This window comes from Pediococcus acidilactici DSM 20284 (genome assembly GCF_000146325.1).
Lineage (GTDB): Bacteria > Bacillota > Bacilli > Lactobacillales > Lactobacillaceae > Pediococcus > Pediococcus acidilactici.
Window position 1 is genome coordinate 289,313 of record NZ_GL397067.1, and the last position, 115,343, is coordinate 404,655.

Sequence of the window (115,343 nt, forward strand, 5' to 3'; positions counted from 1 at the left end):
AATTTATTGAACGAAATTATGGATTTAATGGAAATAAGAGGACCTAACAATCTGAAAAGTTTGTCGGGTTCTTTTTCTTTTGTCAGTTCGTCCATGAAAAATAACCCAACTTATCAGGGAATTGTAAATGATAAAGGAATAGAACGTGCGGTTATTTCAGGAAGTTTTGAAGTGACTGTGATTATTTAATAAAGGAGAGTAATTATGGCAAGCATATACAAAGATGTTAAAGGTGACATTTTAAATAACTATTTAAACGAGCATTGGATTGCTAAACCAACAGCCAATGGTGATTTAGAATGGTTTTTCTTAGGAAATGGGATTACCCAAGTTGATTTTAAACCTACCGATAAAAAGAAAACAGCGGCTTACTACGATGGTGGCGGTTCAGAAGGGACTACAGTAACTGGGGTTACATTCTCACTAGATGTGACTGGTGACCGTGCTATTGGAAATACTGCCCAAGACATTATTGCTGATATGGATAGTGAGACTGGCAAGTCACGTGTCGTTCAATTCCGGCGAATTGAATACATCCTAAACGATGATAACAAGCTTCAAGCTACTCGTGCTTACGATGGTGAAGCAACCGTTTCAGATATCCAAGCCGGTGGTGGGGCTGCCGATGATAATGGTAGCTTTAAGTGCACGATTACGTACAATGCTAAGCCACATGTGCTTAAAGCAAAGGACGATGCAGCGGAACTAGATGCGTTGCAAAATGATAATCCTTGTCAAAACAAGGACATTCTCCACGTTGATTTGGTTCCCAATGGATCGGACCCAAACTAACCGACCCTACAGCAGGAACAGCTGTTGTAGGGAGCGCAAAACTTGCTAATTAATCAAGAAAGGAATGATAAAAATGGCATACACACCAAATAACTGGGCAGCAGGTGACACAATCACCTCAACCAAATTAAACAACATGGAACAAGGCATCGCTACAGCATCAACTACCCCAGGGCCCGCTGGTAAAGATGGAACCAATGGGAAAAATGGTAAAGACGGAGTGTCGCTAACCGCACTAGCGTTAACAGTTGATGGTGACGGCAAAGTTACCGGCGGTAAAGCAACTTTATCAGATAAATCAACAATCGATGTGACAGTAACTACAGACTAATTTAATAATTTAATCGCCGATGAAATTCACAATACCTAATGGGGCGGTTATTAAGAAGGAGCGTACGTAATGACAAAACATGTAATTGATGTGGAATTACCAGCAACCAAAATTGAGTTTAAGATTGGCGCTAAAACATATACCTTATCACTGGCCGACAAATCAAGAGCTCGTATTAATAAAAAATATGATGCCATTACTAAGTTTGAGGACGAAAAAGGCGATTCAACAGAAATGGTAATCAAACGTTACCAAGATGAGATTGACAAGATTGAAAAAGAACGCGATGAGCGTGAGCTTACTGATAACCCTATGAGCAACCAGGAAGAATTTAAGAAACGCCAAGCCACGATTGCTAAGTTTCAAAGTGAAGTCGACAAGAATAACAAAGAGCTTGATATTCACACTAAGAAATCAGCTATTGACTTCTTAGACTACTTATTTGGCGAAGGCACTGGGAACGACCTCTACAATTTAGTTGACCGGAACACAATCGCTTTATCCAAAATTATTTTTCAAATCATGACGGAATTTAATCGCGAAAATGATATTTATCAATACCGTGAAACGTATATTAAGAAGCTGGCAGAAATCGATAAAACGGACAATGAAGATGATGATTAATCATGAAATTATTAGAAGCTGTTCAAGACCTTGTCGAAGTCGAGGGGGTCAAATATGACTGTAACGTAAGTGTTCCAGCTGTATTTTTATATTTTGAGTTAATGCAAGATGATGGATTAACCGAAGCAGAGAAAATAGATGTGGCTTATCGAATGCTAGTTAAGCCGGACAGTCAAATTGAGCAACCTGCTGTTAAAAAAGCCAAGGTTGTTAAAGCTATTTATGATCAAAAAATTTCGAATGGCGAACAGTCTGCTGAAGATTTTACTAAGCCTAAGAACTATGACTTTGATCAAGATAATGATTTGATTTACTCCAGCATACTCCAGCAGTATAACATCAATATCCGTGATAAAAAGGTTATTGCAAACCTGCGTTGGCATGATTTTCTTAGCTTATTTTCTAATTTAGACAGCAAGACCCCGTTTGGTCAGGCTGTCTTTTTTCGCGGCGTTAAGATTACGGACGATATGTCAGACGAACAGAAAGATTATTACCGCGAGATGAAACGTAAATATGCTCTAAAAAAAGATGGCGAGAACCAAGCATTTGCAGAGATGGATTTACCACATAAGGTTGCTTATTTGGCAAAAATGCGAGCTAAAAAGCAGAAGGAGGGATAGCGTATGGCAGGAGCCACAAACACAGTTCGGATTGATATTGAGCTGTTAACAAAGGAAGCTCGACAGCAAGTTAAGTTGCTCAACGAACAATTGAATAAGATTGGCAGAGGGATGGATACTAAAGCTCCGGATGTGATCGAAAAAACTGGTAAGAGCCTACGTTCAACCGCTACTGCTTATTCTAATTATGCTAAAGCTCAAGAGACTGCGGGAATGAAGACTTCAGCCAACGTTACCCGGCTCAAAGGCTTGAAAACGCAAATGAGCCAGAATCAAACAGCCATTGAGGCCCAGAAGAAGAACATCGACTTATTGACTAAAGCTTACGATGAAAATGATAAGCACGTTGTTGAAGCTAAGGGTAAATTAGCTGAATTACGGTCACAACAGACTTTAATGGGTGCAAAAGTCGACGAGCTAGGTAAGAAGTACGGTAATTTAACACCGAGAATGGCCGCCGCAATTGATAAGCAATTAATCCTTAGCCAACGCATGAAACGAATTGGCGATTCAATGACCAATATTGGTCGAACAGCTAATTTGACGTTGACCGCTCCCATTGTTGGCGCATTTGGGTTAGCTACGCACGCTGCTAGTCAATATCAGTATGAATTGCAAGACATCCGTAAGGAAGTCCAGGCGCAGGGTTATTCTGGCAAAGAAGTTAACTCAATTATGAAGGATTTATCCACCGAAACCTTGAACTGGTCGCGGAAGTTTGGTTCTGCGACAACCGAGATCAATAAGGGAATGTTTGAGCTAGTTTCTAACGGTTATAACGTTAAGCAAGCTATGGGTATGATGCCAATGCTTCTTAAAACTATGACTGCTAATGGTGATAAGGCGGGACAATCCATCGAGTTAACTTCCTCGATGTTGGAACAATTCGGCCAAAATATTGGGTCAAACAGCAAAGTTATTGCTAATGGTAATGCTTTAATGAATCAAATGACAGAAGCCACTCATAAGGCGGCGATGTCACTAGACGATTTAAAGACAATTAGTGGTAACGCAGGTGCGGCAATGCATGCGATGGGTGTTTCAACTAGTGACTTTTTGGCATTGTCCGGGCGACTTAAATCTGCCGGGATTGATGCTAGTTCAGTTGGTACTGGGCTATCATCAATGATGACACGCCTTGGAACTGGTACTGGACAAGCAGCTAAGGACCTGAAGAAGTACAATATTCAAGTCTTCGATAGCGCTGGTAAGATGAAAAGCGTCTTTGATATCCTTGGTCAGATGCAAAAGGCCTATAAAGGTATGAACGACGAAGAGCGTCAGAAGTTCATGTATGACGTTGTCGGTCAAGAAAACATGAAGGTTGGTATGACTTTAATGGACGCTAACCTAGGTCGCTATAAGTCTTTATCAAGTGAAATTAAGAATTCTACTGGGACAGTTGATAAATACAACAAAACCATGCGTCAAACTAATGAGTTCACGCAACAGCAATTTATGGCCACTCTCAAAGCTTTAGAGATTTCGTTTGGTCAAAAACTCTTACCGGCAATTACGCCAGTGATTAAGATGTTTACTAATTGGATTGAAGCTTTTAGCAAGCTCAATGGGGATCAACAGCAGTTCATTGTTAGGACTGGTTTAGTAGTAGCAGCGCTAGGACCTATATTATCGATTGGTGGAAAGATATTTTCGTTAATAGGTAATATCCATAGTGGAATTGGTGCAATTGAGCGTTTCTTTGGTAATTCTACAGTTCTTTCTAAAATTCAACTAGAAAATGATGCGTACAGCGAGCAACTAGCTTTACTCAAGGAGATTAACTCGCAACAGGGACTGAGAGTTGAATCAACTAAAGGCACAACAATCGGTAGTGCAGGTACAGTTGCAGAAACTGGAAGCCGTGTAGCTAATAATGCCAATAAATCTCGCTGGGCTTCTGCTGGAATAGGTTCTAAGCTATTAGCCGGTGGAGCGGCAATTGACGCAGCTTCATCATTCTGGGGTGCAGTTAAAGCTCAATCCGGCGAGCAGAGGAATCAAGCCATCTGGGAAGGTGGCGGCAAAACCTTAGGTTTAGCAGTTGGAGGTGTACTAGGTGGCCCAGCGGGAGCAGCTGCTGGAGAATTTATTGGAGGCGCTATTAGTAAATACATCAAGGTTAAAGATGTAAGCAAATCGTTTGAAAATTCATCTAAGCCTAAGAATCCAACAACTAATCAAGTAGTCCCTCTTGGTTTAGGGTATGTGCCAACTGGTACAGAAAATCAAGCTGAAAAGGGAGCTAAAAAGTTCAAGAGCGAATGGAAAGACGCTTTTCAATCCATTGCAGGTTATTCTGCCAATTCATTAAGCACGTTTGAAAAATTCCAAAGTTCAGTTAATAAAAAGATTGATTCTGAAACAAACAAACAGAAAAAGGATTCCGCTGATTCGCTTAAGTGGTTACTTAAAAGTGGAAAAATTAGTCAGAAGGAATATAACGCTGATATAGCGAAAATAAATGGTAATAAGAATTCATTGGCTAGTCGAGCTAAAAAAGATTCAGCAGCAGTTGTCCAGGCAAGACGAGATTTAAACAAGAAACTTAAAGCAATCAATAATGAATACAAGAAACTTGAACAAGGCAAGTCACGCAGTGAAGTAAAAAAGCTTGAGAAGGAGAAACAGCAAGATATTTTACAAGCACATCAAGATGGTGACAACAAAATCAAGTCCGCCGAAAGAAAACTAGCAAAAGACTTGGCTTCAATAGAAACATCTTCCTCAAAAAAGCAAAAGTCAATTCTTAATCAATTAAAAAATTCAGCTGAAAAAATTAGTAACAAAAAGGCTGCCGCTTTGATTAAGAGTTCATATAAGGCTCAGCAAAAAGAAATCAGCAATGCTGAAAAAACGAGGATTGCAACTATAACTTCTGCTGAAAAAGAGCATAAGCGAGTTCTAAAAATCGCAAACGAAAAATATAATGGTGAATATGTTCTTAGTAAAAAAGCTAGAAAAAAATTAAAAGATAGTGCCGACGAAAAGTATAGCGATGCTATTGAGGCTGCTAATAAGAGAAAAGCAGAAACTGTTAAAAAAGCAACGGAAGAGCATAAACAGATTGTTGAAGAAGCTAAGAAAACAACAAAAGGACTCAGTGACCAATATGACACTAATACAGGTGACGCAAAGAAGTGGTGGAGTGGTTTAGCAGATTGGTTTTCTGCTCACTCAATTGTTGCAAGCATTAAACAAGTTTTTAGTGGTGGCAAAGGGAACGGTAAGAAGGGCAAATCTCATGCTCTAGGTGGCCCCATAGCGCAAACACATACTGCATTAGTAGGCGAAGAAGGCCCGGAACTTTCCTATGACAAGAAAACTGGTCGGGCAAGAGTACTTGGTAAGTATGGGCCCGAAGTAACCACCGTTTACGCTGGCGAACATATTCTAACTGCCTCGCAAACTAAAAAGGCATTGAAAGGCAAGTCAGTTAATAGTCTGAAGTCGTATGCTGGCGGGACAGGTGATGCTTCGGTGCTTAATACTAAGAAGTCCGGTGGTAGCACTACTGCTAACTTCAATGTCAAAATGTCGGATAAGGACGTCAACAAGAAAACTAAGTCGGTTGTTAATGAAATTACTGATATGACCAAGAAAGCCACTAAGAAGTTACAAACATTTAACTCCTTTAGTAGCAAAAATTGGAAAGACATCTTTAAAGAAACTGATAAACGGGTTACGGATATTAAGGATACTGGTGTCAATAACATCAGTAGTTTGAGCAAGTCTTTAGCCGGACTAGATAAACAAACTGCCAAAACGTGGCATGCTGATTGGAGTAACATGGCGTCTGATTTTAACGTTCAATTAAGTAAAATTAGTGGTTATGCTCGTAATGATATGAATGCAGCAATTAGCCAGCTCAACCACGGGATTAGTAACATTAACAGTTTAGTTGGTAAATTTGGCGGTAATACGGCAATTCTTCCCGCTATTCCAGCATACGCGAATGGTACTGCTGGGCGTCTAACACAGGATGAACTGGCTCTAATTAATGATGGTCACGGACCTAATTATCGGGAATTGATCCAACATAATGATGGCTCATTTACAATGCATAAGGATCGGAATAAGGTAATTCCGCTTAAAAAAGGCGAACGAGTTTTTAATGGTCAGCAAACTAACTACCTAATTAACCGTGGACTGGTAAAGCCTTACGCAAAAGGTACGGTATCCGATGAGCAGTTGGAAAAAATGGTTGAGAATAAGATTAAGAATCCAGCCAAAGCATGGGACACGGATTATTCTAATCAGGTTAATGACTCAATCACACCAGATATGGCGCGTTCGATGGCTTTATCAGCAAAAAAAGCTATTTCCGAACAAGGTGTCCCTTGGTATCAAGCAGTTTGGGATGTTATTAAAGATGAAATGGGACTTGGTTCCGGTTCTCGTGGTGCATTCTTGAAGTACGCTGTTGATCACTACATGGGTAAGCCATACTTGATGGGTGGCGACGGACCAACCTATTACGATTGTTCTGGTATGGTTGCTGCAGCACTTAAACATTTCGGTATTGATATTGGACGAACCACAACTAAGATGCAGACTGCCACGTCACACGTTGGTTATGGTGACTCAAAACCTGGCGATTTAACCATTTGGGGTAATGCAGACGGAGCTCTGGGACACGTTGGGATTGTGATGAATCATAATGGTGCGGGTAAGATGTTTAATGAAACACCACCACACGCTAAATATGACCCAATTAAGGGCAATGTTGGCATTCCTTGGAAAGGTACTTTCCGGATTAACCAATTGCACGACGAAGACCCGAATATGCCGAAGGTTTCACCACGTTTAAAAGCACTGGTTAAGAAGGAAATTGGTAGCAAAGCGCTTAATTGGATTTCTAATAAGTTTCAACCAGCCGAAGTAACTAACGGTGGAGTTAGTCCAACACCAACTGGCGGACACCGTAACTGGATGGCACAAGCTGGAATTCCGGCTAATGAAATGGCAGGATATTCACAAATTATTGCAGCTGAATCAGGCTGGAACCCCCATGCAACGAATCCTAGTTCAGGAGCTTATGGGTTACCACAAGCGTTGCCAGGTTCCAAAATGGCTTCGGCTGGTTCAGATTGGCGCACCAATCCAATCACCCAGCTAAAATGGATGAAGAGCTATGTTAATGGCCGTTACGGTAGCATTGGACGTGCTCTGGCGTTCAGACGTTCAGTTGGTTGGTATGCAAACGGTGGCTGGGGTCAGAATGGTAAGTTAAATGTCTTTAACGAAACTCCGGGTGAGAATGAAATTGTGGTTAATCCACATCGTAAATCGGCTATTAAGTGGCTTAAAGAAGCGCTTGGGGCAACCGCTAAGTTGCAACCAAATGAGTTTAATAAAGCTTTTGCGCCGGTTGATTTGCCGGAAGAAATGAAAAATATTGATCAAAACATTAGCTTACCAACAGAAATGGCGATGGCAACGCCTGAATCAATTAGCCCTTATCGACCAGTAAAGAACCGTCCACTACAGAATACAGATAATTCTTTGGTTGGTGAATTAATAGAAAAGATTTCTGGCAAAGGCATGAATATTTCTGTCAACATTGATAGTCAAACGATGATTGTTAAGAATATTCCATTAATTAACGCCTTGCTAGGTAGTGATACTGTCAATATTGATTTAAGGAGTGGTACTAGATGAGCGATGATGTAGTAATTCAACGCGATAATGAAGTCATTCATTTGAAAGACTGGGGCGTTCGAGTAATTAGTTTTGACCCATCCAGTGCCAATTCGGTTCATGAAACTACTCAAGTTGGTATTTATGGGACCCAGACGACGTCGTCCAAGGTTGGTGAATTAACACTGACATTAGTTTTTGATTTTTTAGCTGGTGATAAATATGATTTTGAGTTGATTCGTTTGAAGCTGCTAGGGTTGTTTGCTACCCCGGGAGCTTTTTATATTTGGTCGACTAGGGTTCCATATCTAAGATGGAAGGTTGCCGTGCAAGGTTCAGTTAATATACCACGCTATGAATCATCTGATGTAGCTAGTAATGACATTACAGTGACCATGGTCTGCAGTGATGGTTATGCTGAGTCAGTTGCCACGACATTAGATCCTTTGACGTCAACTGGTAAGTGGGGATTAGGTATGAATCTAACTAAGAACCCGAAACCAGAATATCAATTTACTAACACTAATTCATTTCGATTTTTCAATGCATCAAATATTCCATTATTGGCAGAAGAACGACCTGTTAAAATTCATTTTAATGGCGTTGTTGGAAAGTCGCTGTCAATCACTAATAAAACCACTGGTCAGACATTAACCATTAATCATGCCTTAAAAAAGACGGATAAGTTAGTGATTGAAGGCTTGGTTCCTTATATTAATGGAACACAAATTTACAAGGATTGTAATCATGCTTATCTTGATTTCATGCGGGGATGGAATGATATCGCTATTAGCGGAGCTAGTGATTTTACAATTTCGTTTGAAACTCACTTTTATTATTAGGAGGAAGATACAATGCTGTTAATTCGTGACCCGGTTGGGAATGAAGCACCGTTACGGGCGACACAGGTAGCAGTTACGGATAATCTCGGTGAGATTGGTCAGTTATCATTTGTTGTTAATGCTACTGATATCAGTACTTATGGAGCGGAATTGTTAGGACCTAGGGCTGTAGTTACGGTTCCAGAGACTAAGCAAATGTACCGTTTAAGTAATATCTCTAGTATTTCGGTTGGCAATTTTAATCAGATAACGGTAACGGCTACCCATATTGCATCTGATTTGCACGATAAATTTATTGATGAAAATGTTGCAAAAGGTAGCAAGTCACTGGATGATTGTATGAAAATTCTTGTCGCTGACACTAAATTTAAGTACACCATTCACGACAAATTCAGTAATTTTGAGTTTACTGACGGCTTTGGTGGCGGATATGCTGATGATTTATTTATTAATACACTTGCTCCTGATTTTGGATTTGAGTTCTCGTTTAATAATTATCAGATTGATATCTACAAGACCGTTGGCAAAAGTAATGCCTTTGTTTTTGTTGATGGCCTTAATATCTCGAAAATTAATAAGACAGAGGATTATACCAATATCCAGACCTATATCAAGGGAACGGGTAAGGATCCCAATGATGATAGTGATGATTCTGATTCTAATGATAACGGTGATGATACTAATCCAAGCGGTAAATGGATTAGCCCCGTTGGAACGGGTGGCCATTTTATGGCTGGTCAACTATTTGGTGATACTGTGGGACGAGGAAATGTTCATGATGGATTAGATTTTGGTAGTTTAATGGGTTGGAGCCATACGATTGTAGCGCCACATGATAGCAAGATTGTGTACGTTGGATATGATCAACCATGGGCGCACGGCATGATTGTTGGCGTAACGGGAAATCTTTGGTGGTTATGTCAAGAATATTCCAATGTTTGGACCGCGGACACGTTTGTAAAGGTAGGACAGATGGTAAAAGCTGGTGACCATATCGCCAATATGACTAATAATCATTTACATTTTGGTATGACCAAACAGGGACTAGCTACAGCGATTGCAGGTAGTAATACGACAGCTGGTTTTATTGACCCAAGGCCATACTTAGGTGTTTAGGGGGGATAAAATGGCGAAAAAACCAATTCCAAGTGCCGAATATTCAAGCCCGCTAAAAGATATTTACGGCAAAATTGATGCTGAACCGATTCAAGATGACCGTTTTACAGATAGTAATTCGTTACTTGAATATTTGAAAACGAAATTAAACGATCAGCCAGATATCCAATACACAATGGACTTTGCTAATTTTTCAAAGGGTGCGCCGTTAGCTGATTTTAATAACGTTAGTCCTGGTAACTATGGTTGGTTGAGGAATCGGTTTGGATTAGATGTTGAAGTCCGAGTAACAAGTAATGTTTGGTACCCGCAAGAGCCAGAATTGGTACCGCAATTAACGTTTGGTACCAGGAAGAAAACATTAACTCAAATCCAAAGTGATGAACGTAGACAAATTAAAGCAATGCCTCAGATTTCAAAAGCAGCGAAAGATGCTTCCAGTAAAGCAGAAGTTGCTCTGAATTCGAGATTAACAGGTGAGGTGGTTGGTGAAGTTGACTAAGATTATTCAATTAACGGCGCCAGCAGACAATGATGCTTTAGGATTGAAGAAAGGTGATAACTACTACGTTGTTACTCATGCTAAGGGGATTGTCGGGCTTGGTGATTTTGTGAACGACTTAATTCCAGATGTTGCGACTCTTGAAACAGATGGATTGATGAGTAAAAAAGATAAAGCTAATTTAGATAAATTAATGGGACCACAGGATAAGATTCAGATGAAATCGCCTGATGGTTCCATTTTTAATATCACGATTAGTAATGACGGTAAACTCCTACCGGTTAAGGAGGATAAGGATGAATAAACTAAAAATAATTAATTTAGTGACGGACGATTTAACCGATGCACTCGATGATACTAATCGAAAACAATTGGTTGATAATTTTAAATCAACCGAAGACACGATTAATAAGATAATCGACATCCTGAACACGGATGACGATACCGATTGTATCAGCAAACAGGATGTAATCACGCTTTTCACCGAACTGGTTAAAGTATTACAGTACTACGACATGCCAATCAGTTTCGATGGCAAGCATATTAAGAATGATGGGGAGGAATAGTTAATGGATAAATTGAAGCCCACAGTAATTACATTAGATGTTGATAAACCCGGGGTTCAAGTGCACGATCTCTCCAATAGTTTTAATGCTAGGGTAGGAGACAATCAAGTGCCACTAGTAATTAAATATATTGAACGCGGAATTGTTGAGCGCATGACAGCTGAGCAACTGACCCCGTTTATGGCTGGTTATGTTGGACAGCCAGACGAAGATGAAAAGGTAACGGCTGAAACCGGTATTGCGGTTAGTTACCATGGTTCTAGTAGCAATATTATTGGCGGTGGCAAGGTTAAGATGGATTTACCAGGCGCCATGTTTCCGCAAGAGGGAATGTTCTACGGATTCTTTGGATTGGAGAACGATAAGGGTAAACGGGTAACGACAAATACCGTTCGTTTTATTGTTGAGAACGATAATCCCGATATGTATGTGGATACTGAACCGTTTCGTTCAGAATTGCAAAAATTATTGGATTTAGCCCAAGCATTGATTGATAAAACTAAAGGCGATTTAAAAGATGAAATCCAATCAATCAGAGATAAAGCCACTAATTTATTCCAACAATTAAATGGCGATTATACGACCATCCAAACCACAGTTACATCATTAACCACACAGCTTGCAGAATTAGCTAAAAAAATTGACGATAAAGGACTGTTAACAAAGGCTGATCTAGAATCCTATTTGGCAACATTTAAAGAAGGGCTAGAAGAAATTGAAGCAAACATTCAGAAAGAATTAGGCGACTTTCAGGATGCCGACCCACTTGTAGCTTATTTTGACGATGACGTTAATGAGGTTGGCGGTGTGATTCCGTCATACTATCGCAATAAGCTCAATCAAATGAGTTCAATTCCCAAGGATAATTTTAATGTTGGCTTTATTACCGATGCCCACTTGCAATTGGACAACTACGCACCAAACTCGATTGCTCACTATGCTTATATTGCAGCTGCTAGTCGACGAGCACGGTTAGATGCCATTATTGCTGGCGGAGACAATACAAATGGCTGGTGGGAGAAAAACCAGAAAATGGTAGAAACTCAGCAAGCAACTTCAACACTATTTAATCGCACGGCAGCTGGCACTGATGTGTTTTTTCAGATGGGAAATCATGATACCGGAATTAATCAAAACGGCCATAATACGCCTGATACATGTTTATCAGAATCTGAAATTAAAGCCATGTATCACACTGCTGATTTAATGTACGGCGAAGTACGAGACGGCGATAGTCTATATGGGTACAAGGATTATCCAGATAAAAAAGTACGATTAATTTGGTTGAACAGCTTTGATTTACCTTATGAGTTAAATGACGATGGCACCTTTAAATACGATTTCCTTCGTCAACCATCTTATCGTAATCAGCAGTTAACATGGTTGGCTGAAAAAGCATTGATGATTCCTGATAATACGTGGCAAGTAATGGTATTCGCACATGCACCATTACCGGATACGTTTGGAGTTATCCCAACTGAGTTTAATTCAGACGTCTTAATTGGCATTTTAAATGCGTTCCAAGACGGAAAAGCTTATGCATTGAAGGACACTACCCGAGAGATGCCAATTGATATTAATGTCGATTTCTCAACGCAAGGAGCCAGTGTATTAATTGGATTGTTCACGGGTCACGTTCACGAGGATGGACAGATGGTTTACTCAAGTATCAACTGCGTAGAAACAGCCTGCAGTCTATGTTATTCCGGTGATTCTAATCGTGAGCGGTATACCGAAACGGAAGACTGCTGGGATATTTTCTCGGTTGATACAGCTAACCGAAAAATCCACGCTTATCGTTTTGGCTACGGTGAAGACCGTGATTTTAGTTATTAAAAATGGGGTGTTATAGATGAAAAAAATGAATTTGCCAATACTTGGTGGCGCCATGCGCAAGTTAATGGCTGAATTCTATGGTCATAAAGGCGCGCGCAACAGTGTTAATAATTTAGTCCACGCTACGGCAACAGAAGACCAGGACGGGTTTCAATCCGCTTTTGACAAGTTAATGGTTGATCAACGTTGCCGGCGTGCGACTGGATTACAGGCGGACAAAACCTACGATATTTTAAAAGATTTAGGTATTGGATATTGGATCGGTCGTAACTTTACCAATGCCCCCAAAGGTGCCGATGGCTCTATGTCATTAATAGAAGTAACAGGATGGGAAGACTATTTACAATATAATTTTACTCGACTGACTGATGGTCGGACATGGACACGGACAATCTACACGGACACGTACGACACAGGCTGGAATGATAACGTGTGGGTCAAAGTAGTTACTACTAACGGATTCACCGGACATTGTGCAGTTCGAAAAGTTATCGACCCTAGTCATGACGCAATTGAAGTACGTTTTTCGTTAAAAGGTACGCTTAAAGCAGGTGATCCAATTGATATTGCAACACTGCCTAATGGTTATACAACATTAGACCCTAATGCCATTTATTTTAACGGCACTGGAGCAGTCGCTGATGGTAGTGTGCCGGTTGGTTTCTACATCCACGGTGGCAATAAACTAGGTGCTTACCGGTTAGAAAAAGGTGGCGAAACCATCTCAGAGCTTCGCGGATTTGCCCACATTGAACGTGGAGATTCTACAATTTAGGGGGGTAAAAATGGTATATAAATTTGACGACAGCGGTCTGTTGATTGACTATTTTCCAGATAAAAACACAGTTGAAGATGCTGAGCATGAAACATTAATAGCACCGCCGGATGGATTATACGAGCCAAGATTTGACATTAAATCTCAAACCTGGACAGGAATTTCAGAAACTGAATGGGATAAGGAACATCCCTATAATCCTGAACCGTCCGTTATAGATAAGGCTATTGCCGCCTTAACTTTGCAGATGGCCAAACAATCAGAAAAACAAGATGAATTTAATGCGCAGTTACTACTCAAGCTTGCTCAATTAGGAGGTGGAGCGAATGTATAGTTTTGTTCAGGATTATTATAAAAAAGGTCTTTATACTAGTGATGATTTATTAACACTAAAAAATGGAGGGGTAATTACCGAAGACGAATACAATACTTTGATCGACGCCGAATCATAGGCGTTTTATTTTAACATTGGATGTAGCTGAATCTTTCCTTATAATTAGTTATTGAAAATCAATTATAAGGTGGATGAGTTATGAATAAAAAAGAAAGTATAGATCAATTAATCCAAATTATCCATAATCAAAATGCTTGGTACATTGGGTTATTAGGCGCTCTTTTAGCTGTAATTACTATTTTCTTAACTTTTTATAGTTTTCAGCAAAAAAGAATTTCAGATGAACAAGTTGAAAAATTCAATAATGAAATAAAAAAAGCTTGGGAAATAAACGAAGATTTAAAGCGGAGTAATGAGACAATTATCCAGTATACTTTGCAATCTATGAGTCATGAAGAATATTTTGTAAAAACAGATTGGCAACAAAAAGCTAAACTGTATCTATCAAGTAAATCTATGTTTGAAAAGTATTATCAAAAAAATGACGATTTGAAATTAATTTTAAAAGTTGCGAAGGGAGGAGCGGTAATAGGTTCAAAAAGGTATTTTGAATATCTATTGGAAGAAGATGGAAAACATCTTGATATTACGGAATGGATAAACAGGTGGAATGAAATATACAAAGTTGGTAAAAGGAATGATAAACAATTTTGGGGGTACTTAGTAGATTTTAATTATGAAGAAATGTTGCAATTAGGGAACACTATACAAAATGTACAATTAAAAAATAAGTGGTTTGTAGAACTAGATAAAGTAAACAATTTTTGGATTAATGAAGTGCTCTAAACAGAGTGCTTTTTATTTTTGTCCGAAAATGAGAGAAAGAAGATGATATATTGCACGTGATTTTTGGTTTGACGATTGCAGAATGGGGGACAATCGTTGTTATTGCTAGTACGATTATTGGATTTTTAAACAATGTGCTGAAAACTAATGTAAAGATCCCTCTGGATGAGGTTAGAAAAGAACTCAAGGATATACGAGAGCAAGAATCTACAAAACACGAAAAAATTGATGAAGATGTCAGGGGACTTGATTCGCGTGTTTCCAACGTGGAAGGGCGGGTTCAGGCTTTAGAAGGACAGAAAGGAGTCCATTAATGAAATCTAAAATCACCAAAGTTAAATTTACCAAGGTGGATTGGCATGACGGCAAGTTGTGGGCCAGTATTATCGGCATGCTAATCTTGTTGGCCCAGCAATTAATGAGATTGTTCGGGATTGATTATCCGGCTGATTGGTCTCAGATAATTGGGATTGCTAACACAGTGCTGGCCATTCTAAGCACGTTTGGAATTCTGAACAATGTCACAGAAGTTAAAGGCGGTGATAATGATGCGAAAATTAAATAAGCTAAGATGGGTTGTTGCGATAGCAGCGGCCTTTTTTGTTGGAGAGAGCACAGGCACATTAGTCAGTGCTAACGCCGGTAGTGCTACGAATAATCAGTACACCAACGTCCAGCATAAGGCAGTGGCTAAGCATCCCAACAGTGTCAAGGCTAAGACAGGTCAGAAACAAGCTCGCAAAGCTGTTACCTCTGTCCGCAGTCAAGGCGTTGATTGGGCAAAATACCAAGGCTTTAATGGAGTTAGGGGTTATAAAAATGACCAGTTTGCTATTGCTCAAATTGGTGGATCTTATGGCGGAACATTTATTGATCAGCCCACTTATAACAGCCAGGTTGCTAGTGCACTTAACCAAGGCATGCGGGCACACACTTACATTTGGTATGGAGTTGGTGACAGTAAAGCACTAGGTAAGCAATGTTTAGACTACTACTTACCACGAGTTAAGACACCGAAAGGTTCAATTGTGGCACTTGATTATGAAGACGGTGCTAAAGCTAGCTATTGGAATGGCAGTCGCTATATTAGCACGTTAGCCGAAAAGGAAGCCAACACTGATGCCATTATTTATGGCATGCAGAAGATTAAAGATGCTGGTTATCAGCCAATGTACTACAGTTACAAGCCTTACACTTTAGACCATGTCGACTATAAGCGAATTGTCCAGAAGTTTGGCACATGCCTCTGGATTGCTGGATATCCTGATTACCTAGTCCGGAGCACACCGTACTGGGGCGTTTTTCCAAGCATGGATGGAGTAGCAATTTGGCAATTTACTTCAACGTATATCCAAGGCGGCCTTGATGGAAACATCGACTTAACTGGTATTACCCATAAAGGTTATGATGGTAAGCAACCGGCTCCAAAACCTGCCCCAAAGCCCAAACCTGTCAAGAAAGTTAATGTAACTTATGCAATGCACCAAAAGGGCGGAAGCTGGTATCCGGATGTTAAGAACTTCGGTTCAGGCTCGAACGGCTATGCCGGTGCTCCTTATTGCGCTAACGATTTACTTTATTTGAAAGTTAATCGTGGGTCAATTAAATATCGTGTGCACACAATCGAAGATGGCTGGCTTCCTTGGGTAAACAAGGCTAATAAGAACGATACGGTCAACGGGGTTGCCGGAATTAAAGGTCACACAATTGATGGTGTTCAAATTGTTTATACAACTCCAAAAGGTGAGACCTACCAGCAAGCTTACTACCGTTCGCAATCAACGCAACGAGGTGGTTACCTCGGTACCTGTACCGACAATGGTTCGGTGGCTGGTTATGATAGCTGGGCTGGAATGTATGGCGAACCACTGGATCGGTTACAAATTAGCATTAACAATCATAGTGATTTCTAACGAACATAATAGTAGAAACAAATCAAGCTCACTGGCCACAACGGCTGGTGGGCTTTTTTATTTTGCAATAATAAGGCATTATATAGCATAATAAAGGCAACAATTATATTTGAGGTATCTTAAATGCTATTTACAGTAATTCCACTTGATTCTTTTAAAAATATATCATCAATTATATCTATTGATTTTGTAAAAAATGTATCATTGATTATATCTACCTTGGTATCAATAAGTTCTATTTTAAGATTTTTATATAATAAATTTTTGTCAAAGCCTGATTTTGGTATTATTGCACAGCAACCATTAGGATGGTCAAAAGGCGTTGATGTAGTTTGCGTAGTAAATAATGGTGCTAGGACAAAGAATCCACCGAAAATTGAATTTTTTGCTGAGACAAGGTTTAGTTGTCAGGTTAAGGAAATATCGGGACGAATTGAAGATGAAGAAGTACACTTTCCTATTCATCAAATTAGTAAGGGATATGTTTTAACAAATAAGAATAAGGGAGTTATTGCAAAGGTAACTCAACATCAATCAACAGATGTTTTTACACAATTCGAATATTATTCAAATGAAGATTATATAAATCAATTTAAAAAAGATTATAGAATGTATATAGGGGAAAATATTTCTTGCAATAAAAAATTGGAGTCTGCGCCCAATGTTTTGCTCAAGAGTAATCCTTGGACGATTGTCTATGTAGCAAAAATAACTTATAATCCTAATCGCATATTTTCTAAAGACAAGATAGCGTATATACAACTTAACCAGAAGTTAAATGAGGCTAACAATTCAAAGCCTTCCAATGAAAGTTATTTCAAGATAGTTAAAGAAAAAAATGACTTACAACCCCATCCTGAAGATGCAATAAATATCTGGAGTAGTGATACAAAATCTCCTTATCTAGCAAAGTGTCAACAACAAGTTATTGAGCATATTGCCTTTAGAAATTCAACGCAATCAAATTAATTGGATTTATACCTGTTTTTAAGGATGGTATTGTCTATGAAAATTTCAAATGGACGATTGTATGGGAAAAACGTGGGATTTAAAAATCTAGCAACTTATAATCGCCGCCATTAATAGATTTATAGGGCAAGTATATAAGCGCGTGCACCTCGTTTAGGACTATTAAATTTGCAATTATTATCGATACTTTTAAAGCCATAGCTGGAATGCTATGGCTTTTTGTGGTGAGGTATTTTTAAAGAAGTGAAAAGTAGCGACAATTTTTAGAAATGCCTCGGAATAGTTAGTGGAACTATTGGCATCCTAGATTTTATCGGAACTACTAATAAAAAAGTTAGTGAGAAGTTCCGATGGACCTTTATTTTTCTTGTTAACTCCCACCAGCGGAATCGAACCGCTGCGTGTCACCAGAGTGAGGATACGCTATGGTCTAGCGTATTCATTTCCTCTAGGTGCTCGATGAGCACCCGATGAATCAGCATCTTGTTGGCTAACGTATTGGAAATTACTAGGATTCTTAACTCTTGAATAGTACAAATTGCTGTCAGACACAAAAACCATGCCAGGTCCAGCAACTGTCCAATCGCCTTCTTGTGTGGAAGAAACTTCTTCGATAGAAGAAGAGCTTACCTCGTTACTTGACTCGTTGTCATCACTAGACGTCACAGAATCTGTATCCGATTCAGAACTGGCTTCATCTGTATCGTAATCCTCATCAGATGAAGCTTCTTCTGAACTATCAGATTCATCGTCTAAGTCGTTATCGCTTGAAGAATCGTCTACATCTTCGTCAAAATCATCTTCATCACTTTCGTCTATATCCTCGTCAGAATTATCTGAACTTTTAGCTACTTTTTCAGTTTTTGAACTATTGGTATCAGAAGATGGTGTCTCAGCAATTGCTATTCCAGTTATTAAAAGGATAACGCTAAAAAATCCGATAACTAGGGCAATGAGAGGTTTTCTGTGGTAAAAATCCATAATAGGTTCTCTATAATGATAGATTGCCCAAATACCTAGCCCAATAATAATTATGTACCAGAATCTAATTAACAGAAAAAACAATATTACTATACCAACACAGCCCCAAAATCCTGTGCTTTCTTTTTTCAAATTGAACTCCTCCAAAAAGTTTCAGCTTTTAACGTCGTCAGTTTTTGGACTTGTTTTTTTACAAACGAAGACTAATCACAACGGGTTACTAGAGTGGAATAGGATTTTTTGGAAATCTTCTGTTTCTAGTAATCATTAACATTAACCTTGCTACTTAATTAGAAAGATTCAACTATTTTAATCGGAATCCTTTAATACCAAATGACAAATTTTTTGTGTTTAATAACTGTGCCTTATTATTTTGTAAGTCAGCGTAGTATGTAACATTAAAGTTTTTGTATTGATTGCATCCATTAAAAGATGGGGCATCTTTTAAAATACCCATCTTCTAATTCTGCCGAATACTTATGGCTGTAAAATTTTTAGTAGTAATTTTAATGCTAAGTGTGTTTTGGCTTTTCCATTATTTAGATTACAGAACGCATTTTGTAGCGTTGCCTAAACTGCTTATTGATGTAGTTTGATTTCTTCGTTATATTGTATCAATTTTGCAACCTTACAGTGTAAAATATATCAAAAGTTTTACAATAACACCACTGTTTTCTTTAAAATAAATGGATGTTACGCCATTTAAATAACCTTTGGAAAACCAACTAATAAACATTCAATTAAAATTTATTAATGCTTTTGATAAAGCCCGTCGCTTTTGCTAGAATTACTTGAATTGGTTCAACGTAAAAATTGGGAGGCACTAATTTTGAATATCGGAATTGATAAGATCAGTTTTTTTACTAGCGACCTTTATCTACCAATGGATGATTTGGCAAAGGCGCGCAAAGAAGATCCGAATAAGTATTTAATTGGCATTGGACAGTCTAAACAAGCGGTTATCCGGAATTCACAAGACGCAGTCACCTTGGCAGCCAATGCGGCTTGGCAAATTCTCGATGAAAAAGAGCGGCAATCGATTGATTTGATTTTGTTTGGAACTGAGTCGGGAGTGGATAATTCGAAATCTGCGGCGGTTTACTTACAGTCGCTATTGGGGATTAACGCACAGGCAAGCGGGGTAGAGCTTAAGCAAGCTTGTTTTGGACTTACTGCAGGAATTCAGTTGGCGATGGGACATATTGCCCTGCATCCAAAAAGCAGGGTTTTACTCGTCGGTGCCGATATTGCCCGTTACGGAATTAAGACGGCTGGTGAACCAACCCAAGGCGGGGGGGCAGTGGCCATGATTATGAGTGCTAATCCGCGTATCTTAAAGATTAACCCCGAAAGTGCGCATTTGACAAAAGACATTATGGATTTTTGGCGCCCGCTTTATCGTAGTGAAGCGTTGGTAGATGGTCACTACTCATCCCAAGAATTTATTGACTTCTTCCAAAGTACTTTTCAACAGTACTCAGCCAAAACTGGGCAAGGACTTAACGACTTTGCAGCGTTGATTTTCCATTTGCCATACACGAAAATGGGATTAAAAGCTCTTCGAAGCGTGCTGGAAGAAGCACCTGATGATCAAATTGCCGAAGGACTATTAGCTCGTTTTGAAGACAGTCGCCAGTTAAATCGCGAAGTTGGTAATTTATATACTGGATCGTTATACCTCAGTTTATTGTCGCTATTACAGGCACGTTCATTACGTGAAGGGGATCAAATTGGTCTCTTTAGTTATGGTTCAGGAGCAGAAGGAGAGTTTTATACTGGTGAAGTGGTGCAAGGCTATGAGAGAATGTTAGACACAAGCGTTTCTGAGCAGTTACGGCAACGTAAGCCAGTTAGCGTAACTGAATACGAGGAAATTTATCGTAGTTTCATGGCGGCGCAACCATCAGATTTTGTAACGGACTATCAAAATGATCCTGCTCGTTTTGCGTTAAAGGGACAAAAAGATCAGCAACGCCAATACGTAGAACGCAAAGATTGATTTTGAGCTTGATTACTAATTGGCTGGTGCTATTTTTGAAAATAATAAAGGAGACTTCCTGGAAATGGAAGTCTCCTTTATTAATAAGTTTGAAATTTACTTTATGATGCAAGCGCGTCTTCAACTATCTTGCCATCTTTAACGACTAACAAAGCTCGGTTACTATCGGGTTGTAAAAGTTTTACCGTATACCCAGAGCCTAACTCCTTCTTTAAGGATTTTGAAAGTCCAGTAAATTGTTTCTTTAGCCCTGCGTAGCTATCTTTATCAATCGTTCGGGAATCTTTCACCCAAGCGCTGAAAGCTTTTTTGCTATTCGCATCAGTTGGGGTAACCACGAATACTTTTTGATCTGCGTTAAAGGTGAGGTCGCCTAATGACTTCAAATTTTTCTTAAGACTAGCAGTAATGTTTCTTTCTTTAGCAGCCTGTTGTGACGCTGCCTGACTATCACTGTTCATTTTTTCAAATTTGTCGTCTTTAATTGAGGCTTCCTTACTTTTTTTAGCAGCCAAATGTGAACTAGCTGTGCTAGCAGCTGTAGACGGTTTTTCATGAATAACCTGGTTTCCCGAAAAAATGACTAGGGCTAGGGGAATTATAAAAAGAATAATTGCTCCAAAAATGGACTCACGGCTACGAATTGAAGAATGTAGCTTAAAGAGACTAAGTATTAACGCGATTGATGCTAAAACTAAAACATATAACATAATGTCCTCCGAAATGATTCATTGCCTTGACCATTAGTATGACGGGTATAGGCGCAGAAATCAATAGATAACTATTAATTTTAGTATATATCGCTTCTAAAAAGCCCCACCACTTTGCCCAAAATGGTGACGTTGTCCAAAATAATTGGGCTCATGGTATCATTTTCGGGTTGCAAGCGGATGTGGTCGGTTTCTTTAAAGAACCGTTTGCAGGTTGCTTCGTTTTCGTCAGTCATCGCAATTACGATTTCGCCATTATCGGCGGTAGATTGTTTTCGAACGATGACTTGATCGCCCGATAAAATGCCGGCATTGATCATACTTTCCCCTCGAATGGTCAACATGAAAAGATCGCTGCTTTCATTCTTAAATTCCGGTGGAACGGGGAAAAAGTCGGTAGCTTCTTCAACGGCTAGGATGGGTTCCCCAGCGGTAACTACCCCCAAAACTGGGATTTGCTCGCCATTTTCTTGAATGCCAAGCGCTTCTAAGCCTTGGGCCGTAATTTCTAATGCACGAGGCTTAGTAGGATCTTTTTCTAAGTATCCATTTTTTTGTAGGCGGTCGATATGCCCATGTACCGTTGATGTCGAAGATAAACCAATTGCCTTACCAATTTCTCGAACGGTAGGCGGATAACCTTGCGTTTGGACCGTTTGATAGATATACTCAAGAACGTTAAGTTGCTTAGTACTCAAATTCTTTATCATTTTTTCACCCCACGAATATTTGATATAATTTTAACATAGACAGGTGAACTTCTCAAACAGATGTTCGCATTTTGCCAAACGAAATAAATAAAGGGGAGTAATAGTAATGGCAGATCAAGAAATGCAAAAGCTAATTAAACGGATTAATGAATTAGCAAAAAAAGCAAAAGAAGAAGGCTTAACTGAGCTTGAAACTATTGAACGTAAGGAATTGCGGCAAAAATATTTAAAACGGTTTAGAGAAAGTTTTCGGAGCCAAATTGAAATGATGAAGATTTTTGATAAAGATGGTAAGGAAGTCACCCCCGAAAAGGTAAAGAAAGTTCAACGAAAAAAAGGCTTACGTGACGATTAAACGGGGCTTTTGTTTTTACTTGTTTTTGTGTAAAATGAAAAGGCAGACTGTTCACGAGGAGGATTGACAATGTCAACTGGAATTTGGATTATGATTGTAATTATCGCCGTTCTTGTTGGAGCAATCGGTGGATTTTTCTTTGCACGTCGTTACATGGAAAACTACTTAAAGAATAACCCACCAATTAACGAAGACATGCTTAGAACAATGATGCTTCAGATGGGGCAAAAGCCATCACAAAAAAAGCTCCATCAAATGATGACCGCAATGAAGAATCAATCGAAAAAATAAAAAAGCGTCCGTTATTTGGACGCTTTTTTTGTATGGGAAGGCTCGGCCATGTCAACATATTGGAACGTTGGATCTAATTCGCGGTCTAAAGCAGCAAAGGCCGCGTTTAAGTCTTTTTCCAATTGGGCTAAGTTTTCGTCGTTCATCCGAGTTTTTCGGTCAATTACGATTGGCTCACCAAAATTAATTTGAACCTTTCGCCGGCTAAATAGAGCTTTAAACGAAAGTGGTCCCTGATAAACAGCGGGGACAATGGGAACGTTAGCTAGCTTGGCAATCACGAATGCACCGTTTTTTAATTCTTGGGAATGGCGCGTGCCAGATGGAAAAATAATGGTTGAGAGTTCACCTTTTTTTAAAATTTTGACGGGCACTTTGATTGCCGATGGGCCAGGATTCTGACGATCAACTGGAAAAGCGTTGAGCTTGGTGATTAACCATTTTAAAAATCGGTTTTGAAACAGTTCCTTTTTCGCCATAAAAGAAAAACGCTTTGGGTAAGCTGCTAATGCATATAAAACCGGGTCCAGCCACGTTCGGTGTGGTGCAACTAACACGTACGAACCGCTTGGCAACCGATCTTTGTGATGGAATTGCGGGCGCCCGTTAATCAGCGTTAGAAGCCCCGAAACTAGATGTTTAATAAATGTATACAACATATAGAATAACCTTTGCTTTCAATTTGATATTAATTTGATTATATTATGAAGTAATGGGATTGAAAAGGAGTTTTAAATGGAAGTTAAGTTAAATGCTGACGAACGAATTGATCAGCTTTATCGCGATAATATTCAAATTATTCAAAGTCCTAGCGTTTTTTCATTTTCACTAGATGCGGTATTGTTAGCTAATTTCGCGGAAGTAAAGCAAAGTTCCAAGGCACAAATTGTTGACCTTTGTGCAGGAAACGGAGCGGTAGGACTTTTTTTATCTAAAAAAACCAATGGGCATGTGACAATGGTAGAAATTCAGTCACGTTTAGCGGAGATGGCCGAGCGAAGTATTTTACTTAACGACCTTGGAGAACGCTACCGCGTGTTGAATCTCCCGCTTGCAGACTCATTAGGAACAATTAAAACTGACAGCGTTGATAGCATTGTTTGCAACCCGCCGTATTTTCCAAACCATCCGGATAGTAAAAAAAATCCTAACCAGTTTTTGGCAATTGCCCGGCATGAAATAACGACTTCCCTTAATGAAATTTTGGAAACTAGTCAAAAAATGTTGAAAATGAATGGAAAACTATTTATGGTGCATCGTCCCGACCGGTTACCGGAAATTATTAATGACTTTACCCAAAATCGACTTGCTCCTAAACGGATTCAATTTGTTCACTCGCATGAGGGCGACGAAGCCAACATGGTTTTGATCGAAGCAATCAAGGATGGCAGGCCTAATGGAGTTAGAATTTTACCGCCAATCATTACTTATGACGGGCTTGAATATTCACCAACAGTAAAGGAAATGTTATATGGAAGCACCAAGTGAAAACGGTTTTTACTTCTACGTGCTCTGGTGTGCAGACCAGACGTTGTACACAGGCTACACGGTTAATTTAAAACAACGGGTTGCCCGGCATAATTCTGGCCAAGGCGCTAAATATACCCGGGTTCCTAAACGTCGTCCGGTTCAGCTGCTTTATTATGAAAGTTTTGAAAACCAGCATGATGCAATGAGTGCAGAATATTTTTTTAAAAAACAAAGCCGCAAAGAGAAACTTAAATATTTAAAAAATAATGGGGTAATAGTAACTACTTTCTCACATTAGTGGTACATTTATATTGATTAAAAAAGAAAGGGGTAATATTACAATGAAGATTATTGCTTATGGAATTCGTGACGATGAAAAACCATATTTAGACGAATGGGTAACGAAGAACCATATCGAGGTTAAAGCGGTCCCCGATTTGTTAGATTCTAGTAACATTGATTTGGCAAAGGATTACGATGGGGTAGTTGCTTACCAACAAAAGCCTTACACCGCTGATTTATTTGATAAGATGCACGAATTTGGGATTCATGCCTTCTCGCTGCGTAACGTCGGAGTTGATAACGTACCCGCAGATGCACTCAAGAAAAATGATATCAAAATTTCGAACGTACCAGCATATTCTCCAAGAGCAATTGCTGAATTGTCAGTCACCCAACTGTTAGCATTACTCCGTAAGATTCCTGAATTTGAATACAAAATGGCTCATGGCGATTATCGTTGGGAACCAGACATCGGTTTGGAACTTAATCAAATGACCGTTGGGGTAATTGGTACCGGACGGATTGGCCGTGCTGCAATTGACATTTTTAAAGGATTTGGCGCAAAGGTAATTGCGTACGATGTTTTCCGTAATCCTGCATTAGAAAAGGAAGGCATGTATGTAGATACTTTAGAAGAACTTTACCAACAAGCTAACGTGATTACTTTACACGTTCCAGCACTAAAGGATAATTACCACATGTTGGATGAAAAGGCCTTTGGTCAAATGCAAGACGGAACCTTCATTTTAAACTTCGCGCGGGGGACTTTAATTGATACACCTGCACTTTTAAAGGCGTTAGATAGTGGTAAAGTTGCCGGAGCTGCGCTAGATACTTACGAAAACGAAGTCGGCATTTTTGATGTCGATCATGGTGATCAACCAATTGATGACCCAGTCTTTAACGATTTGATGAGTCGCCGTAACGTAATGATTACGCCACACGCTGCCTTCTACACCCGTCCAGCGGTTAAAAACATGGTTCAAATCGCCTTAGACAACAACCGGGACTTAATTGAAAAGAATTCTTCAAAGAATGAAGTTAAGTTTGACTAATTTTTCTGCTTGAAATGAGTTTTAAGGTAAGGTAAAATTGTACTCGGCTTATGAGGCCAAAAACACACTTGGTTGGAAGTCAAAGGCGTGCTTTGTGAGGTTGACTTACGAAGTCCTGCGACCGTAGATAACCAAGGAGGAAAAAACTAGGAGGAAAATAACATGTCTGTTATTTCGATGAAACAATTGCTTGAAGCAGGTGTACATTTCGGACACCAAACCCGTCGCTGGAACCCTAAGATGAAGCCATTCATTTTTACTGAACGGAATGGTATTTACATCATTGATTTGCAAAAGACCGTTAAGTTGATTGACAATGCTTACAACTTTGTTAAAGACGTTGCTGCAAATGATGGGGTTGTTCTTTTTGTTGGTACTAAGAAACAAGCACAAACTGCTATCGAAGAAGAAGCAAAACGTGCTGGTCAATTCTACGTTAACCATCGTTGGTTAGGTGGAACCCTTACTAACTGGAACACAATCCAAAAACGGATCAAGCGTTTGAAGGATCTTAAGAAGATGGAAGAAGATGGTACTTTTGACCGTCTACCTAAGAAAGAAGTAGCACTTCTTAACAAGCAAAAAGACAAGCTTGAAAAATTCTTGGGTGGTATCGAAGACATGCCACACATTCCAGATGTATTGTTTGTTGTTGACCCTCGCAAGGAACAAATTGCAATCAAGGAAGCTCAAAAATTGAATATTCCGGTTGTAGCTATGGTCGACACCAATACTGATCCAGATCAAGTTGACGTAATTATTCCATCAAATGATGATGCTATCCGTGCCGTTCGTTTGATTACTTCTAAGATGGCTGATGCTGTTGTTGAAGGTCGTCAAGGTGAAGATGATGAAGCTGTTCAACAAGAAGAAGTTGCTGAAGGCGTAAGCAAAGACTCCCTTGAAGACTTGAAGAAGACGGTTGAAGAAGGAAGCAACGAAGAATAATTCTCACTTAGGCTGTTGCGATTTAAGACCTTTATGGCCTGAGATTTAGCACAGCCTTTTTTTACGGTTTCATAAAATTAAGATTTAATTATTAAATGCTAAGGAGGCCATAAAAATGGCAAGTATTTCAGCTAAACAAGTAAAAGAATTGCGCGACAAAATTGGTGTCGGAATGATGGATGCTAAAAAAGCTTTAGTAGCCAGTGATGGTGACATGGACAAGGCTGTTGATTTCCTTCGTGAAAAGGGAATTGCTAAAGCAGCTAAGAAGAGCGACCGTGTAGCTGCCGAAGGTCTTGCAGACGTCGAGATGCATGATAACACTGCGGCAATCGTTGAAGTTAACTCAGAAACTGACTTCGTTGCTTCAAACGACCGCTTTATCGACCTTGTTAAGGAAATTGCATCACAAGTTGCTCTTGAAAAACCAGCTAGCGTTGAAGATGCGCTTAAGTTGAAATCACCAAAGGGTACTTTGAACGATGACATTATCGAAGCAACTCAAGTTATTGGTGAAAAGATTTCTCTTCGTCGTTTTGCAACTCTTGAAAAGAGTGAAAACGAACATTTTGGTGCTTACCTACACATGGGTGGTAAGATTGCTGCTCTCGTATTATTAGAAGGTGCTGACGAAGAAACTGCTAAGGATGTTGCTATGCACGTTGCTGCTATCAATCCTAAGTACGTTAACCGTGACGAAGTACCAAGCGATGTGCTTGATCACGAACGTGAAGTACTTACTAAAGAAGCTGAAGGCGAAGGTAAGCCAGCTAACATCATTGAAAAAATGGTGGAAGGCCGCTTGAACAAGTTCTTAGCAGAAGTTAGTTTGGATGACCAAGAATTCGTTAAGGATCCTGACCAAACAGTTGCTAAGTACGTTGCTTCTAAGGGTGGAAAAGTTAAGTCATTCATCCGTTACGAAGTCGGCGAAGGAATTGAAAAGCAAACGGTTGATTTTGCTGAAGAAGTTCGTAAGGAAATGGGCCAATAAAAATCATTATCTTGCAAAAATCACGGTTGCGATAGGCGCCGTGATTTTTTTATGGGTAATGGAAAGATTTGGAACTACGGTTATAAAGGAACTTAATGACCCTGAACTACATTTGTGATAAAATTTATTGAAGGTAAAAAAACATAGGAGGCCGTAAAATGTCTGAGGTTAAATACAAGCGAGTAATCATGAAGCTAAGCGGTGAAGCGTTAGCTGGTGAAAAGGGAACGGGAATTAACCCGCCTGTAATCCAAAAAGTGGCTGAAGAACTTCGGGACGTACATGACCTAGGAGTGCAAATTGCAATTGTCGTCGGCGGTGGAAACATGTGGCGTGGCGAGACTGGTGAAGAACTAGGGATGGAACGTGTCCAAGCTGATTATATTGGAATGTTGGGAACCGTGATGAACGCTCTAGCATTGCAAGATAGTTTAGAATCTTTGGGAGTACCTACTCGCGTACAAACATCAATCGAAATGCGTCAAATTGCTGAACCATACATTCGACGCAAAGCAGTTCGTCATCTAGAAAAGAATCGTATCGTAATTTTTGCGGCCGGAACTGGTAGTCCATACTTCTCAACGGATACAACTTCCGCACTACGAGCGGCTGAAATTGGTGCAGAGGCTATTTTAATGGCCAAGAACGGGGTTGATGGAATCTACTCTGCAGACCCTAACGTGGACCCAAATGCCGTTAAATTCGAAAGCCTAACTCATATGGATATTATCGACAAGGGCTTGCACGTAATGGATACAACTGCAAGTTCGTTATCAATGGAAAATGACATTCCTTTGGTAGTCTTTAATTTAAACCAACCAGGAAATATTAAAAAGGTAGTTGCTGGTGAAAATATTGGAACAACAGTAAGGGGAGAATAAATTGGCAAATAACGAAATACTTAAAACAGCTGAAGAAAAAATGCATAAAGCACACCAAGCTTTAGAACGTGATTTAGGTTCAATTCGGGCTGGTCGTGCAAACGCGTCCCTATTAGACCGGGTTACGGTAGATTACTATGGAGCACCAACACCTTTAAACCAAATGGCCTCCATTAGTATTCCAGAACCCCGGGTGTTGTTAATTACTCCGTACGATAAGAGTGTTTTAAACGACATTGAACAAGCTTTACTAGTTGCTGACTTGGGAATCAATCCTGCTAACGACGGAAGCGCAATTCGCTTAGTAATTCCACAACTTACGGAAGAAACTCGTAAAGAGTTAGCCAAGGACGTTAAAGCTGAAGGTGAAAAGGGTAAAGTGGCAATTCGAAACGTTCGCCGGGAAGCTATGGAAGCTTTGAAAAAAGCTCATAAAAACGGTGACTACAACGATGATGAATTCCACGATTTAGAAAAACAAGCTCAAGATATTACGGATAAAGCCATCAGAAAGGTCGAAGAAATCGTGGCTAATAAAGAAAAAGAAGTGCTTGAAGGATAAGTTAATTTGAAGTGATTTTTAGAGTTAAAACTGGACCGTAGGGTTGTTTTAACTCTTTTATTTTCACGGGAAAATGATTTTATGCCCTTTTTTTGGTAAAATAATAACCATTAACTTGGAGGCTTCTTTTAATGAAAGCAAATCAACAAAGTAAAATAACGCTAAATGAAAACATTCCCAACCACGTGGCCATTATTATGGATGGAAACGGCCGGTGGGCGCAACGGCGCTTTATGCCACGGGTTGCGGGACATAAAAGGGGAATGGAAGTAGTCAAAACAATCACTAAAGCGGCAAGCAGTCTAGGAGTGAAGGTGCTTACGCTTTACGCATTTTCAACGGAAAATTGGAAACGGCCGCAGGATGAAGTTTCATTCTTAATGAAGCTTCCAATTACCTTTTTTGATACCTTTGTGCCAGAATTAATCGAGCAGGGAGTCCGGGTGAAGGTCACTGGCAATATCGAAGGCTTACCACAAGCTACCCAAGATGCAGTAAACCGGGCAATTAGCGATACTGCACATGGCACTAAAATGATCTTAAATTTTGCGCTAAATTATGGTAGCCGAGATGAGCTTACCCAAATGACCCGCTCAATTGCACAACAGGTTGCTAACGGAGAAATTGTTCCGGAGGCCATTGATGAACAATTAATTGCGCGGAATTTGCAAACTAGTTTTTTAGGCGATTTAGCAGATCCGGATTTGTTGATTCGAACCAGTGGTGAAGAACGCATTTCAAACTTTCTCTTATGGCAAATCGCGTACAGTGAATTGGTTTTTACCGATACGCTATGGCCAGATTTTAATGAACAAACCTTTATGGAAATGATTAAAGAGTATCAAAAACGCGACCGTCGTTTTGGTGCGATTAAAAAGTGAGGAATTAGTTTTGAAACAAAGAGTAATTACGGCCGTGGTGGCCTTAATAATTTTTATTCCAATTATTTTGCTTGGGGGACCATTTATTGAAATTGCTGCTCTAGTACTAGCTGGAGTTGCCATGAGCGAAGTTTTAATCATGAAAAAAATTTTGTTAGTTTCTCCAGAAGCAATTTTGAGTATTTTGGGTACTTTATTTTTAGTAGCACCAAAAACATGGCTACATAGTTTACCCAGCCAGATTAACACTTCGGCGATTTTTATGGTGTTTGCGATTGCGCTAATGATTCGGACCGTTTTTAGTAAAAATAGGTTTAACTTTGACGATGCGGGCATTCTCACATTAACCATGCTTTATATTGGAGTAGGATTTAATTTGTTCGTACAAGCGCGGACGATTGGCCTAGGAATGATTTTGTACTTACTATTAACCGTTTGGTGCACGGACAGCGGCGCGTACTTAATTGGCCGTAAATTAGGAAAAAGAAAACTTGCTCCCCAAATTAGTCCTAATAAGACTTGGGAAGGCTCCATTGGAGGAACCGTTGTCGCAGTTATTGTAGGAGTTATCTTCTCATTATTGGGTGCAATTAACCATGGAGTAGTAGCAACCGTGTTATTTAGTTTTGTTCTTTCAATCGCGGGACAGATGGGGGATTTGATTGAATCTGCCCTTAAGCGGTTCTACGGCGTAAAAGATTCAGGAAAGATTCTACCGGGACATGGTGGAATCCTCGATCGTTTTGATAGTTTGCTATTAGTTTTACCTATGGCGTATCTGTTTGGGTTACTTTAACGACCAGTTAGGAGTTATTGATGATTACTACGGTAATTACTTTTTTGATTGTTTTTTGCATTTTAGTTATCGTCCATGAATACGGACATTTTTTGGCTGCAAAAAAGTCCGGCATTTTAGTTCGTGAATTTTCAGTAGGTATGGGACCGAAGATTGTTGATCTTAAACGACGCGGAACCACGTTTACCCTGCGAATTCTCCCAATCGGCGGCTACGTACGAATGGCGGGCTTGGATGAAGAAGACGAGGAATTAAAAGCGGGACAGCCGGTAGTGTTAACAACCAATTCTGCGGGAGTAGTAACTACAATCAATACTTCTGAGAAGTTTCGTTCTGCCGTCGGTGTACCGTTAATCGTTACTAAATTTTATCTGCAAGACGCACTCTTCATCGAAGGTTACGAAAACGGTGATGAAGGTGCAGCCAAACGTTTTGCAGTCGATCACGATGCAACGATTATTGAAAAAGATGGAACCGAAGTACGAATCGCTCCCCGTGACGTACAGTTCCAATCAGCATCGGTTTGGCGCAGACTACTAACTAATTTTGCTGGGCCATTTAATAATTTCATCTTAGCCATCGTGGTTTTTGCGTTAATGGGGATCTTGCAAGGCGCGGTGCCTTCAAATTCAAATCAAGTTCAGGTAATTGATAACGGAGTGGCTCAAAAAGCGGGCGTCAGGAATAACGACCGAATCGTTGCTGTAGATGGACAAAAGACGCAGAATTGGTCGGCAATTTCAAAAGCCGTTTCAAGCCACCCTAAACAGTCGATAACGCTTAAGCTGCAAAAAAATGGGAAGACTCGTTCGGTGCGGGTTACCCCTAAGGTAGTTAATAATGGTCAAAAAAAGGTCGGAATGATTGGGATTCAATCATCAATGACCACTAACCTGGGTTCTCGAATTATGTACGGTTTTACGGGGACTTGGCAAATGACTAAGGCTTTATTTAGTGCTTTAGCACAAATGCTGCACGGTTTTAGTTTAAATGATCTGGGTGGACCAGTAGCAATATACGCAACCACGTCAAAAGCTACCCAACAAGGCTTCAATGCAGTTTTATATATTCTGGGATTCCTATCCTTAAACCTTGGAATCGTCAATTTATTACCCATTCCAGCGTTAGATGGGGGAAAGATTTTATTAAACTTAATTGAAGTGGTTCGGCGTAAGCCAATGAAAATGGAGACAGAGAATATGATTACACTAGTCGGCTTTGGTTTCTTAATGTTGCTAATGCTGCTAGTTACTTGGAACGATATTCAAAGATACTTTTTCTAAATGATTTAAAGGGAGTCGAATTGAAAATATGAAACAATCTAAGATTTTAATACCTACAGTAAAAGAAGTTCCAAATGATGCGGAAGTGCTTAGTCACAAAATGATGCTTCGGGCTGGTTACATTCGCCAAATTTCGGCCGGAATGTACGCCTACCTACCAATGGCATACAAGGTAATGGAAAAAATCAAGCGGATCATTCGCGAAGAAATGACCGCAATCGACGCGGTAGAAATGCTTACCCCAGCGGTGCTGCCTGCCGAGTTATGGAAAAAATCAGGTCGTTATGAAACTTACGGCCAAGAATTATATAAATTTAAAAACCGTCACGACCGGGATTTTATTTTAGGACCTACTCACGAAGAAACCATGACAACGTTAATCCGGGACGAAGTAAAGTCTTATAAAAAACTTCCGTTAACTTTGTATCAAATTCAGATGAAGTATCGGGATGAAGACCGTCCCCGTTACGGATTGCTTCGCGGACGAGAATTTTTAATGAGTGATGCATACTCTTTCCACGCGGATGAAGAAACACTTGACGAAAGCTTCCGTGCTTTCGAGAAAGCTTATCAAAATATTTTTGACCGGTGTGGTCTCAAATATCGCGAAATTGTTGGAGATGCTGGTGCAATGGGTGGTCATGACTCTAAAGAATTTTCTGCAATCGCATCGATTGGAGAAGACACCATTGCTTACTCAGAAGAAAGTGACTATGCTGCAAACCTCGAAATGGCCAGCAGCGTTTACGAAGATTTACAAATGCATGAAAATCCTGCTGAAATTGAAAAGGTCGCTACTGGGGATGCCCATTCAATTGACGAAGTTGCCAAGGAACTCGGTGTAGATGATGGGCGCCTAATCAAGACCATGGTTTTGATGGCGGATGACCAACCGGTTTTAGCTTTACTTCGGGGAAATGATCAACTTAATGAAGTTAAGCTAACCAACTTGCTGCATGTTGATGAATTACGGGAAGCAACTGAAGAAGAAGTTACTCGTTTAACTGGTGCACATTTTGGTAATTTAGGACCCGTTTTTGATAAACGACCAGAAGATATTCAAATTGTTGCGGATAAGTATGTTGAACAGATGGTAAATAGTGTGATTGGCGCTAACGAAGATGGTTACCATTACACTAATGTCAACGTGGGTCGTGATTTCAATGTAGATCAGTTTGCAGATATTCGAACTGTTAAAGAAGGCGAATTAGCTCCCGATGGGAAGGGCAAATTAAAGTTCACCAAGGGAATTGAAATTGGCCACATCTTTAAGATTGGAACCAAATATTCTAAGGCATTGGATGCAACCGTTCTTGACCAAAACGGACGTGCAATTCCAGTTATCATGGGTTGCTATGGTATCGGGGTTAGTCGGTTACTTTCTGCAGTTTCAGAACAGTTAGCTGATGAAAATGGGCTAGTTTGGCCGAAGAATATTGCGCCATTTGACGTGCACGTAATTCCAGTTAATGCGAAGAATGACGAACAAATGCAAGTTGCTGATCAAATCAATACAGAATTGGTTGCAGCAGGTTACGACGTTTTGATTGATGATCGTAAAGAACGGGCTGGAGTTAAGTTTGCGGATTCAGACTTGATTGGAATTCCTTTACGCGTCACGGTTGGTAAAAAGGCTAGTGAAGGAATTGTGGAAGTTAAATTGCGTCAAACTGGCGAAACGGTGGAAGTTAAGTTGGCTGAATTGAAGAATACGGTCGAAATTTTATTAAATCAAGCCCAGTAATAATTGGGAAGACTGAAAGCTGGGGGTAACCCAGCTTTTAATCGTTCATACCCCAGATATTTTTTAGGGAAGCAAAACCTAAATTAATAAGCACTTTAGGAAATTGGGTATTGTGGTACCAGGAGGACCAAAAAATTGAGTTTATCAGAAAATGAGCAATTTAAAATTTTGCTAAAACAAATAGATTGGTCGGCCCCGCCAGCGGTTGGCGAAGGACTAATTAAGAATTTAACGGTTCATGCAAATTCGAAACGCTGGTTTTTTAATTTTGAGTGGGACGATATTCTACCCTATGATCAGTTTGCAGAATTTGATGAGCGGTTGAAACATACTTTCAAACCCATTGCAAACGTCGACTACCAAATTAGCACTCGGGCAAATACAATCACTAAAGAACAAGTAGCGGGATACTGGGATTGGATTATTAAGCATAGTGGCATCCAATCCTCGTTATTACAGGTACTATGTGATAAGGCAGTTCCTGATTTTCAAGACCAAGTGTTAACTGTTAAGGTCGACAATGAAATCAGCCAAAATTTGCTTAGCGAAGAAGCGTTACGGACAATTGGACAGAAATATCAGCAAGCCGGGTTTCCCCAATTTAAAATCCAGGTAGCGATTGACAATGATGGAGCCGAACAACGCTTAGCCCAATATCACGAGGAAAAAATTAAACGTGATAAGGAAATTGTCCAAAAAGCAACCGAGGCAATTAAAAAAGCGGAAAAGAAGAAGGCTACCGAGAAAAAAGCCGCTCCCCAATTCAACGGGAAGGTTCAAATTGGTAAACCGATTAGTGACCAAGAGCAGGTTACACAGTTACGGGATATTAACCAAGAGGAACGTTCAGTAACCATCGAGGGGTATATTTTTGATGTAGAAGTTAAAACTTTGCGTTCAGAACGGCAACTTTTAATTTTTAAAGTTACTGACTATACTTCTTCAATTACCATCAAGAAGTTTTCACGTAATGAAAGTGATGAACAACTATTTGCGGCAGTCAAGCAAGGACTTTGGGTACGTGTGCGTGGGAGTGTGCAAGAAGATAGCTTTATGAAGGACCTTACCATGAATGCTTATGATGTCACCCAAATCAGTCACGCAGAGCGCGAAGATACTGCTGACGAAAAACGGGTTGAATTGCATTTGCATACTAACATGAGTACGATGGACGCTACTAATAGTATTAGCGACTTTGTCAGCCAAGCTGCTAAATGGGGGCATCCGGCCATCGCCGTTACCGATCATGCTGGGTTACAAGCCTTTCCTGAAGCATATGCCGCTGGTAAGAAAAGCGGGGTTAAACCACTTTTTGGTGTGGAAGCTAACCTAGTAGATGATGGGGTACCGATTGCTTATAACAGTGCACACCGCGCACTTAAAGGCGGTAAATACGTCATCTTTGACGTGGAAACGACTGGTTTGTCTGCGATTTATGACAAGGTAATCGAACTTTCTGCGGTTAAAATGGAAAATGGTAACGTAATTGATGAATTCGAAGAGTTCATTGATCCAGGATTTCCGCTATCTGAAACCACCATTAACTTAACCAGCATTACTAACGAAATGGTCCGGGGTTCGCTTTCGGAAAAGGAAGTTTTTACCAAATTCCGGGAATTTTATGAAGACGCGATTATTGTTGGGCACAACGTTACCTTCGATATTGGTTTTATGAATACCGGCTATCTACGGCACGGGATGGAAGAGATTAAAAATCCAATTATTGATACGTTAACCTTAGCGCGTTTCCTATACCCAACCTTAAAAGGGTACCGGTTAAATACGTTGGCTAAAAAGTTTAACGTAGCTCTAGAACATCATCACCGGGCCATCTACGATGCGGAAACGACTGGACACCTTTGCTATTTGTTCTTAAAAGATGCTGAAGAGCGTTATGGAATTGAATATCATGATCAACTAAATGATCACATGACGGAAAACGACGCGTATAAACATGCTCGGCCGAATCACGCAGTTTTGATTGCCAAAACGCAAGCTGGGTTGAAGAACCTATTTAAATTAGTTTCGTTATCAAACGTTAAGTACTTCTATCGGGTGCCACGAATTCCGCGTTCAGAGTTAGAACGATTACGGGAAGGCATCATCGTGGGCTCTGCTTGCTCAAGCGGTGAGGTTTTCACCGCGATGGCACAAAAGGGTTACGTTGAAGCACGGGATCGGGCTAAGTTTTATGATTATTTGGAAGTAATGCCTAAGCCAGTTTACCAACCGTTAATTGACCAAGAAATCGTTAGTGACACTAACAAATTGGAAGAAATTATCGGCAATATCGTTAAATTGGGTAAAGATTTAGATATTCCGGTAGTGGCTACTGGCGATGTGCACTACCTTAATCCGCAAGATGCAATTTATCGAAAGATTTTGATTAATTCTCAAGGAGGAGCTAACCCGTTAAACCGGACCGAATTGCCTGACGTGCACTTCCGCACCACGGATGAAATGCTGGAAGCCTTCCGTTTTCTTGGGGAAGAAACTGCCCACCAAATTGTGGTTGAAAATCCTAATCAAATTGCGGATAGCATTGATGACATTAGTCCGGTCAAAGATAAGCTATATACGCCTAAAATGCCGGGTGCTGAGGACCGAATTAAGCAGTTGGCAATGGATCAGGCTCATGCTCTTTATGGTAAAGAATTACCCGAAATAGTTAGCGAGCGGTTAGATAAAGAATTGACTAGTATTATCGGAAATGGTTTCTCAGTAATTTATTTAATTGCCCAGCGGTTAGTACACAAGAGTAACAAAGACGGATACTTGGTAGGTTCCCGGGGGTCGGTTGGTTCTAGTTTTGTAGCTACGATGTCTGGAATTACCGAAGTTAATCCGTTGCCGCCACACTACCGCTGTCCAAACTGTCAATACTCTCATTTCTATACTAAAGGGGAATATGGTTCTGGATACGATTTACCAGATAAGAAGTGTCCAGAATGCGGTACTTTGATGATTGGTGACGGTCAAGACATTCCGTTCGAAACTTTCTTAGGCTTTAAGGGAGATAAGGTTCCGGATATTGATTTAAACTTTTCAGGAGACTACCAGCCAATTGCGCATAACTATATGCAAGTTTTGTTCGGTAAGAATAACGTTTTCCGCGCTGGAACAATTGGTACCGTCGCTGATAAGACTGCTTATGGCTACGTGAAGGCTTACGAACGGGACACTAACCAGCATTTGCGTGGTGCCGAAATTGAACGGCTTGCCAAGGGAGCTACCGGAGTTAAACGGACGACCGGACAACATCCAGCGGGAATTTTGATTGTGCCTGATTATATGGATATCTATGATTTCAGTCCGATCCAATACCCAGCGGATGACCAAACTGCAGCTTGGGAAACGACCCATTTTGATTTCCATTCGATTCACGATAATATTTTGAAAATGGATATTTTGGGACATGATGATCCGACCATGATCCGGAAACTGCAAGATTTGTCCGGCATTGACCCACAAACCATTCCTACTGACGACCCGGGAGTAATGAAAATCTTCTCCGGTCCCGAAGTGTTGGGGGTTACAGAAGAACAGATTAAATCCAAGACCGGTACGCTAGGAATTCCAGAATTTGGTACGAGGTTTGTTCGGGGGATGTTAGAAGAAACCCATCCAACCACTTATTCTGAACTATTACAGATTTCAGGACTTTCTCACGGAACTGACGTGTGGTTAGGAAATGCGGAAGAGTTAATTAAAGCGGGAACCATTACGTTAAAAGATGTTATTGGGTGCCGGGATAATATCATGATGGACTTGATTCATTATGGACTTGATTCGCAATCGTCCTTTAAGATCATGGAAAGTGTTCGGAAAGGTAAGGGAATTCCAGAAGGTTACGAAGAAAAAATGCGTGCAGCTAATGTTCCTGATTGGTATATTGAGTCGTGCGGGAAGATTAAGTACATGTTCCCGCGGGCCCATGCTTCAGCTTACGTCTTGATGGCGTTGCGGATTGCTTACTTTAAGGTTTATTATCCATTAGTTTATTATGCAGCATACTTTACCGTGCGTGCCGACGATTTTGATATCGTGGCGATGTCTCGGGGAAAAGAATCCTTAAAAAACCGGATGCAAGAAATTAATGACAAGGGTAATGAAGCTTCAGCAAAAGAAAAGAATTTGTTGACTGTTTTGGAATTAGCTAATGAAATGGTCGAACGAGGCTTCAACTTTAAGATGATTGACCTTGAAAAATCGGATGCGGAAGAGTGGTTAATTGATGGCGACTCATTGATTGCCCCATTTAACGCGCTTCCTGGTCTGGGATTAAACGTTGCTAAACAAATCGTGGCAGCTCGGGCCGACAAGCCGTTCCTTTCTAAGGAAGATCTTGCAAAACGAGGTCACGTTTCTCAAACGCTAATTGATTTTATGACCGAAAATAATGTTTTAGCAGGGTTACCTGATGAAAATCAATTGAGTCTTTTCTAGATTATTTTGCAATCTTTGCAAAACAATGCTATATTAGAGTTAGTAATTTGATACTCGTTAAGTGAGTGAGCAGCGATGCTCACTCTTTTTATTGGCAAAATATAAATCGGGAGGTTCAAATTTGAGTAGCAATGTTGTTGAAAAAATAACGGAATTAGCTAGACCCGTTATTGAAAGTCATGATTTCCAACTAGTGGAAGTTGAATTCGTGAAAGAGGGTCAGGGTTGGTTCCTCAGGTTTTATATTGATAAAGTCGGCGGAATTAACATTGAAGAATGCGCCATGGTCAGCGACGAATTAAGCGAACTCTTGGATCAGCAAGATCCCGATCCGATTCCACAAGCTTATTTCTTGGAGGTTTCCTCACCAGGAGCAGAACGTCCTTTAAAGACTAAGGAGGACTTGGCAGCTGCTGTAGGGGAATATATCCATATCTCATTATATGCGTCAATCAACAAGCAAAAGGTGTTTGAAGGATACCTCAAGAGCTTTGAAAATGATGAATTAGTTTTAGATTACCTAGATAAAACTAGACATAAAGAATTGAAAGTCGCTTACAATCAAGTGGCGTTTGCTAGATTAGCAATCAAGATTTAGAGGAGAGTTAAAAATGAGTAAAGAAATGGTTACCGCTCTTGCTAACTTAGAAAAGGAAAAGGGAATTAAGCAAAGCGTAGTTATTGAAGCGCTGGAAGCTGCCCTAGTTTCTGCGTATAAGCGTAATTATGGTCAAGCACAAAATGTTGAAGTAGAATTCAACGAACGGAAGGGTGATATCCACGTCTACGCTGTCAAGAAAGTAGTGGAAGAAGTGGAAGATGACCAATTACAAGTTAGTTTAGCAGATGCTTTGCAAATTAACCGGGCTTACGAACTAGATGATGAAATTCGTTTTGAAGTAACGCCAAAAAACTTTGGCCGGATTGCTGCCCAAACTGCTAAGCAAGTAATTATGCAACGGGTTCGGGAAGCAGAACGCGAAGTTATTTACGAAAAGTACAGCCAATACCTCGATGAAATGGTAACTGGTGAAGTTGCTCGACGGGATAACCGGTACGTATATGTTGACTTGGGTGGCGTAGAAGCCGTAATGTCTAAACAGGACCAAATCCCTGGTGAACAATACGAACCGCACGACCACATTAAGGTATACGTAACTAAAGTAGAGTATAGTGGACGTGGACCACAAATTTTTGTTTCTCGCAGTCATGAAGGATTGTTGAAACGCTTGTTTGAACAAGAAATCCCAGAAATTTACGACGGGACGGTTGAAATTATGTCCGTTGCACGGGAAGCTGGCGACCGCGCTAAGGTAGCGGTTCGGTCAAATAACCCAGACATTGATGCGGTTGGAACCTGTGTAGGTCCCCGCGGTCAACGGATTCAAACCATCGTTAACGAATTACATGGCGAAAACATGGACGTAATTGAATGGGAAGATGACGATGCAGAATTTATTTCCAACGCCCTTAACCCAGCAGAAGTAATCGATGTTTTATTTAATGAAGAAGAAGAAAATTCTTGCATCGTCATTGTGCCTGATTACCAACTATCATTAGCCATTGGTAAACGGGGACAAAATGCACGTTTAGCTGCTAAATTGACTAACTATAAGATTGATATTAAATCAGAAACTGATGCTGCTGAATTTGTTGAAGAAGATGACGACGAAGAAGTAGCAGATTCTGCCACTGAAATTGAAAGCAGTGCTGACGAAAGCACAGTTGATGAAAACGTCTTGGAAAGTGAATCAAACGACGATAGCGACGAAGAATAAGCCCATTGGAGGTACATTTCAATGAAAACTAGAAAGATCCCGATGCGTAAAGATATTGTAACTAACCAAATGTTTCCAAAACGCGAGCTAGTCCGGGTGGTTAAAAACAAAGAAAACGAAGTATCCATTGATCCAACTGGGAAAGCTGCTGGACGCGGTGCTTACATTGGACTAGACGTCGAAATTGCTAAGAAGGCCAAGCAAAAGCGGATTTTTGACCGTACTTTTCAGGTTAAAATCGATGATCAATTTTATGATGACTTAATTGCATACGTTGATCACCAACAAGCCCGTAAAGAATTGTTTGGGGATAAATAATGAAACCCGCAGTTCAACAATATTTAGGGCTAATGCGCCGGTCGGGAAACTTGACGACGGGGCAAGAATTGGTCTTGAATTTAATTAGAAGCAAAAAAGCCAGGCTAGTACTTTTGGCAGAAGACATTGGAGAATCCAGTAGGAAGAGAATTATTGATAAATGCCATTTTTATGAAATCCCGGTAGTCGTTGCTGGCTCAAAAGCAGAAATTTCGGCAGCAATTGGACAATCGCGCTCGGTAGTGGCAACCACCAATAAGGGTTTCGCAGAAGGGTTCCTCAAGAGATTAAATGAATAGGAGCGTGAAACGATGGGCAAAAAAAGAATTTATGAATTAGCCAAAGAAATCAACGTTTCGAGTAAAGAAATTATTGAAAAGGCTCAAGCAGATGGTCTTGACATCAAGAATCACATGTCAACACTCGATGCCGATTCAGAAAAGCACCTTCGGGAAGCTTTTAAGAAAAATGCTGGCTCCGAAAAACCGGCAGAAAAGCGGACACCGAAGTTCCGCTCTAGTAAAACTGGTAAGACCGTTGTGAAAAAGAGCGGCCAACCAAATAAAAATGGTGCGAAGGGTATTCAAAGATTGAAATCAAACACTAACGATAACAAAAATACAGATCATACAAAAGAAGAAAAGCGGCAAAGTAATAACCGAACACGGGATAACCGCAATCACAACCAAAACCGTAATCGAAACCAAAATAACGGTCAAAATCGGCCAAAGCGTGAACAAAGCGAACGCCAAGACAAGCAAAAGGCGATTCGGGCATCAGTTGCGGAAGCAGCACGAATGGCAGCTCAAGCAAATCGCGAAATTGCTCATGAAAAGCCCCAACCTGCTCATAAAAAGCACGTAAGAAATAATGCTGAACGTCCACAAGAACATAAGCGTTCAAATCAAAACCACTCTAACACTACCCCGCAAACTAACAAGCGGCCGGTGGTTGCGGAAGCAGTGGCTGCACCTGAAGCAAGCAAAGAACGGACAAACAATAACAAAAACTACGGTTCGAAGAACGGCAACCGGTTTAACAATAACCGGGGCAACAACCGTCCTTTCAACAAAGAAAACCGTAAAAACAAGAAGAAAAACCGTAAGGCAAAACGCGACGGTCGTTTGAAAGAAAGCCAAAAGAAGGTCGTTACGGCTCGTAAAGAAAAGCCGTTGCCAAAGGTACTTGAATATAGCGAAGGCATCAACGTTGCGGAAATTGCTAAGAAGATTCACCGTGAACCAGCTGAAATCATCAAGAAGTTATTCATGATGGGTGTAATGGTTAACCAAAATCAATCACTTGATAATGACACGGTTGAACTATTAGCGGCCGATTACGGAATCGAAGCACAACAAAAAGTGGAAGTTGATATTTCAGATATCGACAAGATGTTTGAAGATGAACAAAAGAACACGGATCATCTTGAAAATCGTCCGCCAGTAGTTACCATCATGGGACACGTTGACCATGGTAAAACTACTTTACTAGATAAACTTCGTCATAGTCACATTACAGAAGGCGAAGCTGGTGGGATTACTCAAGGAATCGGTGCTTATCAACTTAAGCATGACGACAAGCTAATCACCTTCTTAGATACTCCAGGACATGCGGCCTTCACTGAAATGCGTGCGCGGGGTGCTGACGTGACTGATATCACCATCTTAGTTGTCGCTGCAGATGATGGGGTAATGCCACAAACTATCGAAGCGATTAACCATGCTAAGGCTGCCGAAGTGCCAATCATCGTTGCGGTTAATAAGATCGATAAGCCAGGTGCAAATCCTAACCACGTAATGGAACAACTCACGGAATATGGTTTGATTCCTGAATCATGGGGTGGCGACACGATCTTTGTTGAAATTTCAGCTAAGTTTGGTAAGAACTTAGACGAATTACTCGACATGATCTTGTTACAAGCTGAAGTCTTAGAACTAAAAGCTAACCCTGAACAAAATGCGGCTGGTTCCGTAATTGAAGCTCAATTGGACCCTGGTAAAGGTTCAATTGCAACTGTTTTAGTACAACAAGGAACTATGCACGTGGGTGATCCAGTTGTAATTGGAAACACGTTTGGTCGGGTTCGGACAATGACTAACGAACATGGTCGGCGGGTTAAGGAAGCTACTCCATCAACCCCAGTTGAAATTACAGGACTAAACGACGTTCCTGAAGCTGGTGACCGTTTCGTAGTCTTCGATGACGAAAAATCAGCACGGGCAGCCGGTGAAGAACGGGCAAAACGTGCTCAAATGGAAGAACGCAAACGTAACAACCACGTTACTTTAGATAACCTCTTCGATTCACTTAAGGAAGGTGAAATGAAGAAGGTTGACATCATTATTAAAGCTGACGTTCAAGGTTCGGTAGAAGCCTTAGCAGATAGTTTACAAAAAATTGATGTTGAAGGCGTCCGGGTTAACATTATTCATAAGGCCGTGGGAGCAATTAACGAAAGTGACGTCACTTTAGCTGCCGCAAGTAACGCGATCATTATCGGATTCAACGTGCGGCCAACGGCACAAGCTAAGCAAATGGCTGACTCTGAAGACGTTGAAATTCGGCTACACCAAGTTATTTACAAGGCAATCGAAGAAGTTGAATCCGCAATGAAGGGAATGCTTGAACCGGTTTACGAAGAGGAAGTAATCGGACAAGTTGAAGTTCGGGAAACTTACAAAGTTTCTCGGATTGGAACCATTGCTGGTGGATACGTAACTGAAGGATTTATCACCCGGGATGCTGGCGTACGCTTGATTCGGGATGGCGTGGTCATTTACGATGGTAAGCTAGGCAGTCTCCGGCGCTTCAAGGACGATGTTAAGGAAGTTAAGCGCGGATTTGACCTTGGTCTAACAATCGAAAAGTATAACGACATTAAAGTCGGTGATGTAATTGAAGCATACCGGATGAAGGAAGTCCCAGTCAAATAGTAAGGGGGATTTGAAGATGGCTCGACAATATCGTGCAGATCGTTTGTCACAAGAAATTGAAAAAGAAGTCAGTGACATTTTACGTCGCCGAGTTCGTGACCCTCGCGTGCAGGGAGTTACGATCACGGGGGTAGACGTCACTGGTGACTTACAACAAGCGAAAATTTATTACAGCATCTTATCGGATAAAGCTTCTGACGACGAAAAGACCCGTAAAGGTCTCGAAAAGGCGTCGGGGTTGATCCGCAAAGAACTAGGCAGTCGGTTATCAATTTATAAAACACCAGAATTGATTTTTGAAAGAGATCATTCTGTACAGTACGGTGAAAAAATTGATCAGCTGATTAATAAACTTAATCGTGACTAAGTTAAAAGAGCAATCATGGACAGGAACGTTTCCAGCAAGTAAGCAGCTTATGGGAACCATTCCAGGTCGAATGGTTGCTCTTTTTAAGTTAGTGGGAGATACTGATTGGGATGAACATTTTGTATTCCACGGTATCTACTGTAAAATACTTAAGAAGAGCAAATTTGCACGAGGAATGTGAGGTTTATTTTGATGGATGGAATTATTCCAATTAATAAGGAACGCGGAATGACTAGTCACGACGTGGTTGCTAAGGTGCGTGGAATTTTAAGAACCAAGAAGGTCGGCCATAGCGGTACCCTAGATCCTAGCGTGGATGGGGTTTTACCGGTTTGCGTAGGCCGCGCTACAAAAGTGGTAGATTACTTAATGCGCTTTGGTAAAACTTATCAAGGATCAATTACGTTAGGCTTGGCGACCACCACTGAGGATCTGGATGGAGAAGTGGTGGAACGGCAACCCTTAAGTAAACCACTAACGGACGCTCAAATTGGTGCAGCCTTAAAGCAAATGACCGGGGAATTAACTCAAATTCCACCAATGTATTCCGCTGTGAAGGTTAATGGGCGCAAGTTATATGAGTATGCTCGTGCCGAAGAAACGGTGGAGCGGCCTAAAAGAAAAATCCAAGTGTACCAGTTTAAACAAATTCGCCCTACGGAGTTCGACGAGGAAAAGGGAGAACAAACTATTTATTTTGAGGTGCAGTGTGGTAAGGGAACTTACGTTAGGACTTTAGCAGTCGATTTTGGTCGGCAATTTGGGTTGCCAGCCGTAATGTCTGATTTAACTCGGACAAGTAGCGGAGGGTTTGAACTAAAAGAGTGCGTTACTTTGGCAGAACTTGAGCAGGCTCGTGACGAAGACCGGGTCGAAAGTGATGTGCTACACCCGATTGACCATGCTTTAGCAAAGTTTGAGGCAATTGAAATTACTGATTCAGAGTGGCAATTAGTTCAAAATGGGGGCTTTTTGAAGCGCGCACTTACCGAACCGGTTGTTGCCGTTAAATATAAAGGTAAAATTCAGGCGCTGTACCAATACGACGAATCTCGTCAAGTATACCGCCCAGAAAAAATGTTGTTGGTGAGATAAATGCAAATAATTAAGATACATCATCCGTATGATAAAAAAATGATTCCCGAAGAAAAGGTGGTGCTTGCTTTAGGATTTTTTGATGGCATGCATCGTGGTCACCAAGCCGTAATTCAAAAGGCTCGTGAGATTGCGAACGCTAAGGGCTTAGCGTTGGCGGCAATGACTTTTGATCACCACGCTTCGGTAGTTTTCCCCAAGCCGCAGCACCGTTTTAGCGCGTTAAGCTACCTAACTTCTGTATCTCGGAAAGCAGAGTTAATGGAAGCGGCGGGAGTGGATATTCTTTACGTAGTTAACTTTACTTCCGCATTTGGCAGTTTAACCCCGCAAGAGTTTGTTGACCAATACATGGTCGGATTAAATGCTGAAGTGGTGGTGGCCGGTTTTGATTATACTTTTGGGCCAGTTGCCACGGCTAATATGGATACGTTGCCAGAAATTGCGCAACACCGTTTTGAAGTAGTTAAAGTACCTAAAATCATTGCACAAGGGCAAAAAATTGGATCGACCGCCATTCGAAACGCCGTTGCCGACGGGGAGATTGACGAAGCTAACCGGTATTTAGGGTACCCCTTTGAAACTAATGGTTTAGTAGTCCACGGCGAAGCGCGGGGAAGGACCCTTGGGTTTCCTACCGCGAACATTGTTAGCAATCCTAATCAAATCACTCCTGGGATTGGCATTTACGTTGTGGAAATTAAGATTGCCGATACATGGTACCAGGGGATGGCCTCGGTAGGACGCAACGTTGTCTTCGGGGACGGGCGCCCCGTAACTACGGAAATTAACATTTTAGATTTCAATCAAGAAATTTATGGTGAGACGGTCCGGGTTAAATGGCACCACCGCTTACGGGGAGAAGTTAAGTTTGCTTCGGTGGACGCGTTAATTGCGCAATTGCACCAGGATGAAGCAGATACGCGTGCATTTTTTAAGAAGCGTTAAAGTTGTCTGACCAAGCTTGACTAAAGTTGACATTTCTACAAACCTCTGGTATCTTAATAGTTGTTCTTAGCACTCCGACTTTCTAAGTGCTAAAAGAGGTGATTTTCATGTTGACTGATCGTGAATTATTGATTTTAGAGGAAATTGTTCAAGAATATACGGAAAATGGTAAACCGATTGGTTCCAAGGCGGTAATGAACAATCTGCCGATTAAAGTTAGTTCGGCCACGATTCGCAACGATATGGCTAAATTAGAGGACTTGGGTTTAATTGAAAAGACCCATTCTTCTTCAGGCCGGGTCCCATCGCTAATGGGGTATCGTTATTATGTTGATCACTTGCTTCGCCCAGAAGAAGTCGATCAGACGGAAGCACTACAGATTCAAAGGGGACTAGCAACTCATTTCCAAGAAGTTGACGACATTGTTCGAACTTCAGCAGAAATGCTTTCCAATTTAACGCATTATACAGCTTTAACGCTTAAGCCGGAGCAAAAGGGAGCCACGTTAGACGGTTTCCGAATGGTTCCGTTAGGCGGCAACCAGGTGATGCTGATTTTAGTTTCTAGTAATGGCGACGTTACTAGCCAACAATTCAGTATCCCACACGAGATGAACGGCGAAACCTTAGAACGGGTAGTTCGGATCATGAACGACCGGTTGGTAGGCAAAACGCTGAGCCAGGTATATTACCATTTGCGGACGGACATTCCGCAGGTAGTGGAAAAATACTTGCAGAGTGACGCAGGAGTTTTGGACGTTTTCCAAGACATCGTTACCCGCTCAACTCGCGACCGCTATTTCGTGGGCGGTAAATTAAACGTTCTAAACTTTTCGAAAAATGTGGATGTAAATTCGCTTCGAGGGTTACTAACGCTGTTTAATGAAAATGAGCAAATTAACGGACTGCTAGGTAATAAGCGGAGTGACTTGGATGTGAAAATTGGCGACGAGTTAAGTAACGCGTTGCTAAAGGATTTTAGTTTAATTACGGCAACTTACGATGTGGGAAGCCGTGGTAAGGGACTAATTGCCATTCTTGGTCCAACCAGTATGCAGTATTCGAAGACTTTGGGCTTGATCAATACGTTTAGGTACCAATTATCACACCGAATCCTACAATACTACAAGCATCTTGATGACAGTTAGGAGGATTGAATTGGCAAAGGAAGACGAAAAGGCAAAATCAGCTTCAACCGAAGCAAAGGTTGAAGAAGAAAGTAAGGGCGCTGACAAGCAAGCTAAAGCAACGGCCCAAGACGAAAAGAATAATCAAAAGGATTCCGCAAAAGATTCAAAGCAAACTACTTTAGGTCCTGCGGAAATTGAAAAAATTACGGCGGAACGTGATGAGCTTTCCGACAAGTATATCCGCGCGCAAGCTGAAATTGTGAACATGCGCCGTCGCAACGAAAAAGAACAAGCTAGTCTTTTAAAATATGATGGTCAAAAATTAGCAAAGGCAATTTTACCTGCGTTAGATAACTTGGAACGAGCTTTGACAGTGGAAGCTGAGCATTCAGAACAGCTGTTGAAGGGGGTAGAGATGGTTCAAAAGGACCTCTTAAAAGCCCTTAAAGAAAATAATATCGCTGAAATCGAGGCAGACGGTCAAAAGTTTGATCCTAACCTCCACCAGGCGGTCCAGACCGTTCCAGCAGATGATGATCATCCTGCGGATACCGTGGTTAAGGTATTTCAAAAGGGTTATATTTTAAAGGATCGAGTATTACGGCCAGCGATGGTTGTTGTTGCTCAATAAAAGATAGAGAAAGAGGGATTTTAGACAATGGCAAGTAATAAAATTATTGGTATTGACTTAGGTACTACAAACTCTGCAGTTGCTGTCATGGATGGTGACAAACCTAAAATTATCACTAACCCAGAAGGGGCACGGACAACTCCATCAGTAGTTGCTTTCAAAAATGGCGAAACACAAGTAGGTGAAGTAGCAAAGCGGCAAGCAATTACTAACCCTAACACCATTTCTTCAATTAAGCGTCACATCGGGGAAGCTGGATACAAAGTAACGGTAGACGGCAAGTCATACACCCCACAAGAAGTTTCTGCAATGATTTTGAGCTACATCAAGAAGTTTGCGGAAGACTACCTTGGTGAAGAAGTTGATCAAGCCGTTATCACGGTTCCAGCTTACTTCGATGATTCTCAACGGCAAGCAACCAAAGACGCTGGTAAGATTGCTGGTTTGGAAGTTAAACGAATCATCAACGAACCAACTGCTTCTGCGTTAGCTTACGGTTTAGATAAGAGTGACAAGGATGAAAAGATCTTGGTATACGACCTTGGTGGTGGTACTTTTGATGTTTCGATCCTGGAACTCGGCGACGGTGTTTTCCAAGTACTTTCAACAAACGGTGACACGCACCTCGGTGGGGATGACTTTGACCAAAAGATTATTGATTGGTTAGTTGAAGGCTTCAAGGAAGAAAACGGCATTGACCTTTCTAAAGATAAGATGGCTCTTCAACGTTTGAAGGACGCTGCTGAAAAAGCTAAGAAAGATTTATCTGGGGTTAGCGAAGCACAAATCAGCTTACCATTTATTTCCGCTGGCGAAGCTGGTCCATTGCATTTGGAAAAGACTTTGACACGGGCACAATTTGATCAATTAACCGCAGACTTAGTTGCTAAGACTAAGGTACCAGTTGACAACGCCCTTAAAGATGCTGGCCTATCAGCTTCTGACATTGACCAAGTTATCTTAAACGGTGGTTCAACACGGATTCCAGCTGTTCAAGAAGCCGTAAAGAACTGGACGGGTAAGGAACCTAACCATTCCATTAACCCTGACGAAGCCGTTGCCCTTGGTGCTGCCGTTCAAGGTGGGGTTTTAACTGGTGATGTTAAAGACGTTGTTTTACTTGACGTTACTCCACTTTCACTTGGTATTGAAACCATGGGTGGTGTGTTCACTAAGTTAATCGACCGGAACACTACGATCCCAACTAGCAAGTCTCAAATCTTCTCTACCGCAGCAGATAATCAACCAGCTGTAGACATTCACGTACTTCAAGGTGAACGTCCAATGGCGGCAGATAATAAGACGCTGGGTCGTTTCCAACTAACGGACATTCCAGCTGCTCCACGGGGAGTTCCACAAATCGAAGTTAAGTTCGATATCGACAAGAATGGTATCGTTAACGTTTCTGCTAAGGATAAAGGTACTGGTAAGGAACAAAAGATTACCATCAAGAGTTCATCGGGTCTTAGTGATGAAGAAATCGATCGGATGATGAAGGAAGCTAAGGAAAACGAAGAAGCCGATCGCAAGCGTAAGGAAGAAGTTGACCTTCGTAACGAAGTTGACCAATTGATCTTCACAACCGACAAGACTTTGAAGGAACTTGAAGGTAAGGTTTCTGAAGACGAAATCAAGAAGGCTAAAGACGCTAAGGAAGCTCTTGAAAAAGCACAAAAAGATAACAACTTAGAAGAAATGAAAGCTAAGAAGGATGATTTGAGCAAGATTGTCCAAGACCTATCTGTAAAGCTTTACCAACAAGCTCAACAAGCCCAAGGCCAAGCTGATGGTGCTCAAGGTAACGACCAGAATACCGGTAATAACGACGACAACACTGTCAATGGGGATTTCGAAGAAGTCGATCCTGACAAAGACAACAAATAAATAAGTGATTAGCAATGAAGGGTCGAAGTCGTTGACTTTGACCCTTTTGCGGTGATTAACGGTTAAAACTGGTAAAAATCATGGAGGATGAATATGGCTGGAAGTAAAGATTACTATGACATTCTGGGAGTCAGTCGCGATGCATCTGAAGATGAAATCAAGAAGGCTTATCGACGCTTGTCGAAAAAATACCATCCCGATATCAACAAAGAGCCGGGAGCGGAACAAAAGTTTAAAGACATTAACGAAGCTTACGATGTCTTAGGGGACGCGCAAAAGCGTGCGCAGTATGATCAATTTGGTTCCGCTGACGGCAACGCTGGTTTTGGTGGCGGTGGTTTCGGCGACCAAGGCGGCTTTGGTGGTTTTGGCGGCGGCTTCGACGACATTTTCAGTTCTTTCTTTGGTGGTGGCCAACGACAGGCCGCTAACCAGCCACGACAAGGAGAGGACCTACAGTACCAAATGACGCTTAAGTTTGAAGAAGCGATTTTCGGTAAAAAGTCGACGATTAAGTATTCACGAGAAGCCGAATGTAAGACCTGTGGCGGATCGGGTGCTAAACCAGGGACTTCGCCAGAAACCTGTCATAAATGTCACGGAACGGGTAGCATTCAAGTTACTCAAAACACTCCGCTTGGTCGGATGGTTCGGCAACAGGTTTGTGACGTATGTAACGGAACTGGTAAAGAAATTAAAGAGAAGTGCCCAACTTGTGGTGGTACTGGACACACTAAGCAAGAACATGAAGTAAAGGTTTCTGTTCCAGCCGGTGTTGAAGATGGTCAACAAATGCGGCTTCAAGGTCAAGGTGAAGCTGGTTATAATGGCGGACCTTATGGTGACCTTTACATCATTTTCCAAGTACAGCCAAGTAAGATTTATGAGCGCGAAGGTTCAGAAATTTACTATGATCAGTCAATTTCTTTCGTACAAGCTGCACTGGGAGATGAAATTGAAGTACCTACCGTTCACGGCAAGGTTAAGCTAAAAATCCCAGCTGGTACGCAGACGGGAACTAACTTCCGCTTGAAGGGCAAGGGAGCTCCTCGTTTACGAGGCAATGGCAACGGTGACCAACACGTCCACGTGAAGGTTAAGGTGCCTAAGAAGCTGAATGCTGGCCAAAAAGAAGCTTTGAAACTCTTTGCTAAGGCTAGTGGGGAACACCCGTCAGGCAACGGCAAGGGCGGTTTCTTTGATAAATTTATGAATTAATTAAACTAATGTACATTTAAAAAAGGCGAAAGTAGTGGAACTAAGATTCCGTGCTTTCGCCTTTTTGGATTGCTTTTAAACTAATTCGAAATTTAATTGCTGTGATATATTTTTAATACCGGGAATAATTTTTAATGGTTTGTTTTAGGCGTGTTATCGTGTTAAAGTGCGACAACATAGACTATCCGGGGTTTTATAAAATCTTTTTTTGTGAATGCGTGGTTATGAATATAATAACTAAAATGATATAATTGAGGCTACATACAATTTGAAGAAGGTTTAAATATGAACAAGAAAATAGCTAGATATCTATTAATATGGCTAAAATCAACATGGCTTTATTCAAAGCCTGTCTGGAACTTTGTTAGTTTAAGCGACTGGTTATTACTATCAGTGGCAGTATTAATAACCAATAGTATTGGTTTTTTACTTAGTGATATTTGGAATGCAACTTTTATTTTAATGAATGTTGGCTGCTTTTTTGGAACAATTGTTTGTTTGATGCCACGTCATGACGAGCCCTTAATAAATGCAATTAAAGGAATAGCTTTTATTGGCTTAGGAGGAGTAGTAGGAATTTTGTTTTCAGGTTTTCCACTCTTACTGGCAATAGTAATTACCGGAGGTCTATTTTTAACAGGAATTACATATAGTTTTAGTATCAACACATTCTTGAGATACTTGTTTTGTGTGCTAGCCGTTATGGCAACTGCAGGACTAAAAATTGGCGTTTCTACAGCTAATATGTTTTTAGGCTTGTTATCTTTTATCACCGGAATGGCAATTGTAGCACTAATATTTTGTCTTTATAATAAGAGACTTAATATATCTTTGCCCATGACTGCAAGTCTATATAGTCAGTTAGTTTTAATTTCAAACAACAAAAAAGCGAATTACTTTGAAGAAAGAACCAAAGTTTTAGAGGCAGTAGAAATAATGCCAAGAATTTACCAAGTGCGTGATCCCTGGGTGTTTCAGGTGGTTAAATCCGCAGATAAAATTCTTACTAGGATAACCTGGAATAAAAACAAAAAAATACCGAGGCATTAAGTTATATAGTGCAATTACTACAAGGTATGAACGTTCCTCAGCCTGCTAAATTGGAGAATGCTGATAGTGAAATACAGCAAGTTATTAGTATTTTAAACACAAAGCAAGAACGTGCTAGGACATTTTCAAAAAGAAGCTTTTCTCTTGCAAACGAAATAAAAACACTTAAAAAAATGGTTTCAACCACCTCAAACACAACACTTCGATTTGCGAGCCGCCTAGCTTTAACAGGTTTAGTATGTTACGTTTTATCGTTAGCTATGGATCAATTTATGATTATGCCACTAGAAAAACATAGTTTTTGGATTCCCTTATCTGGATGCTTAATGGTGATGCCAGGCGTCCATGATACATTAGGAAAATCAAGTGCGCGCGCCTTCGGATCATTATTCGGCGCATGTTTAGGAGTTTTACTATTTTCCATATTATTTCCATCACAAATTAATAATAAATTGCTTTACGCCGTAGTTTCAACTATACTGATTATTTTGTTTTTGACCATCAAAAAATTTAGTCAATTTTTCTTAATGATTAGCGTAACTTTTTGGCTAGTATTTTTATTAGGAGGAAGCATAGCTGGGGTAACTCGGATAGTTGATGTAATAATTGGGGGAAGTGTCGCTATTTTGATCTTGCTAATTTTTCCGGCAAAATCTAACGACGACTTTGCAGAAAACTTAGAGGATTGGGGGAAAGTAGCGGGATATATACTTTTATATATGTCAAATGAAGAAAAACTGAGCGACTTAAAAGAAAAGGACTTTAATACTTTATATATAATGCAGGATAAACTTAAACGTTCTGCAAACGAATTTATAATAGCAAATCGCGTGAAAAACGATTATGAGACGGTTTGCCTGATTGAAAGTATTAAGACATTAACTTCAAAAATTGAATTACAAATTGTGCAAATGAGGGAACATATTAAATTAGCAACGGTCCAGTTGCATGAGGTCCGGGGAGAATTTCAAGAATATTATGCTAGATTAAATTCTTTGACTAATTCTACAGAAATTGAGAAAAAAACTAAGGAGCAAAAACAAAGTTTAGACCATTACTATTTTGCTGAATTAAATTTAAATATAAAAAGATTGGAAATGGAAGTTGGACAAATACGGGCGGCTAATAAAGTATTTATTAACTCATAGTAATGATCTTCAATAGTAAAGCAAACCTAGCTTTTAGAACTTTTTCTAACTCCTAAGACTAAGCTAGTTTTGCCGGCAAAATTTGTAATTGTAAAAATAGAAAAGCAATGAAGTTCAGGAATGTCCTTTACTGTCATTGCTTTTTTAGTTTATGCATAAATTTAATTCAAAATCGCCGTTCCTAAAGTCAAGTAGGTAGCAAATAAGATCCAGATCAAGTACGGAACCATTAGACTAGCGGCTAATTTACTAGTTTGCCAAAATTTTTTCACACACCAAATCACTAGTGCATCGAGTACGATGATAATTAAAAAGCTGATCCAGCGGTTGCTTGCCCCAAAGAAAATGATGCTCCAAATGAAGTTTAAAACTAATTGGCTGATAAACAAAATCAAGTTATTTTGGCGTGCGTTGGTCCGGTCACGAAGAATTAAATAACCGACAATCCCAATCATTAGGTATAAAATTGGCCAGACAATGCCAAAAATAAAGTCAGGTGGGGCTAAGGGCGGCAACGTTAAGTTGTTATAAATTGCTTTAATATCACCTGATAATATCCCCGATAGGCTTCCGACCAATTCTACAACGATAATGCTAGCAATCAATAAGATCCAATTTGGATTTCTTTTAGTCATTAAATCATTCCTCCTTCAAATTTAAAACAATTACCCGGTTAGATTAGCTTAAGGGTAACAAAGAGTCGATAGTTTGCATAATAATTTGCTTAAAACGGGACGCCATAATTAAAAGAGGCTGAAAAAAATATCTTAGGATGTTAACTTTAATAAAGCCAAACGTCAGTTTACGCTGTTTAACATAAAAGCCATTCTAATGCAGGGGCTCAGATCTAGACATTCAAAAATCCCTCCATGATTAACAGATAAATTATGATATTTCATCTGTCAGCCACAAAGGGATTATCACATTATGCCCAATCCAGGCATCACGTCGATTTTTAGTTAATACGGATAAGCTACCCGACTTTTAGTGCACGCTTTCCGTAAAGTCGTAGTGCAAAAAATTAACGATTGTTGTAACGTGCGTCGTCTTCGGGGCGATGACTAAGCATCCCGAGGAATTTTAAGCTGTATAGGGCGCTTAAACCTACTAAAATATATACAATTTTAGAGATGATTGCTGTTTGCCCGCCGAATAAGGTAGCTACTAGGTCAAATTGGAAAAGTCCTACCAAGAGCCAGTTAATACCTCCGACAATTACCAAGATTAATGCTGTAAGATCCAATGCTTTCATAATAAATCTCCTCCCATAAGGTTATTATTTTTGGAACACCTTAAGCTTAGCAAATTCACTAATGGTTAAGCTAAGAATATGCTTAACTATGCTTATAAAAAATATTTTTTTCTCGCAAATTGCGTTGAGGAAAATCGTTGCCGATGTTAAGCTTATTCTGTATATGAAAGCGCTATTTTATTAAGGCTTAAGTGCGGGAGGTAAAAATGCAAGATATTCCAAAAGTTGTTCGGGTAGCATTGCTGCCGAGTTTATTTCTGCGAGTAGAATTTGCTGACGGTGCGGTAAGGTATTGGCGCTCGGCGATCAATAAGACAGAGCTGGACTTGTTAAAAAAAGCTGGAAACCTGCGTAAAGGACTTACTCAACTAACACCTGAGTACTACTGGCTAGGAACTCAAGCTACATTTGGCCAAGATAACACGTTTGCAATTAACCGGGTTATCTATGATGGTAATGAGATTTACAAACAAGGGAATCGGCAACCAACTTAAATTTTAGAAAAATAAATCAATAAAGGACCTTGAGGTTGCATTAATGCAACCTCGGGGTTTTTATTTGGTTAAATTAAAATATGAGGTTAATGGAAAAGGCTTGCATTTTTCATGTCGAATCAGTTATAGTGTAATGTATAAATAGAACACCATAACTGAACGGAGGTTGAAAATTAATGTTGGAGGTAAAACAGCTTGATGTATTTATCGGTAGAAAACAAATTATCAAAGGGGCGTCTTTTCAAGTTGGCGATGGGGAAATTGTCGGCTTGATTGGACCAAATGGAGCAGGAAAAACGACGATTATGAAAACCATCTTAGCCTTGACAAAATTTAAGGGGCAGGTCTTGGTAAATCATCAAACGGTTACCTCAAATCACCATCAAGCCCTTCTTAAAGTAGGGGCGTTAATTGAACACCCCGCGTTGTATCCGTACATGACGGGCCGGCAAAATTTGGCTTTGTACGCACAAAGCGAGGTCGAAATTGATGAACTCGCACGTGCGTTGGAAATGGAAACTTATATTGACACCCGGGCAAAGGGATATTCGTTAGGGATGAAGCAAAAACTGGGGATTGCGTTAGCATTATTAAATCACCCGGATCTAGTGATTTTGGACGAGCCCATGAACGGACTCGACGTGGAAGCGACCATTTTAGTTCGTAATCTAATTTTACGGATGGCCCAAAAAGGGACCGCTTTCCTGATTTCTAGTCATATTTTGAGTGAGCTTGAGCGGGTGGTTTCTAACGTGGTTTTGATTAATAAAGGCAAGATTTTATTAACCGATTCATTAAAAAATTTCCAACGCGGGAATTCTCGTTATTACCAGATTACAACCGACAATTTATTTGCTAGCTATGAATTATTGGAAAGTCACGGGGTGGTAAGCGAGCTACAAAAAGATTATTTAAAGATCAACGCTCCAGATCTTCAAGCAGCCGAAAAACTGTTGGTGGAAAATGAGCAGTACTTATTAACGGTGGCTCCAGAAAAACTAACCTTTGAACAGCAAGTGGTGAAGTCGCTTAGAAGTCGCCAGGAGGTGCACCAATGAGAAACAGTTTGCAACAAGAGTTCTATAAATTCATTCATCGCCGAGGCTGCTGGGGCGGCATCGTAGCTCTTTGGTTGCTTATGGCCGTTTCGGTTTGGCTTGAAGGGACGACGTTTGATTCAGTTGCCCAAAGCTATGATTGGGGCAAATGGGCTGCGCTGGTGATGAGTATTTTGGTAGCAACTGATTTTGGCGGGGAATACGAAAATGAGACCATTGACACGTTATTTTATAAGAACACCAGCCGTGGCGGGGTTTTTCTTGCTAAATTACTAGTTCTACTGGGCTACGTACTTATTTTAAGTTTGGCAGGAGGAATATTCACAATGGTGATTCAGGCAACCCGTGCTCCTAGTACCTTGACATGGGATCTAGTGATAAACCACCAGTCCCTTTGGAATGCCGCGCTTTTGACGGGGTTAGGAGCCTCCGGGATGGTTGCTTTAATCACCGTTTTAACCATCGGTGTGACTTGTTTGACCCGGAGTAAAATCGTGGCTATGGGATTTAGTTTCGTATTGATTTTTACCGGGCCAACCTTGGCAGGGGCACTCCCCAAAATTATTGATGGGCCGTGGATCAAGTGGAACCCCTTGAACATGTTGCAACTTGCAAGTCAGGTCGCAAATCCAGCTTTAAAGAGCGTTACTAAACTATCCACAGCGCAACTAGCTTGGGGAACGACAATTTACGCCGTTATTTTTACCATGCTAAGTTACCTGTTTTTTAGTTGGGGACAACGAAGTAAATAGGAAGGTGAAATTTTGATAACCGTTATTAATCAAGAAGCTTATAAGTTGATACATAAAAAAATAACTTGGCTTGCGCCGTTTTTAATAGTTTTACTAATGATTCCTTTCATCATGTCTTTTGATGATGCCATTTCGGCGCCCTGGCTGGTAATGTCGAGTTTTGGAATTGATGAAATTGCTCCTTTGATAATGATTTTAGTTGCGGCAACCTTTTTTTCATCGGAGTTTAAGCAACGAACAATATTGACGATGTTAGCAAAAACTCCCAGTCGAAAGGATGTCTACTTAGCAAAATTAACCGTTGTCGGGCTCTGTGACGTTGCGATACATGGTTTTGCGGTAATAATGACCCTAATTTTAAATTTTGCGCTACCAAAATTTCGCTTAGACTTATTTAAACCGTATTTGTATCACCAAAGTCTTTTAACTAACGTGCTAACCATGACCCTGGTTGATATTTTGGTAACCATGTTCTTAGTCAGCATTCTCTTCTTAATTTCTTGTTCGATTACTGAAAATGCGGTTGTTTTAGCAATCAGTTTAGGAGTTTTCTTTATGGGGCAAATTGTGCCTCCTGGAATCCAATTTTTACCACAGCAATATCTCCACTGGCTCCGTTGGAATCCATTAAATATGATGTTTTTACCCTTACAATACGCAAATTACCCAGTGTATCACGATATGTCGCACCTTTCGACGTTGCAATTAGGGGTGGCGACTGCGGGATATGCCATCGTCTTTGCCGTTTTGGGTTACCAAATTTTTCGGCGGCGGCATTACTAAGAAGGCTGTTCCTTGGTTAAATAATACTTTTGAATTTGGTCCATAAGAATGGTTGTTTTGGGCGAAGGCGGAATGTCCGCTGGAAAAACCAAGGCAAGCGCTTGTTTTAAACCAGGTTCCTCAACTGAAATCACTTTTAAGTCGGCATGGCCGGCTTTTTGTGTTTCAAAAAAGGAGCGGGTGACGAGTGCTATCCCGGTTAATTGGCTAAGCGCGCTAATGCAGGCTGAATAAGAGGTTACTTCAACTAGGTATTGAGGCGACAAATGTTGATTTAAAAACAGTTGGTCGAGGGTTTGACGAATGGCAAATTGCGGATCTAAAACAATTAATGGTACTTTGGTAAGTTGCGTAAGCGTGATGTTCTCGAGAGTGTGGTACGGCCCCGTTTTAGTAGTAACGGCAATAATTTCGTCGGTGAATAAGTAACGGTAATTAATGGCGGGATTATGAATGGGCAAAAAAGCTATTCCAAAATTAATTTCAGCGTTTAAAAGCTGTTTCAAGGTGCTAGCAGAGGTATTTTCTCGTAACGTGAATGACGTGTGTGGGTTAATTTTTTGAAATGTCTTCAACAGTGGCGTTAAAAGATGGGTTCCAGACAAGCCAATTTTAATTGAGGCAGGTTCCGAACGTGGCTGAAGTGCCTGTTTGGTGGCACGAACTTGCCGTAAAATTTTACGGGCATGGGATTGTAAAATCAAGCCAGCATTAGTAAGCATGATGTGGCGCCCAACTTTCAAAAATAATGGTTGTCCAATTTCCCGTTGCAAATTACTCATTTGGACACTCAGGGTAGGTTGAGCAATAAATAGCCGTTCGGCTGCTTGGTGGTAATTAAGTTCTTCACTCAAAACTAGGAAATACTCTAACTGTCTTAAATTCATTAGGACGCCTCCCATCGATAGTAAAAGTTAATTACTCTAATAGTTTTTTGAGAATTGTTTCTTTTTGCTTTTAATCTTATCATGTTTTTGAATTATATTTGTGAAATTTTTAACTTTAGGAGAGTGGCAGATGAAACAGAACTTGAATCGGTGGGTAATGCTCACGGCGCATGTGCTAATTAACTTTGTTTTAGGCGGAGTTTACGCTTTTAGCTTTTTTAAAACGCCTTTAATTGCGCAATATCATTGGGATCCGGCAGTTTTATCATTAGCGTTTTCCATAAATATGGGGATCATCCCCCTACCCATGATTTGGGGCGGGGCATTAATTGATCGTGGACATGGGAAATTAGCAATTGTGTTAGGTGGAGTCTTATTTTCAATTGGATTCATTCTATCCGGATTTGTAAAAACATTACCGTTGCTATTATTAACGTACGGTTTAATTGCGGGAATAGGAAGCGGGTTGGCCTTCACGGGCAACCTTAATAATGCAATTAAGTTTTTTCCTGATAAAAGGGGATTAGCTTCAGGCTGCGTTCTGGCTGGCGTTGGCGTGGGTACTCTTTTATGTACCGCGCTGGCGCAGTTCTTCTTGACCAAGATGAATATTAGTCAGTCTTTGTTTTGGCTAGGGATGGTTTATTTAGTAGTGATTTTTGTAGTTCAATTTTTCATTCGCAGTGCACCGGCCAAGGATAGCAAACAGCTGGTGGCTTCTAAAATGGAGCAAAACTGGCGGGGAATGCTAAAAGACCGGCGTTTTTGGCTGATGTTTTGGATCATGGCCTTTGGTGTATTTTCTGGGATGGTCATTAGTAGTTCGTCGGCGCAAATTGGGATGGGAGCGTACGGCTTAACTGCTGGTGCGGTGGTAGTTAGTGGAGTTTCCATTGCTAATTCCGTCGGTCGGCTAATCTGGGGAACGGTTTCCGACTGGTTGGGTGAGTACCATACTTTAGCACTAGTTTACGCACTAATGGCGCTTTTTATGGTCTTACTACTGCTTGGTAAGGGAAATACAAGCCTTTTTTACGTTTGTGCATTAGGCATCGGCTTTTGCTATGCAGGTGTGTTAGCTGTGTTTCCAAGTATCACCAGCGCTAATTTTGGGCTACGTAACCAAGGATTAAATTATGCGTTTATTTATTTTGGTTTTGCAATTGGCGCGGTGGTTGCCCCATACGTAACGGCCGCTTTCTTTAAGTATACGCATTCTTTTGCAATCGTCTTTATTATTGCAATGGGGTTGTTAGTTTTAGGAGTACTCGCAATTTATTTATTAAAGGCTTGGGCTAAAGAGGCTTTACAAAGAATCGAACAAAAAGGAGTGAAAAAATTATGAAAGTAGCAATTGCAGGAGCTGGCGCAATGGGGTGTCGTTTTGGCGCAATGCTTGCCGAGGCTGGTGTGCAAGTTACGTTGATTGACCAATGGCAAGAACATATTCAAACAATTAATGAATCAGGTTTGCGAGTGGAAAATGAGCAAGGGACTCAAAACTACCATATTCCAGCACTTTTTCCAGAACAAGCAACTGGGCGATTTGACTTGGTAATCGTCTTTACCAAGGCGATGCAGATGACGGATTTTCTGCACAAAATCATCCCCATCATTGATGAACAAACCACTTTACTTTGTTTATCAAATGGTTTTGGCAACGAAGAAACTTTAAGACAGTTTGTCTCAGCAGACCAAATTTTAATTGGGGTGACACTATGGTCTTCCGAGCTGCTAGGACCAGGGCAAATTAAAGCAACGGGAAAGGGGCGCATTGATTTTCAGGCAGTTTCTTCTGATTTTGCTCCAGCAAAGTTAACCACGGTGCTAAATCTTTTGAATGAAGCAGGACTCCAAGCAAGCTTAGTCAAAAATGTCCACGAATCGATTTGGCGAAAAGCTGGTTTTAACAGTGTGATTAATCCCTTATCCGCCTTATTAAATTGCAACGTGGCGGAATTTGGGCAATTGAATTACGGAACCCAACTTACCGATTTAATTTTAGAAGAAATTAACGCGGTAGCACAGGCTGAAGGAATTCCCTTTAGCGTAAGGATAATTAAACAAATGCTGGAAGCACAGTTCAATCCCCAGGCTAGTGGGCAACATTATCCATCGATGCATCAAGATTTGAATAAGCAACGCCTCACGGAAATTGATTTTTTGAATGGCTACATAGTCAAACTAGGCCGAAAGCATCAACTCGCCACCCCAGTAAACCAAATGATTACGGGATTAATTCATAGCAAGGAGCAATTGGGGCAGTTAGGGTGAGCTTGATGGACAGAAAAATTTGTTTAATAAAGCTGTTTTGAAGGTCCCTTAAATAATTAGGTGGTTGGCCATATTTTAGAAATTGAGGAGGTACTTTAATTTCTGAATCCCGGCCTTAGCCTAATAAAAGGGGGCTTTTTAATTCACTATATAAATTAAAACAAAGGATGACTTTTCTAAAACAGACGGGTAAGATGAGGAGGGCTAGTTAAACGGATTGGTTAGAAACTTTAATAAAATGCTGGAGGTAGGCCTGAAAATTTAACTATTTAACCAACGTTTACCAGCCCAGGCGGTTCGCGAAATCCCGCCTCAAATTAAAACTAGGAGTGATTTATTGATGAGTAAAATTAACCGTAACATTGCGGCAACTGGCGTAGTTGCGGCGCTTTACGTGGCAATCACGCTAATTTTTGCTCCCATTAGCTATGGAGTAGTCCAGTTAAGGTTGTCAGAAATGTTTAACCATTTAGCCGCGTTTAACAAGCGCTATATTTTTGCGGTGACCCTCGGCGTGTTGATTGTAAACATTTTCAGCCCGTTGGGAGTGGTGGACATGATTTTTGGTACAGCCGGGACGCTAATCGGAACTACGCTAACCTACTTTACGGCACGAAACATCGGTGCCAAACCACTTAAATTCTTAATCGCTACGCTCTGCCAATTACCCGGAATGTTTTTAGTGGATTTAGAAATGCACTTATACATGAATTTGCCGCTCTTTCCCACTTACTGGGTTTTAGCCCTGGGAGAAATTGCATCGATGGCAATTGGCGCGGTGATTATTTACCTAATTACCAAGAAAATTAACTTATATGAATAATTTATAAATTAAAGAGGGATTTAAATGACTTTTGAAAAAATCTTACCAATTTTAAAGCAAGGCGGAAAGGCAATTCGCCAACAATGGAACGGTGACGAAGAGTTTGTAATCGTGGTGGAAAACCAAACGTTTGCGGGGGTTCCAGTAACCCCGTATATGCTAATTAAGACCACTAGCGAGGGATACTCCAGCTTTGCGCCCACGGTATGTGACGTGTTGGCAGATGATTGGCAGGTTGTAGAATAATGTCGCAGATCACCGAGTTTACCGATTGCCAAGTAGTGGTGACCGGAAGCAATTCTGGAATTGGGTTAGCACAGGCCCAAGCCTTTTTAGAACAAGGCGCCCTTGTGTGGGGATTTGATCAAAACATTGATCAAATGGACCAAATTCAAAAACAATATCCCAACCATTTTAAATTTACGCAAGTGGACTTGTCCGATCCCTTAGCGGTTACAAAAGCCCTTCAACCTTTAGAAAGGATCGACATTCTATTAAATACGGCCGGGATGCTAGACGACTACTTACCAATTGAAGACACGTCTTTAACCCTATGGCAGCGGATCCTCAATAATAACGTTACCAGTATGTTTAACGTTACCAAAACCGCGTTGCCTAAAATGAAGCATTCTGGAGTAATTATTAACATGGCTTCAATTGCTGGAATGGTTGCGGGAGGCGGAGGAATTGCTTATACCGCTTCAAAACATGCCATCGTTGGTTTTACAAAGCAGCTTGCAATGGATTGTGCACCTAAGGGGATTCGAGTTAACGGAATTGCTCCGGGATGTATTGATACCCCGATGAACGCAAAGGATTTTGCGGATGGGGGTGAAATTGCTAAGGCAGTTGCTCAAGAAGTTCCGGTAAAACGTTGGGCAAAGCCCACTGAAGTCGCCAGCGTGACCCTATTCTTGGCGAGTCAGGCAGCAAGCTATCTACAAGGAGTGATCATTCCCGTGGATGGTGGTTGGGTAGCTAAGTAAAACTACTGGAAATTTTTATAATTAATAATAAAACAACCTGGTTGCTAAAGCACGATAAGGCATTAGCAATCAGGTTGTTTTTATCTGGGATTGGATTTACTTAAGCGCTAATTTCTGCGCTATCAGTTGTAGCTAAGATAGCAGTTACTAGTTTTTGGTAGTCGTCCGTAACGACGAGCTGCTTTCGATAGATGGATTCCATAAAGGCGGTATCAACAAAATTATCCAGTAAACTAATTAAGTGATCATAGTATCCGTTAATATTCAAAATACCGACTTTTTTAAGTGGAACCAATCCAATTGCCATATCGGACAACAATTGACTAACTTCTTCTAAAGTTCCCAAACCGCCTGGCAAAACTAGGTAGGCGTCGCCCTTATTGATTAATAACTCTTTTCGCTTTGCCATGGTTTTGGTGGTAATAAAGGAAGTGGTGTTTTTGCGCGGTAGCTCATCTTCAAAAAGACCTTCGGGATAAATCCCGGTCACTTTGCCACCGTGGTCTAGAACGCCCTGGCTAATTGCCCCCATGGTTCCTGAAGTGGACCCTCCGTAAACTAGTTCAACGTTTTTTTGAGCTAGGGTAGTGCCAATGTTATAGGCGACCTCTTTAAAATTGGGGTGATTTCCCGGACGGGAGCCACAAAATACCGTTATTTTCACAAAAATTCCCTCCTCGTTTTCGAAGTGTCTAGTATAAGACATTTTAAACGGGGGTGTCAATGCATAACGGGTAAACAATTTATACCCGTTGGGTTAGTGATGAGTTAATTCCGCGCACGAATAAACCGATTGCGATACTTTAAGGGAGTAGAATTCATTTCTTTAGCAAAGACGTTGGTAAAATATGCCGAGGATGAAAAACCACATTCTTGGCTGATTTGAGTAATATTTAACGAACTTTTTCGTAAAAGCGAACAGGCCTTCTGCAATTTTAACTGGTGAACATACTGACTCGGTTTTTTACCAAGATAACGCTGAAATAACTTATATAAGTAAGAACGATCTACGTTGTTATTAGCAGCAATTTGGCTGATTGTGAGTCCTGAAGCAAAATTTTCGTCGACGTAAAGTAGTATTTTATCAAAAATCTGTTTTCCTTGGTTAACCGGATTGTTTGCGTGATTTTCTTGTTGTAGATAATCCAATAAAGAATAAACGGCGCTTAACGACTGGAAGTTTTGTTTGTCTTTAAACGCTTGGTAAACGTGGTTAAATAGCATTTCTTTAGTTTTATCAATGGAGGCGTTAATTACGAAATTCCGGCGGCTAAGTCCGATTTGAGCTAAATACTTAGCAGTTAATTCGCCCGAAATTCCGACCCACACATACGTCCAAGGATCGGCCTTATCAGGATAATAAATATTGGGGCAGTTAGCGGGCAACAAAAATGTATCGCCAGCCGAAAGGTGTTGTAAGTCGGAATTGCCGGCTGAAAAGTAACCTTTGCCGTCCATAACGTAGTGAAGCACCCAATAGTCAATCGGGATGTATTCAAAAGGCTTAGTGGGCTGACATTTTTCATAGCCGACTTCGTAAATGTGAAATTCTGCGCTAAGGGGACCGTTATCTACAAGAATGCTGACGTCTTCTGTAAAATGGTTATTCATTTGGGTTAACTCCTTATTGGTTAATGTCAACAAAATTACAATAAATGGGCAACAATTATTATGTCCGTGAATATGTAAGCGCTTTATAATTCAAGTATAGCAATTGCTTAATCTAGATGAAAGAAGGCTTTACAATCATGAACAATTCAAGAGAGCGTTTAGGACCAGTAGCCCTAATGTTGATGACCTTTTCAGCAGTTTTTGCTTTTCCCAGCATTGTCAACAATAGTATTCAAATTGGTTTAGCGACCATTCCTGGATACATATTTGGTTCGGTATTTTACTTTCTCCCGTTTATTTTGATGATTGCCGAATTTGCTTCAGCCAACGCAGAAAATGAATCTGGCATTCACAGTTGGCTAGCTTCAGTTCTCGGAGAACGCTGGGCCTTTTTGGGAGCATGGTCGTATTTTTTTGTTAACCTATTCTTCTTCTGTTCGTTGCTACCCAATACCTTGATTTATGCTTCGTATTCTTTTGTGGGTAAAAACGTTTTTGAAGGTAGCCATGGTACGAAGGTGATTGCAATTATTTCAGTAATTTTGTTTTGGATTATGACTTGGGTTTGTATCAAGGGAGTTTCTTGGATCTCGAAGGTAACTAATTTTGCGGGAAGTGCCCGGTTATTTATGGGCGTCGCGTTTGTTATTTTAGCTTTTATCGTTGTTTTTGGGTTTGGCAAGGCGCCGGCACAAGATTTTACGCTAAAATCGATTACTCCTAAGTTTAACTGGACGTTCTTCATGACGATGGCTTGGATTCTTCAAGCCGTGGGCGGTGGTGAAAGTATCGGAGTCTACATTAAAGACGTGAAGGGTGGCAATAAGACCTTCGTTAAAACAATGATTGGTGCCACCGTGATTGTAGGAATTATGTATATTTTAGGGGCCGTTGCAGTTGGTCTAGTGGTTCCTACTGAAGTATTGAAGGGAAATTTTTCAAATGGGATTTTTGATATTTTTAAAATTCTCGGTAACTATTTCAACATTCCTGGAGGAGTAATGGTTCGATTAGTGGGAGTGATTTTATGCTTGGGGAGCTTAGGTTCGTTAGCCCTTTGGACGGCAGCCCCGGTAAAGGTGTTCTTTTCTGAAATTCCAGAAGGTGTTTTTGGTAAGTGGTTAGTACGGACTAACGAAGAAGGTAACCCCACTAACGCTTTAATTGTTCAGGGAATTATTGTAACAACTTTGCTGATTGTACCGGCGTTAGGGATTGGAAGTATGGACAGCTTTTTAGAAACCCTCATCAACATGACCGCTTCGACGTCTTTGCTGCCAGTATTATTCTTGCTGATTGCCTATATTCAACTTCGTTGGAAAAAGGATGATATGCCGCGGAGCTTTAAGCTAGGGCACCGGGCGTTTGGGATTACGGTAGGAATTTTTCTGTTACTGACCTTCATCTTTGTATTCTTCATGTCCACCGTACCAGACCCCCATTTAATTATGCAGGAAATCCACGGCACGTTGCCCAAGGGGACCGCTAGTCCAATCGGAATGTTGGTTTATAACGTGGTCGGCTTAATCGTGTTCATGGGCTTTGCGTGGATTTGTTGGTACCGTTATGAACGCAAACAACGACTTAATTAGGTAAAGGAAGGTTAAAAAATGAAACAATGGGAAAACTATCAAGTAGATGGGATTAATCGAATGGCGCCGCGAGCACATTTTAACAGTTACCCGACTCGTGAAAGGGCGTTAATTGGTGAAAACCGGTACACCCAGGCCTTTAAGAATTTGAACGGGGTGTGGAAGTTTATGTTCTTGCCCGCACCGGAATATAGCCCAGAAAATTTCTTTGCAAGTGATTTTGACACTACTACTATGGACGAAATCACGGTCCCTGGAAATTGGCAACGCCAAGGATATGGCAAAATGCATTATTCAGACTTATGGTATAACTTTCCAATTGATCCACCGTACGTACCCACCGAAAATCCAACTGGAATTTATAAACGAACTTTTGAAGTGGGCGCCGAATTTAAGGATCAAACCATCATCCTTCGATTTTGTGGGGTGGACTCAGCGTATAAAGTTTGGGTTAATGGGCAAATGGTTGGTTACAGTAAGGGAGCACGTAACGAAGCTGAGTTCGATATTACGGATCTAGTGTATTTACACGAAGTCAATGATTTGACCGTGCAAGTTTACCAGTGGTCAGACGGGACTTATCTAGAAGATCAGGACATGTGGTGGTTAAGTGGCATTTACCGCGATGTGGAACTTTTGGGCGTTCCTAAAAATGGAATTCAAGATTTCCAAGTAACTGCGAACCTGGTCCACGATTACCAAGATGGTGATTTACAGATTACTGCTACTTTACGAAAAGAAGCTGGGCAGACAGTGCAAGTGGAATTGCTGGACGAAAAGCAAAACGTCCTTTACACGGCAACCAATCAACCACAGGGTACGCAGGTCAAATTTGAAACCCAAATTCCGCACGTTAAACCTTGGAGTGCCGAGCTGCCACATCTGTATACCGTCTTGATGACGGTTAAGCATGCAGAGCAAGTGATCGAGGTGATTCCTCAAACGGTCGGTTTCCGATCTATTGAAGTTGTGGGAGACACCTTTTTGGTCAATGGGGTGGCCATTAAACTAAAGGGGGTTAACCGGCACGACTACAATCCCCGTAACGGGCGGGTAGTCAGTGAAGCAGAGATTGAAAAAGATATTATTTTAATGAAACAATTTAATATTAACGCCATCCGAACTAGTCACTACCCTGATGCATACTATTTTTACGACCTTTGCGATCGCTACGGGATGTACGTCATTGACGAGACCGATTTGGAATGCCACGGCTTTGAATTAACTGAAAAGTATGACTGGATTAGCGACGACCCCCAGTGGGAGACGTCCTTTGTTAACCGGTTGATTCGGATGATTGCTCGTGACCGTAACCATCCTTCAATTATCTTTTGGTCGTTAGGAAACGAATCCTCTTTTGGCTGTAATTTCCGAAAAATGGCGGAAGTGGCTAAAGAAATGGATCCGACCCGGTTGGTCCATTACGAAGGTGATTTTGATGCTGAGGTAGTGGATGTATATTCTACGATGTACACCTGGTTAGAACATCCGACCCGAAAATTGCTCATGAAGGATGTAATTAAGAACGCTAAGAAACCGCACATCCTTTGTGAATATGGGCACGCCATGGGGAACGGACCGGGAAATTTAAAGGAGTACCAAGACCTATTCTATGCTCATGATAAACTGCAAGGTGGTTTTATTTGGGAATGGTTTGATCACGGGATTGAATCTTATACGGAAGATAGGCGCAAGTATTATCGCTACGGCGGCGATTTTGGGGACGATCCCACTAATGGAGATTTTTGTATTGACGGGCTCTTAATGCCGGACCGCACTCCTTCACCCGGCCTTTACGAGTATAAAAAAGTAATCGAGCCGGTAACCACCGAAAAAGTTAACCTTCAGGAAGGACGAATAAAGTTAATTAACCGGTATGATTTTACCAATTTACAGATTTTTGATTTAGTTTACGAAGTAATGGCAGACGACCAACTTCTAACTAGTGGCCGCATTTCGTTGCCAAGCATTCCCGCACGACAAACCCAAGAAATTCAATTACTGGATGAGCTACCGCTTGCTGGGGAACCTGGGGCAACGTATTACCTAAATCTTTCATACCGGCTCAGACGGAACACCTCGTTTGCGCCAGCGGGATTTGAATTAGCTACCGCCCAATTTGTTTTACCAATTCAATCTAGCCGAATCTTAGTGTCGCCACGAGGAACTTTACAAGTTAGTGAAGGGGCGACCACGTTGAAGATTAGTGGAAATAATTTTACGGTTACGTTGGATACCGTGTGCGGTCAGCTGATTGATTATCAAAAAGATGGGCAAAAGTTACTAAAACGGGGCCCGCAGTTTACCTTCTGGCGAGCGCCGACTAGCAACGATATGGAGATTGTAACCGAAATGAAGCAACGCCAATTTTTACATTTAGAGCATGAAGTAGTGCGTGATTTTAGTTGGCAAGCTAGCGAGCAAGAGGCGGTAGTTCGAGTGAAGACGATGCACGGGACTACTAATAGTGCTTGGCACTTTGATTGCCAGTACGAGTATCGGATTTTAGTAACCGGAGACATACTATTTAAATTAAACGGGACCCCAGATGGTAAGCTTGACATGACCCCAGACATGCTCCCTCGTTTGGGAGTGGATTTAAGATTAAATCCGGATTTAGCACAAGTTCGTTACTTTGGCCGTGGGCCTCGAGAAAACTATGTCGATTCTCGGGAAGCTGGGCTACTCGGGGTTTACACAACTGACGTGGATAGTTTATTTACCAATTACGTAGTGCCACAAGCAAACGGGAATCATTTAGATACTAAATGGGCCTCCTTAACGGATGAACGCGGTCAAGGGATGTTATTTAGTAATCCATCCGGAATTAACTTTAGCGCTTCTTATTATGAACAACGGGATCTTGATGAAGCCAAACACACCATCGATTTAAAGAAACGGGACTACGTGGTTTTGAATTTAGATTACCAACAAAACGCACTTGGTAGTTTTTCTTGCGGACAGTGGCAACTGGAAAAGTACCGTACAAAAGTTACGGATTTCGAATTATCATTTCGAATGACGGGCTTCAATCAAAAGGAGGTTCGGGATACCGTCCTTGCTCGGGAAGAGTTAGTTGACGAATTTGATTAGCATTAAAGATCTTAAGAACACGATAAATTAAAAACGGAAGCAAGTAGATTACTCTACGGGCTCCCGTTTTTTATTTGATTTCAAAGTGTGATTCGTATTTAAAACTGTGTTTAAGCACGTCGGATAGTTCCCGGGGAAAGTTATCGAGTTAGCTGATAAAAAGGCTAGCTAAGTTGATTAACTTATAGCTAGCCTTTATAGTTCGTTTATCGGCGTCGTTTTCCGTGGCGACCGACTGGTTTTACGAAAAAATTCAAATTAGGTCGGAAACGCCGTTTTCCGCGATGTTCGGAGGGCGCCGTGGCTGTCCGCGGGTGTTTTTTACGCCAAAATAGGTACCCGCCTACAATAATAATTAGTAAAATTAATGCCGTCCAAAGGCCGCCGTGATGTTCGTTGTACTCAATCCCTGAGCTATGCGAAGTATCCGATTCGACCGTGGTAATGATTTTACTTTTCTTAGCTTTATGTGCCTTAGAAGAAGACGAGTGTTTAGCAGACTTCGACTTTTCCGACGATTCTTTACTGGATTCATCCGTGGACTCGTCATCTACGGTCGATGACGAGGGGGCCTGGTTTTGATTGCCAAAGTTGTATTCGTGTGATTGCCACCGCCAATTTCCGTTGTGGTTGGTTTGGGATTGACGTTCCGCGGGACGCGAACTCGATTTAGCAGACGAAGAAGGCGCCGATGATGCTGGTCGACTGCTTGCGTGACTTTGTGCGGGCGCCGAACTGCTTGGTTGGGACTGACGCGGTTGCGAACTTGATTGATGGTTTTGATTGGAATTGTGATTATTATTATTTTGGGTAGCGTGACTTGAAGCAGCGGGACTACTAGTAGTTTCTTTACTGCTTGATTGTGTTTGCGTTACCTTTTGTTCATTTTCAGCCATTGAATCTACAAGCCTTTCATTGAGATTATTGACATACTGCCTTAAAATTACTTATTTAATTTTAGCATATTTCTGAAAATGCGAAACCTTCGGGAATTAGTTGGCTGGAGCATTTAAATTTTTGCGGGAGGTCTGCTATAATTTAGCTTAGTGATTACTTATGAAAAGGAAACTATCTATGAACGAATATAAAGATTTAAAAGACCGGCAAGCGCACATCCGGAATTTCTCAATTGTTGCGCATATTGACCACGGTAAATCAACTTTAGCGGACCGGATTCTCGAATTAACCGATACGGTCGCAAAAAGAGATATGCAAAATCAGCTGCTTGATACCATGGATTTAGAGCGGGAACGGGGAATCACCATTAAGCTGAATGCGGTAGAATTGCATTACACCGCTAAAGATGGCGAAAAGTACATCTTCCATTTGATTGACACTCCGGGACACGTAGATTTTTCATACGAAGTTTCTCGGAGTCTGGCCGCTTGTGAAGGCGCGGTCCTAGTAGTTGATGCTGCCCAGGGCGTGGAAGCACAAACGTTAGCCAACGTCTATTTAGCAATCGATGATGATTTGGAAATCGTTCCGGTAATTAATAAAATTGATTTGCCAGCTGCAGATCCTAAGCGAGTTCAAGATGAAATTGAAAACGTAATTGGGTTAGACGCCAGTGATGCAGTGATGGCGAGTGCTAAGCAAGGAATCGGAATTGAAGAATTACTCGAACAAATTGTCGAAAAGGTCCCGGCACCAGATGGGGATTTGGACGCACCGCTTCAAGCGCTAATTTTTGATTCCAAATATGATGATTACCGCGGGGTGGTATTAAGCGTCCGTTTGTTTGAAGGGATGGTTAAGCCCGGCGACACAATCAAGTTAATGAACAGCGGGGCAACCTACGAAGTTAACGAAGTGGGAGTTAATTCCCCAAACCCGCTTAAACGGGAATATTTAATGGCTGGTGACGTTGGTTACATCACCGCCAGCATCAAGGATATTAAGGACACTCGGGTTGGTGATACAGTTACGTTATTAAATAACCCGGCTGCAAAACCGTTAGAAGGTTACCGAGAAATGAATCCCATGGTTTATTCGGGACTTTATCCTACTGATAACGCTAAGTATAACGATTTGCGGGAGGCCCTAGAAAAGCTCCAGCTTAACGATGCTGCCTTAGAATTTGAACCAGAATCTTCTCAGGCATTAGGCTTCGGGTTCCGGTGCGGCTTTCTTGGATTGTTGCATATGGACGTAATTCAGGAGCGTCTTGAACGTGAATTTAATTTAGATTTGATTACTACGGCACCGTCGGTTACTTACCGGGTGGAATTAACCGATGGTAGCGAAATTTCGGTTGAAAACCCTTCGGAGATGCCGGATGCGTCGAACATCAAGAATATCAAGGAACCGTACGTTAACGCGGATATCATGGTGCCTAACGATTATGTGGGGGCCGTGATGGAATTGGCCCAGTATCGGCGGGGAATCTTTAATACGATGGATTACATTGACGAGAATCGGGTGGACGTTAAGTATGAACTACCATTATCCGAAATTATTTTTGACTTCTTCGATAAATTGAAGTCAAGTACACACGGTTACGCTTCATTAGATTATGAACTCGGCGAATATAAAGTCAGCAACCTAGTTAAAATTGACATTTTACTCAATGGCGATCGGGTTGATGCTTTAAGTTTTATCGCTCACCGAGATTTCGCTCAACAACGGGGTAACGAAATTACGGCTAGCCTTAAGGAAATCATTCCCCGACGGAACTTTGAAATTCCGGTCCAGGCAGCGATTGGAAATAAAATTATTGCGCGGACTAACATTCGTGCTTATCGTAAGGACGTTACGGCTCGCATTCATACTGGGGACCCAGACCGGCGTGCTAAGCTTTTAGAGAAACAAAAACGGGGTAAAAAGCGGATGAAATCGGTCGGAAAGGTTGAAGTGCCACAAGAAGCCTTCATGACTGTTTTGAAGACCGATACGGAAAGTAAAGGGAAATAAGCCTAATTTAAGACAAAATAAAACAGCGAAAACTAGCTTACTAGCTTTCGCTGTTTTTTTATAGTTCGGGATTATGGGCGAAGTAAAGCGGGGATAAGTCAGTTGACTTGGTAATTAACTCCGCGGTCAACGCTTGGTAAGCTTTAATCGCAATATCGCTAATCTCCGTACCAGCTTGGTTAAGCAACGGTGTTAATTCCTGACGATCGATTTGGGTAGCCTGCGTTTCGTATTCGTGTAGCTTATTTTTCATAGCTACGTTAACCTTACTTCGGGTGTCGTTAAGTGCTTTAATAAACTGTTGGTAATGCGCATCAGTAAGGACGCTTGCCAATTTGAAGACCCAGTACGCGGAATCTGCAGAGTAAATTTTTTCGCCATGGTGGTACATTTCCGGAGTGCTGCTCATCCCAGCAAAGAATGGGACATAAACGCTTTGCGCAGCTACGCCCATGGCCAGCCAGTGAATCCCGCCGATTTCAATTGGGAGGTCTGGCTTAATTTGTAAAATGTGTGATTCTTGAGTTGCCGGCAGACTAATTGGCCGGAATTGATGCTTTTCAGTTTCCGTACCTGTGCCGACCGGGTTATATGGGGTCCCTTCATAATGAGAACTTAAGATTTGTTGGACGTCCTCAACTTGAATTAAGCGACTAGCCCGTCGTATAAACGGAAGGTCATGACTAGTAGGACTTTGTTTAATTTCCGGATTTAAAATTCGTTGACCTTCCCAAACCCGCGGAGTGTTGTAATACTCATCTGATAAATCGTTCACCCCAAAGATTTCACGGAAGTTGAAACTTGCTGGGTTGGGGTTAAGGTGGTGCTGGGCAACGAACTCACGAATGTCGGCCTTAAACATGAAGTGGTCCGGGTCATCAAAATCAATTTCTTGAATCGACAACTGGTTGGCCACTACTGCGTAGCAATCGTCAGGAATACGTTGCGCAACCCACTGATGGCCGCCAGCGGTTTCCATGTACCAAACCTCATCCGCATCGGCAAACAAAATTCCGTTAGTCTCGTTAGTGCCATTTTCTTCAATAAGTTTAGCTAGGTATTGAACTCCTTCACGTGCGCTGTGCACGTAAGGAAGGGTGACCGTTACCATAGCTTCTTCTCCCAGCCCATCTTTGACAAGCGGATCAAAACCTAAGACGCGTTCGTTAGTGTAGGCACTTTCGGTAGCACTCATCGCCACGCCGTATTCGTTGATTCCATCTTCTTCAAAGAGCCCAAATTCGGCAGTCCATTCTGGAGTGGCGGTATATTTACCCCGGACTTCCGGTAGTTTTGTAGTAAAGCCATTGTCGTTTGATTTAAACGTGCGTTCATCCGCGGTGGAAACGTGGTGGGGATGTACCACAAAATGCTTTGGCAAAGCTGATTTAGCGTCTTCGTTACGCGCAATCATCGTTGAACCGTCGGCAGTTGCCAATTTACCCGCTAAGAAACTTGTACAAGCTGAATATTTTTGAGTAATTGTCAAAACCTTCTTTCGTTATTTCCTTTAGTGTATCATAAGAAACCGATAGCGATGAGGGCATTGTTTCTAAAAAGCAGGCCAGCAAAACGTAAGATAAATTGATTTTATAATTGTTAAAAACACTTTGTTTTTTAAAGCAATTCATGAGATTATAGTTGTGGCAATTTTATTAAAGGAGGGATTTAAAATGCCGTTAATTCATATTGATTTAATCGAAGGACGTAGTGAAGATCAACTACGCGGATTGGTCAAGGACGTTACCGCGGCGGTAGTAAAAAATACTGGCGCACCTGCCGAACACGTGCACGTTGTTTTGAACGAAATGCAAAAGAACCGTTATTCAGTAGCGGGGGTTTTAAAGAGCGACGAAAAATAGGTTGATTAATAAAAAGCTTCTTCAAAGAAACGGACCGGCACCTGCTGGATGGTTGTTTCTGATTGAAGAAGCTTTTTTATTAATTAGCTAGATCGAGATATTCGGACAAGTACTTGGCAACCCCGTCATGCTCATTATCAAATTCGGTAATGTCGTTAGCAATCGATTTGATTTTGGCGGTTGCATTACGCATCGCCACTCCGCGACCCACGTAGTCAAGCATTTCAGCATCATTATGCTCGTCACCAAAGGCAATGATGTTTTGCCGGTCAATGTGGTAGTATCTTGCTAAGTAATCGACCGCTTTAGCTTTTTGAATCCCCTTAGAGACGATTTCTAAGACGCTGTGCGGACCGCCCCAGACCCCAACGTTAATATAATCGCGATAGCGATACAGTAACTGATTTTTAACAAACTGGGCACTGTTAGGTTCGACTAGGATGGTAATGGAAGTCGGGTTTCCCCGCAGGCTTTTTTCGGTTAAAACTTGGTCGTCTGAAATCTCATGCGGGAAGAAATCGAAGGTAGCCGGCGCGGCATGATCAGCAAAGAACGAATGCTTATTTTCAACCGCCAGTAACTTAATGCCGTAATCATCCTTATGGCGCATTAAATCATAAACTACGGCCTTATTGATGGTCATTGAATACTCGCCATCCCATTTTTGATGAGGAATGTGGGTTAAGGCACCGTTAAAATTGGCCATGGGAGTGGTTAATTGTAACTGGTCGTAAATGTCGCGAGCCATCCGGTATGGTCGTCCCGTGACAATTGAAACTAAATGTCCAGCCCGGGTAGCCTTTTGCAAAGTTTTAATGGTTAAGGGTGAAAGCTGACTATGATTATTTAAAGTGGTTCCGTCTAAATCCAGAGTGATTAATTTTTGTTGCATTTGATCGCTCCTTTTTAAAAGTATTATTAGCCTATTTTAAGCCAAGTGCTTATAAAATGAAAGGTACCTTACCAATTCTTACCGTCCGGTGGTCGACTTTAGTAAAATTAGTTATAATGGATTGCGAGTTTATTTAGTAAATTAAATTGAGAAGAGAGTGGAATATGCGACTTCCTGACGGTTTCAAAGAAAAATATCAAAAATTACTGGGCGAAGAGGCACAACCTTTTTTAGCGAGTTTTGACCAGGCAGTTGAAAAGGGCTTCCGAGTTAATCCGTTGAAGGGTGCGGCAAAATTACATGACCATTCAATCGACCAGCCAATTTCATATTCTGACTGGGGATATTATGGTAAGGTCAACGGTAAAACAATTGACCACCAAAGCGGGTTAGTTTACAGCCAAGAACCTAGTGCGATGCTGGTTGGCGAAATTGCCCACCCGCAACCAGGCCAAAAAGTTTTGGATCTTTGTGCGGCCCCTGGCGGTAAAACTACTTATTTAGCTAGTTTTATGGCTCAGGAAGGACTTTTGGTTACTAATGAAATTAATCGGGGACGGGCTAAGGTCCTAACTGAAAACGTGGAACGTTTCGGAATTCAAAATGCCGTAATTTTAAACGAGTCACCGGATCGGCTGGTAAAAAAATTTAACGGATATTTTGATTTAATCGTAGTAGATGCGCCGTGTTCTGGAGAAGGCATGTTTCGAAAGGACCCTGAAGCGGTCGAATACTGGTCTTTGGAATACCCAGAAGAATGTGCGCGGCGACAACGTGAAATCCTGAAAAGTGCCATGCAATTGCTTGCTCCGAATGGTAATCTGGTTTATTCGACGTGCACGTTTGCACCTGAAGAAGATGAACAAATCATTGCTTGGCTATTGGAAAACTATCCAGACTTGAAGATGGAACCCGTTGCGCGAACGGAAAATATGGATGCAGGGCGTCCTGAGTGGGCCAACGGCAATCCTGAATTAGCTAAGGCAATCCGGTTGTTTCCCCATCATTTTAAGGGAGAAGGCCATTTTATTGCCAAGTTAAGTAATCACGCGGAAGCTGCGACACCTCAGCCAAAAGGCAAACGTAAAAAGAAGGGTCGGGCAAGTGATATTTCGTTAGACCGGGAACAACAACGATTATGGCAAGATTTTGCAAACCAGTTCCTCGTAAATCCCCAATCCTTTGCAAAGGATCATTTAATTGTGCACAATCAACGGCTATATTATCAAACCGTTCCCGTGGATTTGAGTGGCTTACGAATTGTTAAACCAGGACTTGAACTGGGGGAATTTAAGAAGAGACGATTTGAACCTAGTTTAGGCCTACTGATGGCCTTACGAAAAGCGGATATCCAACAAGTAGTAGAGATCACGCCAGAGCAGTGGCAAAAGTACGTGCATGGCGAAGAAATTGCTACGGAAGCTGCGGGCAAGGGATGGGTTGCTTTAGCGGTTGACGATATCATTGTCGGGCCGGGAAAGTTAGTCCAAGGTAAAGTTAAGAACTTTTATCCAAAGGGGTTACGGATAAATTTTGCGCTTAAGTAAAAATAAAATAAAAAGCTGGATCGGCGGTGGAAGCGTAATACGCTCGTTACCGTCATCCAACTTTTATTTATCTTATCGTAATTGCCGCTCCGACAAGTCGGCTAACTTAGTAACCCCGAGCAATACCATTAGGCAGCGGAGTTGGTACTTCCAACGCTCAATTAGGTCGATGATTTCTTGGTCGTTGTGATGTAATAGCTGATGGAGGAAGTAGCCGGCAACGCCCACGTTGTCCGCTCCTAACGCAATACTTTTAATTACGTCAGCAGGGGTACGGATACCACCAGTTGCGGTGACCGATAGTCCTAATCCGTTAACTTCTTTGAGCGATTCGACAGTGGTGAGCCCCAAATCAGTTAAAAAGGCGAAATCCTTTTCGGAACGCCGCGCGTTTTCAATTTGGACGAAGTTAGTACCGCCCTTACCACCAACATCAATGTACCGGACCCCGACGGATTGTAGTCGCAGAGCGTCCGCTCGGGTCATCCCCGCACCGACTGCTTTAACAACTACGGGGACGCTCACAGCTGCTTGAATGGCTTTAATTTGTTCTAAATAGTTAAAACTGCGGTCGCCTTCTGGCATAACCAGTTCTTGCGCAACGTTAATATGTAATTGCAAAACGTCTGCGTCAAGCATGGCGACCGCTTTTTTGGCTGCCGCAACGCTAGCGTCCGCGCCTAAGTTAGCTAAGATCAGTCCGTGGGGATTTTCATTTCGAACTACTTGGAAGGTATCGGCTAATTCCGGATACTTTAGGGCCACTGATTGAGAGCCCACCGCCATTGCCAAACCAGTTTCACGAGCAATGGTAGCTAATCGACGGTTAAGTTTCGCGGTCGTTGGGCTGCCACCAGTCATGGCTTGGATAAAGAAGGGGACTTCTATAGGAAGTCCTGCTAATTTAGTTTGGAGGCTAACGTCATCAATCCCCATTTCTGGTAAAGCGTTGGGGCGCAACTTAATTTCCGTAAAACCTGCATATGCGACGGGCTGGTAAAATTTTTCAGCGAGTGAGACGTGTTCATCTTTACGGTGGGATTGAATATTTTTCATAAGTACTCCTAACTCAATTCATCGATATCATGGACATCCAAATCTAATGGTTGAATATCTTCTTTTTGCCATTCGTTAATAATTTTTTCAGTATTATCATTTTCTTCGGTGATTACAATTCCACAATCTCCGCCACCAGCCCCAGAAGATTTTGCAGCTCCGCCGAATTGTTCAGCAATGTCGCATAAACTAGTTAGCGCAGGGGTTTCAATGGAAACGCCGCTTAATAAACTTAATTGTTGTAAGAGAAGCCGGTTGGCGGTAATTTGTTGCTTAATTAATTGGCTGTCACCGTTTTTAAATCCTTCGATCATTTTGCGCAAGCATTCTGCACTGTTTGCCAAGAACTCGTGGTAACTGTCGGTTTCTTGGTAACTGGTGGTGGCAACTTGGTCAACCAGATCCGAAGTGGAAGCTGGTGAGCCAGTCCAACCAATTAGTAGTTTTAAATCGGCGGGAGGAGTTAATAATTCAATCTTTAACTCGGGCCAAGGCGTCCGTAGAATCGTTCCTAAATCTTTAGTGCGCCGCATACTATTTAACCATTCGCGGTTGAAGGAGCGGTATGCAATCCATCCGCCATAAACACTTGCGGCGATGTCGCCTAGCGAACCATTTCCCTGAACGTCTAAATGGGCAATTGAAGCTAGCTTAAAAAGTAACTTTTTGGTTAGGGGGATTTGGTAAAATTTGGCCAACGCCTTGATGGTAGCGACGGTGACGGCTGCTGAACTACCTAAACCATACTTTTTACCATCGCTGCTATCCAAGTCACTATTGATGTAGAGATTGTAAGTTCTTAGCTGACGGTGCATTAAAACCGCTAATTCTTCGGTGATGGAGATTGCCGCTAGAATATAGTGGTAAGGATTATCACGATTGTCAACTACCAATTGGCCGCCTTTACGACGCCAGGAGACCACGTTGTCATGATATTGCTTAGAGATGATGTTTCCAAAAGTTAACTCGCTAGGTTCAATACTAGCAGTAATAAATTGGTTCACCGCAACTAATACCGCACTGTTACCTGGTTCGACAATTGCGTATTCACCAGCAACGTATAATTTTCCCGGAGCTTTTTGTGTTATCAATTTAAAAATCCCTTTCAGTTTTTTGAGAATTTAATTCCACTGCCTGGACGGGCAATGACTAATTGGCGTTCTTCAAAGTAATTCTTTAAAAAATTTCGAATCGCTAAAATGTCTTTGTTTTGGCATAGAACCTTCACATTCGGGCCCGCATCAATGGTGTAATAACATTCGATGCCGTGTTCCTTTCGAAGCTGGGTAACGAGCCGGATGACTTTTAAGGTATCCGGCTGGAAGTAGGTAAATGCCGGAATGGCCGCAAGGGTGGTTGCGTGCATCATCATTGCACTATGCTCCGCTAGCTCCCCAATTTTGGTAAAGTCATTTTTCTTGACTGCAGCAAGCATTTCGGGGACCATGCGGTTAGATTCGGATACCCACGTGGGATAAAAGGGAGAAGTTTCTACCGTTCGTTGCATCCCGTTAGTGCTTTTAATACTCTTTTGATGACTATTGACTACGACAGTAACCATGTTTAAATCAATATCTTTTTCATTGACCACTTGTTCGACAAAGGAAGATTCATGATCGCTGCCACGGTGCCAATGCACAATTCCGCCGAAGACTGAACGCGAAGCAGAACCAGAGCCCAACCGAGCAATTCGGGAAATGTTAGTTAGGTCATGTTCATCGCCTAAAGCATCCGCAGCGGCTCCAGCCAAAGCGGCCATTCCAGAAGCGGACGAAGCGAGCCCGGCTGAAGTCGGGACATGATTAAAAGACCGAATTTTTGCAAATCCAGGGTAATCATACTCTTCTTTTACGGCGTCAATTACGCGATTAATTCGGGCCATATGTTTATAAGGCATTAAATTGCCATTTAACCAGAACTCATTGACCTTGTAATCTTCAGAGAAGTTAACGACGGTATCCGTATAAAACTCGTCTAAGGTCAACGATACGCTATCATTAGCGGGGATGATTAATTCAGAATCAACTTTTCCCCAATACTTAATTAGCGCAATGTTGGTATGTGCGCGGGCAAAGCCACGCTTCTTGTCGGTTGTCTTCAAAACTAAAATCTACTCCTATAATTTTTCAATCCAAGTGGCAGTTGCTCCAGCTTTGCGTAATTGAGCGCTAACGTTTTCTGCCGCTTGGGCATCGGAAACTAAGGAAATTACACAGCCACCTAGCCCGCCACCGGTTAATTTACTGCCTAAAGCACCGGATTGGTTAGCCGCTTGGATTAATTTTTCGACTGCCGGATGGCTAACTCCTAGCTGACGGAGACAAGCTTGCGCGTTATTCATAATGTCACCTAAAGCTAAAGAATCATCATCCTTTAGGGCAGTTGCAGTTTGACTAGTTAATTCTCCCAATTTTTCAATCAAAAGTCTACTATCATTATCGATACGTAGCTTGTTTTTAACAATGTTAACGGCTTCGCCAGTCTTTCCTTTAATTCCGGAATCACTGATCACTAAGTAGCCGTTAAAATTAATTGGCAAAGCTTTAATGGTCCCATCTCGTTTAAACCAAATTGGTCGGTCTGCGCTGGCGGTTGCCGAATCAAGGCCGCTAGGGTTACCATGGATAATCTTTTCGGAAATATTAACCGTTTTTAATAGCTTGTTTTTAGTTAAGGGACGGTCAAAAAAGGCGTACATGGCGCGTACAATTGCTACGGCAGTGGAAGCCGAAGAACCCATCCCCCGTTCAGCTGGAATTTGGCTGTCAATATCTAATAACAATCCATAATGTGGCTTTCCTAACGTAGTTAAAGTTTGGTTAATCAGCTGCTTGATTCCCAACAAATTACTATGAATATCATTTAAGAAGCCATTAAAATAGCGACTCCGTATTTGAATGTCGCCAGGGATGGATTGTATTTTTACGGTTGTTTTTACGTTACGGATGGGAAGGGCAATCGCGGGCTGATTATACACCACACTGTGTTCACCCATTAAAATAATTTTTGCGTTACTAGTTTTAATTACCTCTTTCACGATGCTCCTCCTTTTTGGCCTAAAGTAAATGATACTCTAAATCAGAGGATTTTTCGATGTAGAGAAGGTAAACATTTGGTAAAATTAGTAATTAGAGACTAAGGTTGGAGATTTAGTAATGAAAAAAACAAGGTATGCTGTTGTAGATTTAGAAACAACCGGTACGGGATCGGTTGAAGAAAGTCGAATTATTCAAATTGGCTGTGCTTTTATTGAAGGCGACCAAATTACTGAAACTTATCAAACAAAAATTAACCCGCAGATGACGATTCCTAAGCGAATTTCACGATTAACGGGGATCACGGATCAACAAGTTCGCCAGGCCCCTAAGTTTGCAGATGTGGCGGATAAAATCTATCAAAAATTAGCGGGCACGGTGTTCGTAGCGCACAACGTCAATTTTGATTTTCCGTTCTTAAATCGAGAATTGGTGCGTAGCGGGTACCCAGAATTAGACTTAAAAGCGATTGATACCGTTACGTTAAGCCAGGTTCTTTTTTCGCGTACCCGTGGTTATCGGTTACGGGATTTAACTAATTATTTACACATCGAACACGACGACCCGCACTCGGCAGATAGCGATGCCGTGGCAACCGCACATTTATTCTTGAAAATTAAAGCTGCGTTAAGCGAATTGCCAATCGTTACCTTAGAGCAGTTAGTTAAATTAGGTGACCAACTACCTTTACAAACCGCAACGATTTTAGAAGCGGCGTTGCAAAAAAGCAAACGGCATCCCAATAAGTTGCCGGATGACTTATTAGTGGTTGACGGATTGGCAATTAAACGACCCGCTCCCTTAAATACGGGTGAAGAGGTTAACGTAAAAAAAGAAGCCTATCCACAGACTAAGCGAAGCAAAATAAAATTGTACAACAAGACGTTAAAGTGGCGTAAGAGTCAAGCAACCTTAATGAACTATGTTTACCAACAGTTTAGTCAAGAAAACGAAGAAAGAAACATCGTTGTTGAAGCTCCTACGGGGATGGGCAAAACGTTAGGGTACTTGCTTCCCCTTAGTTATGTGGGGCGGCAGCGCGCGCGTAAAGTGGTGATTAGCGTTCCCACTACCGTTTTACAGAACCAAGTTCTTAAGGTAGGTAAGGAGCAGCTAAATCCGCTTTTGAGATACCCCCGGCAATTTGCGGTATTAAAGGGTAGCAGCAATTATTTGAATTTAGATTTGTTTGCCAAAAAAATTGCCACTCCAACGGAACTAAGTAAGGATAGCCGGTTGTTAGCAATGAAAATTTTAGTTTGGCTTACCACCACAGAGACTGGTGATTTCGATGAAATTAATTACCACGTTGGTTTTGGCAATAGTATTGATCAATTTCGCCATGCGGGGGCAACCGTATTATCTGCACAATCGCCGTTTTACAGTTATGATTTTTATCGGCGCGCTAAAACCAAGTTAAAGTTTGCTGATTTCATTATTACTAACCATGCTTACTTGGCACATCACAGTGCAAAGTTTAACGTGCAGGAGCGGGCGCCATACTTAGTGATTGACGAAGCTCAGCATTTTGCACAGGAATTAGCTAATTTAAATCAACAATATTTAGACTTAAATGAATTGATGATGGAAGCGCATCGGTTAGTTAGCCGATTATTAATGAACCACCATGATAACCTAATGCGTTCGGTAATGAAGCATCCGTTGGCTGGTTTTCATATTCGCCGGTTCGTTAATAGCCTAGAAAAAATCAACCGGCTAATTTCCCAAATTCAAGGGAATTTGTATGAACATTTTGTTCAACGGCAAAAAGTGGAACTGGTTGAAAATCAACCAGCTGAAATTGCAATCGACGAAGCTACTATTCAGCAGCTAAATCAAAACGAGTTTAATGCGCTCACCCAAGAACTTGCTAACACCTTTATTGAATTTGACACACTGGACCGGTATTTCAAACAACATGACTTAGGTTCGGTAACCAACGAAGCCTGGCGACAAATCGGGGCGTTTCAAGGTAACCTAACTAAGTTTTACGACGCGATTCGCGACTTGAAAAATGATTCCGCGCAAAGTTACTACTGGATTACGCTAGGCCCTAATCACGATGCTGGTAGTATCCGAATTGGCCGGGGAGTAGTTAATCCTGGAGAATTTTACCAAAAAGAAATCGTGCCAGCATTTGCTCAAATTTTGTTAATCGGTGGTACACTATTTGTTGGTAATCATCGAGATTATTTCTTAGACAAGTACGCCTTAACCAAGGAAAATGCAATTATTCGTTCCTTTAACACGGGGGTAAACTTTGCAAAACAACTTGACTTTGAAGTTTTAGATTCTAGTTTTACGCTGGATCCGGACACCTCGCCGAAAGCTTACGAGCGCTTTTTGGCCAACGCAATCGTGGAATTAACGGAAGACGTTAACCGGCAAACTTTAGTACTTTTTAATTCGTTAGATACCATTGAGAAGGTATATACTAGGATGATGCAGGAACATCCTGAGCGCTCCCGTAAAATCTTGGCTCAGGGCGTGCATGGTTCTCGTGCTAAGATTATCCGAGAGTTTAACGATGAGGATAACGCAATCCTGTTAGGTGCGGCGTCATTTTGGGAGGGAATTGACTTTCCTGGTGACCGTTTAGAGTACCTAATTGTGACCCGGCTTCCATTTCGTTCGCCAGGTGATAAGCTAGTTCAACTAGCCGCTAAGCGGGCACGAAATCCGTTCCGGCAATTTACGTTGCCAGACGCGTTATTAACTTTCAAGCAGGGCCTAGGACGAGTAATTCGCAATAGCGATGATACCGGAGCAGTCGTGATGTTAGATAATCGGATTATGAAACGTCGTTACGGCAAGCAATTTATCCATCAGCTGCCTAACGGAGTAGAAGCCCACTATGGCAAAATTGATGAGATTAAAACAAGGGTCGCTGACTTTTTTAAGTAGTCCCGTTGTTTATGTTAGTTGAGGAAGATTATGAAAAAAGGTAGACTTAAACATCCATTTTTGCTGATAACTTTTATTGTACTTGCAACAATTATTGGTTCAGCTGTGATTATTTTTAATGAGATTAACCAACCCATTCGGGGGGATACCCGCGTAGCAAAAACGATTGCGCTAGACAATACTGACTTGACCAAAGTTGATCGGGTAACGCGATTTGTTTATAACCAAACCGAGTACACAGTTTCTGGTGCAAAAAAAGACGGCACTAACATCTTTGTGGTAATTGCTGATCATGGAAAGAAAATCACGGTATACCCTCAATCAGCTGGAGTGTCGGAACAGGCCGCAATTAAAACTGTTGAGCAAGATTCTGCGTTAAAAGAAATTACGTCCAGCCGATTTGGGATTGTTAAAAAACGTCCGGTGTGGATGATTTCGTACATTAACCAGAAGGACCATTTAGTCATTAAACTAATTGACTTTAAAACTGGACAAGAAATCAAGCACGTATCCACGTACTAAGTTAAGGAGCAAATATGCAAGACGTATTGTTGAAGTTATTACAGGACGGAAACACTAGCATTCCTAATTTTTTGTTAGATAATTATGCAAAGTTGGGGATGACTAACAACGAATTTTTACTATATTTACAAATTAAGAAAGAACAATCGCGGGGAAATGGGTTCCCGCCGATGGATAAACTTGCCACGAGTTTAGGCATTGACAGTCAAACCCTATTTGCAACCATCCAATCTTTACAAGACAAAAAGATGTTGGAAATTAAGCAAAGACGGGATGGACAGGGTCAGCTAACTGATTTTTATGATTTTAGTTTGTTTTACCAAAAGTTAATTGCCCTCTTAGATGGAAAGGCGACTCAAGAGGTAGCAACTCAAACGCAAGAGAAAACCAATAGCATTTATGACCAGATTCAAGTAGAATTTGGGCGAGCATTGTCACCGATTGAGATTGAGACGATTGCCCAATGGGTCGATACGGATCACTTTTCGCCGGAATTAATCCGGTTAGCTTTAAAAGAAGCGGTTTTAAATCAAGCGTATAACTTGAAATATATGGATCGGATTTTATTGAATTGGCAACAACGAAACCTCACCACGGCGGCTCAGGTAGAAAGTAGTCTCAAGCAGCGCCCGCATGGTGAAGCGGAAAATAGTTCCAAGGCCACCAAAAATAAAGCCTCAAATGTATATATTCCGCTAATTAAACTTACCGATAACCAAGATAATAAATAAATGTATAAAAAGAGAGTGGGACAAAAGTCGGGTAGTTTGCGAGCATTAACTAAAAATTGACCATGATGTGATAATCCCTTTATGGTTGTCAGATGAAATAACATAATTCATCTGATAATCATGGAGGGATTTTTGAATGTCTAGATCTAAGTACACAGCATTAGAAAAATTAAATTTTATAAATGAATTTAACCAATCGAATATTAGTCAAAGAGCATTTGCTAAATATCATGGTCTTCGAAGAAGCACTTTTAAGGATTGGTTAATACGCTACGAAACCTTTGGTATTAAAGGTCTGATGGAAGTTAAAAAAAACAATAAATATTCCACTGACTTTAAGTACACAGCGGTTATGGCATATTTGAATGGTGAAGGTACCCTTAGTGAATTAATGAGTAAATTTGGATTACGTTCATGTAAGCAACTAATTGACTGGATTAACAAGTATAATGAGGATAAAACTTTAACGGCTACGCCGTTTAGGAAGAAGGTCCCCGTTATGAGTCGTAAGACAACTTTTGAAGAGCGAATAGAAATTGTCGAGTGGATTACCAAAGGTAAACATTCGTATGCCGAAGCAGCTGAGCACTTTAAGGTATCATACCAACAAGTTCGCTCATGGGTTATCAAAGCTCAAACTGGTGGTTATGAAAGCCTCGCAGATAATCGTGGGCATCGTAAACCAACTACAGAATTAACCGAAACAGATAAATTAAAGCGCGAAAATCGGCAACTCAAGGCACAATTAGCTGAGAAAAAAATACTTGAAGAATTCGTAAAAAAATACATGGAACTTCAGCGCAGGGGGTGAAAAAGCAACATCGGTTGATTTATCAAGCAATTAAAGAAATCAGTCAATATCACTTTGGAGCAGTATCGCTTCTTTTGAGGAATGCAGGTTTAAGCCGACAGGCTTATTATAAATTTCTAAAACGCAAAGAAACGGCCTCACTCCAGATGAATACTGGAATGAAGCCGTTTAGTAAGCCGCCTAATTTTATATTATTTCATCTGTCAACTTGACAGGGCCTAGTACATGATGCCTGAATTTGGCATCATGGCCAATTTTTTGTTAAGCGGAACAAACTGACTTTTGGTACACGTTTTGGCTCTATTGAAGCCAAAACGCCAAAATAAAAACGATTCATGAAGCTTAACTTCATGAATCGTTTTTTATTTAGAGCCTTTTGTCACACCCTCTTTTATTATTTAACGTTCGTTAGTTACTGGAACTAACCGAGGCGCTCTCGGTAGAAGGCGAGGTAGCAGAAGAACTTGGTGTTTCACTGCTAGATGGTTCGCTAGAGCTAACTGAACTACTGGAAGATGATGACTCAGAACTTGAAGAGTCGTCATCTTTTTGACTTTGTTCGTCGTGATCGTCATCTTTATCCTCATCCGAAGAAGATGACTTGCTCGAACTGCTGGAGCTTGAAGAACTTCTAAAGATTGATGAGTAGGAGCGTTTATTATTTTTTGCATAATCATCGCTCTTACCGGTATCATCATAATCTGCCCCAATTTGATAGTATTCATTTTCACCTTTCTTACCAACTGAAGATGGCATACTCCAGTCCGCGTTAGATGAATACTGAGCCATGTAATAAATCATGTATTTCCACAGGTACTGTGCCAAGTTAGTTTGTTCTTGGGTTAAATAACCAGTGGTGGAGTTAGGATGATCAAATCCGGTCCAAACAGAAAGTGAGTAGTCTTTTGTATAACCCGTCATCCAGGAATCACTAGAAGCGTTACTTGGAATATCATATGCTTCAGTAGCTTTCTTAGAGTACGCTACGGTACCAGTTTTACTTGCCATGTTAATTCCTGGAAGGTTAGCTGCACGTCCAGAACCATTACTATCTGTGGTAACACCCTTTAAAATTGAAGTCATCAGGAAGGCGGTTGCTTTAGACATCGCTCGGCTACCTTTAGACTTGTATTTGTAAATCTTACCATCATTAGTAACTACTTTATGAATATAGGTTGGTTTGTGGTAAATTCCTCCGTTTGCAAATGCTGCGTATGCGGCCGCTTCTTGCAAAGTAGAAATATATAAACCGATCCCGTTGCTAAGGGTGTACCCATCTTTACTGGTAATTCCTAAGCCTTCCATAAAGTCGCTTGCCTTAGAAATGCCCACATCTTGTAAAGTGCGAATAGCCGGAACGTTCCGTGATTGGATCAACGCATCCCGAACGGTCATCGTTCCCTTAAACTGGTGGTCAAAATCGTACAGCTTAGTGTTTGTTCCCGGATAAGTAAACGGAATATCCTTAACTTTTCGATAAGTTGGCCACTTTAAGTATTCAAAGGCGGGACCGTAATCCATCAAAGGTTTAGCAGTGGAGCCGGAACTACGGTCAGTTTGTACCGCACGGTTTAACCCATAGGTGACGTCGCCGGTTTTCCGACCACCTAGCATTGCGACAATTTTACCAGTTTTGTTATCAACCATGGTGGCGCCGACTTGAATTTCGTCGTCATTAAAGTTAACGGTTTGATCATCGTTTGCTAGTTCATACAATTTCTTTTGAGCAGCGTAATCCATGTTGGTATAAACTTTCAAACCGCCCTTGGTAGTATCAAATCCCTTATCTTTAAGGTCGGTTAATACTTCTTTAACGTACGGGTCAATAATCTTGTTTTTCTTGGTAGATTCTGAAGTAGTTTCGTGTGTATCAGTTAATCCAGATTGAATACTTTCGTTTTCTGCTTGATCTGCTTGTTGTCGAGAGATTTCCTTATTCTTAACCATCGCTTCTAGAACGGTATCTCGACGTGACTTAGCATATTTAGGGTTGCTAATTGGATCATAGTTAGTAGGGGACTGTGGCATTCCGGCCAACAACGCTAACTGAGCTAAATCAAGCTTGTCCAGCGATTTACCAAAGTAGTATTTAGCGGCAGTTTCCATGCCATATACGCCGTTTCCCATGTATACCTTGTTAATGTAGAATTCTAAAATTTGATCCTTGCTGTACTTTTTGTCAACTTGCAAAGCTAACCAAGCTTCCTGAGCTTTAACCTTTAAGGTACGGTCGGAAGCATCCGTTGAGAAAACGGATAGTTTTACTAATTGTTGGGTAAGGGTACTAGCCCCTTGTAGTCCCAGGGAAGAGCCGGTAAAGTTGGCTAATGCGGCCCCAACGATTCGTACGGGGTCGATCCCATTATTTTTATAGAAGCGCCGGTCTTCAATGGAAACAATCGCGTGTTTTAAAGTCTTCGGGATCTCTTCTTTTTTAACATATTCCCGGTTCTGCGACCCTAGACGGGTTAACACCTTACCGTCTTTATCGTAAATAACGGTGGCATTGTCGCTAGATAATTGCGCTTCCGTAATCTTGGGCGCGCTTTGGGCGTAATACATAAATAAACCGCCGCCAAAAACAATTAACGCAACTAAAAAGCCAACCGCCGCTAATAAGAGCTTTTTAATCCATGAAGAAGGACCTCTCTTATTAGTATGAGAACGTTGCATTTGCGAATGTTGCGTTCGCCGCAGGGGCTGTTCATGATTATCATTTCTACTATTCATATCTAATCTCCTTGCTCTTTAAAAATCGATTCACTATATAATTTGATCTACTGCCTCAAGATATGGAATTAACGGGTTAATCTGGTAGTTAATTTCATAACCATTTTGTTCAAATACAGAAAGCGGAATCGATTTTCGACCACCATTTTTGATATTTTTCCAAAATTTGAATAAGTCTGTTGCCGGTAGTAAAAATATCTTATCCAATTTTACAAATTTTACTATGGTAAAGCAAACTCCACCAACTTTTTGGCATTGCTCCATATGGGTAATTTGATGTTCGTGAAAGTTACTTAATGGAAAAGAAGTCGTACTCGTAGTTTCCTTTGCATCAAAATCAATGTATTTACCCTTGTATACGCCGTTATAGTCAGTAGTGGAAGCTTTACTAAAATATGCTTCTTTAATTCGTGCTGCACTACGTTTAGGGTAGTCAACCTTTACAATTTGAATTGGGGTTGGCTTTTTATGCACTACGGCAATTCCACGAGATAAGTAGTAACGATTACTTTCGTTAAGCTCTTCTTCTAAAGACATTCCCCGTTTTCCGTAAATCGGCACGCTCTGTTTCTGTGGACGATCAACACTAGGGTGGTTATTAAGTGTTGATCCAGTTGGGTAGTTAAATTTCACGGCTCATCCTCCTGATAGCTTATTATACTATGCTAATAAGCTCTTTAAGATTACAAAAGACTTAAAAATAGGGGAACCACAAAACAATTTAGTTTTTCTGCGTACCTATAATGTAGTAAACTTCATTTACAGATGGTATGAAATGGGAGCGATAAAATGAGTCGGCTTTGGTTAACAGGTTACCGTAGTTATGAATTAGGGATTTTTTCGGATAGTGATCCCAAATTAAAAGTGATTAAGTTTGCCCTAAAAAATCGGTTGATTGAAAAAATTGAAACGGGAACGACTTGGGTGATTGCAGGACCGCAATTAGGAACTGAACAATGGGGATTGATGGTAGCAAATGAACTAAAAAAAGACTATCCCGAGCTACAAACAGCAATGATGGCACCATTCGCGGATTTTGGTCAGCAATGGAAGTCAGAAAAACAAGAGCAATTGGCCGCTCTTAAAGCAAAGGTAGATTTTTACGGTCAGGTAAGTGATTTGCCATACAAAAATCCACAACAATTAAAAAATTATCAAAGTTTTATGTTAGAACATACCGACGAAGCACTTTTGTTATATGATAGTGAGCGGGAAGGAAAAACCAAATATGACTTAACGGCAATTCAAAGATATCAAAACCAAAATGCGTACGACCTTACCACCATCGATTTTTATGATTTAGAAGATGAAGCTAATGCATACGCAGAAAACCAGGAATAATTCTTTGAATTTCCAAGAAGTTTTGATACAATAGAATACAGTTATTTGATCAATAGTAATCAACGAGGTGCAGCGATGGACAACATTAATTTTACTCCAAAGGATATTTTGCAAAAAGAATTCAAACCGAAGATGCGGGGTTATGACCCAGCAGATGTCGATACTTTCTTAGATTCCGTAATTAAAGATTACGAAAACTTTGGGAAAGAAATCGAACGGCTTAAAGACGAAAATGAACGGTTATCAGATAAGGTTGACGAATTAGGTAAGCAAGTTTCCGCTGGTGCAACCGTTGAAGAATCAGCACCCGTTAGTGGAGCAACTAATGTGGATGTCTTGAAACGTTTATCCAATCTTGAACGTCGCGTATTTGGTGCTCAACTTGAAGATAACGGCAACGATTCGCATCGAATCTAAATTAAATATCATTTTGTAAATCTCGGGTAATTGCGGCTAACATCGGTTAGCTGAGGAAAGTCCATGCTCGCACAAGCTGCGATGCTTGTAGTGTTCGTGCCCGGTGAAAAAATAAGCTGGGGCATCTGATTTCAGATGACGGCAAGCCAACGAGCTAAAGCTTCGGCCATGCTCTAGTAGCTTTGAAAAGTGCCACAGAGACGATCTTATTAAGAAATTAATAAGTTGGAACGCGGTAAACCCCTCGAGCGGGAAACCCAAACTATGGTAGGGGAGCTTCACATCGTGGAAATGAACTAAGATGTGGGGGCAGATTTAAAATCTGCAGATAGATGATTACCCAAATTTAAATTTTTCCTGAGAATTTATTTTGGACAAAACATGGCTTATAGAGGTTTACAAATTCAGGGAGGCTAGGGTGAAAGTTTACTTTTATCCTAGCCTTTTATTTTACTAATAAACAATTCTAATAGGGAAGTTATTATGAAAAATTACAAATTATTAGCAACCATGGCAAGTGGTTTAGAAAGTTTGACTAAAAACGAATTAAAGGATTTAGGTTATGATGTCCAAACAGAAAATGGGCGAGTAAGGTTTGAAGGAACTTTTGAAGACGTTATTCGCACTAATTTATGGTTGCGGACTGCTGACCGAATCAAAATTATTGTGGGAGAGTTTAAAGCAGTCACTTTTGACGAGCTTTTTGAACAGGTTAAAGCATTACCGTGGGACGAGTTAATCCCGATTAACGGTGCTTTTCCAGTAAATGGTAAGTCTAAAAAATCCCAATTACATAGTGTGCCGGACGTCCAGGCGATTACCAAAAAGGCAATTGTTGAAAAACTTCGCGAGGTTTACCACTGGCGCAATCAACTACCGGAAACTGGGGCTAAGTATGGTTTAGAAGTCAGCATTGATAAAGATCACGTATTAATTACGCTGGATACTACCGGAGATAGTTTGTTTAAGCGGGGGTATCGTTTGTATAAAGGATCAGCCCCTCTTAAAGAAACCATGGCCGCGGCATTAGTAATGCTAACTAATTGGCACGCTGATAAACCACTAGTAGACCCATTTTGCGGGTCAGGAACGATTCCAATTGAAGCAGCCCTGATTGGACAAAATATCGCCCCTGGCTTTAACCGTAGCTTTGCTTGTGAAAGCTGGGAAATGGCTGACAAGGAATTAGTGGAACGGATCCGGGCCGAAGCAGACGAAAAAGCTGATTACGATGTCGAACTCGACATTACCGGTTATGATATTGACGGTAAAATGGTTGAGATAGCAAATAAAAATGCTGAAGAAGCTGGATTAGCCGGAATCATTAATTTTAAACAACAAGCCGTTAAGGACTTTAAAACGGAGCAAAAAAATGGGGTAATGATTGGAAATCCACCATATGGCCAACGGTTAAGCGACCAAAAAGCAGCCCGCGAAATTTATCGTCAATTAGGCACGGTAACTAGGCCACTAGTCACTTGGAGTAAATATTTCATCACTAGCGACCTCGATTTTGAAAAATACTACGGGCAATCAGCCACTAAAAAACGCAAATTATATAACGGAGCGTTACGAACGGATTATTTTCAATTTTGGGGTAAACGTGAAAGGTAGGTCTTACTGGTGAAAATTGCGGTAATTGGTAACGGGATTGTAGGAGCTACGTTTGTTAGCGAAATGCTAGAGCGTTTCCCGGAAAACCAAATTGTTCAATTTGATGGCATTAAAGGAACGGCAACTACCGCTTCTGCTGGAATTATAGCTCCCTGGTTATCAAAACGAAGGAATCAAAAATGGTATCACTTGGCTCGATTAGGTGCCGAATATTTAAATCAGCTCGCCCAAAAATACGAAATGCCAGCTGACGTTTATTATCAGAGCGGCGTCATTTATACTAGAGACCAAGCTGATAAGTTAAGTGAGTTGTACCAACTAGCCCAGACGCGGATTAAACAAGCGCCTCAAATGGGAGAATTTGAAATTGTCGACCATCAGACAATTCAAAAGGAATTTAATTTTATCCAAACCAAAAATGACGGACTTTACGTAAAGGGCGGCGCTCGAATTGATGGGCGCCAGTTCATTAATTTTTTACAAAAGCGTAATCAAGGTAAATTTGAGTTTCGCCATGACGTTGCCCAATTGAAACGAGAAGGTTCGCACGTGCTCGTTAATGGCGAACATTTTGATTTGGTTATTTTGGCTTGTGGGGCATGGTTAAAACAAACTTTGGCACCACTTGGGGTGGAAGCCTTGATTCGGCCACAAAAAGGGCAGTTAATTGAAGTTACGCTACCTGAGCACGCACGGATGGCTGACAAGGCACCCGTTCTAATGCCAGAAGGTGAACGGGATTTTATCCCCACTAATCAAGGAACCTTGCTGATTGGGGCTACGCACGAAAATGATCAAGGTTTTGATTTACAAGTTAGCTCCCAAATTGTGGAGGACTTATTAGCGAGCGGTCAACGAGTAATCCCCGGGCTTACTCAAGCAATGGTTAAAAGTGTTCGCGTAGGTACCCGAGCATATACAGCAGATTTCGCCCCATTTTTTGGTTATTTACCTGAATTTCCAGAAATTATGGTTGCATCCGGTCTAGGATCTTCTGGATTAACCACGGGACCAATCATTGGGAAGTTACTAGTAGACTTAGTTGCGGATCCTCAGCGCGACGTTACCTCTTTGACTAAGCCAGTCGGTGATTACGTTAAATTAGGAGGAATCTAATGAAAAAAGTAGAGAGTTTTTATTATCAACCTGATTTTTTAAACAACATCATTTCATGGTGTTGGACATTCTTGATTTTAATCGTTGGGGTCATTTTTTGGCTGGAAGTTACCACGTTTAATTGGATTACGGCAGTTTTCTTTGCACTGTTTGTAATGGTAATTAGTATTCAAACGGTAAGCCGAAGGGTCGAAGTAATTGGCTCGGAAGTTATTATCAATCGGGTGTTTAAAAGCAATTTTACCGTACTAAGCATCGCTAATATCGAAGACGTTACTCGCGGAAAAATCTCGATAGGTTTCCAATATGATCATAAAAGATATAAACTATTGATGAGGCGTCGCTCGGTAAATCGCCTTTATGAAATTCTTACAAAGGAGTAGATCATTATGAACGATATTGAGATTTCCCAAAATGCAGAAATGCTACCCATTCAAGAAATTGCCCAGCAGGCGGGATTTAATGAAAAAACCGTCGAACCATATGGGCGTTACAAGGCAAAGATTGATATTTTTGCTGAAGACGAAGAAGCTGCTCAATTAGGTAAACTAGTTTTGGTTACTTCAATTAATCCTACCCCGGCTGGAGAGGGTAAGTCGACGGTCACGGTGGGGCTTGGCGACGCTTTAAATGAAATGACTGGTTCTGCAATGGTAGCGCTAAGAGAGCCTTCACAAGGCCCTGTAATGGGCATGAAGGGCGGTGCTACTGGTGGAGGATATTCACAAGTAGTCCCAATGGATGAAATTAACTTGCATTTTACCGGCGATATGCACGCATTGACCGCTGCTAATAATACATTGGCAGCCTTGATTGATAACCATATTCAGCAGGGAAATCAACTCAATATCGATCCGCGAACCATTGTTTGGCGGCGGTGCTTAGATATTAACGATCGGGCGCTTCGAAACATCGTGATTGGCATGGGCGGTCGCTTTAGTGGGGTGCCGCGGGAAGATCACTTTGACATCACCGTTGCAAGTGAATTAATGGCGATTTTGTGTTTGGCAGAAAGCTTGACGGACCTTAAAAAGCGGATTAACCGAATTTTAATTGCTAAAAATTATGCTGGAGAACCAATTTTTGTCCGTGATCTAAAGGTCGGCGGTGCGATTACCGCCCTCTTAAAAGATGCTTTAAAGCCTAACCTTGTCCAAACATTAGGTCATACTCCAGCATTAATTCATGGTGGTCCATTTGCTAATATTGCACATGGCTGTAACAGTGTTTTAGCAACTAAAACGGCGCTAAAACACGCTGACTACACAATTACGGAAGCCGGTTTTGGAGCAGACTTGGGTGCTGAAAAATTTTTGGACATTAAGACTCCCGTTTTAGGTAAAGAACCTGACGCGATCGTCATTGTGGCTACCGTACGGGCGTTGAAGTACAACGGAGGCGCTAAGCTAGCTGACTTGCAAAACGAAGACCTTGTCGCCTTGGAAAAGGGTTTTGTAAACTTACAAAGACACATTAAAAATATGCAACGTTACCAAGTGCCAGTAGTGATTTCGATAAACCATTTTACTTCTGACACTGATCAAGAAATTGCCGAACTCAAGCAATTAGTAGAACAGACTGGCGTACAAGCAGTAGTTACTGATGCTTGGGCGAAGGGCGGTGCTGGCTGTAAAGAGTTGGCCCAGGCCGTGATTACAGCTACCGACACAAATTCAGATGTTACGATGCAACCGTTGTATGATGTGGCAGCTCCTATTCAAGATAAAGTTAAAGCGATTGTGCAAAAAATGTACGGGGGCGCTGAAGTTCAATATTCAGCAACGGCTTTGAAGAAAATTAAAGAATGTGAGCAAAATGGTTGGGATAAATTGCCAATTTGCATGGCTAAGACCCAATATTCCTTCACCGACGACCCTAAACAATTAGGGGCACCGACAGGATTCACTATGCACGTTAATGACATTAACATTCGCTTAGGGGCTGGATTCTTAGTTGTACTAACTGGCAAAGTATTAACCATGCCTGGACTACCTAAGCAACCGGCTGCATTAAATATTGACGTTAATGATAAAGGAGAAATCACTGGATTATTTTAGTGATTAGAAGTTATGAAATACACTGCTTATATTTTTGGGCTAATTCTATTAATAGCTGATCAAGCATTTAAATTTTTTATTAGCCACACGATTCCCTTAGGTGCAGTATGGCCATTAATTCCAGGTGCACTGTCGTTAACTAATTTACGTAATGACGGGGCAGCCTGGAGTATTTTGGCAGGAAGCCAACTTTTATTTACTCTAATCACAATCGTTGCGCTCTTTGTTTTGGGCTATTTATTAATTACGCAGCATAACCACGTTTGGTATCGTTGGGGCTTGAGCCTAATGATTAGTGGCACGCTGGGTAATTTTATTGACCGCATTCGGTTAAAGTACGTGGTGGATATGTTTCAAGTGGATTGGTTTAATTTTCCAATCTTTAACATTGCCGATAGTTGCTTAACCATCGGAGTGCTCATTTTAATGATTGCGATTATGCGAGATAACCGAATTGAAGGATAAGGGGATTTTATGAAAGAAATTAATTTTACGATTGAAGAATCTGCAAAGGGGCGTTTGGATAAGGTGATTGCGGAAAACGTCGCTGATCTAACCCGTTCTCAAGTGCAAAGCTTGATTAAAAAAGGGCAGATTCTGGTAAACGACGTGCCTACTACCAATCGTTATCAAGTTAAACCGAACGATCAAGTTATAATCAAGCTACCAGATCCGGTAGCAATTGACGTTCAGCCCGAAAAAATGGATTTAGATATTGTATATGAAGATGACGACGTGATTGTTGTTAATAAGCCCCAGGGTATGGTTGTCCATCCTGCTCCCGGGCACGATCATGGAACTTTGGTGAACGGACTACTGGCCCACACGCCTTTGGCAACGATTAATGGGGAGTTGCGCCCTGGAATTGTGCATCGAATTGACAAGGATACTTCCGGATTGCTTATGGTTGCTAAAAACGACCAAGCTTTAGTAAGCTTGAGCAAACAGTTAAAGGACAAAACTAACCAACGTAAGTATTGGGCAATCGTTCATGGTAATATCAAAGAAGATACTGGTACGATTAATGCACCAATTGGTCGTTCTAAAAAAGATCGCAAAAAAATGGCCATCAACGAGGAAGGTCGCCCGGCGGTCACACATTTTAAAGTTTTAGAACGGTTTGGCGAATATACCCTCATAGAATGCCAGCTAGAAACCGGACGAACCCATCAAATTCGGGTGCACCTTAAGTACATTGGTCATCCCGTAGCGGGAGATCCGTTATACGGTCCCCGAAAGACCTTGAAGGGAAACGGCCAGTTTTTACATGCTAAATTACTAGGGTTTAAACACCCGCGGACTGGCGAAGAAATGGTGTTTGAAGTTGATCCACCAGCTATTTTCCAGGCCACTTTAAAAAAATTACGAGCCATTAGTGACTAAGAAATTTTTGCACAAGGTTGAAAAAGATTTAGATAACGTAAGTATGGCGTTGATATTAAAACTACGGAGGAGCTGACATTATGGAAAAAGAAATTATGGATGCAATGGCGATGAAACGAGCGTTGACTCGCATTACATATGAAATCATCGAACGGAATAAGGGCGTTGAAGATATTGTTTTAATTGGCATTAAAACTCGGGGAGTGTACATTGCTAAACGAATTGCTGAACGCCTGAAACAATTAGAGAATATTGATATTCCAGTTGGCGAGTTGGATATTGCGGAGTATCGCGACGATCAACGCGATGGGGCAGGCAAGCGGCCTACCAAAACTAATGCTAACCTATCTAAAATTGACTTGAAAGACAAGAAGGTTATCTTGATCGACGACGTATTGTATACTGGGAGAACGATTCGGGCGGCAATGGATGCCATTATGGACATTAACCGGCCAGCGCAAATTAGTTTAGCTGTTTTGGTCGACCGCGGACACCGTGAATTACCAATTCGAGCAGATTTCGTCGGGAAAAACATTCCTACTGCCCAGAATGAAAAAATAAACGTCTCCGTTCGTGAAATCGACGATGAAGACGTTGTGTTATTAACGAATTAAAGGTGCATTAAATTGTGGAGGTGGCATTATGGCAGACCGTTACTTGATTTTAGAAGATGGTTCTGTTTTTAAAGGCAAAGCATTTGGCTCACGAGCAACCACCTTTGGCGAAGTTGTTTTTAATACCGTAATGACCGGCTATCAGCAGGTGATTACTAATCAAATTTACCATAATCAAATTATTGTTTTTTCTCAACCAACCATTGGTGCGGTCGGTATTGACCGCTCGAGTTATGAATCTGTTGACCCAACTTGTAAGGGAGTGATTGTCCGTGATGTCGCCGACGTTTCCATTAACCGGCGTCGGCGCCTTTCGCTGGACGAATATTTAAAGCGACAAAACATTCCGGGAATTTCTGGAATTGATACCCGTGCATTAATTAAAAAACTACGCACCAACGGTAAAATGAAGGGAAGCATTATCGATCCGGTTAAGGATTTAGAACATGCATTTGACCAACTCCGGGCGATTGTCTTGACTAATCAACAGGTAAACCAAGTTTCAACCCCTAAACCATTCCCTAATCCAGGAAATGGTAAAAATGTGGTGGTAATTGATTTAGGACTAAAATATGGTATTTTACGGCAGTTAAACCAACGAGATTGCAACGTTACGGTTTTAACTTATTCAGCAACTGCCGATACTATTTTTAGCCTTGATCCGGACGGTGTGATTATTTCCACGGGTCCCGGGAATCCCAATGATTTACCAGCGGAAGTTATCGAAATGATTCAAACCGTACAGCGCAATAATATTCCTTTATTTGCGATTGGGTTGGGGCATGAAGCATTTGCAATTGCAAATGGTTGCCAAATTAGTGAACTAACCTCTGAGCATCACGGCGCTAATCATCCAATTTTATCGGTAATTACCGACGAAATAATGTACGCATCACATGGTCAGGGATACACGGTAGACCCAGCAACCGTGAACCGCAAGGATTTAATTGTTACGCATTATGATATGATTGATCACTCAATTCAAGGTTTACGGCACCGGGACTTCCCCGCATTTAGCGTCCAATTTTTCCCTGATAGTTCACCAGGACCTCGCGAAGCAACCGAAATGTTTGATGAATTTATGGAAATGATGACGACAAGAGGGGGCCGTTAAGTTGGCTAGATTTCACGCAAGAAACGTTTTAATTATTGGTAACGGACCAACGCAAATTGGTCGCGATACGGAAAGCGAAGCAGCAGCCGCACAAATTATTGAGATTTTTGCGCAAAAGGGACGTAATTTATTTTACGTAACCAACGATGCTAACTCCGTAATCCCGCAACTAGACGTGCCAATTAACTTTATCGTCACCGAATTAACGGTGAACAATTTAATCCAGATTCTTCGAGAACATGAAATCGACGTAATCTTGCCGGTAGTAGGTAATACTGGCGGGCTACAGTTAGCGGAGCAGTTAAATGAATCTGGGATCCTAAAAGAGCTTAATATTCGGACAATGGGCGTCACGACCACTACGATCCACAACATCAATAATCCTGAATTGATGAATAAAGTCCTGCGACATATTAAGGAACCAATTATTCCGACGACGGTAGTGGAAAACGAAAAAAACGCGGTTATGTTTGCTAAGCGAGTGGGGTTCCCGATATTAATCAAACCGATTGCTTCCTTAACTAAGACAAACCGAATTAAATGCGATAACGAACACCAGTTACAAGAAGTGTTAGAGACGGCCTTCAAGGTCTCGACAACTAACCAAGTTGCCGTAGAAAAGAGCGTAGTGGGCTATAAAGAGATTGAGATGACCGTGATTAGAGACGCAGAAGGTTCGAAGCTACTTATTAATGGTGCCGAAGACCTTAACCCAATCGGTGTTCATTCGGGTGATTCGATTATCTTTAGTCCAACGCAAACGTTGACCGATACAGAATTTCAAGAATTGCGGGCTTCGGCATTAAAAATTACCGAAGTTTTGAAGATTAAGGGCGTTTGTCATGTCCAATACGCACTTGACCCGACGAACGGCAAGTACTTCGTAACACGAATCAATCCGTTCTTTGACCGGACTACGGCTTTTGCAGCGCGAGCAACTGGCTATCCCGTTGCTACAGTAGTGGCCGAGATCTTATTAGGAAAGAACCTTCGCGAAATTGAGCTAACCGGAGTGCAAAAACACGACGCCTTGGCATTAATTGAGCCTACGTTAGATCATATTGCGGTACGCTTTCCGACATGGTCGTTTGCTAGCTTTAAGAATGCGGATCAAGAGTTAAATACGAAAATGAAATCAACGGGAGCAGTAATGTCTTTCGGACGGAGCGCGGAAGAAGCTCTTCAAAAGGCGATTCGCTCAGTAGATTCGACGACAGCTGCGGAACAAGCGGCCCTGGACGAATCCCAATTGAGCGAGGCGCAACTGATTAACGTCTTGATCCACGAGCGGGCGGGCGAAGTTTACTATTTACTAGAGGCTTTACGACGAGGTTATACAGTTGACGAGCTTGCTGAAATGACGCACATTGACGCTTTTTATTTCTACAAATTACGGCATTTAATTAAAGTTGAAAACCGTCTAAAGGCCCACCATTTTGATGCCGAGGCTTTACGAGAAGCGAAATACTTTGGATTTGGAGACACACAAATTGCCCACCTCTGGCGCACCACTCCTAGTGCAGTACGTAAATTTCGGACGGAAACGGCTAAAGTATTTCCGACCTACAAGGGCGTTGAGCCTACCGCTGGGGAATTTCCATACCTCACCAACACCTATTATTCAACTTTTGAAGATGAAGACGAGGCTGTGCAGATTTCCGGTAAAAAGGTGTTAGTTTTAGGCACGGCAAACAGCCAGGTGGGAACGAATAGTGCTGCAGAGTATACCACTTTTCAAACCTTACGGCGGTGTAAGACTTTAGGGTACAAAGTGATTTTAATTAACAATAACCCTAACGCAATTACTTTTAACCAGCAATTAGCGGACAAAGTCTATTTAGAGCCCTTAACCGTGGAAAATTGTTTGAATATTATCCAACGTGAAAAGCCTGATAAAGTGCTGGCTCAAGGAAAATGGCAAATTGTTACACAGTTAACCGAACAAAACATTGAAATTGCGCAAATCCCTCTAAGCCGAACGACGCGGTCAGAAAACATCGGAGCTGATTACATGGCGGTAATTAGTAAGATAAATGGTCAAACCCATCTATTTGGCATTATCGGGGTAGATCAGAATAGACTGTTTAGTTTTGCTGAGAACTCAGTCGTGGATCAACAGTTAGATACCTCGGCAATTGATGAGGAAGCTAATCAAATTGAACATGACGGAATCTTTTCGGTAATGTTGAAAAAAGAAGCTTCCGCGTTGAAGGTGATTAGCTGTGTACCGGTGGCAATCCAGGATTTACCATTCTTATCCCTTGCATTTAACCAAGATTTTGCAGGAATGATTACTGAAATTACGCTTACCGGAACGTTCCAAATTGAAGAACACCCGGTTCGGATGGCTAGGTATCACTACGAACATGTTTATCCGTATAAGCAATTTGGGTTAACGCAACCACAAAGGGCGCCATACTCCTTAGCAATTGGTGCCAAACTAGAACAAGCTGACTCATAGTTTTAAGATTAGAGCATAAAAAAACTGTCATTATAAAGTCAATTATGAATACACCTGAGAACTTAACTTCTAAGTGTGTTCCGTTATCTGACTTAATATGACAGTTTTTTTGAATTAGTTAGTTATTTTTTCTGCATCAATTTTTGAACGACCGTAATCTGTGGGGTAACTTTTAAAGTACGTTGCCCTTCGTAAATCACAAATCCCGGTTTAGCGCCATTCGGTTTACGGATATTCTTTACTGGTACGTAATCAACAGGTACGTTAGCTGAATTCTTTCCCTTTGAATAATATGCTGCAATTGTAGCTGCTTCAATCAGGGTTTGTTCTGACGGCTGGCTACTTTCTATGATAACGTGTGAACCAGGAATATCTTTAGCATGTAGCCAATAGTAATCTTTTTTGGCGGTCTTCAATGTTAAACGATCGTTTTGGGCATCATTTTTTCCCACCAAAATAGGTGTTTGATCGCTGGAAATAAACTGCTCCGGCTTACTAATAACGTTTTTGACACGTTTTTTAGGATTCCTTTGCTTACGAAGGTAACCTTCATTTTCCAACTCGATTTTAATTTCGGCCAAATCTTCTGGTTTAGCCAAATCAATTTGAGTTTCAATATTGTCCAGAAAAGCAATTTCACTTTCGGTCTGCGCAATCTGTTCGCTAACGTACTTGACGGCATTTTTTTCCTTTTGGTACTTTTTAAAATACTTTTGTGCGTTCTGCGACGGTGATAATTGGTTTGATAGTTTGATCGTAATTGGTTGATTCTGATCATAAAAGTTGGGCAATTCAACGGAAGTCATTCCACGCTTGATCTGGCTTAAATACGTGGTTAATACCTCTCCTTTAATCCGGTAGCTATCAGCATACTGGGTTTGAGCCATTGTATTTTGCAATTTTTTTAGCTTTTTACGATTTTTCTTTAATTCATTACGCACTACCCGAATTAATTGATGTCCCCGTTGCTGAACCCGATCCCGTTGGACTTTCTCAAAATAGTATTGATCCAGCATTTCAGAAAGGCTATTAAAGGCTTGCAAATTTGGTTGATCCGCAGTTAACGTAGGCTGGATTGCTGAATAGGTTAACTTTTTAGCCTGAGACTCGTAAATAAATCCTTTTGGGCCCGTATTGAAGCAATCTAAGAACTCGTGGACAATCGTTGCGGGAGTTTGTCCATTAATTAAGCGATAAGCTAATTCAAGGGCATTTTCTTTGCCAAAGCCTTGAAATGTGGCTTGAATTTGCTTAGCTAAAACTTCATAATTTGGGTAATCCCGAAGCAAATTGTCCCAGGTTTGCTGGTTAGAGTCAGTAAAGGGGTTCAATAATTCTTGAGCGGGTGGGGTAATGTATTGTGCGCCCGGAACTAACATCCGATATCGGTTTTGATCAGCAGAAATGTGTTTGATCGTGTCGATAATTTTTTGCGAGCTGCCTAAGTACAAAATAACGTTACTACGCCGACCCATAATCTCAACTGATAGGATTACGTCTTCTTCGTCACCAATATCGTTACGGTGTGAAAAATAGAAGTTAATAATACGGTCATTATCCAGTTGCTTAACCGACTTTAAAATAGCGCCCTCAAGGTGTTTCCGTAAGCTCATTACAAAATTGCTAGGAGTAGCGGGGTTGGATAGGGCTTGGTTAGTAACTTGAACACGTGCATAATTAGGGTGCGAGGAAATTAGTAAAGGAACGTTTTTCCGATTTGCTCGGATAGTGAGTACTAATTCACTTTGGTAAGGTTGGTAAATTTTAGCTACGCGGCCACTTTCAAGACTGCGTAACTCGTTAACCATGGCGTGGGTAAATAAACCATCAAAGGCCATGTAATCAGTCCCTTCTAATAATTAATTACTAATTTCAAGTATACCGTTTATAGATTTTAGTTGCAAAGAATTGCTTATTTGCATTATACAACTATTTTAGTTGTATAATGCAATACGAAGGAGAGGATCATTTATGCAAGCCAGTTTAACTGCCTTAGAGCAAATTGCTCATATTCGTAATAACTACTTAAAAAAATATTGTTATGAAATGACGGGGACCGTTGCAGATTGGAAGATGGTGAATTACGTTAACGATGCTAGACTAACGACCCTAAATTTAGTGGAACTAAGCGGCTTAGATAAATCAACCGTTAGTCGTCAATTAAAACATGCTATCCAGCATAATTTTTTGCAAAAACAAAGTAATGAAATCGACCAACGTAAAAGTACTTTTACGATTACCGATAAAGGCGATACCTTAAGAACTTACGTTAACCAAAAAATGGCTGAGTTTGACCGGCATCTTTTTGATAACTGGAGTGAAGAGGAATCCGCCATGTTTCAAATCTTAATTAATCGCGTATTAAAAAACGCTTTAAAATAGGGCTGTCGTGTCAAGTTATGGGAGCATTCAATAAAGAATTATGGTATAGTGATTGTTATGGATTTTAAATGAAGTAGGTGTACTAATGAAAACAGCTATTGTTACTGATAGTACTTGTTATTTAACGGATAAAGAAATTGAAGAAAATAATATCACGGTTGTTCCAATTCCAGTAATTATCGACGGAAAAAGTTATAAAGAAGGCGTTGATATTACTACCGAAGAATTTTACGAACGCCTGCGTACGTCGCAATCATTTCCTAGCACATCACAGCCTCCACTAGGAGAAATGATTGAACTTTACCAAGATTTAGCTAAACAGGGTTATGAAAATATCATCAGTATCCACTTAGCTAGTACGATTTCAGGTTTAGTGGCGAGCTTAAAGAGTCTAGAAGGGACCATTGACGGAGTTAACCTAGTAGTTTATGATTCTCAACTAACGATTCGCTTAATGGGAGTACTTGCGCTTGAAGCTGCGCGTATGGCAAAAGAAGATGCCGATATCAACGACATCATTGCGCGACTCGACTTTTTACGTTCGACATTTGACGAGTATTTTGTTGTGGATGATCTACAAAACCTTGTCCGCGGGGGCCGTCTATCTAACGCTTCTGCTTTCGTGGGAAGCTTATTAAAGATTAAGCCGATTTTAACTTTCAACGACAAGCACGAAATTGTCGCTTTCGAAAAGGTTCGGTCGCGTAAAAAGGCAATGGCACGGGTTGAAAAACTCTTTGCGGAGGCCTACAAATCAGTAGATTATCCTCTGCGAGCCGTAGTCATTCATGCCAATGATGAAAAGAGCGCGATTAAATGGCGGGAGAGCCTAAAAGAAAAGTATCCTAGCTTACCAATTGATATATCTTACTTTGGTCCCGTAATCGGAACCCATTTAGGTGAGAAAGCAATTGCTTTGGCTTGGTTAATTGATTACACAAAAAAATAAACGAATTACAGTTGGCTGCCAAGAGCTGCCAGAAGTAATCCGCCTAGTAAACTCGCGAGTGCGTAAAGCACCGCGAGTTTTTTTGTATTTGGTTGTTTGAATAGGGTGACTACCTCATTTGCAAACGTTGAGAAGGTTGAAAAACCTCCAAGGACACCGCTAGTTAGCAAAATTTGGGTAAGGGGGCTGGTAATTACGCTAGTTAAATAACCAATCAAAAAACAAGCTAGCATGTTAATTAAAAAGGTTGACCAAGGGAAGCTTTCAGAAAGGGCCTGCCGATTAATGAAGGTGGTTGCCCAAAAACGAAAAAGGGCGCCTAGAGCACTTCCAAGGCTCACAATTAATAAACTCATTACTCCCATTCCTTTCGATAATGATGCAAAATCTGTTTGCCGCCAATTTGGCCCGCATAGGCGCAAAGTACTCCTAGAAGAAGGGAAAGTATCATAAAGCTACCACCGTTAATCCATTGCAAATGTACCAGCAGTTTATCTGAGGATAGAATAAATGTTGAAAAGGTAGTAAAGCCGCCCATTAATCCCGTCGTAAGCCCCACGTTAATAAAATCAGAAGTTTCTAACGCAGTTAATAGGCCCCCTGTTAGAATACCTAGAAGAAAAGACCCCAGGAGGTTAATGATTATTAAATCTAATGGAAAAGCAGTGGCACCGTGATGGAAAAATGACTGTAATAGCAGTCGCAAAGCACCGCCAATTGCTCCAAACAGAGCAACACTAACACTTTTTTTAAACAAATTAATTCAATCCCTTTCAATTGAAAATAAGCAACATTAAATAAAATATCATAAAATAAGCGTTCATCATAGCAGGAAAGTAAGATTTCAGTATGATTACAATTAAGCCCTAGTGTCAACCTCAAAGGTTCAACTATGCTAAACTACTTTAGTAAGCTTAAATTTAAAGGGGTTACTTTGCATGTCAACAATTGAATTTCTACATAGTATTGTGTGGATTTTGGTCGGAATGATTTGCGCGTATGGATTAACAATTGACCAGTTTCAACAAACATTAATCGCGCAGTACAGTTCACGGGTATTATATATATTTGTTATTCTTACGGGACTGTTTAATGTAGTTCACACAGTTGCCATGTCGCCATTATTAGTTTGGATACAGTTTATTTTAGAAATTATTACCATCGGATTATTTGACTTTTTGCTGACGTACAAACGCAATAAACGTGGCTTTAAAAGCAATTTTGTGATCCTGCTCATCTTTGCATTTGCAATTACATCGCTACTTGCGGTAGTGATTCAGTATTTTTATGGCTAGTCGAATCGTAAAAGATGAGCATCTTATAAAAAATACCTTGTTGTGTGTTAACTTTAGTAAAGTCAAAACGTGCACCTAACGTCAGCTGAGCTGGTTGCACTTAACTCGAAAGCGACCATTATGCCAAATTCTGGTATAATGGTCGCTTTTTGTTAATGCTCACAAGCTACCTAACTTTTAAATTTAGTTTTAACGAATGATTAGGTCGGATTCAATGGCAATTTGACGAACGTCTCCAGAGATTGCTAAACGTCCCGCAGCTTGTCCTAATTGACGAAGATGGTGGTCAATAGTGGGAATTTTTAATAATTTCCCGGATATTTGATTTTCTTGGCCCATCATTTTCGGTAATTTCAATTGATTATCTATGTAATACTGGTAGACTCCAGCAATCACGTCATCGATGTTGCCAAAGATAAAATCTGGGTGGATTTGAGCGATCCGGGAAGCAGCTTGGTAAGCAACTGGATGACTATCAACTCCCTCAAAAATCAACTGGTCGTCTGGAAAAGTTTCGAAAACGTCTCGATAGGCTTGCAAAGTTACCTTACTAGTTGCACTAAGTTGGTAGGGCCGGCTTAAATTAATGGCAATCTTAGAATACCGGTTTTTTTTAATCCAATTAAAAGCAGCCACGTAAGTCTTTTTTCGTAAAACATACGCCGCTGCAATTGGCGTAACCCCGGGGTCTTCACAGCAGATTACCGGACCGTATTTTTGATAGGCAGCTAAACGTGCCAATGGTAGCTTGTGTGAAGTAAAGATGAGCGCATCAAAAGCTTTGCGATGCAATTTTTCTAAGTATTTTTCTTCCAGTTGCTCATCGTAACGCGATTCTAGCACAGAAACGTGATAGTCCGCAGCAAAGGCGGTATCCATAATTCCGTTAATTAATTCAGTAAAGAACGGGTGCTGCATTTGTGGGATTACGATACCGATCGTGTTAGATTTACCCTTACTTAAATCGCGAGCAAGCGCGTTGGGTACGTAATCTAGTTCGTCGATGACTTGTTGGATAGCTTGCTTCGCCGATTGGGATACGTAACCAGTCTGATTGAGAAAGCGGGAAACAGTAGATGCCGAATACCCAGATTTTTTAGCAATGTCTCTAATGTTGGTCATGTAATCCATCTCCTAATCCTGATAAGTCTATTTTAATATATGAAACGCGTTTCATAACAAATTAGGTAAAAGGGAACCCGTTCCAGTTGACAAAATAAAGTACTTCACTTGATGTGAAACCGATTTCCCCCTTTAAACTCCAAGGTAAAGGGGGAGATTTATATGTATACGTATTTTGAAGTAATCGCTGGTAGTCATGGTCAAATGTATTATGCTAACCTTAAATGCCATAATGGATATTTGGTTATTTCCAGCACTAGTAAGTTTAGTTGTTCAATAAAGCTCAGCGATATTATTTACGTAACCCAAAGTGATTTTCTAGGTACTAAAGTATATTCCTTTAATTACCAGGGCACGCAGATGAAATTTTTCGAAAATGGGCTAGGGATCGGCGAATATTTACGAAACCAATTTAAAGATGTCTTAGTTAAGCTTTAAAGTTAATACGCTTAAAAGGCTACAAAATGTATCCTGACAATTGTTTTTTTGTTCAAAAAAACTTATCATCATTTTAGGTACATCAATGTGCAATTTGAATGAAAGGTGATGAGATGACTATGAACAAAAAATTTAAGTTCAAAATGCCATCCGCGTATACCGTTTTAGTATTTATTATCATTATGATCGGTATTTTAACGTGGTTCATTCCAAGCGGTCACTACGCAATGGACAAAGCGGGGCGGATTATTGCTGGAACTTACCAGCAGACGGGATATCGTCCCCAAGGCATTTGGGATATTTGTATGGCCCCAATCATTGGAATGATCGGGAACAAGTACACAGACGGTGCCATTTCAATTTCCTTATTCATCCTGGTAATTGGGGGATTTTTAGGAGTGGTTAATAAAACCGAAGCTTTAGATAAGGGGATTAATCAAATCGTCTACAAGCTACAAGGGCGTGAAAAAGCACTCATTATTATTTTAATGATTTTATTTTCCCTTGGGGGCACAACTTTTGGAATGGGGGAAGAAACCATTGCGTTTTATCCCTTACTAATTCCAGTAATGATGAAAGTAGGCTTTGATTCCCTTACTGCAGTTGGGATTGCGTTAATTGGTACGCAAATTGGATGCTTAGCTTCCACGGTTAATCCGTTTGCTACCGGAGTTGCTTCCCAAACGATTAATATCTCGATGGGAGACGGATTATTTTCTCGGATTCTCTTGCTAGTTCTATTCGACGTTATTAGTATTACGTTCGTTTATCGCTATGCTACTAAGATTAAAAAGGATCCTACTAAATCTCTGGTTTATGGTCAACGCGAGGCCGATCAGAAGCGCTTTTTACAAGGATTTGATGAGAATCAGGCTGCTGAAACTGAAAAGTTAACCAAGGCGCAAAAACGGGTGCTTTTCATCTTCTGTTTAACTTTCGTACTCATGATTATTGCTTTGATTCCGTGGAGTTCAATTAACCCAAACTTTACTTTTTGGGACCAGTCGGTTAAGTGGCTAACTGGAATTCCATTCCTTGGCAAGTTACTTGGAACAGATATTGTACCGTTTGGTAGCTGGTACTTTAATGAAATTACCATGCTTTTCATCGTAATGTCGGTTGTGATTATGTTTGTAACCCACATGAAGGAAAGTGAATTTATTGAAGCCTTTATGAATGGAATGAGCGAGCTATTAAGTGTAGCAATCATTGTCGCCGTTGCTCGGGGGATCCAAGTAATTATGAATGATGCTGCAATTACAGATACCGTTCTTCACTGGGGTGAAATGGGGCTCAAGTCGTTACCAAAGACTGTTTTCATTATCTTGACGTACTTGTTCTACATTCCAATGTCGTTCCTAATCCCATCTACTTCTGGATTAGCATCGGCAACAATGGGAATCTTAGGTCCAATGGCGAACTTTGCTCACGTTGCAGAAAGCACCGTAGTAACTGCATTTCAAGCTGCGTCAGGCTGGGTAAACTTGATTACGCCAACCTCTGGGATCGTGGTCGGTGCGTTAGGAATTGCGCATGTTAACATTACCGTTTGGTGGAAATGGATGGCTAAATTGATGGTCGTTTTATTGATTGCCACGTGCGTATATTTAGCAGTACTTGCAATTATCTAAAGTTTCCTAATTAAATAAAAACACGTACTTTGTCAGCGAATTAAATTCAACGTTGTAAGTGCGTGTTTTTTTATATGTGGTGTAAAAAATGATTGTATAGCATTAAGAAACTACATAGCAGAACGTTAACCGCCAATTTAACCGTTGTAAACAGCTTAAGCTTGGTATAACTTGGTACAGATAAAGAATGCAAAGCTATCTGATCTGGGACAAGTCAAATGTCTATGAATCCTGGGGAAAGGAAGAGTGGGGACCATTAAAGTGCAGATGAATTGCTACTGAATTAGTTTTCTTTTTCTAGTTTACATAATATATATTATTGAAAGTAACGTACAATTTTAATAATGGTCTGATTTTATAAGTAATCTAAAAAATCCATGATTACTACAAAATTTAATAAAGTACAAATAAATACTCTTCTTGTAATAATCATGGATTTTTTGAGCTGCTACTACGCTTAAACTATTTGGTTAGTACAATACCTGCTAATAAGTGTTATCTGTATAGTAAGTTGTGTCTAGTCCCGCAGTATTATACGTGGTGCTGTTAGGATTGCTAAAGAAATCAGTGTTCAATTCGTTGAGCTTAGTTTCTGTATTGTGCAATTTCTTAGATGTTAGTCCAAGATTTTTGCGCAACTGGTCTGACGCGCTTTGTAAACTAGCAGTATCGATTACTTGATAAGAACTTCCGTTGATCCAAGCTTCTCGGCCAACGAGTTGTTTTGTCACGACGTGCTTAGTACATTGATGGTAATGACTAATTAATTTTTCGATTTGCTGCGTAGTTAAGTCGGTACTAATATGCGAACCTAATTTGTTCATCAAAGTTGGTATCCTAAACATATATTGTGGAGACTGCAATTTGTGGACGATCTGCATTAAAACTTCTTGCTGTCGTAATTGTCGTCCGTAGTCCCCACGCGGATCCTGATAACGCATCCTGGTGTAAGCTAAAGCTTTTTCACCATTCAGATGATGGGTACCCTTTGGAATTGTTTGACCATCAAAGCTAACCACAATGTCAGTTTTGACGGTCACCCCGCCCACAAAGTCGACTAACTCTTTTAAAGCGCCCATATCAATGGTTACACTGTAATCAAGTGGCATACCTAAAAAAGCGCTCACAGTTTTCTTAGCAACTGGTGCTTTACCAATTTCATAAGCAGCGTTGATTTTCTGAACGTCTTTTTTAGCATGGTTGGTCTTAATTTCGGCCAAAGAATCTCGTGGGACCGAATAAAGCAGCGTCTGCTTAGTGCGTGGGTTTAGCGTCGCGACCATCATCGAATCGGATAATCCTCTATCAATCCGGCCGTCAGAGCCCGTGTCAACGCCTAATAGTAGAACCGAGAACGGTTTTTGCTGATTAATTTTATTAGATACCGAAGAAGTACTAGTTTTTATCGTCTTAAACGCTTTATACTCGTAAAACTTAAAAACTAGTACTCCAATCACCGAAAGCACTAACACTATTGCTGCTACATATCCAAATACTTTTTTCGCTCTCATAATACAGTTCCTCCAATCTTAAAACCCTTTAATTCAGCTGTAAATATAAAATTACCTGCGCTATATTTAAAAGTCCTATACAATCAATTTTATTTAGTATCGTCCCGGTTATTATTCATATTTTGATGGGCCAAAATTTGTTAAATGAAGCCCTTGTAACGACGAATATAGGTTGATTTAACGATCGTGGCAAGCGCAAGATAGCTAAAGATTGTTACTACTAACCAAATCCAATAGCTACCTGGTACAGCGGTCAAGCCTAAACTTTTGCCAATCGGAGTAAATGGAATAACGGTGCCGATGACAATACTCAAACTCGTGATTATCGTTAGGACGGCTGAGGCACTACTTTGAATAAACGGAATTTTGTCGGTTCTTAGCGCGTGTAAAACCATGGTTTGGGACCATAGTGACTCAATAAACCAGCCGCTTTGAAAAAGCGCGATGAAATACATTTGATTTGGATGGGTCAAATGTATAAAATCACCGCCCACAATCGCGGGACAGATAACGAAAAACATTAGTAAATAGGTGGTGATGTCAAAGATAGAACTAGTTGGGCCAAACCAAACCATGAATTTGCTGATACTGTTAACTTGCCATTTTTTATGCCTTTCTAAATAGTCTTTGTCCATCGTATCCCAAGGAATGGACATACAAGAAAGGTCATAAATGAAGTTTAATAAAAGGATCTGAAGGGGGAGCATTGGCAAAAATGGCAGGAAGATGCTTGCAATTAATACGGAAAACATATTTCCAAAATTAGAGCTCGCGGTTGCTTTAATATACTTCATGATATTGCCAAATACTTCCCGGCCAATTAATATTCCATGCTTCAAAATAACTAAGTCGCTTTCCGTTAAAATTACGTCAGCAGTTTCTTTTACTACGTCTACGGCCGAATTAACGGATATTCCAACATCAGCCGCTTTAATTGCTGGAACGTCATTAATTCCATCGCCTAAAAAGCCCACGGTGTGTTTATTTTTTCTTAACGCCTTTATGATTCTTCGCTTGTTTTGCGGGGTTAGTTTTATAAAAACATTATTTTGGGTGACCACCGGACCTAGTTCCTGGTCGGTTAAATGATCAATATTTTCACCGCTTACTATACCAGTTACCCTTAAGCCGACTTGTTGACAGATTGCTTTAGTCACAATTGCATTATCCCCCGTCAAAACTTTGATGGTAATCCCCTTTGACTTCAAGGCTGATAGGGCCTGCTTAGCAGTCGGTTTAGGAAAATCTAAGAACGATAGAATTCCGATAAAGCTGAGGTTGGTTTCATCTTCAACAGAACAAGTGTTCGGGGCAGTCGCTAAGCGCTTATGAGCAACCGCCACCACCCGTAAACCAGCTTGGTTTAACTGGCTAACTTGCCTTAAAATTTCGTGCTTGATTTCTATTGTTAGCGGGATCAAGCTACCTGCAGAGTAAACCGTATTAGTGATTTCAAGCATCTCTTCTACCGCACCTTTGGTAATTAGCTCGTAATGGCGCTGGGATTGATCTTTAAGAATAACGGTCATTCGCCGACGCTCAAAGTCGAAAGGAATTTCATCAACCTTTTGGTAATTAGCTGCTTGAGCTTTAACTTCCGGTTTAGCTGCGTCGATAACGGCCTGATCCAACGGATTATTAAAACCAGTTTGGTAACGACTGTTTAAATACGCCCATTTTAAAGTTTCTTCGTCCGTCGTCCCCTTCCAATTTAAATAATGGTTTAAGGAAAATTGATTTTGGGTTAACGTACCCGTCTTGTCCGTGCATAAAACGTCAATCGCTCCTAAATTTTGAATTGCTTTTAAATTTTTAATGATCGTTCCACCCTTGGCCATTTTAGTTGCTCCCTTAACTAAATTAGTAGTAACGATCATCGGTAGCATTTCGGGGGTGAGACCGACCGCTACTGAAAGACCAAATAACAACGCTTCTAGCCAATCCCCTTTGGTTAAACCGTTAATTAGGAAAATAATGGTAGTCATTATCACGGTGAATTTTATAAAAAGGTACGAAGTTTTTCGAATTCCTAGATCAAAATTAGTTTCGGTCGACGTAATTGATGCCGAATGGGCAATCCCGCCGAATAAAGTTTGGTTTCCAGTCGCTATTACCAGTCCTTCAGCTTGTCCGTTAGTAACGTAGCTTCCCATAAAAATTAAGTTTTCGTAGTCCGTTTCGCTTTTAACGGTCTTCTTAGATTGCAAATGGTTCTTTTCCACTGGATAGCTTTCGCCGGTGAGTGATGCTTCAGAAACCAATAAATCTTTTGACTTAATTAATCGAATGTCAGCAGGCACCATGTCTCCTACGGAAAGCTGTACTATATCCCCACAAACCACGTGATCTACTGGGATTTTTTGGATTCCGTTCGCCCTTTTGACTGTGGTGACAGATTTAATCATGGTTTTTAATTGTTCTACGGCTTTTGTAGACCGAAGTGACTGTATAAGGGTCATCGTTCCGCTTATAATTACCATTCCAAAAATTATTCCACTCCCCAGATAGTTACGTTCCCCAGGCGGAGCTAAAACCACGTCGGTAATGAAGGACACTAAGCCAATGCAAATTAAAACAATCGTAAACGGCGTAATGTATGCTCCTAAGATCGCACTGATAATTGATTTTTTCGCATTATCCGTTAGCTTATTAGGGCCAAACTTATTTCGCATTTTTTGAACCTGGGTTTGCCTAAGGCCCGTCGTCGTGATATTAAAATCTTTAAATAACTCACGAATACTTGCCTTAGCAAATTTTTCGTAATTTGGTTTTAAATTTGTCTTACCTACATTTTTCATTTTTCTCCCTCCTTAAAAACCTATAAAAGTTGTTGAGGTGGAGACTTCAGGGCAAATAAAAAACGACTTTTTGCCCCGAAGCTCAGCAAAAAGCCGCATTTAGTTTATAGTAAGTAAACGCTGATCTATTCGTTGAGCTTTAGCACTATACAACGTAAAAATTTTCCAATTTTAGCTACCTTAAGAAAAGCCTTGAATTCGACAATTCCTGTTCTACCCATTAGTGTCTCTCGACATTTTTGGGCAGCAGCCTATGTTTGTATAGGAGCCTCACCTAACAAATGTATTCAATTAAAACAGAGTACCCTGTTATGGTTTCATCATACTTTATATTTACAAATAAAACTAACGCAAACCAAACACTTAACTAATTATTTATAATTTTTTCTTGACGGTTAATAGTAACGATTTTGGGAAAGGGGGCCTCCCCAGCTAAATCCCGACTAAATTATATAAAAAGAGTGACTAAAAAAACACTTTTTTGATTATGCTTTTTAGTATTTATAAAGTTATTCTTCAAAAGGTTCGCTCACGGTAATGGGCGAATGTTGCATGTAAAATAATTAATTGTTACCCTAGTAAAGATATGCAAAATGGGAAGATAAGTGTAGAAAGAAGGTTTAAATAATCGAATATAAAGACTTTATCTCATGTGTGACAGTAATTAAATTAGGACGTTTTTCTTAAAAAATATTAAATAAAGGAAGTATAAAAATGAAAAACGTCCAAAAACAAGTTCCATCTTTAATGATTATTATCGCATTAGTGGGTTTCCCGCAAATTAGTGAATCCATCTTCACTCCCGTCCTCCCTGCCTTGAGTGCTAATTTAAATGTAGCCGATCGGACTGGTCAATTAGTAATGAGCACTTACTTTGTTGCTTTTGCAGCGGGGGTATTATTTTGGGGGAAGCGTTCAGATGTCAAGGGCCGCAAACCTGCGATGTTAGAGGGCTTATTAGTCTACCTTGTCGGCAACGTCGGACTATTTTTTGCGCCTAATTTTATAGTCATGATTTTCTTTAGATTGATCCAATCTTTCGGAGCTAGCGTGGGATCGGTAGTGACCCAGACAATCATGCGAGAAAGTTTCTCGGGAAGTAAGGGAGCTAAGGTTTTCGCTAACGTAGGTGCGGCCTTGGCCCTCTCCCCTGCGATTGGTCCCCTGCTTGGTGGATACGCCCAAACTTACTTTGGCTATCGCAGCGTTTTTGGTGTGCTAATTGCTATTGCAGTTTCATTGATAATTTATACCGGGGCGCGGTTGCCAGAAACCAATCCGGCAATCGGTGTTAAAGGACCCAAAATTTCTCTGATTGCGGTAGTTCGGCGTCTTTTTACAGACCATAATGTACTGGCCTATGGTTTATTGATCAGTGGAATTAACGGAATTTTATTTAGTTTCTACGCGGAAGCTCCGTTTATTTTTATTGATCATTTTCGTTTCTCACCAGTCCAATATGGAATCATAGGTATTATAATTGCCTTATCCAGCATCATTGGTGCCATAATGGTTAACAAGTTAGTCTTAATCTGGTCGCCCACTAAGATTATTAAATTAGGTTTGATTTTTTCTTTATTTGGCGGACTATTTATGTTTCTAACGGTTTTACAAGATTCAGTAATCGGATTTATTACTGGTACCTTTATTGTTTTCTTAGGTTTATATACTGTACTCCCCCTTTCCTTAAACCTTGCTTTAGTAGGTTATGAAAAAATTATAGGGGTGGCTAGTGGAATTTTTAGCTTTGCTTATTACCTAGTGATTAGTTTTCTAACCTATCTAATTAGCGTGTTCCACACTGGCTGGGTCGGCATCTTACCAATTTATATTTTTATAGTAGTTGGGATCATGTCCCTGGTTTATTGGCTTAGTTTTAATAAACAGTAAAGCCTGATTCATTAAAAAACAATAATGATTAGCTATTAACTTGGTTAATGAAAGACCATCAACTGAAGATATACAAATTATTAAGTAAATGGATTAATTAGTAAGTACCTTGCGTGCTCCTAAGTTACCTTTTTTACGGCTTATAATTTTGGATATTGTTCGGGGATGGTCTTTTTATATTAGATTAGATACGGTAGATGATTTTTGAATTCTAAGCTTTATACAAATGGATGCCTAGTTGACATTTAGAACATAAAATAAAAACAATACCCTCTATTGAATAAAACGCTTTCAAGAGATACACTTAGGATATAAATAAAAAGGAAGGCGACATTTCATGAAAACTATCATTTACGTACATCCCTGGGACGGCAGTTTTAATCACGCAATTCTTGAAAGTGTAAAAAAGAAATTTGACCAAAAGCATGAGGATTACCAAGTAATCGATTTGTATAAGGATCAATTTAACCCTACTTTTTCCGCTGAAGAACTGAGCATGTTCAATGCCGGAGATACTCCTTATCTAAAGGTTAAAGAGTATCAAAAAATGATCAAAGATTCTTCGGAATTGGTTTTCATCTTTCCAATTTGGTGGTTCTACTTGCCAGGAATTTTAAAGGGCTTCTTTGACAAAGTGATGTTGAAAAAATTTGCTTACCAAGTCGACGAACAAGGCACTTGGACAGGTCTCTTAACCAATATTAAGAAAGTAACCGTCATTACTACGGCTTCCATGACTAAGGACATTTTAAAAGCTAGCGGTGATCCAATTCAAGGACTGTTTATTAACGGCACCTTAGGATCCGTTGGGATTACGCCTGATAAAGTTAACTGGCTTCATTTTGGAAACGTGGAAACTGCATCTCCAGAAGAACACACTGCGTTCTTAGAAAAAATACTTGATTAGATATAAAAACAGCCCTGGCCATTAGAATTAATGACTAGGGTTGTTTTTTACTATTTATAACGATGCTTACCTATTCCAGTGACCAGTTTTAACTTTAAAATACACCTGAGCGCCAAAAAATACTAAATAAGATAGCCCTAAAAATATTAAAGCTCCGGTAATGATACCTGGCATTTAACTCACGCTCCCTTTGCTTGATTTTATTTTGATTGATGATATCATAATAGAAAAGGCAAGGGGTGCCTCCCTTGCCACGCCGATGGGTTTTAATGTGCGAGCTAATTACTTAATGTGATTAGCTTTTTTTATTATCTCGTAAGCTTTAGCCAGAAGCAAAATGCCCCGGCATACCACGTAGAAAGCAAGCGCCCACGCCATTAACAATCCCTTTCAAGTTATTCATATCTGACACCTCCACGCCTCTGGATTTTTTTGAAGGGTGCCATATAAAAACTCAAACGGCGGCAATTTTTCGGGGGTTGCAGATCCCCTACTTAATTACGTATCCGATCATATCATTTTGTCCCGGCTGATCACATTTCCTTCTACTTTTTAATGGGTGTATGCCAGTAGTTCCCAGTTTTATTAAATAAAAAAGAGCGCGAAACAAACTAACTTTTGTCTCACCCTCACCGAAATAGCTTTTTAAGATTTTTATCCAATTACTCATCATTTAGTGTGATTAAAGCTAACTGCCAAACCAATACCCATTTTGGATGACGTCCAACATTTTAGCTAGTTGAACCGTTTCGGCAATGTCGTGGACTCGTAAAATCCGGCCACCATGCAGATACATATATGCCTCAGCCACCAGCGTTACCGGGAGCCGGTCTTCTTTTGGTAACCCGAATAATTTAGCCCCAAACCCTTTTCTCGAAATGGCAATCATCATGGGCCGGTTTAGGTAATTAAACTGGTCGATATTTTTCATCATCGCGTAGTCTTGATAGCCATCCGCTTTTTTCGCGTAACCAATCCCCTGATCTAACGCAATTCGATTAATATTAATTCCGTTTTGAACTAGCGTGGCAATATTTTCTTCAAAGAATGTCTTCATTTCTGCCGTAAGGTTATCGTAATCTTTATTACGCGCACTGT

Annotated in this window: 110 protein-coding genes, 1 other RNA gene and 1 riboswitch (2 of these 112 running past the window's edge); of the genes, 86 read left to right on the forward strand and 25 right to left on the reverse strand. The window is 40.8% G+C overall.

Going from position 1 to position 115,343, the window contains the following annotated elements; genetic code table 11:
• The 20 genes from HMPREF0623_RS01515 to HMPREF0623_RS01610 form a co-directional block, all read left to right on the forward strand.
• Window positions 1–189 carry the 3' end of a hypothetical protein gene (locus tag HMPREF0623_RS01515; RefSeq protein WP_004165782.1) on the forward strand. The gene continues 228 nt to the left of window position 1, outside the view, so the window shows 189 of its 417 coding nt (coding positions 229–417); its start codon lies off the left edge, out of view; the stop codon is at window positions 187–189.
• A 15-nt stretch (window positions 190–204) separates the two neighbouring features.
• Complete coding sequence (locus tag HMPREF0623_RS09240; RefSeq protein ID WP_004165783.1) at window positions 205–792, forward strand: phage tail tube protein; 588 nt, start codon at window positions 205–207, stop codon at window positions 790–792.
• Window positions 793–865: 73 nt separating this feature from the next.
• Entirely contained in the window at window positions 866–1,123 is a 258-nt protein-coding gene (locus HMPREF0623_RS01525) for a phosphoenolpyruvate synthase (RefSeq protein WP_126130478.1), read from the forward strand.
• Between the two features lie 69 nt (window positions 1,124–1,192).
• Window positions 1,193–1,747 (forward strand): hypothetical protein, encoded by a 555-nt coding sequence (locus HMPREF0623_RS01530; RefSeq protein ID WP_004165786.1) that lies wholly within the window; start codon window positions 1,193–1,195, stop codon window positions 1,745–1,747.
• 2 nt (window positions 1,748–1,749) lie between these two features.
• Window positions 1,750–2,370 (forward strand): Gp15 family bacteriophage protein, encoded by a 621-nt coding sequence (locus HMPREF0623_RS01535; protein WP_004165787.1) that lies wholly within the window; start codon window positions 1,750–1,752, stop codon window positions 2,368–2,370.
• 3 nt (window positions 2,371–2,373) lie between these two features.
• Window positions 2,374–8,031, forward strand: coding sequence for a phage tail tape measure protein (locus HMPREF0623_RS01540; RefSeq protein ID WP_004165788.1), 5,658 nt, complete (start codon window positions 2,374–2,376; stop codon window positions 8,029–8,031).
• Window positions 8,028–8,852 (forward strand): phage tail family protein, encoded by an 825-nt coding sequence (locus HMPREF0623_RS01545; protein ID WP_004165789.1) that lies wholly within the window; start codon window positions 8,028–8,030, stop codon window positions 8,850–8,852. Before HMPREF0623_RS01540 ends, HMPREF0623_RS01545 begins: the two co-directional genes overlap by 4 nt.
• Window positions 8,853–8,864: 12 nt before the next feature.
• Window positions 8,865–9,968, forward strand: a complete 1,104-nt coding sequence (locus HMPREF0623_RS09245; protein ID WP_004165790.1) for a phage tail protein — start codon at window positions 8,865–8,867, stop codon at window positions 9,966–9,968.
• 10 nt (window positions 9,969–9,978) lie between these two features.
• Window positions 9,979–10,470, forward strand: a complete 492-nt coding sequence (locus tag HMPREF0623_RS01560) for a phage tail protein (protein ID WP_036671212.1) — start codon at window positions 9,979–9,981, stop codon at window positions 10,468–10,470.
• Entirely contained in the window at window positions 10,463–10,774 is a 312-nt protein-coding gene (locus HMPREF0623_RS01565; RefSeq protein ID WP_036671214.1) for a hypothetical protein, read from the forward strand. Before HMPREF0623_RS01560 ends, HMPREF0623_RS01565 begins: the two co-directional genes overlap by 8 nt.
• Window positions 10,767–11,036 carry a hypothetical protein gene (locus tag HMPREF0623_RS01570; protein WP_004165794.1) on the forward strand — a complete coding sequence of 90 codons (270 nt, stop codon included), beginning with the start codon at window positions 10,767–10,769 and terminating at the stop codon, window positions 11,034–11,036. The genes HMPREF0623_RS01565 and HMPREF0623_RS01570 overlap by 8 nt, the downstream gene beginning before the upstream one ends.
• A 3-nt stretch (window positions 11,037–11,039) precedes the next feature.
• Window positions 11,040–12,872, forward strand: a complete 1,833-nt coding sequence (locus HMPREF0623_RS01575; protein WP_004165795.1) for a metallophosphoesterase — start codon at window positions 11,040–11,042, stop codon at window positions 12,870–12,872.
• A gap of 25 nt (window positions 12,873–12,897) precedes the next feature.
• Window positions 12,898–13,647: a hypothetical protein gene (locus HMPREF0623_RS01580; RefSeq protein WP_143121385.1), complete on the forward strand. Its 750-nt coding sequence runs from the start codon at window positions 12,898–12,900 to the stop codon at window positions 13,645–13,647.
• Window positions 13,648–13,657: 10 nt separating this feature from the next.
• The gene (locus HMPREF0623_RS01585; RefSeq protein ID WP_036671216.1) at window positions 13,658–13,981 is read left to right on the forward strand and encodes a hypothetical protein; all 324 of its coding nucleotides are present in this window, start codon (window positions 13,658–13,660) and stop codon (window positions 13,979–13,981) included.
• Entirely contained in the window at window positions 13,974–14,099 is a 126-nt protein-coding gene (locus tag HMPREF0623_RS09325) for an XkdX family protein (RefSeq protein WP_004165798.1), read from the forward strand. Before HMPREF0623_RS01585 ends, HMPREF0623_RS09325 begins: the two co-directional genes overlap by 8 nt.
• Window positions 14,100–14,179: 80 nt before the next feature.
• Window positions 14,180–14,827: a hypothetical protein gene (locus HMPREF0623_RS01590; protein WP_004165799.1), complete on the forward strand. Its 648-nt coding sequence runs from the start codon at window positions 14,180–14,182 to the stop codon at window positions 14,825–14,827.
• A 68-nt stretch (window positions 14,828–14,895) separates the two neighbouring features.
• The gene (locus tag HMPREF0623_RS01595; RefSeq protein ID WP_126130481.1) at window positions 14,896–15,141 is read left to right on the forward strand and encodes a hypothetical protein; all 246 of its coding nucleotides are present in this window, start codon (window positions 14,896–14,898) and stop codon (window positions 15,139–15,141) included.
• Window positions 15,141–15,392, forward strand: a complete 252-nt coding sequence (locus HMPREF0623_RS01600; RefSeq protein WP_004165801.1) for a phage holin — start codon at window positions 15,141–15,143, stop codon at window positions 15,390–15,392. Before HMPREF0623_RS01595 ends, HMPREF0623_RS01600 begins: the two co-directional genes overlap by 1 nt.
• The gene (locus tag HMPREF0623_RS01605) at window positions 15,346–16,740 is read left to right on the forward strand and encodes a GH25 family lysozyme (protein ID WP_231698964.1); all 1,395 of its coding nucleotides are present in this window, start codon (window positions 15,346–15,348) and stop codon (window positions 16,738–16,740) included. Before HMPREF0623_RS01600 ends, HMPREF0623_RS01605 begins: the two co-directional genes overlap by 47 nt.
• A 123-nt stretch (window positions 16,741–16,863) precedes the next feature.
• Window positions 16,864–17,709 carry a hypothetical protein gene (locus HMPREF0623_RS01610; protein ID WP_004165803.1) on the forward strand — a complete coding sequence of 282 codons (846 nt, stop codon included), beginning with the start codon at window positions 16,864–16,866 and terminating at the stop codon, window positions 17,707–17,709.
• Window positions 17,710–18,132: 423 nt separating this feature from the next.
• Here HMPREF0623_RS01610 and HMPREF0623_RS01615 read toward each other — a convergent pair whose 3' ends face one another.
• Window positions 18,133–18,822 (reverse strand): hypothetical protein, encoded by a 690-nt coding sequence (locus tag HMPREF0623_RS01615; protein WP_004165804.1) that lies wholly within the window; start codon window positions 18,820–18,822, stop codon window positions 18,133–18,135.
• Between the two features lie 697 nt (window positions 18,823–19,519).
• Here HMPREF0623_RS01615 and HMPREF0623_RS01620 point away from each other — a divergent pair.
• Window positions 19,520–20,689: a hydroxymethylglutaryl-CoA synthase gene (locus tag HMPREF0623_RS01620; RefSeq protein WP_036671219.1), complete on the forward strand. Its 1,170-nt coding sequence runs from the start codon at window positions 19,520–19,522 to the stop codon at window positions 20,687–20,689.
• A 101-nt stretch (window positions 20,690–20,790) separates the two neighbouring features.
• Here HMPREF0623_RS01620 and HMPREF0623_RS01625 read toward each other — a convergent pair whose 3' ends face one another.
• Window positions 20,791–21,399: a hypothetical protein gene (locus HMPREF0623_RS01625; protein ID WP_002831523.1), complete on the reverse strand. Its 609-nt coding sequence runs from the start codon at window positions 21,397–21,399 to the stop codon at window positions 20,791–20,793.
• Window positions 21,400–21,479: 80 nt separating this feature from the next.
• A complete protein-coding gene (gene lexA / locus HMPREF0623_RS01630; RefSeq protein WP_002831524.1) occupies window positions 21,480–22,109 on the reverse strand; it encodes a transcriptional repressor LexA in 630 nt (209 codons plus the stop codon).
• A 106-nt stretch (window positions 22,110–22,215) separates the two neighbouring features.
• Here lexA and HMPREF0623_RS01635 point away from each other — a divergent pair, with 106 nt between their 5' ends.
• Together HMPREF0623_RS01635 and HMPREF0623_RS01640 are read left to right on the forward strand one after the other, a co-directional pair.
• Window positions 22,216–22,464: a DUF896 domain-containing protein gene (locus HMPREF0623_RS01635; protein ID WP_002831525.1), complete on the forward strand. Its 249-nt coding sequence runs from the start codon at window positions 22,216–22,218 to the stop codon at window positions 22,462–22,464.
• A 69-nt stretch (window positions 22,465–22,533) separates the two neighbouring features.
• Window positions 22,534–22,755, forward strand: a complete 222-nt coding sequence (locus HMPREF0623_RS01640; protein WP_002831526.1) for a YneF family protein — start codon at window positions 22,534–22,536, stop codon at window positions 22,753–22,755.
• Between the two features lie 11 nt (window positions 22,756–22,766).
• Here the strand turns inward: HMPREF0623_RS01640 and HMPREF0623_RS01645 are convergent, their stop codons facing one another.
• The gene (locus HMPREF0623_RS01645) at window positions 22,767–23,414 is read right to left on the reverse strand and encodes a lysophospholipid acyltransferase family protein (protein WP_002831527.1); all 648 of its coding nucleotides are present in this window, start codon (window positions 23,412–23,414) and stop codon (window positions 22,767–22,769) included.
• 76 nt (window positions 23,415–23,490) lie between these two features.
• Here HMPREF0623_RS01645 and HMPREF0623_RS01650 point away from each other — a divergent pair, with 76 nt between their 5' ends.
• The 26 genes from HMPREF0623_RS01650 to HMPREF0623_RS01775 all read left to right on the forward strand — a co-directional run bounded on the left by HMPREF0623_RS01650 (window position 23,491) and on the right by HMPREF0623_RS01775 (window position 52,597).
• Entirely contained in the window at window positions 23,491–24,243 is a 753-nt protein-coding gene (locus HMPREF0623_RS01650; protein WP_004165178.1) for a tRNA1(Val) (adenine(37)-N6)-methyltransferase, read from the forward strand.
• Entirely contained in the window at window positions 24,227–24,523 is a 297-nt protein-coding gene (locus tag HMPREF0623_RS01655) for a GIY-YIG nuclease family protein (RefSeq protein WP_002831531.1), read from the forward strand. The genes HMPREF0623_RS01650 and HMPREF0623_RS01655 overlap by 17 nt, the downstream gene beginning before the upstream one ends.
• 43 nt (window positions 24,524–24,566) lie before the next feature.
• The gene (locus HMPREF0623_RS01660; RefSeq protein ID WP_002831533.1) at window positions 24,567–25,562 is read left to right on the forward strand and encodes a D-2-hydroxyacid dehydrogenase; all 996 of its coding nucleotides are present in this window, start codon (window positions 24,567–24,569) and stop codon (window positions 25,560–25,562) included.
• 162 nt (window positions 25,563–25,724) lie between these two features.
• Window positions 25,725–26,510, forward strand: coding sequence for a 30S ribosomal protein S2 (gene rpsB, locus HMPREF0623_RS01665; protein WP_002831534.1), 786 nt, complete (start codon window positions 25,725–25,727; stop codon window positions 26,508–26,510).
• Between the two features lie 115 nt (window positions 26,511–26,625).
• A complete protein-coding gene (tsf, locus tag HMPREF0623_RS01670; RefSeq protein ID WP_002831536.1) occupies window positions 26,626–27,504 on the forward strand; it encodes a translation elongation factor Ts in 879 nt (292 codons plus the stop codon).
• Between the two features lie 158 nt (window positions 27,505–27,662).
• The gene (gene pyrH, locus HMPREF0623_RS01675; protein ID WP_002831538.1) at window positions 27,663–28,385 is read left to right on the forward strand and encodes a UMP kinase; all 723 of its coding nucleotides are present in this window, start codon (window positions 27,663–27,665) and stop codon (window positions 28,383–28,385) included.
• Window position 28,386: 1 nt separating this feature from the next.
• Window positions 28,387–28,947, forward strand: a complete 561-nt coding sequence (frr, locus tag HMPREF0623_RS01680) for a ribosome recycling factor (protein WP_004165807.1) — start codon at window positions 28,387–28,389, stop codon at window positions 28,945–28,947.
• Between the two features lie 131 nt (window positions 28,948–29,078).
• A complete protein-coding gene (locus HMPREF0623_RS01685; protein WP_002831542.1) occupies window positions 29,079–29,828 on the forward strand; it encodes an isoprenyl transferase in 750 nt (249 codons plus the stop codon).
• A gap of 10 nt (window positions 29,829–29,838) precedes the next feature.
• Window positions 29,839–30,624 carry a phosphatidate cytidylyltransferase gene (locus HMPREF0623_RS01690; protein WP_036671223.1) on the forward strand — a complete coding sequence of 262 codons (786 nt, stop codon included), beginning with the start codon at window positions 29,839–29,841 and terminating at the stop codon, window positions 30,622–30,624.
• Between the two features lie 20 nt (window positions 30,625–30,644).
• On the forward strand, window positions 30,645–31,907 hold the full coding sequence (gene rseP, locus HMPREF0623_RS01695) for an RIP metalloprotease RseP (RefSeq protein WP_004165809.1): 1,263 nt from the start codon (window positions 30,645–30,647) through the stop codon (window positions 31,905–31,907).
• Between the two features lie 28 nt (window positions 31,908–31,935).
• On the forward strand, window positions 31,936–33,651 hold the full coding sequence (locus HMPREF0623_RS01700) for a proline--tRNA ligase (RefSeq protein ID WP_004165810.1): 1,716 nt from the start codon (window positions 31,936–31,938) through the stop codon (window positions 33,649–33,651).
• 135 nt (window positions 33,652–33,786) lie between these two features.
• Window positions 33,787–38,097: a PolC-type DNA polymerase III gene (locus tag HMPREF0623_RS01705; RefSeq protein WP_004165811.1), complete on the forward strand. Its 4,311-nt coding sequence runs from the start codon at window positions 33,787–33,789 to the stop codon at window positions 38,095–38,097.
• A 121-nt stretch (window positions 38,098–38,218) separates the two neighbouring features.
• On the forward strand, window positions 38,219–38,695 hold the full coding sequence (rimP, locus tag HMPREF0623_RS01710) for a ribosome maturation factor RimP (RefSeq protein WP_002831548.1): 477 nt from the start codon (window positions 38,219–38,221) through the stop codon (window positions 38,693–38,695).
• A 13-nt stretch (window positions 38,696–38,708) separates the two neighbouring features.
• Complete coding sequence (gene nusA / locus HMPREF0623_RS01715; RefSeq protein ID WP_002831550.1) at window positions 38,709–39,875, forward strand: transcription termination factor NusA; 1,167 nt, start codon at window positions 38,709–38,711, stop codon at window positions 39,873–39,875.
• A 21-nt stretch (window positions 39,876–39,896) separates the two neighbouring features.
• Entirely contained in the window at window positions 39,897–40,193 is a 297-nt protein-coding gene (gene rnpM, locus HMPREF0623_RS01720) for an RNase P modulator RnpM (RefSeq protein ID WP_002831551.1), read from the forward strand.
• Entirely contained in the window at window positions 40,193–40,492 is a 300-nt protein-coding gene (locus HMPREF0623_RS01725; protein WP_002831553.1) for a L7Ae/L30e/S12e/Gadd45 family ribosomal protein, read from the forward strand. Before rnpM ends, HMPREF0623_RS01725 begins: the two co-directional genes overlap by 1 nt.
• A gap of 12 nt (window positions 40,493–40,504) precedes the next feature.
• Complete coding sequence (gene infB / locus HMPREF0623_RS01730) at window positions 40,505–43,126, forward strand: translation initiation factor IF-2 (RefSeq protein WP_004165813.1); 2,622 nt, start codon at window positions 40,505–40,507, stop codon at window positions 43,124–43,126.
• A 16-nt stretch (window positions 43,127–43,142) separates the two neighbouring features.
• Complete coding sequence (rbfA, locus tag HMPREF0623_RS01735; protein WP_002831556.1) at window positions 43,143–43,493, forward strand: 30S ribosome-binding factor RbfA; 351 nt, start codon at window positions 43,143–43,145, stop codon at window positions 43,491–43,493.
• A 192-nt stretch (window positions 43,494–43,685) separates the two neighbouring features.
• Window positions 43,686–44,588: a tRNA pseudouridine(55) synthase TruB gene (truB, locus tag HMPREF0623_RS01740; protein ID WP_004165815.1), complete on the forward strand. Its 903-nt coding sequence runs from the start codon at window positions 43,686–43,688 to the stop codon at window positions 44,586–44,588.
• Window positions 44,589–45,536, forward strand: a complete 948-nt coding sequence (gene ribF / locus HMPREF0623_RS01745; protein WP_004165816.1) for a riboflavin biosynthesis protein RibF — start codon at window positions 44,589–44,591, stop codon at window positions 45,534–45,536.
• Window positions 45,537–45,643: 107 nt separating this feature from the next.
• A complete protein-coding gene (gene hrcA, locus HMPREF0623_RS01750) occupies window positions 45,644–46,684 on the forward strand; it encodes a heat-inducible transcriptional repressor HrcA (protein ID WP_004165817.1) in 1,041 nt (346 codons plus the stop codon).
• On the forward strand, window positions 46,674–47,297 hold the full coding sequence (gene grpE, locus HMPREF0623_RS01755) for a nucleotide exchange factor GrpE (RefSeq protein ID WP_004165818.1): 624 nt from the start codon (window positions 46,674–46,676) through the stop codon (window positions 47,295–47,297). The genes hrcA and grpE overlap by 11 nt, the downstream gene beginning before the upstream one ends.
• Window positions 47,298–47,324: 27 nt before the next feature.
• A complete protein-coding gene (gene dnaK, locus HMPREF0623_RS01760; protein WP_002831561.1) occupies window positions 47,325–49,181 on the forward strand; it encodes a molecular chaperone DnaK in 1,857 nt (618 codons plus the stop codon).
• A gap of 93 nt (window positions 49,182–49,274) precedes the next feature.
• On the forward strand, window positions 49,275–50,399 hold the full coding sequence (gene dnaJ, locus HMPREF0623_RS01765) for a molecular chaperone DnaJ (RefSeq protein ID WP_002831562.1): 1,125 nt from the start codon (window positions 49,275–49,277) through the stop codon (window positions 50,397–50,399).
• A gap of 285 nt (window positions 50,400–50,684) precedes the next feature.
• Complete coding sequence (locus HMPREF0623_RS01770) at window positions 50,685–51,449, forward strand: hypothetical protein (protein ID WP_004165819.1); 765 nt, start codon at window positions 50,685–50,687, stop codon at window positions 51,447–51,449.
• A gap of 8 nt (window positions 51,450–51,457) precedes the next feature.
• The gene (locus tag HMPREF0623_RS01775) at window positions 51,458–52,597 is read left to right on the forward strand and encodes an FUSC family protein (RefSeq protein ID WP_143121386.1); all 1,140 of its coding nucleotides are present in this window, start codon (window positions 51,458–51,460) and stop codon (window positions 52,595–52,597) included.
• 161 nt (window positions 52,598–52,758) lie between these two features.
• On the opposite strand, the gene HMPREF0623_RS01780 is transcribed toward HMPREF0623_RS01775, so the two are convergent.
• Both HMPREF0623_RS01780 and HMPREF0623_RS01785 read right to left on the reverse strand, forming a co-directional pair.
• Window positions 52,759–53,232: a TspO/MBR family protein gene (locus HMPREF0623_RS01780; protein WP_002831564.1), complete on the reverse strand. Its 474-nt coding sequence runs from the start codon at window positions 53,230–53,232 to the stop codon at window positions 52,759–52,761.
• A 386-nt stretch (window positions 53,233–53,618) separates the two neighbouring features.
• Window positions 53,619–53,849 (reverse strand): DUF378 domain-containing protein, encoded by a 231-nt coding sequence (locus HMPREF0623_RS01785; RefSeq protein WP_002831565.1) that lies wholly within the window; start codon window positions 53,847–53,849, stop codon window positions 53,619–53,621.
• Between the two features lie 206 nt (window positions 53,850–54,055).
• Here HMPREF0623_RS01785 and HMPREF0623_RS01790 point away from each other — a divergent pair, with 206 nt between their 5' ends.
• The 4 genes from HMPREF0623_RS01790 (at window position 54,056) to HMPREF0623_RS01805 (ending at window position 56,936) form a co-directional block, all read left to right on the forward strand.
• Window positions 54,056–54,343, forward strand: a complete 288-nt coding sequence (locus tag HMPREF0623_RS01790; RefSeq protein WP_002831566.1) for a hypothetical protein — start codon at window positions 54,056–54,058, stop codon at window positions 54,341–54,343.
• Between the two features lie 176 nt (window positions 54,344–54,519).
• Window positions 54,520–55,401 carry an ABC transporter ATP-binding protein gene (locus tag HMPREF0623_RS01795; protein WP_002831567.1) on the forward strand — a complete coding sequence of 294 codons (882 nt, stop codon included), beginning with the start codon at window positions 54,520–54,522 and terminating at the stop codon, window positions 55,399–55,401.
• Window positions 55,398–56,153 (forward strand): ABC transporter permease, encoded by a 756-nt coding sequence (locus HMPREF0623_RS01800; protein ID WP_002831568.1) that lies wholly within the window; start codon window positions 55,398–55,400, stop codon window positions 56,151–56,153. The genes HMPREF0623_RS01795 and HMPREF0623_RS01800 overlap by 4 nt, the downstream gene beginning before the upstream one ends.
• 12 nt (window positions 56,154–56,165) lie before the next feature.
• Entirely contained in the window at window positions 56,166–56,936 is a 771-nt protein-coding gene (locus HMPREF0623_RS01805) for an ABC transporter permease subunit (protein ID WP_004165821.1), read from the forward strand.
• On the opposite strand, the gene HMPREF0623_RS01810 is transcribed toward HMPREF0623_RS01805, so the two are convergent.
• Window positions 56,933–57,823 (reverse strand): LysR family transcriptional regulator, encoded by an 891-nt coding sequence (locus HMPREF0623_RS01810; RefSeq protein WP_002831571.1) that lies wholly within the window; start codon window positions 57,821–57,823, stop codon window positions 56,933–56,935. The two genes, HMPREF0623_RS01805 and HMPREF0623_RS01810, sit on opposite strands and share 4 nt — an antisense overlap.
• 130 nt (window positions 57,824–57,953) lie before the next feature.
• Here HMPREF0623_RS01810 and HMPREF0623_RS01815 point away from each other — a divergent pair, with 130 nt between their 5' ends.
• From HMPREF0623_RS01815 to HMPREF0623_RS01835, 5 genes are all read left to right on the forward strand, one after another.
• Window positions 57,954–59,168, forward strand: a complete 1,215-nt coding sequence (locus HMPREF0623_RS01815; RefSeq protein WP_036671229.1) for an L-lactate MFS transporter — start codon at window positions 57,954–57,956, stop codon at window positions 59,166–59,168.
• Window positions 59,165–60,097, forward strand: coding sequence for a ketopantoate reductase family protein (locus HMPREF0623_RS01820; protein WP_004165824.1), 933 nt, complete (start codon window positions 59,165–59,167; stop codon window positions 60,095–60,097). The genes HMPREF0623_RS01815 and HMPREF0623_RS01820 overlap by 4 nt, the downstream gene beginning before the upstream one ends.
• A 340-nt stretch (window positions 60,098–60,437) precedes the next feature.
• On the forward strand, window positions 60,438–60,920 hold the full coding sequence (locus tag HMPREF0623_RS01825) for a QueT transporter family protein (protein ID WP_002831576.1): 483 nt from the start codon (window positions 60,438–60,440) through the stop codon (window positions 60,918–60,920).
• A gap of 24 nt (window positions 60,921–60,944) precedes the next feature.
• Entirely contained in the window at window positions 60,945–61,166 is a 222-nt protein-coding gene (locus HMPREF0623_RS01830) for a DUF2829 domain-containing protein (protein WP_002831578.1), read from the forward strand.
• Window positions 61,166–61,906 (forward strand): 3-oxoacyl-ACP reductase, encoded by a 741-nt coding sequence (locus HMPREF0623_RS01835; RefSeq protein WP_004165825.1) that lies wholly within the window; start codon window positions 61,166–61,168, stop codon window positions 61,904–61,906. The genes HMPREF0623_RS01830 and HMPREF0623_RS01835 overlap by 1 nt, the downstream gene beginning before the upstream one ends.
• A gap of 100 nt (window positions 61,907–62,006) precedes the next feature.
• On the opposite strand, the gene HMPREF0623_RS01840 is transcribed toward HMPREF0623_RS01835, so the two are convergent.
• The gene (locus HMPREF0623_RS01840) at window positions 62,007–62,570 is read right to left on the reverse strand and encodes an LOG family protein (RefSeq protein WP_002831581.1); all 564 of its coding nucleotides are present in this window, start codon (window positions 62,568–62,570) and stop codon (window positions 62,007–62,009) included.
• A 104-nt stretch (window positions 62,571–62,674) separates the two neighbouring features.
• On the reverse strand, window positions 62,675–63,517 hold the full coding sequence (locus tag HMPREF0623_RS01845; protein ID WP_004165827.1) for an AraC family transcriptional regulator: 843 nt from the start codon (window positions 63,515–63,517) through the stop codon (window positions 62,675–62,677).
• Between the two features lie 116 nt (window positions 63,518–63,633).
• On the opposite strand from HMPREF0623_RS01845, the gene HMPREF0623_RS01850 reads away from it, so the two are divergent.
• Window positions 63,634–65,109 (forward strand): amino acid permease, encoded by a 1,476-nt coding sequence (locus tag HMPREF0623_RS01850; protein WP_004165828.1) that lies wholly within the window; start codon window positions 63,634–63,636, stop codon window positions 65,107–65,109.
• 18 nt (window positions 65,110–65,127) lie between these two features.
• Window positions 65,128–68,202: a beta-galactosidase subunit alpha gene (gene ebgA, locus HMPREF0623_RS01855; RefSeq protein WP_004165831.1), complete on the forward strand. Its 3,075-nt coding sequence runs from the start codon at window positions 65,128–65,130 to the stop codon at window positions 68,200–68,202.
• A gap of 206 nt (window positions 68,203–68,408) precedes the next feature.
• Here ebgA and HMPREF0623_RS01860 read toward each other — a convergent pair whose 3' ends face one another.
• The gene (locus tag HMPREF0623_RS01860; RefSeq protein WP_004165832.1) at window positions 68,409–69,098 is read right to left on the reverse strand and encodes a hypothetical protein; all 690 of its coding nucleotides are present in this window, start codon (window positions 69,096–69,098) and stop codon (window positions 68,409–68,411) included.
• A 178-nt stretch (window positions 69,099–69,276) separates the two neighbouring features.
• On the opposite strand from HMPREF0623_RS01860, the gene lepA reads away from it, so the two are divergent.
• The gene (gene lepA, locus HMPREF0623_RS01865; protein WP_002831587.1) at window positions 69,277–71,115 is read left to right on the forward strand and encodes a translation elongation factor 4; all 1,839 of its coding nucleotides are present in this window, start codon (window positions 69,277–69,279) and stop codon (window positions 71,113–71,115) included.
• A gap of 58 nt (window positions 71,116–71,173) precedes the next feature.
• On the opposite strand, the gene HMPREF0623_RS01870 is transcribed toward lepA, so the two are convergent.
• The gene (locus HMPREF0623_RS01870) at window positions 71,174–72,604 is read right to left on the reverse strand and encodes a C69 family dipeptidase (protein ID WP_004165834.1); all 1,431 of its coding nucleotides are present in this window, start codon (window positions 72,602–72,604) and stop codon (window positions 71,174–71,176) included.
• Between the two features lie 184 nt (window positions 72,605–72,788).
• Here HMPREF0623_RS01870 and HMPREF0623_RS01875 point away from each other — a divergent pair, with 184 nt between their 5' ends.
• Window positions 72,789–72,977, forward strand: a complete 189-nt coding sequence (locus tag HMPREF0623_RS01875) for a 2-hydroxymuconate tautomerase (protein ID WP_002831590.1) — start codon at window positions 72,789–72,791, stop codon at window positions 72,975–72,977.
• A 79-nt stretch (window positions 72,978–73,056) separates the two neighbouring features.
• Here HMPREF0623_RS01875 and HMPREF0623_RS01880 read toward each other — a convergent pair whose 3' ends face one another.
• The gene (locus HMPREF0623_RS01880) at window positions 73,057–73,869 is read right to left on the reverse strand and encodes a Cof-type HAD-IIB family hydrolase (RefSeq protein ID WP_004165836.1); all 813 of its coding nucleotides are present in this window, start codon (window positions 73,867–73,869) and stop codon (window positions 73,057–73,059) included.
• A gap of 164 nt (window positions 73,870–74,033) precedes the next feature.
• On the opposite strand from HMPREF0623_RS01880, the gene HMPREF0623_RS01885 reads away from it, so the two are divergent.
• On the forward strand, window positions 74,034–75,416 hold the full coding sequence (locus HMPREF0623_RS01885; protein WP_004165837.1) for an RsmB/NOP family class I SAM-dependent RNA methyltransferase: 1,383 nt from the start codon (window positions 74,034–74,036) through the stop codon (window positions 75,414–75,416).
• A gap of 72 nt (window positions 75,417–75,488) precedes the next feature.
• Here the strand turns inward: HMPREF0623_RS01885 and fni are convergent, their stop codons facing one another.
• Genes fni through mvk form a run of 4 tightly spaced genes read right to left on the reverse strand, consistent with a single transcriptional unit; the run spans window position 75,489 to window position 79,509 of the window.
• Window positions 75,489–76,472, reverse strand: a complete 984-nt coding sequence (gene fni, locus HMPREF0623_RS01890; protein WP_002831594.1) for a type 2 isopentenyl-diphosphate Delta-isomerase — start codon at window positions 76,470–76,472, stop codon at window positions 75,489–75,491.
• A gap of 8 nt (window positions 76,473–76,480) precedes the next feature.
• The gene (locus tag HMPREF0623_RS01895; protein ID WP_002831596.1) at window positions 76,481–77,563 is read right to left on the reverse strand and encodes a phosphomevalonate kinase; all 1,083 of its coding nucleotides are present in this window, start codon (window positions 77,561–77,563) and stop codon (window positions 76,481–76,483) included.
• Window positions 77,564–77,577: 14 nt separating this feature from the next.
• A complete protein-coding gene (mvaD, locus tag HMPREF0623_RS01900) occupies window positions 77,578–78,573 on the reverse strand; it encodes a diphosphomevalonate decarboxylase (protein ID WP_002831597.1) in 996 nt (331 codons plus the stop codon).
• 15 nt (window positions 78,574–78,588) lie between these two features.
• Complete coding sequence (gene mvk / locus HMPREF0623_RS01905; protein WP_002831600.1) at window positions 78,589–79,509, reverse strand: mevalonate kinase; 921 nt, start codon at window positions 79,507–79,509, stop codon at window positions 78,589–78,591.
• A gap of 118 nt (window positions 79,510–79,627) precedes the next feature.
• Between mvk and HMPREF0623_RS01910 the strand changes: the two genes are divergently transcribed.
• The 4 genes from HMPREF0623_RS01910 to HMPREF0623_RS01925 all read left to right on the forward strand — a co-directional run bounded on the left by HMPREF0623_RS01910 (window position 79,628) and on the right by HMPREF0623_RS01925 (window position 84,475).
• Window positions 79,628–82,411, forward strand: coding sequence for a helicase C-terminal domain-containing protein (locus HMPREF0623_RS01910; RefSeq protein ID WP_002831602.1), 2,784 nt, complete (start codon window positions 79,628–79,630; stop codon window positions 82,409–82,411).
• Between the two features lie 30 nt (window positions 82,412–82,441).
• Complete coding sequence (locus HMPREF0623_RS01915) at window positions 82,442–82,933, forward strand: cell wall elongation regulator TseB-like domain-containing protein (protein ID WP_002831604.1); 492 nt, start codon at window positions 82,442–82,444, stop codon at window positions 82,931–82,933.
• A gap of 14 nt (window positions 82,934–82,947) precedes the next feature.
• Window positions 82,948–83,664: a DnaD domain-containing protein gene (locus HMPREF0623_RS01920; RefSeq protein WP_004165144.1), complete on the forward strand. Its 717-nt coding sequence runs from the start codon at window positions 82,948–82,950 to the stop codon at window positions 83,662–83,664.
• A 136-nt stretch (window positions 83,665–83,800) separates the two neighbouring features.
• Complete coding sequence (locus tag HMPREF0623_RS01925; RefSeq protein WP_004165838.1) at window positions 83,801–84,475, forward strand: helix-turn-helix domain-containing protein; 675 nt, start codon at window positions 83,801–83,803, stop codon at window positions 84,473–84,475.
• 408 nt (window positions 84,476–84,883) lie between these two features.
• Here HMPREF0623_RS01925 and HMPREF0623_RS01930 read toward each other — a convergent pair whose 3' ends face one another.
• Together HMPREF0623_RS01930 and recU are read right to left on the reverse strand one after the other, a co-directional pair.
• On the reverse strand, window positions 84,884–87,205 hold the full coding sequence (locus tag HMPREF0623_RS01930) for a PBP1A family penicillin-binding protein (RefSeq protein ID WP_004165840.1): 2,322 nt from the start codon (window positions 87,203–87,205) through the stop codon (window positions 84,884–84,886).
• A gap of 33 nt (window positions 87,206–87,238) precedes the next feature.
• Window positions 87,239–87,838 (reverse strand): Holliday junction resolvase RecU, encoded by a 600-nt coding sequence (gene recU / locus HMPREF0623_RS01935; protein ID WP_004165841.1) that lies wholly within the window; start codon window positions 87,836–87,838, stop codon window positions 87,239–87,241.
• 156 nt (window positions 87,839–87,994) lie between these two features.
• On the opposite strand from recU, the gene HMPREF0623_RS01940 reads away from it, so the two are divergent.
• The 12 genes from HMPREF0623_RS01940 to HMPREF0623_RS01990 all read left to right on the forward strand — a co-directional run bounded on the left by HMPREF0623_RS01940 (window position 87,995) and on the right by HMPREF0623_RS01990 (window position 99,322).
• Window positions 87,995–88,546 (forward strand): SLOG family protein, encoded by a 552-nt coding sequence (locus HMPREF0623_RS01940; RefSeq protein WP_002831616.1) that lies wholly within the window; start codon window positions 87,995–87,997, stop codon window positions 88,544–88,546.
• 75 nt (window positions 88,547–88,621) lie between these two features.
• Complete coding sequence (gene gpsB, locus HMPREF0623_RS01945; RefSeq protein WP_002831618.1) at window positions 88,622–88,963, forward strand: cell division regulator GpsB; 342 nt, start codon at window positions 88,622–88,624, stop codon at window positions 88,961–88,963.
• Between the two features lie 18 nt (window positions 88,964–88,981).
• Window positions 88,982–89,357, forward strand: an RNA gene (gene rnpB, locus HMPREF0623_RS09340) — RNase P RNA component class B.
• 89 nt (window positions 89,358–89,446) lie between these two features.
• Entirely contained in the window at window positions 89,447–90,577 is a 1,131-nt protein-coding gene (locus HMPREF0623_RS01950; protein ID WP_004165842.1) for a THUMP domain-containing class I SAM-dependent RNA methyltransferase, read from the forward strand.
• A 9-nt stretch (window positions 90,578–90,586) separates the two neighbouring features.
• Window positions 90,587–91,693, forward strand: a complete 1,107-nt coding sequence (locus HMPREF0623_RS01955) for an NAD(P)/FAD-dependent oxidoreductase (RefSeq protein ID WP_004165843.1) — start codon at window positions 90,587–90,589, stop codon at window positions 91,691–91,693.
• Window positions 91,693–92,076: an EbsA family protein gene (locus HMPREF0623_RS01960; protein ID WP_002831624.1), complete on the forward strand. Its 384-nt coding sequence runs from the start codon at window positions 91,693–91,695 to the stop codon at window positions 92,074–92,076. Before HMPREF0623_RS01955 ends, HMPREF0623_RS01960 begins: the two co-directional genes overlap by 1 nt.
• A gap of 6 nt (window positions 92,077–92,082) precedes the next feature.
• Complete coding sequence (locus HMPREF0623_RS01965; protein ID WP_004165846.1) at window positions 92,083–93,750, forward strand: formate--tetrahydrofolate ligase; 1,668 nt, start codon at window positions 92,083–92,085, stop codon at window positions 93,748–93,750.
• A 12-nt stretch (window positions 93,751–93,762) separates the two neighbouring features.
• The gene (gene lspA, locus HMPREF0623_RS01970) at window positions 93,763–94,215 is read left to right on the forward strand and encodes a signal peptidase II (RefSeq protein WP_004165847.1); all 453 of its coding nucleotides are present in this window, start codon (window positions 93,763–93,765) and stop codon (window positions 94,213–94,215) included.
• Between the two features lie 9 nt (window positions 94,216–94,224).
• The gene (locus HMPREF0623_RS01975; RefSeq protein WP_002831629.1) at window positions 94,225–95,133 is read left to right on the forward strand and encodes an RluA family pseudouridine synthase; all 909 of its coding nucleotides are present in this window, start codon (window positions 94,225–94,227) and stop codon (window positions 95,131–95,133) included.
• A gap of 80 nt (window positions 95,134–95,213) precedes the next feature.
• Window positions 95,214–95,747 (forward strand): bifunctional pyr operon transcriptional regulator/uracil phosphoribosyltransferase PyrR, encoded by a 534-nt coding sequence (gene pyrR / locus HMPREF0623_RS01980; RefSeq protein ID WP_002831630.1) that lies wholly within the window; start codon window positions 95,214–95,216, stop codon window positions 95,745–95,747.
• Between the two features lie 28 nt (window positions 95,748–95,775).
• Entirely contained in the window at window positions 95,776–96,861 is a 1,086-nt protein-coding gene (locus tag HMPREF0623_RS01985; protein ID WP_002831632.1) for a carbamoyl phosphate synthase small subunit, read from the forward strand.
• Between the two features lies 1 nt (window position 96,862).
• A complete protein-coding gene (locus HMPREF0623_RS01990) occupies window positions 96,863–99,322 on the forward strand; it encodes an ATP-binding protein (RefSeq protein WP_004165848.1) in 2,460 nt (819 codons plus the stop codon).
• Window positions 99,323–99,444: 122 nt separating this feature from the next.
• Here HMPREF0623_RS01990 and HMPREF0623_RS01995 read toward each other — a convergent pair whose 3' ends face one another.
• Window positions 99,445–101,160, reverse strand: a complete 1,716-nt coding sequence (locus HMPREF0623_RS01995) for an Rqc2 family fibronectin-binding protein (protein WP_002831634.1) — start codon at window positions 101,158–101,160, stop codon at window positions 99,445–99,447.
• Window positions 101,161–101,293: 133 nt separating this feature from the next.
• Between HMPREF0623_RS01995 and HMPREF0623_RS02000 the strand changes: the two genes are divergently transcribed.
• Complete coding sequence (locus tag HMPREF0623_RS02000) at window positions 101,294–101,704, forward strand: MarR family winged helix-turn-helix transcriptional regulator (protein ID WP_004165849.1); 411 nt, start codon at window positions 101,294–101,296, stop codon at window positions 101,702–101,704.
• A gap of 85 nt (window positions 101,705–101,789) precedes the next feature.
• On the forward strand, window positions 101,790–102,653 hold the full coding sequence (locus HMPREF0623_RS02005; protein WP_004165850.1) for a DegV family protein: 864 nt from the start codon (window positions 101,790–101,792) through the stop codon (window positions 102,651–102,653).
• Window positions 102,654–102,658: 5 nt separating this feature from the next.
• Here HMPREF0623_RS02005 and crcB read toward each other — a convergent pair whose 3' ends face one another.
• Window positions 102,659–103,009 (reverse strand): fluoride efflux transporter CrcB, encoded by a 351-nt coding sequence (gene crcB, locus HMPREF0623_RS02010; RefSeq protein WP_005916895.1) that lies wholly within the window; start codon window positions 103,007–103,009, stop codon window positions 102,659–102,661.
• Entirely contained in the window at window positions 103,009–103,410 is a 402-nt protein-coding gene (locus HMPREF0623_RS02015; protein ID WP_002831638.1) for a FluC/FEX family fluoride channel, read from the reverse strand. Before HMPREF0623_RS02015 ends, crcB begins: the two co-directional genes overlap by 1 nt.
• 181 nt (window positions 103,411–103,591) lie before the next feature.
• On the opposite strand from HMPREF0623_RS02015, the gene HMPREF0623_RS02020 reads away from it, so the two are divergent.
• Window positions 103,592–103,948 (forward strand): DUF1516 family protein, encoded by a 357-nt coding sequence (locus HMPREF0623_RS02020; RefSeq protein ID WP_002831639.1) that lies wholly within the window; start codon window positions 103,592–103,594, stop codon window positions 103,946–103,948.
• Between the two features lie 189 nt (window positions 103,949–104,137).
• On the opposite strand, the gene HMPREF0623_RS02025 is transcribed toward HMPREF0623_RS02020, so the two are convergent.
• Window positions 104,138–105,070, reverse strand: coding sequence for a LacI family DNA-binding transcriptional regulator (locus HMPREF0623_RS02025; protein ID WP_004165851.1), 933 nt, complete (start codon window positions 105,068–105,070; stop codon window positions 104,138–104,140).
• 162 nt (window positions 105,071–105,232) lie between these two features.
• Here HMPREF0623_RS02025 and HMPREF0623_RS02030 point away from each other — a divergent pair, with 162 nt between their 5' ends.
• Together HMPREF0623_RS02030 and HMPREF0623_RS02035 are read left to right on the forward strand one after the other, a co-directional pair.
• Entirely contained in the window at window positions 105,233–105,508 is a 276-nt protein-coding gene (locus HMPREF0623_RS02030) for a hypothetical protein (RefSeq protein ID WP_004165852.1), read from the forward strand.
• A 119-nt stretch (window positions 105,509–105,627) separates the two neighbouring features.
• Complete coding sequence (locus HMPREF0623_RS02035; protein WP_002831641.1) at window positions 105,628–107,139, forward strand: YfcC family protein; 1,512 nt, start codon at window positions 105,628–105,630, stop codon at window positions 107,137–107,139.
• 485 nt (window positions 107,140–107,624) lie between these two features.
• Here the strand turns inward: HMPREF0623_RS02035 and HMPREF0623_RS02040 are convergent, their stop codons facing one another.
• Together HMPREF0623_RS02040 and mgtA are read right to left on the reverse strand one after the other, a co-directional pair.
• Window positions 107,625–108,650 carry an LCP family protein gene (locus HMPREF0623_RS02040; RefSeq protein WP_004165854.1) on the reverse strand — a complete coding sequence of 342 codons (1,026 nt, stop codon included), beginning with the start codon at window positions 108,648–108,650 and terminating at the stop codon, window positions 107,625–107,627.
• 140 nt (window positions 108,651–108,790) lie between these two features.
• Window positions 108,791–111,448 carry a magnesium-translocating P-type ATPase gene (mgtA, locus tag HMPREF0623_RS02045; RefSeq protein ID WP_004165855.1) on the reverse strand — a complete coding sequence of 886 codons (2,658 nt, stop codon included), beginning with the start codon at window positions 111,446–111,448 and terminating at the stop codon, window positions 108,791–108,793.
• Between the two features lie 117 nt (window positions 111,449–111,565).
• Window positions 111,566–111,737, reverse strand: a riboswitch (M-box (ykoK) riboswitch).
• A gap of 425 nt (window positions 111,738–112,162) precedes the next feature.
• Between mgtA and HMPREF0623_RS02050 the strand changes: the two genes are divergently transcribed.
• Window positions 112,163–113,338 carry a multidrug effflux MFS transporter gene (locus HMPREF0623_RS02050; protein ID WP_002831644.1) on the forward strand — a complete coding sequence of 392 codons (1,176 nt, stop codon included), beginning with the start codon at window positions 112,163–112,165 and terminating at the stop codon, window positions 113,336–113,338.
• Between the two features lie 337 nt (window positions 113,339–113,675).
• The gene (locus tag HMPREF0623_RS02055) at window positions 113,676–114,245 is read left to right on the forward strand and encodes an NAD(P)H-dependent oxidoreductase (protein WP_004165856.1); all 570 of its coding nucleotides are present in this window, start codon (window positions 113,676–113,678) and stop codon (window positions 114,243–114,245) included.
• 688 nt (window positions 114,246–114,933) lie between these two features.
• On the opposite strand, the gene folP is transcribed toward HMPREF0623_RS02055, so the two are convergent.
• Window positions 114,934–115,343, reverse strand: the 3' end of a protein-coding gene (folP, locus tag HMPREF0623_RS02060; protein WP_004165858.1) for a dihydropteroate synthase. The gene runs 721 nt beyond the window's last position; the window shows 410 of its 1,131 coding nt (coding positions 722–1,131); its start codon lies beyond the right edge, outside the window; it ends in the stop codon at window positions 114,934–114,936.

What these genes read in the sequence shown, in the direction of transcription:
- HMPREF0623_RS01795 (WP_002831567.1), top strand. Translation starts at nt 54,520, where the DNA reads ATGTTGGAGGTAAAACAGCTTGATGTATTTATCGGTAGAAAACAAATT.
- tsf (WP_002831536.1), top strand. Translation starts at nt 26,626, where the DNA reads ATGGCAAGTATTTCAGCTAAACAAGTAAAAGAATTGCGCGACAAAATT.
- pyrH (WP_002831538.1), top strand. Translation starts at nt 27,663, where the DNA reads ATGTCTGAGGTTAAATACAAGCGAGTAATCATGAAGCTAAGCGGTGAA.
- HMPREF0623_RS01625 (WP_002831523.1), bottom strand. Translation starts at nt 21,399, where the DNA reads ATGTTATATGTTTTAGTTTTAGCATCAATCGCGTTAATACTTAGTCTC.
- HMPREF0623_RS01780 (WP_002831564.1), bottom strand. Translation starts at nt 53,232, where the DNA reads ATGACTAAAAGAAATCCAAATTGGATCTTATTGATTGCTAGCATTATC.
- HMPREF0623_RS01770 (WP_004165819.1), top strand. Translation starts at nt 50,685, where the DNA reads ATGAACAAGAAAATAGCTAGATATCTATTAATATGGCTAAAATCAACA.
- truB (WP_004165815.1), top strand. Translation starts at nt 43,686, where the DNA reads ATGGATGGAATTATTCCAATTAATAAGGAACGCGGAATGACTAGTCAC.
- HMPREF0623_RS02055 (WP_004165856.1), top strand. Translation starts at nt 113,676, where the DNA reads ATGAAAACTATCATTTACGTACATCCCTGGGACGGCAGTTTTAATCAC.
- lspA (WP_004165847.1), top strand. Translation starts at nt 93,763, where the DNA reads ATGAAATACACTGCTTATATTTTTGGGCTAATTCTATTAATAGCTGAT.
- HMPREF0623_RS01925 (WP_004165838.1), top strand. Translation starts at nt 83,801, where the DNA reads ATGTCTAGATCTAAGTACACAGCATTAGAAAAATTAAATTTTATAAAT.
- HMPREF0623_RS02025 (WP_004165851.1), bottom strand. Translation starts at nt 105,070, where the DNA reads ATGACCAACATTAGAGACATTGCTAAAAAATCTGGGTATTCGGCATCT.
- pyrR (WP_002831630.1), top strand. Translation starts at nt 95,214, where the DNA reads ATGGAAAAAGAAATTATGGATGCAATGGCGATGAAACGAGCGTTGACT.
- HMPREF0623_RS01585 (WP_036671216.1), top strand. Translation starts at nt 13,658, where the DNA reads ATGGTATATAAATTTGACGACAGCGGTCTGTTGATTGACTATTTTCCA.
- grpE (WP_004165818.1), top strand. Translation starts at nt 46,674, where the DNA reads ATGACAGTTAGGAGGATTGAATTGGCAAAGGAAGACGAAAAGGCAAAA.
- infB (WP_004165813.1), top strand. Translation starts at nt 40,505, where the DNA reads ATGGGCAAAAAAAGAATTTATGAATTAGCCAAAGAAATCAACGTTTCG.
- HMPREF0623_RS01810 (WP_002831571.1), bottom strand. Translation starts at nt 57,823, where the DNA reads ATGAATTTAAGACAGTTAGAGTATTTCCTAGTTTTGAGTGAAGAACTT.
- rseP (WP_004165809.1), top strand. Translation starts at nt 30,645, where the DNA reads ATGATTACTACGGTAATTACTTTTTTGATTGTTTTTTGCATTTTAGTT.
- gpsB (WP_002831618.1), top strand. Translation starts at nt 88,622, where the DNA reads ATGGACAACATTAATTTTACTCCAAAGGATATTTTGCAAAAAGAATTC.
- HMPREF0623_RS01800 (WP_002831568.1), top strand. Translation starts at nt 55,398, where the DNA reads ATGAGAAACAGTTTGCAACAAGAGTTCTATAAATTCATTCATCGCCGA.
- HMPREF0623_RS01610 (WP_004165803.1), top strand. Translation starts at nt 16,864, where the DNA reads ATGCTATTTACAGTAATTCCACTTGATTCTTTTAAAAATATATCATCA.
- HMPREF0623_RS01660 (WP_002831533.1), top strand. Translation starts at nt 24,567, where the DNA reads ATGAAGATTATTGCTTATGGAATTCGTGACGATGAAAAACCATATTTA.
- ebgA (WP_004165831.1), top strand. Translation starts at nt 65,128, where the DNA reads ATGAAACAATGGGAAAACTATCAAGTAGATGGGATTAATCGAATGGCG.
- ribF (WP_004165816.1), top strand. Translation starts at nt 44,589, where the DNA reads ATGCAAATAATTAAGATACATCATCCGTATGATAAAAAAATGATTCCC.
- HMPREF0623_RS01930 (WP_004165840.1), bottom strand. Translation starts at nt 87,205, where the DNA reads ATGAATAGTAGAAATGATAATCATGAACAGCCCCTGCGGCGAACGCAA.
- HMPREF0623_RS01580 (WP_143121385.1), top strand. Translation starts at nt 12,898, where the DNA reads ATGAATTTGCCAATACTTGGTGGCGCCATGCGCAAGTTAATGGCTGAA.
- HMPREF0623_RS01885 (WP_004165837.1), top strand. Translation starts at nt 74,034, where the DNA reads ATGCGACTTCCTGACGGTTTCAAAGAAAAATATCAAAAATTACTGGGC.
- HMPREF0623_RS02050 (WP_002831644.1), top strand. Translation starts at nt 112,163, where the DNA reads ATGAAAAACGTCCAAAAACAAGTTCCATCTTTAATGATTATTATCGCA.
- rnpM (WP_002831551.1), top strand. Translation starts at nt 39,897, where the DNA reads ATGAAAACTAGAAAGATCCCGATGCGTAAAGATATTGTAACTAACCAA.
- nusA (WP_002831550.1), top strand. Translation starts at nt 38,709, where the DNA reads ATGAGTAAAGAAATGGTTACCGCTCTTGCTAACTTAGAAAAGGAAAAG.
- HMPREF0623_RS09325 (WP_004165798.1), top strand. Translation starts at nt 13,974, where the DNA reads ATGTATAGTTTTGTTCAGGATTATTATAAAAAAGGTCTTTATACTAGT.
- HMPREF0623_RS01540 (WP_004165788.1), top strand. Translation starts at nt 2,374, where the DNA reads ATGGCAGGAGCCACAAACACAGTTCGGATTGATATTGAGCTGTTAACA.
- hrcA (WP_004165817.1), top strand. Translation starts at nt 45,644, where the DNA reads ATGTTGACTGATCGTGAATTATTGATTTTAGAGGAAATTGTTCAAGAA.
- HMPREF0623_RS01995 (WP_002831634.1), bottom strand. Translation starts at nt 101,160, where the DNA reads ATGGCCTTTGATGGTTTATTTACCCACGCCATGGTTAACGAGTTACGC.
- HMPREF0623_RS01820 (WP_004165824.1), top strand. Translation starts at nt 59,165, where the DNA reads ATGAAAGTAGCAATTGCAGGAGCTGGCGCAATGGGGTGTCGTTTTGGC.
- HMPREF0623_RS01915 (WP_002831604.1), top strand. Translation starts at nt 82,442, where the DNA reads ATGAAAAAAGGTAGACTTAAACATCCATTTTTGCTGATAACTTTTATT.
- HMPREF0623_RS01860 (WP_004165832.1), bottom strand. Translation starts at nt 69,098, where the DNA reads ATGGCTGAAAATGAACAAAAGGTAACGCAAACACAATCAAGCAGTAAA.
- HMPREF0623_RS01960 (WP_002831624.1), top strand. Translation starts at nt 91,693, where the DNA reads ATGAAAAAAGTAGAGAGTTTTTATTATCAACCTGATTTTTTAAACAAC.
- lexA (WP_002831524.1), bottom strand. Translation starts at nt 22,109, where the DNA reads ATGATAAAGAATTTGAGTACTAAGCAACTTAACGTTCTTGAGTATATC.
- HMPREF0623_RS01650 (WP_004165178.1), top strand. Translation starts at nt 23,491, where the DNA reads ATGGAAGTTAAGTTAAATGCTGACGAACGAATTGATCAGCTTTATCGC.
- HMPREF0623_RS01940 (WP_002831616.1), top strand. Translation starts at nt 87,995, where the DNA reads ATGAGTCGGCTTTGGTTAACAGGTTACCGTAGTTATGAATTAGGGATT.
- HMPREF0623_RS01605 (WP_231698964.1), top strand. Translation starts at nt 15,346, where the DNA reads ATGTCACAGAAGTTAAAGGCGGTGATAATGATGCGAAAATTAAATAAG.
- crcB (WP_005916895.1), bottom strand. Translation starts at nt 103,009, where the DNA reads ATGAGTTTATTAATTGTGAGCCTTGGAAGTGCTCTAGGCGCCCTTTTT.
- HMPREF0623_RS02035 (WP_002831641.1), top strand. Translation starts at nt 105,628, where the DNA reads ATGAACAAAAAATTTAAGTTCAAAATGCCATCCGCGTATACCGTTTTA.
- HMPREF0623_RS09240 (WP_004165783.1), top strand. Translation starts at nt 205, where the DNA reads ATGGCAAGCATATACAAAGATGTTAAAGGTGACATTTTAAATAACTAT.
- HMPREF0623_RS01875 (WP_002831590.1), top strand. Translation starts at nt 72,789, where the DNA reads ATGCCGTTAATTCATATTGATTTAATCGAAGGACGTAGTGAAGATCAA.
- HMPREF0623_RS02000 (WP_004165849.1), top strand. Translation starts at nt 101,294, where the DNA reads ATGCAAGCCAGTTTAACTGCCTTAGAGCAAATTGCTCATATTCGTAAT.
- HMPREF0623_RS01530 (WP_004165786.1), top strand. Translation starts at nt 1,193, where the DNA reads ATGACAAAACATGTAATTGATGTGGAATTACCAGCAACCAAAATTGAG.
- HMPREF0623_RS01785 (WP_002831565.1), bottom strand. Translation starts at nt 53,849, where the DNA reads ATGAAAGCATTGGATCTTACAGCATTAATCTTGGTAATTGTCGGAGGT.
- HMPREF0623_RS01590 (WP_004165799.1), top strand. Translation starts at nt 14,180, where the DNA reads ATGAATAAAAAAGAAAGTATAGATCAATTAATCCAAATTATCCATAAT.
- rbfA (WP_002831556.1), top strand. Translation starts at nt 43,143, where the DNA reads ATGGCTCGACAATATCGTGCAGATCGTTTGTCACAAGAAATTGAAAAA.
- HMPREF0623_RS01600 (WP_004165801.1), top strand. Translation starts at nt 15,141, where the DNA reads ATGAAATCTAAAATCACCAAAGTTAAATTTACCAAGGTGGATTGGCAT.
- HMPREF0623_RS01910 (WP_002831602.1), top strand. Translation starts at nt 79,628, where the DNA reads ATGAAAAAAACAAGGTATGCTGTTGTAGATTTAGAAACAACCGGTACG.
- HMPREF0623_RS01880 (WP_004165836.1), bottom strand. Translation starts at nt 73,869, where the DNA reads ATGCAACAAAAATTAATCACTCTGGATTTAGACGGAACCACTTTAAAT.
- dnaJ (WP_002831562.1), top strand. Translation starts at nt 49,275, where the DNA reads ATGGCTGGAAGTAAAGATTACTATGACATTCTGGGAGTCAGTCGCGAT.
- HMPREF0623_RS02020 (WP_002831639.1), top strand. Translation starts at nt 103,592, where the DNA reads ATGTCAACAATTGAATTTCTACATAGTATTGTGTGGATTTTGGTCGGA.
- HMPREF0623_RS01655 (WP_002831531.1), top strand. Translation starts at nt 24,227, where the DNA reads ATGGAAGCACCAAGTGAAAACGGTTTTTACTTCTACGTGCTCTGGTGT.
- HMPREF0623_RS01815 (WP_036671229.1), top strand. Translation starts at nt 57,954, where the DNA reads ATGAAACAGAACTTGAATCGGTGGGTAATGCTCACGGCGCATGTGCTA.
- HMPREF0623_RS01825 (WP_002831576.1), top strand. Translation starts at nt 60,438, where the DNA reads ATGAGTAAAATTAACCGTAACATTGCGGCAACTGGCGTAGTTGCGGCG.
- HMPREF0623_RS01845 (WP_004165827.1), bottom strand. Translation starts at nt 63,517, where the DNA reads ATGAATAACCATTTTACAGAAGACGTCAGCATTCTTGTAGATAACGGT.
- HMPREF0623_RS01560 (WP_036671212.1), top strand. Translation starts at nt 9,979, where the DNA reads ATGGCGAAAAAACCAATTCCAAGTGCCGAATATTCAAGCCCGCTAAAA.
- HMPREF0623_RS01790 (WP_002831566.1), top strand. Translation starts at nt 54,056, where the DNA reads ATGCAAGATATTCCAAAAGTTGTTCGGGTAGCATTGCTGCCGAGTTTA.
- HMPREF0623_RS01920 (WP_004165144.1), top strand. Translation starts at nt 82,948, where the DNA reads ATGCAAGACGTATTGTTGAAGTTATTACAGGACGGAAACACTAGCATT.
- HMPREF0623_RS01700 (WP_004165810.1), top strand. Translation starts at nt 31,936, where the DNA reads ATGAAACAATCTAAGATTTTAATACCTACAGTAAAAGAAGTTCCAAAT.
- HMPREF0623_RS01635 (WP_002831525.1), top strand. Translation starts at nt 22,216, where the DNA reads ATGGCAGATCAAGAAATGCAAAAGCTAATTAAACGGATTAATGAATTA.
- lepA (WP_002831587.1), top strand. Translation starts at nt 69,277, where the DNA reads ATGAACGAATATAAAGATTTAAAAGACCGGCAAGCGCACATCCGGAAT.
- HMPREF0623_RS01835 (WP_004165825.1), top strand. Translation starts at nt 61,166, where the DNA reads ATGTCGCAGATCACCGAGTTTACCGATTGCCAAGTAGTGGTGACCGGA.
- HMPREF0623_RS01545 (WP_004165789.1), top strand. Translation starts at nt 8,028, where the DNA reads ATGAGCGATGATGTAGTAATTCAACGCGATAATGAAGTCATTCATTTG.
- rpsB (WP_002831534.1), top strand. Translation starts at nt 25,725, where the DNA reads ATGTCTGTTATTTCGATGAAACAATTGCTTGAAGCAGGTGTACATTTC.
- HMPREF0623_RS01645 (WP_002831527.1), bottom strand. Translation starts at nt 23,414, where the DNA reads ATGTTGTATACATTTATTAAACATCTAGTTTCGGGGCTTCTAACGCTG.
- HMPREF0623_RS01570 (WP_004165794.1), top strand. Translation starts at nt 10,767, where the DNA reads ATGAATAAACTAAAAATAATTAATTTAGTGACGGACGATTTAACCGAT.
- HMPREF0623_RS01685 (WP_002831542.1), top strand. Translation starts at nt 29,079, where the DNA reads ATGAAAGCAAATCAACAAAGTAAAATAACGCTAAATGAAAACATTCCC.
- HMPREF0623_RS01985 (WP_002831632.1), top strand. Translation starts at nt 95,776, where the DNA reads ATGGCAGACCGTTACTTGATTTTAGAAGATGGTTCTGTTTTTAAAGGC.
- HMPREF0623_RS01850 (WP_004165828.1), top strand. Translation starts at nt 63,634, where the DNA reads ATGAAAGAAGGCTTTACAATCATGAACAATTCAAGAGAGCGTTTAGGA.
- HMPREF0623_RS02040 (WP_004165854.1), bottom strand. Translation starts at nt 108,650, where the DNA reads ATGAGAGCGAAAAAAGTATTTGGATATGTAGCAGCAATAGTGTTAGTG.
- dnaK (WP_002831561.1), top strand. Translation starts at nt 47,325, where the DNA reads ATGGCAAGTAATAAAATTATTGGTATTGACTTAGGTACTACAAACTCT.
- HMPREF0623_RS01575 (WP_004165795.1), top strand. Translation starts at nt 11,040, where the DNA reads ATGGATAAATTGAAGCCCACAGTAATTACATTAGATGTTGATAAACCC.
- fni (WP_002831594.1), bottom strand. Translation starts at nt 76,472, where the DNA reads ATGAAAAATATTCAATCCCACCGTAAAGATGAACACGTCTCACTCGCT.
- HMPREF0623_RS09245 (WP_004165790.1), top strand. Translation starts at nt 8,865, where the DNA reads ATGCTGTTAATTCGTGACCCGGTTGGGAATGAAGCACCGTTACGGGCG.
- HMPREF0623_RS01965 (WP_004165846.1), top strand. Translation starts at nt 92,083, where the DNA reads ATGAACGATATTGAGATTTCCCAAAATGCAGAAATGCTACCCATTCAA.
- HMPREF0623_RS01950 (WP_004165842.1), top strand. Translation starts at nt 89,447, where the DNA reads ATGAAAAATTACAAATTATTAGCAACCATGGCAAGTGGTTTAGAAAGT.
- HMPREF0623_RS01525 (WP_126130478.1), top strand. Translation starts at nt 866, where the DNA reads ATGGCATACACACCAAATAACTGGGCAGCAGGTGACACAATCACCTCA.
- HMPREF0623_RS02030 (WP_004165852.1), top strand. Translation starts at nt 105,233, where the DNA reads ATGTATACGTATTTTGAAGTAATCGCTGGTAGTCATGGTCAAATGTAT.
- HMPREF0623_RS01535 (WP_004165787.1), top strand. Translation starts at nt 1,750, where the DNA reads ATGAAATTATTAGAAGCTGTTCAAGACCTTGTCGAAGTCGAGGGGGTC.
- mgtA (WP_004165855.1), bottom strand. Translation starts at nt 111,448, where the DNA reads ATGAAAAATGTAGGTAAGACAAATTTAAAACCAAATTACGAAAAATTT.
- HMPREF0623_RS02005 (WP_004165850.1), top strand. Translation starts at nt 101,790, where the DNA reads ATGAAAACAGCTATTGTTACTGATAGTACTTGTTATTTAACGGATAAA.
- HMPREF0623_RS01640 (WP_002831526.1), top strand. Translation starts at nt 22,534, where the DNA reads ATGTCAACTGGAATTTGGATTATGATTGTAATTATCGCCGTTCTTGTT.
- HMPREF0623_RS01830 (WP_002831578.1), top strand. Translation starts at nt 60,945, where the DNA reads ATGACTTTTGAAAAAATCTTACCAATTTTAAAGCAAGGCGGAAAGGCA.
- HMPREF0623_RS01975 (WP_002831629.1), top strand. Translation starts at nt 94,225, where the DNA reads ATGAAAGAAATTAATTTTACGATTGAAGAATCTGCAAAGGGGCGTTTG.
- HMPREF0623_RS01725 (WP_002831553.1), top strand. Translation starts at nt 40,193, where the DNA reads ATGAAACCCGCAGTTCAACAATATTTAGGGCTAATGCGCCGGTCGGGA.